The organism is Streptomyces sp. NPDC047022, assembly GCF_040644155.1.
Taxonomy (GTDB): domain Bacteria; phylum Actinomycetota; class Actinomycetes; order Streptomycetales; family Streptomycetaceae; genus Streptomyces.
Genome location: NZ_JBEYVV010000024.1, coordinates 1 through 109,550, shown reverse-complemented (window position 1 = coordinate 109,550; position 109,550 = coordinate 1). Strand labels below are relative to the sequence as shown.

Annotated in this window: 89 protein-coding genes, 2 pseudogenes and 1 riboswitch; of the genes and pseudogenes, 61 read left to right on the top strand and 30 right to left on the bottom strand. The window is 70.8% G+C overall.

Annotated features, from left to right (window positions below):
• From ABZ845_RS23040 to ABZ845_RS23025, 4 genes are all read right to left on the bottom strand, one after another.
• The coding region (locus tag ABZ845_RS23040; protein WP_360982587.1) for a sigma factor at positions 1–215 on the bottom strand (215 nt) is incomplete at its 3' end.
• Positions 216–626: 411 nt separating this feature from the next.
• A complete protein-coding gene (locus ABZ845_RS23035; RefSeq protein ID WP_360982573.1) occupies positions 627–1,019 on the bottom strand; it encodes a nuclear transport factor 2 family protein in 393 nt (130 codons plus the stop codon).
• Positions 1,020–1,259: 240 nt separating this feature from the next.
• On the bottom strand, positions 1,260–2,225 hold the full coding sequence (locus ABZ845_RS23030; protein ID WP_360982571.1) for a GlxA family transcriptional regulator: 966 nt from the start codon (positions 2,223–2,225) through the stop codon (positions 1,260–1,262).
• Positions 2,226–2,391: 166 nt separating this feature from the next.
• On the bottom strand, positions 2,392–5,289 hold the full coding sequence (locus ABZ845_RS23025; RefSeq protein WP_360982569.1) for an AAA family ATPase: 2,898 nt from the start codon (positions 5,287–5,289) through the stop codon (positions 2,392–2,394).
• Positions 5,290–5,457: 168 nt separating this feature from the next.
• Between ABZ845_RS23025 and ABZ845_RS23020 the strand changes: the two genes are divergently transcribed.
• The 5 genes from ABZ845_RS23020 (at position 5,458) to ABZ845_RS23000 (ending at position 15,761) form a co-directional block, all read left to right on the top strand.
• A complete protein-coding gene (locus tag ABZ845_RS23020) occupies positions 5,458–8,325 on the top strand; it encodes a LuxR family transcriptional regulator (RefSeq protein ID WP_360982567.1) in 2,868 nt (955 codons plus the stop codon).
• Positions 8,326–8,653: 328 nt separating this feature from the next.
• The gene (locus ABZ845_RS23015; protein ID WP_360982585.1) at positions 8,654–10,033 is read left to right on the top strand and encodes a diaminobutyrate--2-oxoglutarate transaminase family protein; all 1,380 of its coding nucleotides are present in this window, start codon (positions 8,654–8,656) and stop codon (positions 10,031–10,033) included.
• 304 nt (positions 10,034–10,337) lie between these two features.
• Entirely contained in the window at positions 10,338–12,293 is a 1,956-nt protein-coding gene (locus ABZ845_RS23010) for an IucA/IucC family protein (protein WP_360982565.1), read from the top strand.
• Between the two features lie 507 nt (positions 12,294–12,800).
• A complete protein-coding gene (locus tag ABZ845_RS23005; protein WP_360982583.1) occupies positions 12,801–13,436 on the top strand; it encodes a GNAT family N-acetyltransferase in 636 nt (211 codons plus the stop codon).
• 291 nt (positions 13,437–13,727) lie between these two features.
• Positions 13,728–15,761 carry an ATP-dependent DNA helicase gene (locus tag ABZ845_RS23000; protein ID WP_360982563.1) on the top strand — a complete coding sequence of 678 codons (2,034 nt, stop codon included), beginning with the start codon at positions 13,728–13,730 and terminating at the stop codon, positions 15,759–15,761.
• Between the two features lie 192 nt (positions 15,762–15,953).
• On the opposite strand, the gene lexA is transcribed toward ABZ845_RS23000, so the two are convergent.
• On the bottom strand, positions 15,954–16,733 hold the full coding sequence (lexA, locus tag ABZ845_RS22995) for a transcriptional repressor LexA (protein WP_360982561.1): 780 nt from the start codon (positions 16,731–16,733) through the stop codon (positions 15,954–15,956).
• 523 nt (positions 16,734–17,256) lie between these two features.
• Here lexA and nrdR point away from each other — a divergent pair.
• Entirely contained in the window at positions 17,257–17,811 is a 555-nt protein-coding gene (gene nrdR / locus ABZ845_RS22990; RefSeq protein ID WP_360982559.1) for a transcriptional regulator NrdR, read from the top strand.
• Between the two features lie 151 nt (positions 17,812–17,962).
• Positions 17,963–20,860, top strand: coding sequence for a vitamin B12-dependent ribonucleotide reductase (locus tag ABZ845_RS22985; protein ID WP_360982557.1), 2,898 nt, complete (start codon positions 17,963–17,965; stop codon positions 20,858–20,860).
• Positions 20,861–21,136: 276 nt separating this feature from the next.
• On the opposite strand, the gene ABZ845_RS22980 is transcribed toward ABZ845_RS22985, so the two are convergent.
• Entirely contained in the window at positions 21,137–21,694 is a 558-nt protein-coding gene (locus tag ABZ845_RS22980) for a TerD family protein (protein ID WP_360982581.1), read from the bottom strand.
• A gap of 128 nt (positions 21,695–21,822) precedes the next feature.
• Between ABZ845_RS22980 and ABZ845_RS22975 the strand changes: the two genes are divergently transcribed.
• From ABZ845_RS22975 to ABZ845_RS22955, 5 genes are all read left to right on the top strand, one after another.
• A complete protein-coding gene (locus ABZ845_RS22975) occupies positions 21,823–22,428 on the top strand; it encodes a YdbC family protein (RefSeq protein WP_360982555.1) in 606 nt (201 codons plus the stop codon).
• A gap of 183 nt (positions 22,429–22,611) precedes the next feature.
• Entirely contained in the window at positions 22,612–23,268 is a 657-nt protein-coding gene (locus ABZ845_RS22970; RefSeq protein WP_360982553.1) for a histidine phosphatase family protein, read from the top strand.
• A gap of 45 nt (positions 23,269–23,313) precedes the next feature.
• A complete protein-coding gene (locus tag ABZ845_RS22965) occupies positions 23,314–24,219 on the top strand; it encodes an ADP-ribosylglycohydrolase family protein (RefSeq protein ID WP_360982579.1) in 906 nt (301 codons plus the stop codon).
• Positions 24,220–24,775: 556 nt separating this feature from the next.
• Complete coding sequence (locus ABZ845_RS22960) at positions 24,776–25,477, top strand: ribonuclease HII (RefSeq protein WP_360982551.1); 702 nt, start codon at positions 24,776–24,778, stop codon at positions 25,475–25,477.
• A 69-nt stretch (positions 25,478–25,546) separates the two neighbouring features.
• Positions 25,547–26,158 (top strand): hypothetical protein, encoded by a 612-nt coding sequence (locus ABZ845_RS22955; RefSeq protein WP_360982549.1) that lies wholly within the window; start codon positions 25,547–25,549, stop codon positions 26,156–26,158.
• A gap of 474 nt (positions 26,159–26,632) precedes the next feature.
• Here the strand turns inward: ABZ845_RS22955 and ABZ845_RS22950 are convergent, their stop codons facing one another.
• A complete protein-coding gene (locus ABZ845_RS22950; protein WP_360982547.1) occupies positions 26,633–27,268 on the bottom strand; it encodes a hypothetical protein in 636 nt (211 codons plus the stop codon).
• Positions 27,269–27,735: 467 nt separating this feature from the next.
• On the opposite strand from ABZ845_RS22950, the gene ABZ845_RS22945 reads away from it, so the two are divergent.
• The 8 genes and pseudogenes from ABZ845_RS22945 (at position 27,736) to ABZ845_RS22910 (ending at position 39,042) form a co-directional block, all read left to right on the top strand.
• Positions 27,736–29,895 carry a RecQ family ATP-dependent DNA helicase gene (locus tag ABZ845_RS22945; RefSeq protein WP_360982545.1) on the top strand — a complete coding sequence of 720 codons (2,160 nt, stop codon included), beginning with the start codon at positions 27,736–27,738 and terminating at the stop codon, positions 29,893–29,895.
• A 172-nt stretch (positions 29,896–30,067) separates the two neighbouring features.
• A complete protein-coding gene (locus ABZ845_RS22940) occupies positions 30,068–31,717 on the top strand; it encodes a DUF4192 family protein (RefSeq protein WP_360982543.1) in 1,650 nt (549 codons plus the stop codon).
• A gap of 124 nt (positions 31,718–31,841) precedes the next feature.
• Positions 31,842–32,114, top strand: a pseudogene (locus ABZ845_RS22935) (glycogen debranching protein); the annotation flags it as partial.
• A gap of 88 nt (positions 32,115–32,202) precedes the next feature.
• Positions 32,203–32,961 (top strand): NUDIX domain-containing protein, encoded by a 759-nt coding sequence (locus ABZ845_RS22930; protein WP_360982541.1) that lies wholly within the window; start codon positions 32,203–32,205, stop codon positions 32,959–32,961.
• A gap of 124 nt (positions 32,962–33,085) precedes the next feature.
• Positions 33,086–34,897: an ABC transporter ATP-binding protein gene (locus tag ABZ845_RS22925; RefSeq protein ID WP_360982539.1), complete on the top strand. Its 1,812-nt coding sequence runs from the start codon at positions 33,086–33,088 to the stop codon at positions 34,895–34,897.
• Between the two features lie 162 nt (positions 34,898–35,059).
• Positions 35,060–35,947, top strand: coding sequence for a FadR/GntR family transcriptional regulator (locus ABZ845_RS22920; protein WP_360982537.1), 888 nt, complete (start codon positions 35,060–35,062; stop codon positions 35,945–35,947).
• A 616-nt stretch (positions 35,948–36,563) separates the two neighbouring features.
• Positions 36,564–38,102 (top strand): RNA polymerase sigma factor, encoded by a 1,539-nt coding sequence (locus tag ABZ845_RS22915; RefSeq protein ID WP_360982535.1) that lies wholly within the window; start codon positions 36,564–36,566, stop codon positions 38,100–38,102.
• Between the two features lie 121 nt (positions 38,103–38,223).
• Positions 38,224–39,042, top strand: coding sequence for a serine protease (locus tag ABZ845_RS22910; protein ID WP_360982533.1), 819 nt, complete (start codon positions 38,224–38,226; stop codon positions 39,040–39,042).
• 230 nt (positions 39,043–39,272) lie between these two features.
• Here the strand turns inward: ABZ845_RS22910 and ABZ845_RS22905 are convergent, their stop codons facing one another.
• Complete coding sequence (locus ABZ845_RS22905) at positions 39,273–39,503, bottom strand: hypothetical protein (protein ID WP_360982531.1); 231 nt, start codon at positions 39,501–39,503, stop codon at positions 39,273–39,275.
• Positions 39,504–39,946: 443 nt separating this feature from the next.
• On the opposite strand from ABZ845_RS22905, the gene ABZ845_RS22900 reads away from it, so the two are divergent.
• The 6 genes from ABZ845_RS22900 to ABZ845_RS22875 all read left to right on the top strand — a co-directional run bounded on the left by ABZ845_RS22900 (position 39,947) and on the right by ABZ845_RS22875 (position 46,890).
• On the top strand, positions 39,947–42,073 hold the full coding sequence (locus ABZ845_RS22900; protein WP_360982529.1) for a DNA topoisomerase IV subunit B: 2,127 nt from the start codon (positions 39,947–39,949) through the stop codon (positions 42,071–42,073).
• 248 nt (positions 42,074–42,321) lie between these two features.
• Positions 42,322–42,840 carry a DUF1453 domain-containing protein gene (locus tag ABZ845_RS22895; RefSeq protein ID WP_360982527.1) on the top strand — a complete coding sequence of 173 codons (519 nt, stop codon included), beginning with the start codon at positions 42,322–42,324 and terminating at the stop codon, positions 42,838–42,840.
• Positions 42,837–43,988 carry a sensor histidine kinase gene (locus tag ABZ845_RS22890; RefSeq protein WP_360982525.1) on the top strand — a complete coding sequence of 384 codons (1,152 nt, stop codon included), beginning with the start codon at positions 42,837–42,839 and terminating at the stop codon, positions 43,986–43,988. Before ABZ845_RS22895 ends, ABZ845_RS22890 begins: the two co-directional genes overlap by 4 nt.
• Complete coding sequence (locus ABZ845_RS22885; RefSeq protein ID WP_360982522.1) at positions 43,985–44,668, top strand: response regulator transcription factor; 684 nt, start codon at positions 43,985–43,987, stop codon at positions 44,666–44,668. Before ABZ845_RS22890 ends, ABZ845_RS22885 begins: the two co-directional genes overlap by 4 nt.
• Before the next feature lie 69 nt (positions 44,669–44,737).
• Positions 44,738–45,301 carry a DUF485 domain-containing protein gene (locus tag ABZ845_RS22880; RefSeq protein WP_360982520.1) on the top strand — a complete coding sequence of 188 codons (564 nt, stop codon included), beginning with the start codon at positions 44,738–44,740 and terminating at the stop codon, positions 45,299–45,301.
• Positions 45,298–46,890 carry a cation acetate symporter gene (locus ABZ845_RS22875; RefSeq protein ID WP_360982518.1) on the top strand — a complete coding sequence of 531 codons (1,593 nt, stop codon included), beginning with the start codon at positions 45,298–45,300 and terminating at the stop codon, positions 46,888–46,890. Before ABZ845_RS22880 ends, ABZ845_RS22875 begins: the two co-directional genes overlap by 4 nt.
• A 213-nt stretch (positions 46,891–47,103) precedes the next feature.
• Here the strand turns inward: ABZ845_RS22875 and ABZ845_RS22870 are convergent, their stop codons facing one another.
• Positions 47,104–48,057, bottom strand: coding sequence for a sucrase ferredoxin (locus ABZ845_RS22870; protein WP_360982516.1), 954 nt, complete (start codon positions 48,055–48,057; stop codon positions 47,104–47,106).
• 175 nt (positions 48,058–48,232) lie between these two features.
• Positions 48,233–49,489, bottom strand: a complete 1,257-nt coding sequence (locus ABZ845_RS22865; protein WP_360982514.1) for a citrate synthase — start codon at positions 49,487–49,489, stop codon at positions 48,233–48,235.
• Positions 49,490–49,585: 96 nt separating this feature from the next.
• Here ABZ845_RS22865 and ABZ845_RS22860 point away from each other — a divergent pair, with 96 nt between their 5' ends.
• Both ABZ845_RS22860 and ABZ845_RS22855 read left to right on the top strand, forming a co-directional pair.
• Positions 49,586–50,752 carry a citrate synthase/methylcitrate synthase gene (locus ABZ845_RS22860; RefSeq protein ID WP_360982512.1) on the top strand — a complete coding sequence of 389 codons (1,167 nt, stop codon included), beginning with the start codon at positions 49,586–49,588 and terminating at the stop codon, positions 50,750–50,752.
• Positions 50,753–50,951: 199 nt separating this feature from the next.
• Positions 50,952–52,073, top strand: coding sequence for a GTP-binding protein (locus ABZ845_RS22855; RefSeq protein WP_360982510.1), 1,122 nt, complete (start codon positions 50,952–50,954; stop codon positions 52,071–52,073).
• A gap of 12 nt (positions 52,074–52,085) precedes the next feature.
• On the opposite strand, the gene ABZ845_RS22850 is transcribed toward ABZ845_RS22855, so the two are convergent.
• Positions 52,086–54,542: a DNA topoisomerase IV subunit A gene (locus ABZ845_RS22850; RefSeq protein WP_360982508.1), complete on the bottom strand. Its 2,457-nt coding sequence runs from the start codon at positions 54,540–54,542 to the stop codon at positions 52,086–52,088.
• Between the two features lie 333 nt (positions 54,543–54,875).
• Between ABZ845_RS22850 and ABZ845_RS22845 the strand changes: the two genes are divergently transcribed.
• The 4 genes from ABZ845_RS22845 to ABZ845_RS22830 all read left to right on the top strand — a co-directional run bounded on the left by ABZ845_RS22845 (position 54,876) and on the right by ABZ845_RS22830 (position 59,677).
• Positions 54,876–56,255, top strand: a complete 1,380-nt coding sequence (locus tag ABZ845_RS22845) for a pitrilysin family protein (protein ID WP_360982506.1) — start codon at positions 54,876–54,878, stop codon at positions 56,253–56,255.
• Positions 56,252–57,640 carry a pitrilysin family protein gene (locus ABZ845_RS22840; RefSeq protein WP_360982504.1) on the top strand — a complete coding sequence of 463 codons (1,389 nt, stop codon included), beginning with the start codon at positions 56,252–56,254 and terminating at the stop codon, positions 57,638–57,640. Before ABZ845_RS22845 ends, ABZ845_RS22840 begins: the two co-directional genes overlap by 4 nt.
• Positions 57,641–57,869: 229 nt before the next feature.
• Positions 57,870–58,042: riboswitch (cyclic di-AMP (ydaO/yuaA leader) on the top strand.
• 12 nt (positions 58,043–58,054) lie between these two features.
• Positions 58,055–58,795 (top strand): M23 family metallopeptidase, encoded by a 741-nt coding sequence (locus ABZ845_RS22835; protein WP_360982502.1) that lies wholly within the window; start codon positions 58,055–58,057, stop codon positions 58,793–58,795.
• A gap of 201 nt (positions 58,796–58,996) precedes the next feature.
• Positions 58,997–59,677 (top strand): GntR family transcriptional regulator, encoded by a 681-nt coding sequence (locus tag ABZ845_RS22830; RefSeq protein WP_360982500.1) that lies wholly within the window; start codon positions 58,997–58,999, stop codon positions 59,675–59,677.
• Positions 59,678–59,951: 274 nt separating this feature from the next.
• Here ABZ845_RS22830 and ABZ845_RS22825 read toward each other — a convergent pair whose 3' ends face one another.
• Positions 59,952–60,233, bottom strand: coding sequence for an HPr family phosphocarrier protein (locus ABZ845_RS22825; RefSeq protein ID WP_003981826.1), 282 nt, complete (start codon positions 60,231–60,233; stop codon positions 59,952–59,954).
• Between the two features lie 183 nt (positions 60,234–60,416).
• Here ABZ845_RS22825 and ABZ845_RS22820 point away from each other — a divergent pair, with 183 nt between their 5' ends.
• From ABZ845_RS22820 to ABZ845_RS22805, 4 genes are all read left to right on the top strand, one after another.
• Complete coding sequence (locus ABZ845_RS22820; protein ID WP_360982577.1) at positions 60,417–63,224, top strand: GNAT family N-acetyltransferase; 2,808 nt, start codon at positions 60,417–60,419, stop codon at positions 63,222–63,224.
• A 51-nt stretch (positions 63,225–63,275) separates the two neighbouring features.
• The gene (locus tag ABZ845_RS22815) at positions 63,276–63,863 is read left to right on the top strand and encodes a DUF5998 family protein (protein WP_360982497.1); all 588 of its coding nucleotides are present in this window, start codon (positions 63,276–63,278) and stop codon (positions 63,861–63,863) included.
• Positions 63,863–65,053 carry a nucleotide pyrophosphatase/phosphodiesterase family protein gene (locus tag ABZ845_RS22810; RefSeq protein ID WP_360982496.1) on the top strand — a complete coding sequence of 397 codons (1,191 nt, stop codon included), beginning with the start codon at positions 63,863–63,865 and terminating at the stop codon, positions 65,051–65,053. Before ABZ845_RS22815 ends, ABZ845_RS22810 begins: the two co-directional genes overlap by 1 nt.
• A gap of 74 nt (positions 65,054–65,127) precedes the next feature.
• Positions 65,128–65,778, top strand: coding sequence for a thymidine kinase (locus tag ABZ845_RS22805; protein WP_360982494.1), 651 nt, complete (start codon positions 65,128–65,130; stop codon positions 65,776–65,778).
• 120 nt (positions 65,779–65,898) lie between these two features.
• Here ABZ845_RS22805 and ABZ845_RS22800 read toward each other — a convergent pair whose 3' ends face one another.
• Entirely contained in the window at positions 65,899–66,702 is an 804-nt protein-coding gene (locus ABZ845_RS22800; protein WP_360982492.1) for a VOC family protein, read from the bottom strand.
• A gap of 328 nt (positions 66,703–67,030) precedes the next feature.
• On the opposite strand from ABZ845_RS22800, the gene ABZ845_RS22795 reads away from it, so the two are divergent.
• Positions 67,031–67,882: a sulfurtransferase gene (locus tag ABZ845_RS22795; RefSeq protein WP_360982490.1), complete on the top strand. Its 852-nt coding sequence runs from the start codon at positions 67,031–67,033 to the stop codon at positions 67,880–67,882.
• 54 nt (positions 67,883–67,936) lie between these two features.
• Here the strand turns inward: ABZ845_RS22795 and sepH are convergent, their stop codons facing one another.
• The 3 genes from sepH to ABZ845_RS22780 all read right to left on the bottom strand — a co-directional run bounded on the left by sepH (position 67,937) and on the right by ABZ845_RS22780 (position 71,986).
• The gene (sepH, locus tag ABZ845_RS22790) at positions 67,937–68,974 is read right to left on the bottom strand and encodes a septation protein SepH (RefSeq protein ID WP_360982488.1); all 1,038 of its coding nucleotides are present in this window, start codon (positions 68,972–68,974) and stop codon (positions 67,937–67,939) included.
• 494 nt (positions 68,975–69,468) lie between these two features.
• The gene (locus ABZ845_RS22785) at positions 69,469–70,788 is read right to left on the bottom strand and encodes a D-arabinono-1,4-lactone oxidase (RefSeq protein WP_360982486.1); all 1,320 of its coding nucleotides are present in this window, start codon (positions 70,786–70,788) and stop codon (positions 69,469–69,471) included.
• Positions 70,748–71,986: an MFS transporter gene (locus ABZ845_RS22780; RefSeq protein WP_360982484.1), complete on the bottom strand. Its 1,239-nt coding sequence runs from the start codon at positions 71,984–71,986 to the stop codon at positions 70,748–70,750. The genes ABZ845_RS22785 and ABZ845_RS22780 overlap by 41 nt, the downstream gene beginning before the upstream one ends.
• Positions 71,987–72,247: 261 nt before the next feature.
• On the opposite strand from ABZ845_RS22780, the gene ABZ845_RS22775 reads away from it, so the two are divergent.
• Positions 72,248–73,396 (top strand): ferrochelatase, encoded by a 1,149-nt coding sequence (locus ABZ845_RS22775; protein WP_360982482.1) that lies wholly within the window; start codon positions 72,248–72,250, stop codon positions 73,394–73,396.
• Between the two features lie 8 nt (positions 73,397–73,404).
• The gene (locus tag ABZ845_RS22770; protein WP_360982480.1) at positions 73,405–74,223 is read left to right on the top strand and encodes an inositol monophosphatase family protein; all 819 of its coding nucleotides are present in this window, start codon (positions 73,405–73,407) and stop codon (positions 74,221–74,223) included.
• A 116-nt stretch (positions 74,224–74,339) separates the two neighbouring features.
• On the opposite strand, the gene ABZ845_RS22765 is transcribed toward ABZ845_RS22770, so the two are convergent.
• The gene (locus tag ABZ845_RS22765; RefSeq protein WP_360982478.1) at positions 74,340–74,513 is read right to left on the bottom strand and encodes a hypothetical protein; all 174 of its coding nucleotides are present in this window, start codon (positions 74,511–74,513) and stop codon (positions 74,340–74,342) included.
• Between the two features lie 436 nt (positions 74,514–74,949).
• Between ABZ845_RS22765 and ABZ845_RS22760 the strand changes: the two genes are divergently transcribed.
• The 4 genes from ABZ845_RS22760 to ABZ845_RS22745 all read left to right on the top strand — a co-directional run bounded on the left by ABZ845_RS22760 (position 74,950) and on the right by ABZ845_RS22745 (position 78,445).
• On the top strand, positions 74,950–75,603 hold the full coding sequence (locus tag ABZ845_RS22760) for a response regulator transcription factor (RefSeq protein WP_234513723.1): 654 nt from the start codon (positions 74,950–74,952) through the stop codon (positions 75,601–75,603).
• A gap of 5 nt (positions 75,604–75,608) precedes the next feature.
• On the top strand, positions 75,609–76,841 hold the full coding sequence (locus ABZ845_RS22755; RefSeq protein ID WP_360982476.1) for a HAMP domain-containing sensor histidine kinase: 1,233 nt from the start codon (positions 75,609–75,611) through the stop codon (positions 76,839–76,841).
• 394 nt (positions 76,842–77,235) lie between these two features.
• Complete coding sequence (locus ABZ845_RS22750; RefSeq protein ID WP_003993510.1) at positions 77,236–77,532, top strand: DUF4193 domain-containing protein; 297 nt, start codon at positions 77,236–77,238, stop codon at positions 77,530–77,532.
• 13 nt (positions 77,533–77,545) lie between these two features.
• Entirely contained in the window at positions 77,546–78,445 is a 900-nt protein-coding gene (locus ABZ845_RS22745) for a hypothetical protein (RefSeq protein WP_360982474.1), read from the top strand.
• 78 nt (positions 78,446–78,523) lie between these two features.
• Here the strand turns inward: ABZ845_RS22745 and ABZ845_RS22740 are convergent, their stop codons facing one another.
• A complete protein-coding gene (locus ABZ845_RS22740) occupies positions 78,524–79,000 on the bottom strand; it encodes a DUF3093 domain-containing protein (protein ID WP_360982472.1) in 477 nt (158 codons plus the stop codon).
• A gap of 58 nt (positions 79,001–79,058) precedes the next feature.
• On the opposite strand from ABZ845_RS22740, the gene ABZ845_RS22735 reads away from it, so the two are divergent.
• From ABZ845_RS22735 to ABZ845_RS22705, 7 genes are all read left to right on the top strand, one after another.
• Positions 79,059–79,643 (top strand): PaaI family thioesterase, encoded by a 585-nt coding sequence (locus ABZ845_RS22735; protein WP_360982470.1) that lies wholly within the window; start codon positions 79,059–79,061, stop codon positions 79,641–79,643.
• The gene (gene dut, locus ABZ845_RS22730) at positions 79,640–80,155 is read left to right on the top strand and encodes a dUTP diphosphatase (protein ID WP_360982468.1); all 516 of its coding nucleotides are present in this window, start codon (positions 79,640–79,642) and stop codon (positions 80,153–80,155) included. The genes ABZ845_RS22735 and dut overlap by 4 nt, the downstream gene beginning before the upstream one ends.
• A gap of 1 nt (position 80,156) precedes the next feature.
• Complete coding sequence (locus ABZ845_RS22725) at positions 80,157–80,921, top strand: DUF3710 domain-containing protein (protein ID WP_360982466.1); 765 nt, start codon at positions 80,157–80,159, stop codon at positions 80,919–80,921.
• Between the two features lie 332 nt (positions 80,922–81,253).
• Positions 81,254–83,800, top strand: coding sequence for a sensor histidine kinase KdpD (locus tag ABZ845_RS22720; protein ID WP_360982464.1), 2,547 nt, complete (start codon positions 81,254–81,256; stop codon positions 83,798–83,800).
• Positions 83,797–84,480: a response regulator gene (locus tag ABZ845_RS22715; RefSeq protein WP_360982462.1), complete on the top strand. Its 684-nt coding sequence runs from the start codon at positions 83,797–83,799 to the stop codon at positions 84,478–84,480. The genes ABZ845_RS22720 and ABZ845_RS22715 overlap by 4 nt, the downstream gene beginning before the upstream one ends.
• 51 nt (positions 84,481–84,531) lie before the next feature.
• The gene (locus ABZ845_RS22710) at positions 84,532–84,930 is read left to right on the top strand and encodes an OB-fold nucleic acid binding domain-containing protein (protein WP_360982460.1); all 399 of its coding nucleotides are present in this window, start codon (positions 84,532–84,534) and stop codon (positions 84,928–84,930) included.
• A 3-nt stretch (positions 84,931–84,933) separates the two neighbouring features.
• Complete coding sequence (locus ABZ845_RS22705) at positions 84,934–85,680, top strand: DUF3159 domain-containing protein (RefSeq protein ID WP_360982458.1); 747 nt, start codon at positions 84,934–84,936, stop codon at positions 85,678–85,680.
• 256 nt (positions 85,681–85,936) lie between these two features.
• Here ABZ845_RS22705 and ABZ845_RS22700 read toward each other — a convergent pair whose 3' ends face one another.
• Together ABZ845_RS22700 and ABZ845_RS22695 are read right to left on the bottom strand one after the other, a co-directional pair.
• A complete protein-coding gene (locus ABZ845_RS22700) occupies positions 85,937–86,608 on the bottom strand; it encodes a TrkA family potassium uptake protein (RefSeq protein WP_360982456.1) in 672 nt (223 codons plus the stop codon).
• Positions 86,608–87,279 (bottom strand): TrkA family potassium uptake protein, encoded by a 672-nt coding sequence (locus tag ABZ845_RS22695; protein WP_360982454.1) that lies wholly within the window; start codon positions 87,277–87,279, stop codon positions 86,608–86,610. Before ABZ845_RS22695 ends, ABZ845_RS22700 begins: the two co-directional genes overlap by 1 nt.
• 288 nt (positions 87,280–87,567) lie before the next feature.
• Between ABZ845_RS22695 and ABZ845_RS22690 the strand changes: the two genes are divergently transcribed.
• The 3 genes and pseudogenes from ABZ845_RS22690 to ABZ845_RS22680 form a co-directional block, all read left to right on the top strand.
• A complete protein-coding gene (locus ABZ845_RS22690) occupies positions 87,568–89,616 on the top strand; it encodes an APC family permease (protein WP_360982451.1) in 2,049 nt (682 codons plus the stop codon).
• Between the two features lie 134 nt (positions 89,617–89,750).
• Positions 89,751–91,079, top strand: a complete 1,329-nt coding sequence (locus tag ABZ845_RS22685; RefSeq protein ID WP_360982449.1) for a class I SAM-dependent RNA methyltransferase — start codon at positions 89,751–89,753, stop codon at positions 91,077–91,079.
• Positions 91,080–91,522: 443 nt separating this feature from the next.
• Positions 91,523–92,702, top strand: a pseudogene (locus tag ABZ845_RS22680) (UvrD-helicase domain-containing protein); the annotation flags it as partial.
• Here the strand turns inward: ABZ845_RS22680 and ABZ845_RS22675 are convergent.
• Both ABZ845_RS22675 and ABZ845_RS22670 read right to left on the bottom strand, forming a co-directional pair.
• On the bottom strand, positions 92,699–92,935 hold the full coding sequence (locus ABZ845_RS22675) for a DUF397 domain-containing protein (RefSeq protein WP_360982447.1): 237 nt from the start codon (positions 92,933–92,935) through the stop codon (positions 92,699–92,701). The pseudogene ABZ845_RS22680 and the gene ABZ845_RS22675 sit on opposite strands and share 4 nt — an antisense overlap.
• Entirely contained in the window at positions 92,932–93,780 is an 849-nt protein-coding gene (locus ABZ845_RS22670) for a helix-turn-helix transcriptional regulator (protein ID WP_360982445.1), read from the bottom strand. Before ABZ845_RS22670 ends, ABZ845_RS22675 begins: the two co-directional genes overlap by 4 nt.
• A gap of 147 nt (positions 93,781–93,927) precedes the next feature.
• On the opposite strand from ABZ845_RS22670, the gene ABZ845_RS22665 reads away from it, so the two are divergent.
• The 5 genes from ABZ845_RS22665 to ABZ845_RS22645 are packed head-to-tail and all read left to right on the top strand — an operon-like array spanning position 93,928 to position 102,646.
• A complete protein-coding gene (locus ABZ845_RS22665) occupies positions 93,928–94,371 on the top strand; it encodes an ATP-binding protein (protein WP_360982443.1) in 444 nt (147 codons plus the stop codon).
• Positions 94,372–94,429: 58 nt separating this feature from the next.
• Positions 94,430–95,974, top strand: a complete 1,545-nt coding sequence (locus ABZ845_RS22660; RefSeq protein ID WP_360982441.1) for a TIGR02677 family protein — start codon at positions 94,430–94,432, stop codon at positions 95,972–95,974.
• Entirely contained in the window at positions 95,971–97,194 is a 1,224-nt protein-coding gene (locus tag ABZ845_RS22655; RefSeq protein ID WP_360982439.1) for a TIGR02678 family protein, read from the top strand. Before ABZ845_RS22660 ends, ABZ845_RS22655 begins: the two co-directional genes overlap by 4 nt.
• 8 nt (positions 97,195–97,202) lie before the next feature.
• Entirely contained in the window at positions 97,203–101,396 is a 4,194-nt protein-coding gene (locus ABZ845_RS22650; RefSeq protein ID WP_360982437.1) for a TIGR02680 family protein, read from the top strand.
• Positions 101,387–102,646 (top strand): TIGR02679 family protein, encoded by a 1,260-nt coding sequence (locus ABZ845_RS22645; RefSeq protein ID WP_360982435.1) that lies wholly within the window; start codon positions 101,387–101,389, stop codon positions 102,644–102,646. The genes ABZ845_RS22650 and ABZ845_RS22645 overlap by 10 nt, the downstream gene beginning before the upstream one ends.
• Positions 102,647–102,996: 350 nt before the next feature.
• On the opposite strand, the gene ABZ845_RS22640 is transcribed toward ABZ845_RS22645, so the two are convergent.
• From ABZ845_RS22640 to ABZ845_RS22625, 4 genes are read right to left on the bottom strand one after another with little or no spacing between them, the layout of a single operon-like run.
• Positions 102,997–103,464: an SRPBCC family protein gene (locus ABZ845_RS22640; protein ID WP_360982433.1), complete on the bottom strand. Its 468-nt coding sequence runs from the start codon at positions 103,462–103,464 to the stop codon at positions 102,997–102,999.
• Positions 103,465–103,518: 54 nt separating this feature from the next.
• On the bottom strand, positions 103,519–103,848 hold the full coding sequence (locus ABZ845_RS22635; protein ID WP_360982431.1) for a TfoX/Sxy family protein: 330 nt from the start codon (positions 103,846–103,848) through the stop codon (positions 103,519–103,521).
• Positions 103,849–103,856: 8 nt separating this feature from the next.
• The gene (locus tag ABZ845_RS22630) at positions 103,857–104,279 is read right to left on the bottom strand and encodes an SRPBCC domain-containing protein (protein WP_360982429.1); all 423 of its coding nucleotides are present in this window, start codon (positions 104,277–104,279) and stop codon (positions 103,857–103,859) included.
• A 38-nt stretch (positions 104,280–104,317) separates the two neighbouring features.
• Positions 104,318–104,746: an SRPBCC domain-containing protein gene (locus ABZ845_RS22625; protein WP_360982427.1), complete on the bottom strand. Its 429-nt coding sequence runs from the start codon at positions 104,744–104,746 to the stop codon at positions 104,318–104,320.
• A gap of 113 nt (positions 104,747–104,859) precedes the next feature.
• On the opposite strand from ABZ845_RS22625, the gene ABZ845_RS22620 reads away from it, so the two are divergent.
• Both ABZ845_RS22620 and ABZ845_RS22615 read left to right on the top strand, forming a co-directional pair.
• Complete coding sequence (locus tag ABZ845_RS22620; protein ID WP_360982425.1) at positions 104,860–105,183, top strand: metalloregulator ArsR/SmtB family transcription factor; 324 nt, start codon at positions 104,860–104,862, stop codon at positions 105,181–105,183.
• Complete coding sequence (locus ABZ845_RS22615; protein ID WP_360982423.1) at positions 105,180–105,617, top strand: SRPBCC domain-containing protein; 438 nt, start codon at positions 105,180–105,182, stop codon at positions 105,615–105,617. Before ABZ845_RS22620 ends, ABZ845_RS22615 begins: the two co-directional genes overlap by 4 nt.
• Positions 105,618–105,660: 43 nt before the next feature.
• Here the strand turns inward: ABZ845_RS22615 and ABZ845_RS22610 are convergent, their stop codons facing one another.
• From ABZ845_RS22610 to ABZ845_RS22600, 3 genes are read right to left on the bottom strand one after another with little or no spacing between them, the layout of a single operon-like run.
• Positions 105,661–107,247 carry a sulfatase-like hydrolase/transferase gene (locus ABZ845_RS22610; protein ID WP_360982421.1) on the bottom strand — a complete coding sequence of 529 codons (1,587 nt, stop codon included), beginning with the start codon at positions 107,245–107,247 and terminating at the stop codon, positions 105,661–105,663.
• Positions 107,248–107,249: 2 nt separating this feature from the next.
• Positions 107,250–107,621 (bottom strand): DUF1330 domain-containing protein, encoded by a 372-nt coding sequence (locus tag ABZ845_RS22605; protein WP_360982419.1) that lies wholly within the window; start codon positions 107,619–107,621, stop codon positions 107,250–107,252.
• Positions 107,621–108,529: a haloalkane dehalogenase gene (locus ABZ845_RS22600; RefSeq protein WP_360982417.1), complete on the bottom strand. Its 909-nt coding sequence runs from the start codon at positions 108,527–108,529 to the stop codon at positions 107,621–107,623. Before ABZ845_RS22600 ends, ABZ845_RS22605 begins: the two co-directional genes overlap by 1 nt.
• An 85-nt stretch (positions 108,530–108,614) precedes the next feature.
• Here ABZ845_RS22600 and ABZ845_RS22595 point away from each other — a divergent pair, with 85 nt between their 5' ends.
• Positions 108,615–109,253 (top strand): TetR/AcrR family transcriptional regulator, encoded by a 639-nt coding sequence (locus tag ABZ845_RS22595; protein ID WP_360982415.1) that lies wholly within the window; start codon positions 108,615–108,617, stop codon positions 109,251–109,253.
• Positions 109,254–109,371: 118 nt separating this feature from the next.
• Here the strand turns inward: ABZ845_RS22595 and ABZ845_RS22590 are convergent, their stop codons facing one another.
• On the bottom strand, positions 109,372–109,536 hold the full coding sequence (locus ABZ845_RS22590; protein ID WP_360982575.1) for a carotenoid oxygenase family protein: 165 nt from the start codon (positions 109,534–109,536) through the stop codon (positions 109,372–109,374).
• Positions 109,537–109,550: the final 14 nt, after the last annotated feature.

Sequence of the window (109,550 nt, the reverse complement as noted above, 5' to 3'; positions counted from 1 at the left end):
CAGCGGCTCATCGCCAGACGGTGCGCCACCGTACGGATCCACGCCTCGGGATCCCGCTCACCGTTCAGGACGGACGAACGCCGGTCCCAAGCGCGTATGAACGCCTCCTGGACCACGTCCTGAGCCTCCGCGTGACTGCCCGTCAGTGCGTACAACTGGCCGACCAGACGCGGATAGGCGGCCGTGTAGAAGAGGTCGAACTCGTCTTCGGTCACCAGGTGGTGCTCTCTTCTTACGGCGCGGGGCGCGTGGTGCACCACCGCTGCGGTGGGGGTCATGCGGTCGTGGTGGCGCCCGCGGCGCTGTGGTCGAGCCACTTGGAAGCCCTCAGCGGTGCTGGTGGCGAGGCCGACACAGCCGTTGCCGCCCGGACGCCGCTACCCGCGTTCGCCGAGCAGCCGACGGCCGAGAGCGAAGCGGTACAGGCCGCCGCAGCGGCCCCGAGACGGTCGGCGGTCCGGTCGGCCGAACGGTCCGAGTACATGAGATTCCCCCTGCGAGGTGCGGTTATCGCCTCCTCTACGCACGGGCTCGGCGCCGGGTTGCATCGCATCGGAACTTTTTCCGGGAACATCGACTCGGTTCCCGCCCGCACCTGATCGATGGTCAGCGCGGCAGGGGGGTGGTCAGCGGGCGCTGCCGATGTTCCGGTCGGCGTCGGAGCCCTCGAGCATCAGGGTGGTCTCCTGGATGCGCTGGAAGCGGCCGTCGGGTGCGAGGTCGGCGAACACGTAGACCTCCATGCTCACGGTCGAGCCGTCCTTCTTGGTGATGTGGCAGATGTGCCGGTCGGCGTACTTGCTGCCGTCGTACAGCTCCTCGTGCACCTCGACCTTGCCGCCGACGACGAGCGTGCGCAGGTGGGCGATGTGGTCGAGGAACTCGGCGCGGTCGGCCCACTCGCCGTCCGTGCGCTGGCGGTAGTCGGGGGTGAAGTGCCGGTCGGCGGCCTCGTCCAGGGTGAGGTCGCGGTTGAAGAGCAGGTCGCTCAGGGCGGCCTCGATACCGGTGTGAGTCATGGGAGCTTCCTTTTCGGGTATGTGCAGGTCAGACGCAATGCGAGTGCTGTGCGCGCTTACTTTCTGCCGAGCTCACTGTGTGCGTCACGCACACAGTGAATGGGTGTGCGAATCAGCCGCGACACCCGGCAGCCCGCACGGGCGGGTACGGCCCAGCCTCCAGAGACGCAGGCCGACGGGCAGCACAAGCGAATAACGGGGCGCGCCGCCCGGCCGCCGCGGTGGGTTCCAGGTGTTACTTCATCGAGTGGTGGAGAAGTGTCGGCGGTACTGGCTCGGTGTGACGCCCAGGGTGTGCTTGAAGCGGCGGTGCAGGGTCTCCGCGGAGCCGAAGCCGGAGAGCCGGGCGATCGCGTCGACGGTTATGTCCGTCGTCTCGAGCAGTGCCCGGGCCGCCTCGATGCGGACGGTCTCCACGTAGCCGGCCGGGGTGCGGCCGGTCTCGGCGCGGAAGACGCGGGTGAAGTTGCGCTCGCTCATGCCTGCCCGTTCGGCGAGCGCCCGGACGGTCAGGTCGTCGGCGAGGTGGTCGGTGACCCATGCCTGAAGGTCGCGCAGTGGCTTACGCGTGGGCCGCTGCGCGGCGAGCTGGGTACTGAACTGGGTTTGGCCTCCTGGGCGTTGGACGAACATCACCAGTATCCGGGCAATGGCCCGAGAGACCTCGGGCCCGTGGTCCTCCTCGACCATGGCGAGTGCCAGGTCCATCCCCGCCGTGACTCCGGCGGAGGTCCACACGGCCCCGTCGTGCACGAAGATGGGGTCCGGGGTGACCGTGACGTTCGGGTGCTCGCGGGCCAGTCGCTCGCAGCACGCCCAGTGCGTCACCGCGCGCCGTCCGTCGAGCAGCCCGGCCCGCGCGAGCAGGAACGCGCCTGTGCACACGGCGGCGACCCGCCGGGCCCGCCCGGCCGCCGCCTCGAGCCAACGGACAAGCTCTTCGTCGTCCGCTCCCTGGGGATTGCCCGGTGCGCCGACGACCACCAGCGTGTCCATCGGTCCCTCGCACTGCTGGATGCCACTGGCCATCACGTCGATCCCGTGACTGGCCCGCACCGCTCCGGCGCGGCTCGCGACGATCTCAACGGCATAGCCCTCACCCGCGGGCACCCACTGCGCTGCCTGCCCGAAAACCTCGTGCGGCCCCGTCAGGTCCAGCACCTGGAATTGCGGATAGATGAGAAAAACGACGCGCCGCTGTGTCACCTGAGCATCGTGGCCCAGCGGCCATCCGGCGGCAAGGACATGAATATGACGAAGTCCGCCATGCCGAAGTCCGCCATGCGAGTGGCGCTTGCCTCCAAGGCCGGAGCCGACCGGCTCCCGCGGGGTCCCTCGGTGGACGCGGCGCGCTCGTCCCGTGCGGGGCCGCTCACCGCTCGTGGGCGGTGAGCGGCCTGCCGGTGAGCACGGCCGAGACGACCTCGGTACGGGACCGCAGGCCGGTGCGTGCGAAGAGGCGCGACAGGCGGTTGGCGACGGCGTCCTCGCTCAGCCGCAGCACGGTGGCGATCTGACGGTTGGTGAGTCCCTCGGTGATCAGGGTGGCCAGCAACCGCTCGTTCTCGGCGGTGGCCTGCCGGCGGCCGGGCACGGTCAGCCCGGCCTCGCGCATCGCGGTCCGGGCATGGAAGCGCCGCAGCACCGAGCCCGTGTCGCCGAACAGTTCGTACGCCTCGTGGAGCAGCTTGGGGGGACCCGAGTGCCCGGCGGCGGACGCCAGTGTGACCGCCGTCTCGAACGGCTGGCCGCGGGAGCGCGCCAGCTCCACCGCCTCGTGCAGCATCGCGCGCCCCTGCGTGTCATCGCGCCCCAGGACCCTGGCCGACGCCAGCAGATACAGCAGCCGGGTCCGCTCGCTGCCCGTGCGCTGGGCGAGATCCGCGAGGCGACGCAGGTAGGCCGTCGCCTCGCCCGCCCGGCCCGTGTCCGCCAGGACCTCGGCGAGGGCGGCCGACAACTCGTCGGTTCCGTGGGCGTAGCCCCTCGCGTCGGCCGCCCGCAGCCCGCGACGCAGAGCCTTTTCGGCCGCCGGTGAATCGCCCATGGTCCGGAGCACCCCGGAGTCGGCGAGGTCCAGGAAGATTTCCAGGGGGCCGTTTCCGCTCCCGCGCGCGTCGGCGATCAGGCGGGCTGCACCCGCCGTCTTGCCCCTGGCCACCAGGATGGCCGCCGTGCGGGCGGTGAACAGATGGTGGTGGGGCGCCGCCGTGAACGCCTCGTCCTTCGCGACCATGCGGCGCGCCAGTGCCAGCGCCTCGTCCCAGCGGCCCTGGAGATGGAGGACGAGGAAGCGGCTGCCGGGGGGCAGCGTCTCCGGTGTCATCCCGCGGGTCCGCAGCAGGGCCAGAGCGCCGTACAGGTCGGTGGCACCCAGCAGTTGCAGGGAATGCGCGGCCGTCATCCCGTACAGCGCGCCGGGCGGAAGCTCCCGCGACGGCGGCGTGCTGATGTCGCGGGTGAGCAGGTCCGTCCTGCCCTGCACCATGTCCCCGACGGCAAGCACCAGCTCGGGTATCACCCGCGTGTGCGGATCCGTGCGCCAGGTCGCCTCGGTCAGCCGGAGCAGGTCCAGCGCCTCCTGCCACCGCTCCACCATGCACAGCGCCAGCGCCCGCGCCGGTCCGACGGCCTGCGGGGGCAGCGGCATGTCGTCCCACCACTTGGCCGAGCCCATCCGGGTCAGCCGCGACCAGTCCTTCGCGGCGGCGGCCGCGACGACCGGGAGGCTCGCCATCTCCTGCAGCTCCGGGCCGGAGAGAACGTCGGAGGGATCGCGCAGGATCGTCTCCGCCGTCCGTCCGGCGGTCGCGTGGTCGCCCGCCACCCAGGCGGCATTGGTGTACTGCAGCAGGGCCTGCTCGCGTGCGGCGGGTTCCTCGACCAGAAGCAGCGCCGCGCGAAGCCAGCGCAGCATGCCGCGGTTCCCGGGGTCGGGGTAGATCCTGTCCGCGGCGGCCGTCAGTTCCGCCACCGAGCGGTCGCGGTCGAGCAGCACACCGGCGTCGGCGATCCTGTCGGGCAGATAGGTCTCGGCGTCCGCCTCGGCGACGAGCATGGACGGCGGCTCTTCGGGGATCTTTGCGCCCGAGTCGTCCCGCACCGCCCACAGCTCCCGCACCCCCGCGGCGGAAAGCCGGGCGCGTTCCAGCGGCCCGAGCCGTTCCCGCACGGCGTGCTCCACCAGGGGCGAGCGGAACATCCAGCCGCGGACGGTGCCCTCCGCCTCCCCTGGAAGCTCGTCCACCAGCCCCGCGGCGACAAGGCGTTGGACGCCGTCGCCGAGCTCCCGGCCGGACAGCCCGGTGGAGTCCACCGCCGGCCGCACCGCCGCCCGGCCGAGCGGCCACAGGACGCTCAACGCCGCCGCCACTGTCCAACACGGTTCGCCGAGCGCGTACAGCGCCCTCATGAACCGGTCGTCGTCGGGCAGCACCGGCACCGGCGCGTCCACGGCGAGGAAGGCGTGCCCGTCGGCGATCCGTACCGCGTTCTGCGCCGCCCACTCGGTGAGCAGTGCGTCGGCCGCCGCGGGGATGCCCCGGGTCAGTTCGAACGCCTGCTCCACCAGAGCGGGATCGGGCACCGCCTGCCACCGCCGCGCCACCAGCTCGGCAACCTGCTGTGCCGCCAGCCGGGGCAGGGAGATCGTCCACGCGGAGCCGCACTGTGACCACCGCTCCGCGTCACCGCCTGGGCGACCGGCCCCGGTCATCGCGACCACCACTCGCACGTCCGGTGCCGACCCCTGGGCGGTGGCCAGATCCGACAGCACGTCGAGGGACACCGTGTCGGCGTATTGCGCGTCGTCCACCACCACGGCCACGCCCGTGTCGTACGCCAGCACGGACAGCAGCGTCTCGGCGAGCGCCGCCTGATCGCCCCGCTCCACGGCCGACAGGGCCTCGGACTCCGGGTCCGGCGTCCCGGCCGCACCTTGCGGCGCCGCGGCCGACCGGTGCTTGCGCGCAGCCGCGATCACGCGCAATGCCAGCAGAAGCGGACGCTCCTGGTCGCCCTCCGCGCAGCCCAGCGACAGAACCGTACGGCCTCGCGTCCGCAGCTCTTCGGCGGCGGCACGGGCGAACGCGCTGCGCCCCGCCCCGCGTTCGCCGTGCACGAGAACCAGGCCCGGACCGTCCGGGGCGTCCAGGCGACGGCTCAGCTCCGCCAGTTCCCGCTCGCGTCCGACCAGCCGCGACACGGGGTCCGGTTGCGCCGTCGTCCCGCCGCCGACCGCGTCGCCGAGCGCGGGCCGGTCACTGTCCACGACATCTCCCCCAGGGAGCGCCAAGGGTGGTCCACCTCGGCGCCTGCCTCCCGGACCGTTACGACGGTCCCGTTCGAAGCATGCATTATGGCCATATCCCGGCACGATGTCACGATCGCCGGGCGAAGCCGCTCGACGGGGGCCGAGGGTGAGTAGTGAGGAACCCGTATGGAACGCCGTGCACCTGTCGTGGGCAGGGACCGCCAGATCGGCCTGGTCGCCGACGTGCTGCGTGCGACCGGTACGGAGCGGACCCTGCTCGTCACCGGCGCCGCCGGAGCGGGCAAGACCGCCGTGCTCGACGAGGCAGTGGAGACGGTCGCCCGAGAGGGCGTCAAGGTCCTGCGGCCGTCCTGGGAGACGGCCACCGGGGCGGGTGGCGCCGCCGCACTCGCCGACGCGGTCTACGGAGTGCTCGCCGAGGTCCAGGACGGACGGCTGCCGGTGCGCCTCACCGCCGTACGACGAGCGCAGATACGCCACGGCGCCGATGACGGCCATGGCGGCGAGCTGACCCTGCTGTCCACACTCGGCGAGAACCTCGGCGACGCGGCACGCCGCGTCCCGTTCGCGCTCCTCATCGACGACACCGACGGCCTCCCTCCGCCGACCGCGTCCGCGCTCCAGCGGATGCTCCGCGTGTTCCGGCCGGCGTTCCTGCCCGTGGTCATGGCCGGGCGCCCGGTACCCGCGGTCCCGGCGGGCGCACCGGACCTGGCGGTGCCCGCGGACCAGGTGCTCGACCTGCCGCCACTGCGGCCGGGTGCCGCCGGTGAACTCCTCGCGGCACGCCTGGGACGCCCCTCCGAACCCGCGCTCCTGGAAGCGGTGCTGCGCTGTCTCGGACCGCTGGCGGGAAACCCCGCGGCCGTGCTGTCGGTACTCACCGCGCTCGAAGAGGACGGCGCTCTCCTCGAACTCGACGGACGTATCGGCCTGAGAGCCGGGGAGGACTCGCTGCGCCTGACCGCGGAGGCCGAGACGGTCCGTCTGGTCACGGCCGGGGGACCGGACACCGCGGCCCTGCTGGCCCGGCTGGTTCACCGAGCGGAACTGTGCCTGGAGGACCTCTACTCCCTGACCCCGTCAGGCGCGACGGCCGACGCGGACCTGTGCCGGACGGTGGACGCGCTGGTGCGGGACGGGGTGCTGGCGGCCGACCGGGACGGCCGACTGACCTTCGCGGTGCCCGCGCTCGCGGCGGCCCTGCGGACGGCACCGACCCGCGGCGACGCGCCCTCGGTGCACGCCGCCGTGGTGCGCGCGGTGACGGGGCGGCTGGGTCCCGCCGCCGCGGGAGCCTCCCATCCGCGGCTGGCCGACCATGTGTCGGCCGCGGGCACGCTGCTGCCCGACGCCGATGCGGTACCGCTGCTGCTGGCCGCGGCCGGCAAGGACGCCAGATCCCACCATCCGCGGGCGCAGCGGGCCTACCGGTCGGCGCTGCGCCGCCTGTACCCGACGCATCCCGGTACGCCGGACATGCTGCGCGACGCGGCCGCACTCGGACTGGCGTCCGGCGACCACGTCGGCGTCCTCGCGCTCGGCGAGCCGATCCACGCCGTGCTGCGCGAGCCGGCCGGTGTGGACGGCGATGCGGACGGCGGCGGCCTGGAGTTCGCCACCGCGGCCTGGGCACTGTCCTCGCTGCACGAGCACCGGCCGCCGTACGACGGCGCCGCGCCCGGCATCCACGCCTCACCGGAGCGGATGCCGCGGGCGGCCATGCTGGCCGCGCTCGGCGGCCGGTACGGGATCGGCCCGGTGCAGCCCTGGTTCCCCGGCCCGGGCCGCCTCTCCGGCTACACCCCGCTCCGCCGCGTCGGCAGCCAGCTGCCGACGCCCGCGGAGCTGAGGGTGCTGGCCGCCGCTGTCGGCAGCCGGACGGACATGGTGGGGGTCACGCCCGGCCTGCCACGGAAGGCGGTCGACGCGGAGGCGCTCGGGCGGCTGCGTGAAGCGGCGGCGTACGGCGACCTGACGGGTGCCCTGGAAGCCGTGCTGGGCGAGCGCTACAGCCACACGGGCGACAGCACCGCCATGCGCTACCACGACATGGTCCGCCGCTACCTGGCCGGCGACTGGGACCACGCCCTGGCGGTCGCACGGGGGATCGAGACGCGGGGCGGGGCCGACGGCGCGCCCGGCGTCGGCCAGCTGGCCCGGGCACTGGCCGCCGAGATCCACAGCATGCGCGGCGACCAGGTACGGGCCCGTGAGTGGCTGAACCTGATTCCCGGCACTGTCACCCACCCGCTGGTGACCCGCGCGCGGCTGGGCGTGCGGCACTGGGCCGACCGAGCGGACGTGGTGCTGCTGGAGGAGGCGCTGGAGGAGGCGTGGCGGGACGTACGGCGGGCGCGCGAGAGCGGCCTGCTCATGGGCCTGGAAAGGGTGCTGCTGCGTATCCTGCGGTTCTCCGGCAGGACCACGCCTGGCGAGACCAAGCCGGACGAGGCCGTGCGGGCCCTCGAAGAGCTGGAGTCGCTGCACGAGGAGGCAGCGACCGCCCTGACTCTGGAGGCGGTGCTGGTCGCCCGTGGGGTGCTGCAGCGCGACGCGGCACGTGTGCTGGACGCCTACCGCTCGACCGAGCGCCGGGGAGACAGACCCATGATGCTGTACTGCAGCCAGTTCCTCGCCGATGTCGGGGACGACCCCCGGCCCTGGCTGGCCCAGGCGGCACGGCTCTCGCACCAGATGTCGATCGGCCCGGTGGGGCGCGGCCTGCTCGGCCACCTCGCACAACGCGACAACATCCCGCTGCCGAGGACCCGTTCGGTGAGGGTGGGGCTGAGCGAGGCGGATGCGCAGCTGATCGGCATGGTCAGCGACGGTGCGACCAACCGGCAGATCGCGGCCCGCCTGGCATGCAGTGAGAAGACGGTGGAACAACGGCTGGCGCGACTGTTCCAGCGCACCGGGCGTCGTTCGAGGGTCGAACTGGCGGCGGCCTGGCTGGACGGAAGCCTGACCGCACTCCAGCCGGGGGCGGACGCGCTGCCGGGTTCGCCGTCTGCCCCGGCGGGCGGCTGAGCGGGCGGCGCGCGGCCGGGCATCCCGCATCGCGGGGGCGTTCCGCATCGGGGCCGGGCACGCGGGCGGCCGCGATGCCATGACATCACGTCAAGGGCCTGCCTCGCGGATCACCGTCAAGGACCTTCCTTTCACCCGCTTCCCCAGGGCGTTCACGTCGTTGGTATGTACGGGGTGAACTGCCGTCCGTGCACGACGCTCGCCCCATCCCCTCTGGACAGCGGGAGGAACTGACGTCGTGACCGTGACGGAGACTGCGGTGGTGCCGGTGGAGGGCGAGCCGGACGAGGGCGTGACAGCGGGCGGGGAGCGCGCGGCGGGGGAGGCGGTGTGCGGGGGAGAGGCCGTGCGCGCGACGCATGAGGGCATTCTGCGGCGGCAGTCGGCGCGTGAATCGGCGGCGCGCACGTATGCGCGTGCCCTCCCCATCGTGCCCGTGCGGGCACGCGGGCTCACCATCGAGGGCGCGGACGGCCGCCGCTATCTCGACTGCCTCTCCGGTGCGGGGGCACTGGCCCTCGGCCACAACCATCCGGTGGTCCTGGAGGCGATCCGCAAGGTCCTCGACTCGGGTGCGCCGCTGCACATCCTGGACCTGGCCACACCCGTGAAGGACGCGTTCACCACCGAGCTGTTCCGCACCCTGCCCCCCGGCTTCGCCGACCGTGCCCGGGTGCAGTTCTGCGGCCCCGCGGGGACGGATGCCGTCGAGGCCGCGCTGAAACTGGTGCGTGTGGCCACCGGCCGGGACGGCATCCTCGCCTTCACCGGCGCCTACCACGGCATGACCGCCGGGGCGCTGGAGGTGTCCGGAGGCGCGACCGACACGCGGGTGACCCGGCTTCCGTATCCGCAGGACTACCGCTGCCCGTTCGGTGTCGGCGGCGAACGCGGTGCCCGGCTCGCCGCCACCTGGACCGAGTCGCTCCTCGACGACGCCAGGCCGGGGGTGCCGCTGCCCGCCGGGATGATTCTGGAACCGGTCCAGGGAGAAGGCGGCGTGCACCCCGCGCCGGACACGTGGCTGCGACGCATGCGGCAGATCACCGAGGACCGGTCCATCCCGCTGATCGTGGACGAGGTACAGACGGGTGTGGGCCGCACCGGGCGCTTCTGGGCGATCGAACACAGCGGTGTCGAACCCGATGTGATGGTCCTTTCCAAGGCGATCGGCGGCAGCCTGCCGCTCGCCGTGGTCGTCTACCGCGAGAACCTCGACGTCTGGCCGCCCGGGGCCCACGCGGGCACGTTCCGCGGCAACCAGCTCGCGATGGCCGCGGGCGCGGCCACCCTCGCCCACGTCCGTGAGAACGGGCTCGCCGAGCGCGCCGCCACCCTCGGTGCCCGCATGCTGGACCGGCTACGCTCCCTGGCCGCCGCATTCCCCTGCATCGGGGATGTGCGCGGCCGGGGGCTGATGATGGGCATCGAACTGGTGGACCCCGAGGCAGCGTCCGAGGCCGCGCCCCCGCACGCACCGGCTGCCGACCACGAGCGCGCCGGGCCCCGCCCCGTCGCGCCCGCGCTAGCCGCCGCGGTCCGGCGGGAGTGCCTGAAGCGCGGCCTGATCGTGGAACTGGGCGGGCGGCATGCGAGCGTCGTCCGGCTGCTGCCGCCGCTGACGATCAGTGACGAGCAGACCAGCGCGGTCCTGGACCGGCTGGAGGATGCCGTGGCCGCGGTGGCCCGGGGCCCCGTCCATCCCTGAGCCACACGCCTGGAACCGCGCAGCGAGAACCAGAACCGTGCACCTTGAGCCGGGCACCGAGCACCGAGCACCGAGCGGTGGGCAGTGGGCACCAAGCACCGAGAACGGCGGACCGGAGCCTGCGTGTTCCGCTCCGCCCTTCTCGGCCCGGCGTGCCCAGCCCGACCACCGCGCCTCCGTCCGTCGGCCCCCGACATCAGGAAGGCCCCCGGCTCCCGAACCCGCCCCCCACCTCCGCATCACACGGCCATCCGCACCGCACGGCCCGTCGCCGCACGAGCCGGAGACCCCCAGAGGACCGACCTTGAACGCCACCCCCACCGCCGACGGCGGCTCCCGGACTTCCGAGCGGGAGACCGGCTCCCCGCAGGCCACCGCGCTCGCACCCGGATACCGTGCCGTCCCCCGGCAGGAGACGGCGTCGCCGGAGTTCGGGGGAGTGCGCGGCGCCGCCGTCGACCTGCTGGAACACCCCGACCCCTCCACGGCGGCACAGGCCGCGACCGTGGAGAACCTGCTGCGCTGCTGGGTTCGCGAGCACGACCTCGCGGCTCCGGCCGACGGCACGCTGCGCATCCCGCTCCCCGCCAGTGGCACGGCTCTCCTCACCCCGGTCCACTACTGGTCGCCGACCGGCTGGCACCGCTTCGGCCCGCCGCGCTTGGCCGGCGCACCGGAATCGGCCCCGCCCGTGGACGCGGTGACGATGGCGGCGCTGCTGGCCCGGGAGCCGACCGAGAGCGCCCTCACCTTCCCGTCCACGCGTGGGTGGGCCCCGCGGTCCGGACCCGGTTCCGCCCCCGGCCATCTCGCCGATCTGGTGGCTCGTGTCGCCGACTCCGCCCGCCGGACCGCGGACTTCATCGCGGAGCGCCGGGAGCGTCCCGCGGACGAGGACGACCTCTTCCTCTCCGCCGAACAGGCCCTGGTGCTCGGACACCCGCTGCACCCGACGGCCAAGAGCCGCGAGGGACTCTCCGACGCCGAGGCACGGCTCTACTCACCCGAACTGCGCGGCTCCTTCCCGCTGCACTGGCTGGCGGTGGCGCCGGCCGTGCTCGCGGCCGACTCGGCGTGGACGGAACGCGGACGGCCCGTGCCCGCCTACCAGTTGACCCGGCGGCTCGCGGGCAGTCGCCTCCCGCTGCCCGACGGGTTCACCGCCCTGCCGCTGCATCCCTGGCAGGCACGTGAGATCCGGCACCGCCCCGAGGCCGCGGCGCTGCTGGACACGGGGCTGCTGCGCGACCTCGGCCCGCACGGCGATCCCTGGCGCCCCACCTCGTCCGTGCGCACGGTGCATCGCTCCGGCGCGCCCGCGATGCTGAAGCTGTCACTGGGTGTGCGCATCACCAACTCCCGCCGGGAGAACCTCCGCAAGGAACTGCACCGCGGCGTCGAGGTGCACCGCCTGCTGCGCGGCGGCCTCAGCAAGCAGTGGCGCTCCGCACACCCCGGGTTCGACATCGTTCGCGACCCGGCCTGGCTCGCCGTCGACAACGGGAACGGCACCTCCTTGACCGGCCTCGACGTGGTGATCCGCCACAACCCGTTCGGCCCGACGGACGACGCCTCCTGCGTCGCGGGGCTCGTCTCGCCCCGGCCACGCGCCCTGCCGGGCGGACAGGGGCGGACCGTCCTGAGCTCCCGGCTCGTGGAGATCGTCACCCGCCTCGCCGCGCGCACCGGCCGCTCACGCGGAGCCGTCGCCACCGAATGGTTCCTGCGCTACCTCGAACAGGTGGTCCGCCCGGTGCTCTGGCTGGACGGCGAAGCCGGAGTCGCCCTGGAGGCACACCAGCAGAACACCGTGGTCCTGCTGGACCCGATGGGCTGGCCCATGGGCGGTCGCTACCGCGACAACCAGGGCTACTACTTCCGTGAGTCCCGCCGCGCCGAACTCGACGCACGGCTGCCCGGCATCGGGGAGCACAGCGACACGTTCGTCTCCGACGACGTGACCGACGAACGCTTCGCCTACTACCTGGGCATCAACAACGTGCTCGGCCTCGTCGGTGCCTTCGGATCCCAGCGCCTGGCCGACGAACGGCTGCTGCTCGCAGCGTTCCGCCGCTTTCTCACCGGCGCCGCCACCGGGCACGGCGGCCCGCGCTCGTCCCTGCCCGCCCGGCTGCTCGAATCCCCCGTCCTGCGCTGCAAGGCCAACCTGCTGACCCGGCTGCACGGTCTGGACGAGCTCGTCGGCCCCGTGGACACCCAGTCCGTCTACATCACGATCACCAACCCCCTTCATTCCTGAGGAACATGACCCACCCCGTCTCCTGAGAGGAACGTCACCGTGCCTCCCACCGATGCCGGCGCCGGCGCCGGCACCGTCTCCGCCCCCGCCACGGAGTCCCCCACCGACACGGACCGCGGACTCGATGCCTCCACCTGTCAGGGCACCGAGGCCCGTTCCGGGCCGCACCCCCGGTCGGACTGCGAGGACACCCTCGACCTGCGCCTTCCCGATGAACTGCTGGACCTGAGGGCGGAGCAGGAGGCGAGCCTCGGTGGACGGGTGGCTCTCACCGCATCGGGTGGCCCGCCCGCACCGCCGGGCGATCCCGCGCGCGCCATCCAGCTCGGAAAGGCCGAAACCCCCAGATCGCCAGTACCGATCGGCTTGAGCGACCCGCCCGCGGCGACCGCGGCGACCGCGGTGACCGCAGTGACCGCAGTGACCGCTGTGACCGTAGCGACCGCCGCACCCGCACCGGCCACCGCGCACGTGGCTTCCACCGCGCACTCGGCCCCCGCCGTGGCCCTGACAGCCACCACGCCCACCGGACTGGCCGGCAGGCCGCAGGACGACGACCTCCTCGACCACGTCGCCGACTGGGGCACGACTCCCACACCCGCCGGCGTCTTCCATCTCCTTCCCGTCGTCCTGGGCCGCGATCTCCCACTGATCGTCCGCTGGATGAACGACCCCGCCGTGGCGGTCTTCTGGGACCTCGCCGGAGACAAGTCGGTGACCGAGTCACACCTGCGTGCCCAGCTCCGCGGAGACGGACGCAGCGTCCCCTGCCTCGGGGTACTCGACGGCACCCCCATGAGCTACTGGGAGATCTACCGCGCGGATCTCGATCCCCTTTCCCGCCACTACCCCGCCCGTCCTCACGACACCGGGATCCACCTCCTCATCGGTGGTGTCGCCGACCGCGGTCGCGGCCTCGGCTCCACGCTGCTGCGTGCCGTCGCCGATCTCGTCCTCGATCGCAGACCCTCCTGCGCGCGCGTCGTCGCCGAACCCGACCTTCGCAACACCCCTTCCATCGCCGCCTTCCTGAGCGCCGGCTTCCGTTTCTCCGCCGAGGTCGAGCTGCCCGGCAAGCGAGCCGCCTTGATGGTCCGGGAGCGTGCCCTGCGCTCTCTGTCCCAGTCCAATCACTCTCGGTAACGGGCGGTGTTGTGTGACGGTTCCCGTCCCGCACACATTTCCCGTCTCGATTCCCGGCCTGGCCGACCTTCCCTTCCGAATCGAACCGAACTGATCCGAACTGATCGAATCCAATCCGAATCAATCCGACCCAACCGAGCCGAGCCAAGCCCAGGAGCCCGCGTGCCCGATCTGCCCGCCGTCCCGGACAGGCCGCCCGGCTCCGCGCGCCGTCCAAGCCCCTCCAAGCCCCTGGTGCGCGGCGGGCGTGCGCGCCCATTTGTCAGTGCCGGGCCGTAGGGTGGTCGCGCTATGACGAAGCCCTCACTCCCCGAACTTCTGCACGCAGCCGTCACAGCCGTGGGCGGCACCGAGCGCCCCGGTCAGGTGACCATGGCCCAAGCCGTCGCGGAGGCGATCGAAGACGGTTCCCATCTGCTGGCGCAGGCCGGCACCGGCACCGGAAAGTCTCTGGGCTATCTGGTGCCGGCGCTCGCCCACGGGGAGCCCGTCGTCGTGGCGACCGCGACCCTGGCCCTGCAGCGCCAGCTCGTCGAGCGCGATCTTCCGCGCACGGTGGAGGCACTGCACCCGCAGCTGCGCCGCCGCCCGCAGTTCGCGATGCTCAAGGGCCGGTCGAACTACCTGTGTCTGCACCGTCTGCATGAGGGCGTGCCGCAGGACGAGGAGGACGGCCTCTTCGACCAGTTCGAGGCCGCCGCGCCCACAAGCAAGCTCGGTCAGGACCTGCTGCGGCTGCGTGACTGGTCCCAGGAGACCGAGAGCGGCGACCGCGACGATCTCACCCCCGGCGTCTCGGACCGCGCATGGGCCCAGGTGTCCGTCTCGTCCCGGGAGTGCCTCGGCGCCTCGAAGTGCGCCTACGGCGCCGAGTGCTTCGCCGAGATGGCCCGCGAGCGCGCCAAGCTCGCCGAGGTGATCGTCACGAACCACGCACTGCTGGCCATCGACGCCATCGAGGGCGCTCCGGTCCTGCCGCAGCACGAGGTGCTGATCGTGGACGAGGCCCATGAACTGGTGTCCCGGGTGACGGGCGTCGCCACCGGCGAGCTCACCCCGGGCCAGGTCAACCGCGCGGTGCGCCGCGCCGCCAAGCTGGTCGACGAGAAGTCCGCCGACCAGCTCCAGACGGCCGCGGAGGGCTTCGAGAGGCTGATGGAGCTGGCCCTGCCCGGGCGGCTGGAGGAGATTCCGGAGGACCTCGGGTACGCGCTCATGGCGCTGCGCGACGCGGCGCGCACGGTGATCTCCGCCCTCGGGAACACCCGCGACAAGTCGGTGCAGGACGAGGACGCCGTCCGCAAGCAGGCGCTGGCCTCCGTGGAGTCGGTGCACGACGTGGCCGAGCGGATCACCAACGGTTCGGAGTGGGACGTCGTCTGGTACGAGCGCCACGACCGCTTCGGGGCGTCCCTGCGCGTTGCCCCGATGTCCGTGTCCGGCCTCCTGAGGGAAAAGCTCTTCGCGGACCGTTCCGTGATCCTGACGTCCGCCACGCTGAAGCTGGGCGGCGACTTCAACGGGGTCGGCGCGTCGCTCGGCCTCGCCCCCGAGGGCACTGAGGGAGACGACCTCCCGCAGTGGAAGGGTGTCGACGTCGGCTCCCCGTTCGACTACCCGAAGCAGGGCATCCTGTATGTCGCGAAGCATCTGTCACGGCCGGCCCGTGACGGCGACCGCGCGGACATGCTGGACGAGCTCACGGAGCTGATCCAGGCGGCCGGCGGCCGCACGCTCGGCCTCTTCTCCTCGATGCGCGCCGCTCAGCTCGCGGCGGAGGAACTGCGCACCCGCATCCCCGAGTTCCCGATCCTGCTCCAGGGTGAGGAGACCCTCGGTGAGCTGATCAAGAACTTCGCGGCCGATCCGAAGACCTGCCTCTTCGGCACGCTGTCGCTGTGGCAGGGCGTCGATGTTCCGGGCCCCAGCTGCCAGCTGGTGGTCATGGACAAGATCCCGTTCCCGCGCCCCGACGATCCGCTGATGAGCGCACGTCAGAAGGCGGTGGAGGACGCCGGAGGCAATGGCTTCATGGCGGTGGCCGCCACGCATGCGGCGCTGCTGATGGCACAGGGCGCCGGCCGCCTCGTACGGGCGTCGGGAGACCGGGGCGTGGTCGCCGTTCTGGATCAGCGGCTGGCCACGGCTCGCTACGGCGGATACCTGAAGACCTCACTGCCCGACTTCTGGTACACGACGGACCGTGATCAGGTCCGCAAGTCGCTGGCGGCGATCGACGCCGCGGCGAGTGCGCAGGAAGCGAGCGCACCGGAGGCGATCGGGAACGAAACGAGTGCGCAGCATGCGGGCGCGCAGGAAGCGTAGCCCGGAGAATCAGGGTTTCGGCAGGTCATTGCGCTGTCCCGGGGGCCGACCCCCGGGACAGCGCAATGACGGTTATGAAGGGCGACCGGATGGTGCCCGCCTGCTCGCACAGCATGGGCCCCGGAACCGGCGCAGAGGTTCCGGGGCCCGGATCAAGGGCGAGCGTCGCAGAGCCCGCCCGCCGCGACGGGGTCACACCCGCCGCAACACCGCCACGACCTTGCCGAGGATCGTCGCCTCGTCACCGGGGATGGGCTGGTACGCGGAGTTGTGCGGCAGCAGCCAGACGTGGCCGTCCTCGCGCTTGAAGCGCTTCACGGTGGCCTCGCCATCGAGCATGGCTGCCACGATGTCGCCGTTCTCGGCGACGGGCTGGCGGCGGACCGTGACCCAGTCGCCGTCGCAGATCGCGGCCTCGATCATGGAGTCGCCGACGACCTTCAGGACGAAGAGCTCACCGTCACCGACGAGCTGCCGGGGGAGCGGGAAGACGTCTTCCACGGACTCCTCGGCGAGAATGGGGCCACCGGCGGCGATGCGGCCCACCAGCGGGACGTACGACGCGGCGGGCTTGCCCGTGGTGTCCGTCGGCTGCACGGAGGCCGACTGGTCCGAGCCGCGCACCTCGTACGCACGAGGCCGGTGCGGGTCGCGGCGCAGGAAGCCCTTACGCTCGAGCGCCATGAGCTGATGGGCTACCGAGGACGTGCTGGAGAGGCCCACGGCCTGTCCGATCTCCCGCATCGACGGCGGGTAGCCGCGCCGCTGCACGGAGTCCCGGATGACCTCGATCACCCGGCGCTGCCGGTCGGTCAGGCCCGAACTGTCCGCGCGGATGCCTGGAGGCCGACCGGGCAGGGACCTCTTTGGTCCCTCGTGGTCCGTGGCTTCGTTCATGGCATGCACCGGCTCGAGTCGGCCCTGGGAGCGGTCCTGGGCAGTGATGGTGGCACTGTCTGCGGTGGTGGTCACGTCGGCCCCTCTCGATGGTCTCCCGTGCAGCACAACGGTAGTTGCTTTCGAAAGGTTGCGCCAAACACACGTTCGAGTGAAAAACGGCGAATTACCTGACGCGATCTGGTGTCCGGGTGTATGGCCGTCTCTACCTGCGAAGAAGGCGGGGGCACTTGCTGCTGTACCCTTCACCGCCGGGGGATGGGGGCCCTGCGGGTCACCGCGGTCGCCGCCCAGTCTGCCACCCATCGCTCCGCAAGCCGGGTTTCAGCCTTTTCTTTCATGTGGTGTCCACCGTATCCACGCATGGCTTGTCCGGGTACGGGCGTGTGGCACATGCCAATCCGCTCGTCGCGGGCGTGTCGTAGCCGTATGTGCGAGCCGATCGCTATATGTAGTGGTCGGGCTTCGGCGGCATCCCACAAGTTGTGGTCCCCCTGGTCTCCGTGGCTCACGCGATCGCCTATGCTTGGGGCTGCTTCGAGGGGCCCCTGGGGTCTCGCGAGGTCAATGAGTCGTGCTGAAAAGGAGGGTTGGAGCCATGCACTGCCCCTTCTGCAGGCACCCCGACAGCCGCGTCGTCGACAGTCGTACGACCGACGACGGCACGTCCATCCGCAGGCGCCGCCAGTGCCCCGACTGCTCCCGTCGTTTCACGACCGTGGAGACGTGCTCGCTCATGGTGGTCAAGCGGTCCGGAGTCACGGAGCCGTTCAGCCGCACCAAGGTCATCAATGGCGTCCGCAAGGCGTGCCAGGGGCGGCCTGTCACCGAGGACGCACTCGCCCAGCTCGGCCAGCGGGTCGAAGAGGCGCTGCGTGCCGCCGGGGGCGCCGAGCTGACCACCCACGACGTGGGTCTGGCCATACTGGGCCCCTTGCAGGAGCTCGACCTCGTCGCCTATCTGCGGTTCGCGTCCGTCTACCGTGCGTTCGATTCGCTGGACGACTTCGAGGCGGCCATCGCCGAACTCAGGAAGCAGCAGCGCGAGCGCCCCGACGTGGACGACGGGCCGGACGTGGAGTGCCAGGGAAGCGACCGCGGGTCCGGAGGGGCGGCCGACGCCTCCGTTCCCGCCACCACCACCGCCGACTGACGGAAGGGCCGGCCGGGACCGGCCCCGTCGGCGGCGTACACAGACCCGTCGCGCGCGCCCTCGAACGACGCGCGTGGCAAGCAGACAGAACACCGTGCCACGGGAAGAAACGGGCACTTCAGGGCGTTTTTGCCCGATACAGGGAGGCGGCATGACAGAGACGGCGAGCGGTCCGGCACGAGGTTCCCGGGCCAAGGGCGCGAAGGCCACCAAGGCACTGCGTGTCGAGCGCATCCACACGACCCCCGGCGTGCACCCGTACGACGAGGTCGAGTGGGCGCGCCGTGACGTCGTCATGACCAACTGGCGCGACGGCTCGGTCAACTTCGAGCAGCGTGGCGTCGAGTTCCCCGAGTTCTGGTCGGTGAACGCGGTCAACATCGTCACCAGCAAGTATTTCCGCGGTGCCGTGGGCACCCCGCAGCGCGAGACCAGCCTGAAGCAGCTGATCGACCGCATCGTGAAGACGTACCGGAAGGCCGGCGAGGACTACAAGTACTTCGCTTCCCCGGCCGACGCGGAGATCTTCGAGCACGAACTGGCGTACGCCCTCCTGCACCAGATCTTCAGCTTCAACAGCCCCGTCTGGTTCAACGTCGGCACGCCGCAGCCCCAGCAGGTCTCCGCCTGCTTCATCCTGTCCGTCGACGACTCCATGGAGTCGATCCTCGACTGGTACAAGGAAGAGGGCATGATCTTCAAGGGCGGCTCCGGCGCCGGCCTGAACCTCTCCCGCATCCGCTCCTCCAAGGAGCTGCTCTCCTCGGGCGGCAACGCCTCCGGCCCTGTCTCCTTCATGCGCGGCGCCGACGCCTCCGCGGGAACGATCAAGTCGGGCGGTGCCACCCGCCGCGCCGCCAAGATGGTCATCCTGGACGTCGACCACCCGGACGTCGAGGACTTCATCGAGACCAAGGTCAAGGAGGAGGAGAAGATCCGCGCGCTGCGCGACGCGGGCTTCGACATGGACCTCGGTGGCGATGACATCACCTCCGTCCAGTACCAGAACGCCAACAACTCGGTCCGCGTCAACGACACCTTCATGAAGGCCGTCGAAGGCGGAACGAACTTCGGCCTGCGCGCTCGTATGACCGGTGAGGTCATCGAGGAGGTCGACGCCAAGGAACTCTTCCGCAAGATGGCCGAGGCGGCCTGGGCCTGCGCCGACCCGGGCATCCAGTACGACGACACGATCAACCACTGGCACACGTGCCCGGAGTCCGGCCGCATCAACGGCTCGAACCCGTGCAGCGAGTACATGCACCTGGACAACACGTCCTGCAACCTCGCCTCGCTGAACCTGATGAAGTTCCTGAAGGACGACGGCAAGGGCCACCAGTCCTTCGACGTCGAGCGCTTCGCCAAGGTCGTCGAGCTGGTCATCACCGCGATGGACATCTCGATCTGCTTCGCCGACTTCCCGACCCAGAAGATCGGCGAGAACACCCGCGCCTTCCGCCAGCTCGGCATCGGCTACGCCAACCTCGGCGCCCTCCTCATGGCGACCGGCCACGCGTACGACTCCGACGGCGGCCGTGCCCTCGCCGGCGCCATCACCTCCCTGATGACCGGCACGGCGTACAAGCGCTCGGCCGAGCTGGCCGCGGTCGTCGGCCCGTACGACGGCTACGCCCGCAACGAGCAGCCGCACCTGCGCGTCATGAAGCAGCACGCCGACGCCAACGCCACGGCCGTGCGCATGGACGACCTGGACACGCCGGTGTGGGCCGCCGCCACGGAGGCCTGGCAGGACGTGCTCCGCATCGGCGAGAAGAACGGCTTCCGCAACTCCCAGGCGTCCGTCCTCGCGCCGACCGGCACCATCGGTCTCGCGATGTCCTGCGACACCACCGGTGTCGAGCCGGACCTGGCGCTGGTCAAGTTCAAGAAGCTGGTCGGCGGCGGCTCGATGCAGATCGTCAACGGCACCGTGCCGCAGGCGCTGCGCCGACTCGGCTACCAGGAGGAGCAGATCGAGGCGATCGTCGCCCACATCGCCGAGCACGGCAATGTGATCGACGCGCCGGGCCTCAAGCACGAGCACTACGAGGTCTTCGACTGCGCCATGGGCGAGCGCGCCATCTCCCCGATGGGCCACGTCCGGATGATGGCCGCGATCCAGCCGTGGATCTCCGGAGCCATCTCCAAGACGGTCAACATGCCGGAGACGGCGACCGTCGAGGAGGTCGAGGAGATCTACTTCGAGGCCTGGAAGCTCGGCATCAAGGCACTCGCCATCTACCGCGACAACTGCAAGGTCGGCCAGCCGCTCTCCGCCAAGAAGAAGGAGAAGGCCGAGGAGAAGGCCGAGGAGAAGGCCGAGGCGCCCGCCGCCGAGCCCAAGGTCGAGAAGATCGTGGAGTACCGCCCGGTCCGCAAGCGTCTCCCCAAGGGCCGCCCCGGGATCACCACGTCCTTCACGGTCGGTGGCGCCGAGGGCTACATGACCGCCAACTCCTACCCGGACGACGGTCTCGGCGAGGTCTTCCTCAAGATGTCCAAGCAGGGCTCGACCCTCGCGGGCATGATGGACGCCTTCTCCATCGCCGTCTCGGTGGGCCTGCAGTACGGCGTGCCGCTGGAGACGTACGTCTCCAAGTTCACGAACATGCGCTTCGAGCCGGCCGGAATGACGGACGACCCGGACGTGCGGATGGCCCAGTCGATCGTCGACTACATCTTCCGCCGTCTGGCGCTGGACTTCCTGCCCTTCGAGACGCGTTCCGCCCTCGGCATCCACTCCGCCGAGGAGCGTCAGCGCCACCTGGAGACGGGCTCGTACGAGCCCTCCGACGAGGACGTCGACGTCGAGGGCCTGGCCCAGTCGGCCCCGCGCACCCAGGAGCTGAAGGCGGTCGCCACGCCGAAGGCCGAGGCCGCGTCGGCCCAGCCGGCCCCCAAGCAGGCGCACACCAGCGCCGAGCTGGTGGAGATGCAGCTGGGCATCCAGGCGGACGCCCCGCTGTGCTTCTCCTGCGGCACGAAGATGCAGCGGGCGGGGTCCTGCTACATCTGCGAGGGCTGCGGCTCGACGAGCGGCTGCAGCTGATCGTGAGCCCTCAGCGGGCGTGAATTAGCTGCTCAGGTGGGGTGTCGGCGTTTTGTCGGCACCCCACCGAGCGTTGTGCCGACGCACTCGACGCACCCCTGTCAGGGCAACGCGCGGCCGCTCGGCACGTCCGGCTGTCGGGACGGGACTGTGCAGGGTCGGGGCGAGCGCTGGGCGTGAAACGGCCGCAGGGGGCGGTGGAGCATGTGCACGGGCTCCACCGCCCCCTGAACGCCCCCTGCGCTTCCTCCGGACGCCCGGGTGACCGTCGCGAGGTCAGGAGTCGCGGGGTTCGCCCATCACCCGGATGAAGCCCTCAGGGTCCGTGTCGTAACCGTGGACACCCGGGACGAACCTCCACTCTCCGGAGCCGTCGCGTACGAACTCGGCCACCGTGGCCGCCGTCGCGCCGAGGACGGTGCCGAAGTCGTCCCCGGCGAGGACGGTGTATCCCTCGCGCAGGCGGAACGCCGGATTCAGTACGCCGACGAACGTCCTGCGGCCGGTGTGCTGCTGAATGACGACACCGGCCACCACGCGCGCGTACCGCTCGTTCAGCCGGTCGAGCTCGATCGTCATGACCTCGTCCCAGCCGAAGCCCTTGCCATCGAGGCTGTCGCGGTTGAGGTTGATCGTGCCGTCGGGGGAGCGGCTGTCGAAGTGGACGACGTAGGCCGGATCGCCGTACGGGTCCGAGGCCGGGTACGTCGCGGCGACGATGTCGAGGTCGGTGGGCGGCTGCCCGGGCGGACTCGGATCCCACTTCACCGCGAGTTCGACCTTGTGGATGCCCTTGTTGAGACCGCTCATCCCATGTCTCCTCCCCGTTCTCAAGTCGCTCGGCACGAACTGCCCTGCAGAGCGAGCCAGTTGTCCATTGTGCCTCGTGCGCCGGGGCGCTCGTGCGGGTGTACTCGGCCGGAGCGTGACCGCCGCCACCCATGGGGCCGTACGATGGCGCGGTGCTGGTCAAGTGGATTCGCTGCACCGTGGTGGACCGCCGCGGCTTCGAGCGGGGGCAGCGAAAGTGGGCGGGGCTGCTGGGTGAACCGGGCTTCCGCGGGCAGGGCGGGGGCTGGAGCCGGGGCAGGCCCGGCGTGGTGCACATCTTCGCGTTCTGGGAGAGCCGCGCTTTCTACGATTCGTTCATGGCGCGATCGCATGATCGGTTGGCCGCCGCGCAGTCGGGCACGTTCAAAGACCTACAGGTCAGGCTGTTCGACTACCGCTTCGATGTGAAGACCGGATTCGAGCCACGCTTCACGGACGCCGACCTCATACGGGTCGCGCACTGCAGGGTGCACGAGGAGCGGGCCGAGCATTTCGCGCTGATGCAGGAGAAGGTCTGGAATCCGGCCATGGCGGGCTCGCCGGGCATGATCCGCGGACTCTTCGGCGAGGCGCCCGGGCATGAGTTCCTGGTGCTTTCGATGTGGCAGTCGGCCGCGGAGCACGGCAAGTACCGGGAGGAGCGAGTGGAGCGTCTGGCGCTGCGGGCCCAGACGGAGGCGGACGTCGCGGCGCTCACGGGTGACATCGTCGACCTGGAGTCGGCCTGGACCGTGTGAGCGAGGGCGGGCGCGCGGGAGCGCGCGGGGGAACGGGGCGCGGGCTCCCTGCGTACGTTTGATCACCGGATGGAGTGCGGCTCGGGGCGTGGACGGACCGGTCTCCGCGACCCGAATGTGACGTGCGCCGTATGGAGGCCCCTCGATTGCCCGTTCGGCCGTCACTCGATCTAGGGTTTTGGCATGGCACGACCACGGCGCATCGTCCTTGTCCGGCACGGCGAGTCGGTGGGCAATGCCGATGACACTGTGTACGAACGCGAGCCCGACCATTCGCTGCCGCTCACCGAGAAGGGGTGGCGGCAGGCGGAGGAGACGGGCAAGCGGCTCCGGGAGGTCTTCGGCAGGGAGCGCGTCAGTGTCTACGTGTCCCCCTACCGCCGCACGCACGAGACCCTCCGCGCTTTCCACCTGGACCCCGGCCTCGTGCGGATACGCGAGGAGCCCCGGCTGCGTGAGCAGGACTGGGGAAATTGGCAGGACCGTGACGATGTCCGGCTCCAGAAGGCCTACCGGGACGCCTACGGCCACTTTTTCTACCGCTTCGCCCAGGGCGAGTCCGGCGCCGACGTCTACGACCGCGTGGGCGGCTTCCTCGAGAGTCTGTACCGGAGCTTCGAGGCGCCCGATCACCCGCCCAACGTGCTCCTGGTGACCCACGGCCTGGCCATGCGCCTGTTCTGCATGCGTTGGTTCCACTGGACGGTCGCCGAATTCGAATCACTCTCGAACCCGGACAACGGCGAGACGCGCATGCTCGTCCTTGGAGACGACGGCCGATACCGGCTTGATCACCCGTTTGAACGCTGGCGTGACCCGCAGCCGTACTGGATCACGTGATAATCCTTACCGAATCAATGGATAAGCGGATAAAGTGGCATGTCGATGATCGCTGACTCCTCATTCCATGGACGCCTGGAACGCGCCCTGGCCAGCCTGCGCGGACTGGCAGTGGGGGACGCACTGGGTTCACAGTTCTTCGTCCCCGCGAACTATCCCCTGCTCAGGCGCCGTGAGCTGCCACCCGGCACCTGGCAGTGGACGGACGACACGGAGATGGCCTGCTCCGTCGTGTCCGTCCTGGCCCGGCACCGCCGCATCGACCAGGACGACCTGGCCCGCTCGTTCGCCCAGCACCACGACTTCGACCGCGGCTACGGGCCCGCCGTGAACCGCCTGCTCAGACTGGTCAGGGAGGGTGGTGACTGGCGCGAGCTGTCGTCGGCCCTGTTCGACGGACGCGGGTCGTGGGGCAATGGCGCGGCGATGCGGATCGCGCCCCTCGGCGCCTGGTACGCCGACGACCCCGAGCAGGCGACCCACCAGGCGGAGATCTCCGCCTATCCCACCCACCAGCACCGTGAAGCCGTGGTCGGCGCGATGGCCGTCGCCGCGGCAGCCGCCCTGGCCGCCGATCCGGCGGGGCCGCCGGCCCCCGCGGCCCTGCTGGACGGCGTCGTCGCGCTCGTGCCGAAGAGCGCCGTGGGAGCGGGTCTGCGGCGGGCGCGGGACATGCTGGACTACGCCGACGCCACGACCGTGGCGGCAGTGCTGGGCTGCGGACGGCGCACGACGGCGCACGACACGGTGCCTTTCGCGCTGTGGTCGGCCGCGCGGGCGCTCGGCGACTACGAGCAGGCCTTCTGGACGACCGCCCAGGTAGGTGGCGACGTGGACACGACCTGCGCCATCGTGGGCGGAGTGCTCGCGTCCGGCGGGGCGGGGACACCGCCCGCGGAGTGGCTGCGTCGCACGGAGCGTTTTCCGCTGTGGGCGCCGCAGCCGGCGTAGGCGATCGCAGGGTCCGGCGCCCTCCCGGACCTGGCGCGTTCACGGTCACGTCGAACGGCGGTGAATCCCCCTCAGCGAACCTGTGTGGTCCCTGAGTTGGCCGCCGTGAAGGCGGCGAGTCCGCTCGCCGCCTTCACGGAGCAGCTCGGCACGGTCGGCCGGAACGGGCATGAGCGTCCGGGTCATGCTTCGCTCGGCGATTCGCGAACGTGATCTCACGAAGGCCTGGCGCTGCCGTGCCGTGATCTCCGAGCAACTTGTGCGGGCGACTGTCATGCCCTTTGCGGGGGCATGGACAGTGGAGTCGAGCGGGATACGGCGCGCTCTGATCTCGCGACGAATACGTCCGCGGTCGCTGCTCCGGAGGCGAAGTCGCAGCGTTCCGTAGTGCGCGACAGCGAATGGAAGAGCCCAGGTTCCGCTGGGATCGCTCGGCTGATGGTTCCACCGCCCGGGTCTCACCGGAGCCGATCCGGTCTTCGGGGAGTGGAGCCCGTGGGCGCGGTGGGGGCAGGGGTGTCGCGAGGTGATCGAGGCGGCGTAGGCTGAGGGCGCCATGCCGTACGAACCGCCTACTCACACCGTCGAGCGCTCCCTTCGCGCAACGACCGGAGCGAAGGTCATCGCCGGTGTAGACGAGGTGGGGCGCGGCGCGTGGGCCGGTCCGGTCACCGTCTGCGCGGCGGTCACAGGCCTGCGCCGACCGCCGGAGGGCCTCACCGATTCCAAGCTGCTGACCGTCAAACGGCGTGTCCGGCTCGCGGAGCTGCTGGAGACCTGGGTGACCGCCTACGCGCTCGGGCACGCCTCTCCCGAGGAGATCGACGATCTCGGAATGACCGCCGCGCTCCGGCTCGCGGCGGTCCGCGCCCTGGAGGCGTTGCCCGTCCGCCCTGACGCGGTCATCCTCGACGGGAAGCACGACTACCTCGGGGCGCCCTGGAACGTCCGTACGGTGATCAAGGGCGACCGGTCGTGTGTGGTGGTCGCGGCGGCCTCGGTGATCGCCAAGGTCCATCGTGACAAAATGATGGCCGAACTGGGCGTCGACCATGCAGACTTCGCTTTTGCGGCCAACGCCGGGTATCCCTCTCCCGTGCACCGGGCCGTGCTGGAGGAGCGGGGCCCCACCCCGTACCACCGCTTGTCGTGGGCGTATCTTGATGCGCTGCCCCAGTGGCGGCACCTCAAGAAGGTCCGCAGCTGGGCGGACGGAAGCGTTCCGGAGATCGAGGGCCAGTTGGGCTTCGACTTCTGACCTGTTCCGATCGCACCCATGTGCCACCCGCCGAGGCGTGTCGCACCGGCGTTTGATAAAAATCAGCTCATGCCTCTCATTCCCGAGGAGCCTCAGATTCACGAGAGTGCCCAGGGTCCCCGCGTCACCGCCGCCGGCGGCCGTACCGCGCCGACCCCTCGTCCCGTACCAGGCCCCCGCCCAGCGGCCCCGGCTCGTCCAGGCCGTCCGGGGCCCGCACGGCCGATGCCGGCCCAACGCGCCTCGCGCGAGCCGGCCGCGGCCAAGCCCGGGCCGCCCGTTGTCGCCGCCACCCCGCAGATCCAGCTGAACCCGGCTTCCGTCGAGGGCGCGCTGGATGCCGCGGAGGAGGCTGTCGACCTGCTGCTGGAGGCCGGGCGTGCCCCGGGCGATGTGCTGGTGATCACCACTGGCGATCCGCATCCGTGGGCAGCGCACGAACTGTCCTTCGGTGAGGTCGAGTACTGGGCGCAGCACGACGCCGGTGACGACGTCTTCTACGCCGACTCCGCCGACGTGTCACGCGCCGCCGTACGCCCGGTGGTCGTGGTCGCAGTCAACGGGGGCGCCGATGACGCCGTCGCTGCCGTACTGCCGCAGGCACTCGGCCGGGCCGGTGCCCTGCTGATCGTGTGCGGTGACCCCAGCCAGATCAACTCGGTGCTGGGCGCGGGCGTCTGAGCGGCCGGACCGGTGCGGTCCGGTCGCTTGTCCGTCTGTGCCCAGCCGTGACCGTTTGCCGCCGAGAGCGGCACCGGGCCGCGGTTCGGCTTCCGGTTTCCGAACTTTCCTTTCGGGCTTCTGGTGTTCGTGCTTCCGGTGTTCGTGCTTCCGGTGTTCGTGCTTTGAGTGTTCGAGGCGTCGGCGGTTCGGGCCGTCGGCGGTTTGGGCCTTCGAGGGGTCGGGCCCCGGTCGACGGGTGTCCGACCGTGGACGGTCGGATTCGGACCGGCGGTCGGTGCGGGTGCCGCGTCGGCGGCACCTGTACGGCGGCTCTTCGGCGTGCGGTACGCGCGGGCACCATGCCGCGATGTCGCGTTCCCCCGTTTGCGGCCGTGCAGTCCCGTGCCGTGCCCGTGCGCGCGTCGTCGCTGGTCGCGCCTGCCTTCGACGCACCCCGTCCGTGTCCTGACGCGTGCGCCCTGACCGCGTTGCTCAGCGGGCGGCGGCCCGGCGCAGGACCTCTGACGCGACACCCCCGGTGCGGGGCGGCGGAGGCGGGGCTCCCAGCAGATCGAACGCCTCCGCCGGTGAATCCGTGTTGGGGCGGCGACCGCCGCGGCCCTCGCCCAGGACCTGCCAGCCGTCACGTGTCAGTGTGATGTACGCACCGCAGCGCAGCCCGTGCAAGGTGCACGCGTCACGCAGTCCCCACATCCATGCACCGTCCTCCTCCGTCCACCGCGCGTCGCCCTCACGGCAGTAGAGCAACACGGCGGTTCGTACGGGGGTACGGCGCCGCAGATCGTGCGGGATGACGCGACGCAACTGGTCGAGCAGCGCATTGCGGAACATCCAGCCGTCCGCCGGGGCGGGGCGCCGGGTGAACGAAGCGCTGGCCCGCAGTCGTTCGTCCGGATCCAGGACGGCCACCACCGCCATGGAAGGTCGTGGCCGGTGCCGAGCGTGCAGCCCGCTCACCACCTCCCGGGGATTGCGCAGCAGCGGAATACCCGCGGCTGCCCATTCGGCCGGCTCGAGCATCCGGGCAAGAGGATTGGCGGAAGCGGCGGACGATTCGGCGGAGGCAGATATGGATGCCGCCGGGGACGGAGCGAATCCGAAGGTCACGATCCTCCCTTCGGCTACGCGCCCACTCTGCGGGCGGGGTCGGACTAGGGGGAAACGCACACCGCAGCGGAGCCCTGACGGACCGCGGGCGAGCCGTGCGGGGGGCGGAGTTCAATTCTTGCCCTCGAACTGGAATGCGGCAACGAGCAATTGAGGCCCCCGACCGGTTTCAGGTGATCTGTGGCTTATATCCCATCCTCCATCCCCTTCCCCGCGTGCTCTCCATGGGCTCCCCGGGAGGGAAGCAGTCGCACCGGCATGGTCAGGACCAGCGGCAACGCCACTCAGCGCGGCTCTGTCCACGCCGGGGGAATGTCCGCGTCCAGCCGCCACCCCATGAGGGCCCTCGCGCTCCCGGCGCCACTGGACGCCACGCTCGGCCGGTTCTCGTCTGTGGACTGTTTGTGAGCACGCTATCACTCGGGGTGAAGTGGCCGATTGTCAGTGTCGTCGGGTTGCATGGGGGCATGGACGATCTGGAGCTCCGCACCGAAGCCGATGCCATCCTCGCCGAGCTTGTCGGCCGGCCGGGGAGTCCGGCCCGGTTGCGGGAGGACCAGTGGCAGGCGGTGGCGGCCTTGGTGGAGGAGCGCCGGCGCGCCCTGGTGGTACAGCGCACCGGCTGGGGCAAGTCGGCGGTGTATTTCGTCGCCACCGCCCTGCTGCGCCGGAGAGGCTGCGGGCCGACGGTGATCGTCTCGCCCCTGCTGGCGCTGATGCGCAACCAGGTCGAGTCGGCGGCGCGCGCCGGCATCACGGCACGCACCATCAACTCGGCCAACCCGGAGGAGTGGGACGCGATTCACGAGGAGGTGGAGCGTGGAGAGACGGACGTTCTCCTTGTGAGTCCGGAGCGCCTCAACTCCGTGGACTTCCGTGAGCAGACGCTGCCCAAGCTAGCGGCCACGACCGGCCTGCTCGTGGTCGACGAGGCGCACTGCATCTCCGACTGGGGCCATGACTTCCGCCCCGACTACCGGCGGCTGCGGGCGATGCTCGCGGAACTCGCCCCAGGCGTGCCGGTGCTGGCCACGACCGCGACCGCCAACGCGCGGGTCACCGCCGATGTGGCCGAGCAGTTGGGTACCGGCGCGGGCGAGGCCCTGGTGCTGCGCGGCCCGCTCGAGCGGGAGAGCCTGCGGCTGGGTGTGGTTCAGTTGCCGGACGCCGCGCACCGCCTCGCCTGGCTCGCCGAGCACCTGGACGAACTGCCGGGCTCAGGGATCATCTATGCCCTGACGGTCGCCGCGGCCGAGGAAGCCACCGCCTACCTGCGGCAACGTGGTTTCCGTGTGGCTTCGTACACGGGGCGCACGGAGAACGCGGACCGGCTGCAGGCGGAGGCCGACCTGCTGGAGAACCGGGTCAAGGCCTTGGTCGCGACCTCGGCGCTCGGTATGGGCTTCGACAAGCCGGACCTGGGCTTCGTGGTGCACCTGGGCTCACCTTCCTCGCCGATCGCCTACTACCAGCAGGTGGGACGTGCGGGCCGTGGTGTGGCCCACGCCGAGGTGCTGCTGCTGCCGGGCAAGGAGGACGAGGCGATCTGGCGCTACTTCGCAGATACCGCCTTCCCGCCCGAGGCGCAGGTGCGCCAGACCCTCTCGGCCCTCGCCGACGCGGGACGCCCGCTGTCCGTGCCGGCCCTGGAAGCCCTGGTCGACCTGCGGCGCACCCGCCTGGAGACCATGCTCAAGGTGCTCGACGTGGACGGGGCGGTCAAGCGGGTCAAGGGCGGCTGGATCTCCACCGGCGAAGAATGGGTCTACGACGCGGAGCGCTACGCGTGGGTGGCGCGGCAGCGGGCGGCTGAACAGCAGGCCATGCGGGATTATGTGAGCACGGATCAGTGCCGCATGGAGTTCCTGCGCCGTCAACTCGACGACGAGGGGGCGGCACCCTGCGGCCGTTGTGACAACTGCGCGGGCTCCTGGATCGATTCCTCCGTCTCGGCGGAGACCCTGACGGAGGCCGCGAAGGAACTGGACCGCCCCGGAGTGGAGATCGAGCCGCGCCGGATGTGGCCGACGGGGATGCCCGCACTGGGCATCGAGCTCAAGGGGCGCATCCCGGCGGCGGAGCAGTGCGCCACCGGGCGGGCCTTGGGCCGGCTCTCGGACATCGGCTGGGGCAACCGGCTGCGCCCGCTGCTGACCGAGCACGCGCCCGATGGGCCGGTTCCCGACGAAGTCCTGCGGGCGGCGGTGGACGTCCTCGCCGACTGGGCGCGCTCTCCGGGGGGCTGGGCACCGGATGTCCCGGATGCCATCGCGAGGCCGGTGGGGGTCGTCTGTATGCCGTCCGCGGCCCGCCCGCAACTGGTGAGTTCTCTGGCCCGGGGTATCGCTGCCGTCGGCCGCATCCCCCACCTGGGAACCCTGGCGTACACCGCGCCGGGCGGAGCGAACGCGCCGCGCCGCAGCAATTCCGCCCAGCGCCTCAGGGCGTTGTCCGGGGCCTTCACCGTCCCCGAGGAGCTGGCCGATGCCCTGGGGCGTGCTCCGGGTCCTGTGCTGCTCGTGGACGACTACACCGACTCCGGCTGGACCCTCGCGGTCGCCGCCCGCCTGCTCCGTCAGGCAGGCAGCGGACAGGTGCTGCCATTGGTCCTCGCCGCGGGAGGCTGAGCCGGGCTGGAAGGAGCGCCGTGGGCTGACGAGGAGTCTCGTTGGCTGAGCGGAACTGACCGGAACTGACCGGAAGGAGTCTCGTGGGCTGAGGTGCAACTTCAGGCGTGCTCATGACTGTAGTTATCCACAGGCTCAAACGGACTCCTGCGTTTCGCGAGATGGTCTCGGCATGACGAACCACGACGAAACGGCCGGTTCCTCCGGCATCGGCGACATGGACGGACCCGCGTACCGGGGCGGCGAGCCCCGCACCGATCCGGGACATGAGACATCAGCGGGTACCTGCGGTGAGGCCCAGGTCACGCTGCGCACTCCCGCCGAGCTGGCCGACGCTCTGCCGTATCTGCTCGGGTACCGCCCCGAGGACAGCATCGTGCTGGTCGCGCTGAGGGATCGCGAGAAGCTGGGGAGGTTCGGCGCGCGCGCACGCATCGGCATCCCCGTTCAGCAGGGCGACTGGCCGGCCGTGGCCCAGCAGTTGGCGCACGGCCTGGTGACCGGCAGCGAGCGCAGAGGAACGAAACCGGAGAGGATGGTCGCCTATCTGGTCCAGGAACCGGCGGCCGGCGAGAGCGGACGTGATGTGATGGAACACCTCCGGCCGCTGGCCCAGTCGCTGCGCACGGCCTGCGGCAACCTCGATGTCACCGTGGTCGAGGCTCTGTGCATCTCGGACGGCCGCTTCTGGTCCTACTGCTGCCCGGACTCGGGCTGCTGCCCGGCAGAGGGACGGCCGATGGGCCTGCCCGGCACCTCGGTACTGGCCGCTGCCGCGACCTACGCGGGTCTTCAAGTACGCGGGACCCTGAGGGAGTTCAGGGCAAGGCTCAGCCCCTTGGAGACACCGGCCGCGCTCGAACAGGAGGCCGCGTTGGACGCGGCGAGCCTGACGCTGGTGCCGCGGATCCTGAGCGGTGTCACCCGCGGGGAGGTCGCCGAGGAAACGCTCGGGCTGGCCGAGCGGACCATGGCGCGATTCGCCGACGCCCCGTCCGTGTCCGGCGCGTGGTCGGCCGACCTCCGCGACGACGGGCTCCTCGGGCACGACGAGGCGGCGGCAATGATCCTCGGCCTGCAGGACCGTGCGACACGTGACCGCGCCGCGGAGTGGATGGAGGGTGCGGAGGCTGCCCTGGCGCTGCGGCTGTGGCGTGCCCTGGCCCGCCGTTGCGTCGGGTCCTACAGCGAGCACGCCGCGGCGCCGTTGACGCTCGCCGGGTGGGTCGCCTGGTCGACCGGCGACGAGGTCGAGGCCCGCGAAGCCCTCGCCATGGCCCTGGGTGCCGACCAGGACTATCTCTTCGCGCGTCTTCTGCACCAGGCATGCAACGACGGGTTGGACCCGGAGACCGTCCGCCGCTGTCTGCGGTCGGAACGAGTGGGACGAAGGGGTGAGGAGAGGGCAGGCACGGGCACCCCGGAACCGGAGGCCACCGATGCGCCGCGACGCTGCTCCGCACAGGTCGCACCCCCGGCTGAGACCGCGCCTTCGGCAGAGACCGATTCGTCTGTCCCGGCCGAACCTTCTGTCCCGGCCGAACCGTCCGTACGGACTGATGCGTGCGCACAGGCCGTATCCCCGGCGAAGCCGCTCCGTTCCACAGCCGCCTCCCGCAGCCGCCGCAAGGCGCGTCCGCTGCGGAACGGCAGCCGGAGTGCCCGGCGCTCCCCGGAGACGGACATCGTCCGCCCCCGGCGCCACCCAGGCAGCACTTCGGCCGGCGGCGACGGACCTGGCCGCACGGGAACGGGCGCTGACGGACGGAGGTCAAGGACCCACCGCGGTTCGGGCCGATGTACGGATGAGACGGACACATGAGCGCCCCGTGCTCCACGGCCTGCAGACGCTCGGTCGGCTTCCCGGCGCCAGGCACGCCCCCGCGCGAGCGCCTTCAGTTCACCTGCGTGGCGGAATCGATGTCCGGGGCGCCCCGCCGCACCGCTCGGGACCGGCCGCGAACGGGTACGAGAGGGGGGCGAGCGCGCTGCTGGACGGGATGCTGTCGGCGGCGGAGGCGCCCGGGTACCGGTTGCCCGAGATCTCCGGGGGCGAGCAGCGCCCTGAAGGGAGCGCACCGCTGCCGGACCCGGCGGCCCGCCGTCCCGCGCCGACGGCGGCGGCAGCCGGTGTGCTGCTGCCGACCGCACTCGTAGGTGCGCGTCCCGACGTGCCCGCCGGGACGGTGACCCAGTGTCCGGTCCGCACGGCACCGCTCGCCGGGATCGTCCTGAGGGGGCGGATCAGCTGCCGAAGCGGCAGCCGAAGGGAGTGTTTATCGTCAGGCAGACGACTATGATCGCGGCATGCCCTACGACCCGTCAGCCTTCCCGCCCTTCGCCGTCACCGTGGACCTGGTCGTGCTGACCGTGCGCCGCCATGCCCTCTGCGCGCTGGCGGTGCGCAGGGGCGAGCCGCCGTTCCAAGGCCGGTGGGCGCTCCCGGGCGGATTCGTGCGGGCGGACGAGGACCTGGCACAGGCCGCGGCACGGGAGCTGGCCGAGGAGACGGGGCTGTGTGCCCACGATCCCTCCGTACCCGCGCAGGACAACGGTGCCCATCTGGAACAGCTGGCGACGTACGGTGACCCGAAGCGTGACCCACGAATGAGGGTGGTGAGCGTCGCCCATCTGGCGCTCGCCCCCGATCTGCCCGCGCCGCGGGCCGGCGGCGACGCCAACAGCGCGCGCTGGGCGCCGGTGGAGGATCTGCTGCAGCAGGGCGGCTACGGCAGGGATGGGGAGCAGGCGGCGCCGCTCGCCTTCGACCATGCGCTGATCCTGGCCGATGGGGTCGAGCGTGCCCGTTCCAAGATCGAGTACTCGTCGCTCGCCACCGCCTTCTGCCCGTCAGAGTTCACCGTCGGTGAGCTGCGACGGGTCTATGAGGCGGTATGGGGCGTGGCTCTCGACCCGCGGAACTTCCACCGCAAGGTGACCGGCACGCCCGGCTTCCTCGTCCCCGTGGGCGGCACGACGACCCGCCAGGGAGGACGTCCCGCACAGCTGTTCCGTGCCGGTGGAGCGACCCTGCTCAACCCGCCGATGCTGCGTCCCGAGGTCTGACGGCCGCGCGGGACCCGGTGGTACGGCGGGCCGCCGCGGGCAGGGGTCCGAACAGCAGGAGCGGCGCCGCCAGGGCGCCGGGAGATGACCGAAAAAGCGGACATATCGCGCTATCTTGCTGCAAGTGATCCAGGCGATCGGACTGACCGGCAACCCCCGCAAGGAGCTTCCGCCCGCCGTCGACGACGTGTCCTTCGAGGCGCAGTCGGGCCAGGTCACCGTGCTCCTCGGAGCCCCCGGTGCGGGCAAGACGACGGCGCTCAGGCTCATGCTCGAACTTCAACCGGGTCGCGGCATCACCTACTTCCGGGGCCGACCGCTGCACCGTATCGCCCACCCCTCCCACGAAGTGGGCGTGGTCCTCGGTGATGTCCCCGGCCATCCCGCGCGCACGGTCCGGGGACAACTGCGCATGCTGTGCTGCGCGGCGGGCGTGTCCGTGCGTCGCGCCGACGAAGTCCTCGATGCGGTCGGACTCGTCGGCCTGCGCGATGAGCGCCTGGGCACCCTCGCGCGCGGTATGGACCGTCGTCTCGGTCTCGCCTGCGCGCTGCTCGCCGATCCTCACACCCTCGTGCTCGATGACCCGGCGGGCGGGCTTTCCGCCCGAGAAGGGCGCTGGCTGCACGGCATGCTGCGCGCGCACGCTTCTCAGGGCGGCACCGTCCTGTTCGCCACATGCGACCCCAAGGAGGCTGCCCGCACCGCCGATCACGTCGTGACGCTCAACCGGGGCCGGCTCGTCGCCGATCAGGAAGCCGCCGAGTTCGCCCGCACCCGTCTCCGGCCGCGTGTTGCAGTGCGCAGCCCGCACGCCGCCCGGCTCGGCACCCTGCTCGCCAAGGAGGCCAGAACGGCACAGCGCTCCGTGGAAGTCGTCCATGAGGCAGGCAACCGGCTGTCGGTGTACGGCAGTACATGCGCCGAGATCGGCGAAGCAGCGTTCCGGCACGGCATCCTGATCCATCAACTCGCGGATGAGACCGCGGACATGGGGCCGGGCGCGAGCGACGACGGCGCCGACTCCCCTCCCCCGCCCGCGTCCCGGGCCCCGTCTCCCTCCCCTTCCGCCTCTCTTCCTCCCTCTCAGTCCGCGCCGCGGGCCGCTGAGGCGTCGCGGCCGGGCGACCTGCCCGCGCTGCCCCCGTCCGTGGCCGTCAGGGTCGCACCGGGCCCCCTGCGTCCGCTCCGCTACGAACTGCGCCGGGCCACCGGAGTCGGCACGGGCTATGTCATCGCGGCCGCCGTGCTCGTCGCCTCCGTCCTCGTATCCGTGCTGGCCGCCGGTATCGGGCACACCCCGCAGCGTCTTCTGCCGGCGGCCTGGCCGGGGGACCTCCCGCTGCCGCCCGCGGCGCTCGGTGCGGGACTGCTCGGCGCCCTCGCGTTCGGCGACGAGTTCCGCTATCCCGCCCTGGCGGCGCAGCGCGGGACCGTCCCCCGCCGTCTGGGTCTGCTCATCGCCAAGCTCCTCGTCACCGGGGCCGCGGCGCTGGCCCTGGCCGTCCTCACGGTCGGCCTGGACTTCTGGGCCCTCCACCTCTTCTACGGGCGGGACGTCGCCGGAGTTCCCGCCGACTGGGCCTTGCTCGGTGTGAGTTGGTGCGGGTTCGTCGTGGGGTGCGCATGGGCCGGAGTGCTGGCGGCGGGTGTCTTCCGGTCCGTGACCGCAGGGCTGGCCGCGGTGCTCGCGGTGCCCGTCGTCCTCGTGCCCCTGGTGGGGAAAGTGGTCGAGGGGCCGTCGGTGCGGGCCGTCACGGGCGTCGTGGCACGAGTCCACGCCCTCCTGCCGCTGCCGTGGCCCTTCGGCGGTTCCCGGTACCTGTCCGCAGCGGCGCACATGATCGCCCAACCCGTGGGCGGCTCACTGGCCTTGTCCCTGGCCGCCTTGCTCTGCGCGTATCTGTTCCTGACCCTGCGCGGCAGGGCTCGGTGACAACGCTCCGTGCCCATCCGTTCTCCCTGTGCGCACAACTCCCCGAAAGACGCCCATTTCTTTCCGATAAGGCGTCAATTGCGACGGGGTGAGCGATCACCCTTTCGTGTGCTTTTCACCAAAGACCTCAAGGCAGTTGGAGAGGGCGCCGACATAGGACACGTGAGTACCCTTGCGCACACCATGATGACCGCCGCCCGCTCCGCAGACTCCGGCCTGGCCGGACCGGGCGAACTCGACCGCTACCCCTATGCCGACGCGCCTGCCGTCGACCGCGTCGGCACTCCCCCCTGGGAGGCCGCGGACCCGGAACTGGGCCGCGTCGGCCGGCGCGCCGCCGGCAGCCGCGGACGCGGACTGCACGGCCAACTCGTCCAGCAGTTGGGCCAGATGATCGTTTCCGGCGACCTGGGCGCCGACCGTCCGCTGGTCCCCGAGGAGATCGGCCAGCGCTTCGAGGTCTCCCGCACCGTCGTCCGTGAGTCGCTGCGTGTCCTGGAGGCCAAGGGCCTGGTCAGCGCCCGTCCGAACGTCGGTACGCGGGTGCGCCCCGTCAGCGACTGGAATCTCCTCGACCCGGACATCATCGAGTGGCGGGCCTTCGGGCCGCAGCGCGACGACCAGCGTCGGGAGCTCAGCGAGCTGCGGTGGACCATCGAGCCGCTCGCCGCCCGCCTCGCCGCCGGCCACGGTCGCGAGGACGTGCAGCAGCGGCTCGGCGACATGGTCGAGATCATGGGGCACGCCATGGGCCAGGGCGACTCCCTGACCTTCTCGCGCGCCGACGCCGAGTTCCACTCGCTGCTCATCCAGGTCGCGGGCAACCGCATGCTGGAGCACCTCTCAGGAATCGTCTCCGCCGCCCTTCAGGTCTCCGGTGGTCCGGTCACCGGTTGCGACCGCCCGAACGACGCCGCACTGACCCAGCACGCCCGCATCGTCGACGCGCTCGCGTCGGGTGACGGCGCGGCCGCCGAAGGGGCCATGCGCCAACTGCTGACCGTCCACCCCGAGGTGGAGCGTGTCGTGCCGGCGCCGCGCGAGCACTGATCGCACGTCACGCACGATGTGACCAGCACGGTGCGCTGGTCGTCCGGCACCCGGTGGCTGCCTGTGGCTGTCGAGCGCGATCATCCGCCGTCGGACTCCGTCGGATCCTTCCGGGACCCGGCGGAGTCCGACGGAGCCCGCCAAGGCCTGCCGTGATCCGCAGGAGCCCGCCGGGGTGCCGGCCCCAGCGGGCCGGACTGTCGTGAGTGCCCGACCCGGTGCCACTGCCGTGGATGATCAGGTGTCAGTCGTACGTATCGTCGTCGGCCACGGATTCCCGGGTGTGGCAGAGCCCGGGCCGTCGGGCGACGGAGCCCGGGTCGTCGCCGGTCGAGTGCCGGAGATGGCTTCTGTCGACCTTGTCTGCCCGTATCTGTACATTTTTGTTGGGTTACGGGGTGTGACCCGGGCCACGCAGATTGGGCGTAACGCTCCACGGAACTGCGCGATGACCTAAGAGGTGACAGTCGAGGAGGGAATACAGACGCCGTCACTGGCGCTGTGCATCTCCCCGGTTCCCGCCCGCACACCGCCGGCCATCCCCAAGCCGGTGGTCGGCTCCTGTCCGTCCCGGACGGAGCCGGAAGCCGTTTTCCAACGTTCCGAGAGGTTGTTCGTGTCGGCCAGCACATCCCGTACGCTCCCGCCGGAGATCGCCGAGTCCGTCTCTGTCATGGCTCTCATTGAGCGGGGAAAGGCTGAGGGGCAGATCGCCGGCGACGATGTGCGTCGGGCCTTCGAAGCTGACCAGATTCCGGCCACTCAGTGGAAGAACGTACTGCGCAGCCTCAACCAGATCCTCGAGGAAGAGGGTGTGACGCTGATGGTCAGTGCCGCAGAGCCCAAGCGCACCCGAAAGAGCGTCGCAGCGAAAAGCCCGGCCAAGCGCACCGCCACCAAGACGGTCGCGACGAAGACGGTGACCACCAAGAAGGCCACTGCCCCCGCCGCGCCGACCGCCCCGGTCGCCGACGACCCGGCTGAGGACGCGCCCGCGACGAAGGCCGCGGCCAAGAAGACGACGGCCGCCAAGAAGACGACGGCCGCGAAGAAGACGGTCGCGAAGAAGACCGTGGCCAAGAAGACGACCGCGAAGAAGGACGACGCCGAGATCGTCGAGGACGAGGTCCTGGAGGAGACGCCCGGCAAGGGCGGCGACGAGCCGGAAGGCGCCGAGAGCGCGGGCTTCGTGCTCTCCGACGAGGACGAGGACGACGCGCCCGCGCAGCAGGTCGCCGCGGCCGGCGCCACCGCCGACCCGGTCAAGGACTACCTGAAGCAGATCGGAAAGGTTCCCCTGCTCAACGCCGAGCAGGAAGTCGAACTGGCCAAGCGCATCGAGGCCGGCCTCTTCGCCGAGGACAAGCTGGCCAACGCCGACAAGCTCGCCCCCAAGCTCAAGCGTGAGCTGGAGATCATCGCCGAGGACGGCCGCCGCGCCAAGAACCACCTCCTGGAGGCCAACCTCCGTCTGGTGGTCTCCCTGGCCAAGCGCTACACCGGCCGCGGCATGCTCTTCCTGGACCTCATCCAGGAGGGCAACCTCGGTCTGATCCGCGCGGTCGAGAAGTTCGACTACACCAAGGGCTACAAGTTCTCCACGTATGCAACCTGGTGGATCCGTCAGGCGATCACCCGTGCCATGGCCGACCAGGCCCGCACCATCCGTATCCCGGTGCACATGGTCGAGGTCATCAACAAGCTCGCGCGTGTGCAGCGTCAGATGCTCCAGGACCTGGGCCGCGAGCCCACCCCGGAGGAGCTGGCCAAGGAGCTCGACATGACCCCGGAGAAGGTCATCGAGGTCCAGAAGTACGGCCGCGAGCCCATCTCCCTGCACACCCCGCTGGGCGAGGACGGCGACAGCGAGTTCGGCGACCTCATCGAGGACTCCGAGGCGGTCGTCCCCGCGGACGCGGTCAGCTTCACCCTCCTCCAGGAGCAGCTGCACTCCGTCCTCGACACCCTGTCCGAGCGTGAGGCGGGCGTCGTCTCCATGCGTTTCGGTCTCACCGACGGTCAGCCGAAGACCCTCGACGAGATCGGCAAGGTGTACGGCGTCACCCGCGAGCGGATCCGCCAGATCGAGTCCAAGACGATGTCGAAGCTGCGCCACCCGTCGCGCTCCCAGGTGCTGCGCGACTACCTCGACTAGTCCTTGGCGCTACGCCGTTGAGGGGCCGGTTCCTGCGGGAACCGGCCCCTTTGCGTGTGCGCGTCGGCCCGCACTGAATCACTGTGGGTGTTCCACGATCACCTGACAGTGAGGAGAGCACATGCGTCGCCACCTCGCCCGAGCGCTTGCCGTCGGAGCAGCAGCAGCCCTGATACCGCTGACGTCCCCCGCGCCCGCGATGGCGGACAACGTCGTCATCGGAGGCTTCCCGGTCGACATCTCACAGAGCCCGTGGACCGTCGCCCTCTCCAGCCGTGACCGGTTCGGAGGTACACGCGCGGGTCAGTTCTGCGGGGGAGTGGCGATCGACCGCTCCAGGGTCCTGACCGCGGCTCACTGTATGAGCACGGCCGTCCTGGGAGCCCCGCCGGGACAGATGCGGGATCTGAGAGTCATCGCGGGGCGCACGGACCTGTTGTCCAGCCAAGGCGGTGAGATCCCGGTGACCTCCACCTGGGTCAATCCGCGGTACAACAGCTATACGAACGCCGGCGACTTCGCGGTGCTCACGCTGGCTTCTCCGCTCCCGGCCGGTTCCGTCATCCACATGGCGGCGAGCGGGGACCCGGTCTATGCGCCGGGCACGGCGGCGACGGTGTACGGGTGGGGTGACACCACCGGGGACGCCGATTACGCACGCAGTCTGCGAGGTTCCGACCTGCAGGTCCTACCGGATGCGTCCTGCGAGCAGGCGTACCCGGGCGGCCTGGACGGGAAGTACCTGGCCTCTTCCATGCTGTGCGCGGGAATGCCGCAGGGCGGCCACGACGCCTGCCAGGGGGACAGCGGGGGACCGCTCGTCGCCAAGGGCCGGCTGATCGGCCTGGTGTCCTGGGGGAGCGGTTGTGGCCAGCGCGGGAGCCCCGGCGTGTACACGCGGGTCTCTGATGTCGTCAGCACGCTCAACGGCGGCAACTGAGAACCACGTCCCTCGATACCGGTACCTCGGTATCGAGGGACTGGCAGGCGCCCCCTGTGGGGCGCCTGCCAGTCCCGGAGGGGGCCGGTACGCACCGTGAGCGCACGGTCCGAGGACGGAAGCCGTGCGAAAGCGGGCGATACGAGTGCGGGCGGTCACCCCCTGTGATCGGGGTGACCGCCCGTGCACCGGCCTCAGCGCCGGTGACTGCTCGTCGTCGACGCGAAGTATCAGCGTTCCTCGTCGGGCGCGCTCACCGGAGCGGACGTGAGCCGCTCCGTCTCGTCCTGTATCTCAGCGGCGATCTTCTTGAGTTCCGGTTCGAACTTGCGGCCATGGTGGGCACAGAAGAGCAGCTCTCCGCCACTGAGGAGGACGACGCGCAGATAGGCCTGGGCGCCGCAACGGTCGCAGCGGTCAGCGGCCGTCAGCGGGCTCGCGGGGGTCAGAACAGTAGTCACGTCGCCTCTTCTCTAGCTCGACGAGCTGTCGTACCAGGGTCAACATCCAACCAGGCCGAAAACGTTCCCGCTCGCGGCTTGTCCTCGAAAATTTCTTTCCGGGCCGGCTGTCTGCTGCCGGTTGGCGGCGAATGTGCCGTATTACGTCTTTGTGTCGTACGGGTTCGCGCAGTCTGTCGGTTGTCCAGTCCTCCCCGGCCGGGTTGCCGGTTGTGCATGAGGACGTGCCCCGAGGCTAAATGGTTCATGCCTCCAAGGGAACGTGATATGTACTTCACCCCAAACGAGTCATCGAACGTCCGTACGACTCTGGACTAGTCTGAGTTCACGTTGAGGGTGGCGTGACAACGGCTCTACCAGGCATCGGTACCCTCGGACGGGCAACCCAAGCCGGCCCGTTACCCCAATGGGCCTCAGGTGAAATTCAGCGAGGAGCGAACCGCGTGACCGCCGCCGAAACGTCCGTGCCGTCCACAGCGCTGCTGACCGGAGCAGACAGGGACGGCTCCAACTACACCGCGCGGCACCTCCTCGTCCTCGAAGGGCTCGAGGCGGTCCGCAAGCGCCCCGGTATGTACATCGGCTCGACCGACAGCCGGGGTCTGATGCACTGCCTCTGGGAGATCATCGACAACTCCGTCGATGAGGCCCTGGGCGGTTACTGCGATCACATCGATGTGATCCTCCACGACGACGGTTCGGTGGAGGTCCGCGACAACGGCCGGGGCATCCCGGTCGACGTGGAGCCCAAGACCCGCCTCTCCGGCGTCGAGGTCGTGATGACCAAGCTGCACGCGGGCGGAAAGTTCGGAGGCGGCTCCTATGCGGCGTCCGGCGGTCTGCACGGAGTGGGCGCGTCCGTGGTGAACGCCCTGTCCGCGCGGCTGGACGTCGAGGTCGACCGTGCGGGGCACACGCACGCGATCAGCTTCCGCCGGGGCGTGCCGGGTGCCTTCACGGGCGAGGGCCCGGACGCGAAGTTCGAGGCGAAGAGCGGCCTTCGCAAGGCCAAGAAGATCGCCAGGACCCGAACCGGCACACGTGTTCGCTACTGGGCCGACCGACAGATCTTCCTCAAGGACGCCAAGCTCTCCCTGGAGACGCTGCACCAGCGCGCCCGCCAGACCGCCTTCCTGGTGCCTGGCCTCACCATCGTCGTCCGTGACGAGTACGGACTCGGGGAGGGCGGCAGCAAGGGGGAGGAGTCTTTCCGCTTCGACGGCGGCATCAGCGAGTTCTGTGAGTACCTCGCCGGCGACAAGCCGGTCTGCGACGTCCTTCGTCTCTCCGGGCAGGGGACCTTCAAGGAGACGGTCCCCGTTCTGGACGACCACGGGCAGATGACACCCACCGAGGTCACCCGGGAGCTGGGCGTCGATGTGGCGCTCCGCTGGGGGACCGGGTACGACACGACCCTCAGGTCGTTCGTCAACATCATCGCCACACCCAAGGGCGGTACCCACGTCGCCGGCTTCGAGCAGGCCGTGACCAAGACGATGAACGAGGTGCTGCGCGCCAAGAAGCTGCTGCGCGTCGCCGAGGACGACATCGTCAAGGACGACGCCCTTGAGGGACTGACCGCGGTCGTCACCGTGCGCCTGGCCGAGCCCCAGTTCGAAGGCCAGACCAAGGAGGTGCTCGGTACCTCCGCCGCCCGCCGCATCGTCACCAGCGTGGTCTCCAAGGAGCTCAAGGAGTTCCTGACCTCGACCAGGCGTGACGCCGCCCAGCAGGCCCGCGTGGTCCTCGAGAAGGCCGTCGCCGCGGCCCGGACACGGATCGCCGCGCGTCAGCACAAGGACGCGCAGCGCCGCAAGACGGCTCTGGAGTCCTCCTCGCTGCCCGCCAAGCTCGCCGACTGCCGCAGCGACGACGTCGAGCGCAGCGAGCTGTTCATCGTCGAGGGCGATTCGGCGCTCGGCACCGCGAAGCTCGCCAGGAACTCCGAGTTCCAGGCCCTGCTGCCGATCCGCGGCAAGATCCTGAACGTCCAGAAGTCGTCAGTGACCGACATGCTCAAGAACGCCGAGTGCGGAGCGATCATCCAGGTCATAGGCGCCGGTTCGGGCCGGACCTTCGACATCGACGCGGCCCGGTACGGCAAGATCATCATGATGACCGACGCCGACGTGGACGGGTCCCACATCCGCACCCTGCTGCTGACGCTGTTCCACCGCTACATGCGGCCCATGGTCGAGTCGGGGCGGGTCTTCGCCGCCGTGCCACCGCTGCACCGCATCGAGATCGTCCAGCCGAAGAAGGGCCAGGACAAGTACGTCTACACGTACTCGGATCGCGAGCTGCGGGACAAGCTCCTGGAGTTCCAGAGCAAGGGCATCCGGTACAAGGACTCCATCCAGCGTTACAAGGGCCTCGGTGAGATGGACGCCGACCAGCTGGCCGAGACGACCATGGACCCGCGGCACCGCACCCTGCGCCGCATCAACCTCTCCGACCTGGAGTCGGCCGAGCAGGTGTTCGATCTGCTGATGGGTAACGACGTGGCACCGCGCAAGGAGTTCATCTCCAGCTCGGCGGCGACGCTGGACCGGTCGCGGATCGACGCGTAGCCGTCGCGCTCGGCGTCGGCGTCGGTGGCGGTGTCGGCACCGGCTCCGGGGCACGGGCCGGGCACGGATAAGGCTCCCGCCGGGCGTTCGCGGCTGGGTCTCCACCCCTGGGTGGAGACCCTCCGCTGTCCCTTGTCCACCCAGGGTCCACCCCCGCTCCGATCTCCCGGCCTGCGGATTTCCGTAGCGTCGAAGGCGTCGGCGGCACTCGCCGTCGGCGCCTTCCCTATCCGCTCACGGAGGCTGTGATGCCCGGGCCTGTCAACGCGTTGGTGATCGTGGCCGTGGTCGCTTTGGTGCTCGCGCGGCAGTTCCGCACACGCCGTGTAGACACGGACAAGCGCTGGTGGATCGTGCCCGTCGTCATGATCGTCGTGGCGCTGCGCAAGCCCGGCGTACTCGACGCCCAGCACCACACCGCATCGGCCCTGCTGCTCGGTGCGGAACTGCTGATAGGCGTGGCCATGGGAGCGGGCTGGGCCTGGACCACCCGTATATGGGCGGAGCCGGACGGTGCCGTGTGGAGCAAGAGCACCAAGGCGAACGTGGCTGTGTGGGGCATCGGCATCGCCCTGCGCGTCGGACTCCTCGCGCTGGGAGCGGGGCTCGGCGTTCACCAGGACAGCTCCGCCCTGCTGCTCGCCCTCGCGGTCACCCTGCTGGTCCGCTCCGGGGTCCTCGTCCAGCGCGCGAGGGCGCTGCCCTCCACGGTCCGCCCGGCGTACGGTGACGGCATGCCCCGGCTCGCACGGAAGGAGCGTGTGTGACGGAGAACGCGTGGACGCGCTGGCCTTCGCGTGAGGCGCTCGGCCGTGAAGGAATCTCAGGGCCCCGGCGGCTGCTGGCCTGGGCCACCAGGATCCTTGTGCTCGGCATGGTGCTGTGGGGGGTCTTCAAGGGCTCCCACGTCCACGGCTGGGGTGCCGTCGGCGCCGCGGCCGGTGTCATCGCCTCCGGGCTCACGGCCTGGGCCTTCTTCCGCACAACCCTCGCGCACCGGCTGTGGCCGTCCTTGGCGCTCGTCACCTGCTTCCTCGGGATCGCGGCCGTCGCACAGACGACCGGGTTCAGGGTTCCGGCCATCGTGATCTGGTGCGGCTGCGCCGTCACCGCCCTGGAGCGGATGCCGCTCGCGGTCGCTCTCCCGGTGGCCTCGGTGAGCCTCGCCTCGTACGCGGCGGTCACCAAGGACGAATGGCTGACCACCGTGGCCACCATCGGCGGGATGGCGCTCGGCGGGTATGTCCTGCGGCTCGACTCCGAGGCGCGCGGCAATGCCCAGCGACTCCTCGCCCAGGAACGGGCAGCACGGGCCGCCGAGGCCGAGTCGGCGGCTCTGGGGGAGCGGGCCAGGATCGCACGGGAGATCCACGATGTACTGGCGCACAGCCTCTCGGCGCAGCTTGTCCATCTGGAGGCGGCGCGGCTGCTGATCGAAGCGGGAGCCGACCGGGACAAGATCCTCGAACGGGTGGTGGCGGCCCGGGGAATGGCCCGGGAGGGTCTGGCCGAGACCCGGCAGGCGCTCTCGGCGCTGCGCGGCGAGATGTCACCACTGGAGGAATTCCTGAGCGAGCTCGTCGCCACGGCGGACGGTGCGGACGTCACCGTCTCGGGTGAACGCAGGCCGCTTCCGGCAGAGGCGTCACAAGCCGTCCGCCGGGTCGCGCAGGAGGCGCTGACGAACGTCCGTAAGCACGCACCGGGGGCCAAGGTGCACATCCGATTGGAGTACGCCGAGCATCAGGTGCTGCTGGACGTGAGGGATTCGGGCGGTTCTCCGGGCGACCTGGCGGGTTCGGGAGCCGGGTACGGTCTGCTGGGCATGCGTGAGCGTGCCGAGTTGCTGGGCGGCTCGCTGGAGGCGGGGCCGGGCAAGGAAGGGTTCGTCGTGACGTTGAAGGTGCCCGTATGACGGAGGAGGAGAGCGGCAAGCCGGCCCGGGTCGTCGTGGCGGACGACCAGACGGTGGTGCGTGAGGGCATCGTGATGCTGCTGGGGCTGCTTCCGGGTCTCGAGGTCGTCGGTGCGGCCGGGGACGGGGAGGAGGCCCTGAGGCTCGTCGCGGAACTGGACCCGGACGTGGTGCTGATGGACCTGCGCATGCCGCGGTGCGACGGCGTCGAGGCGACACGGCGCATCCGTGCCGAGCATCCCCGGACCCAGGTGGTCGTGCTCACCACCTTCGCGGACGACGAGTCGCTGTTCCCGGCGCTCAGAGCGGGGGCACGCGGTTATCTCACCAAGGACGCGGGGGGCGACGAGATCGTGGGGGCTGTGCGGAACGTGCTGTCCGGTGACGCGGGACTCTCACCGAGCATCCAGCGTCGTCTGCTGGAGCGGCTGTCGGAGCCCGAGCGGGAGACGCCCCTGGTCGTTCCGGCGCCGGACAGGCTCACGGTACGGGAGACGGAGGTGCTGGTACTGATCGCGGAGGGACTGACCAACCAGGAGATCGCCCGAAGGCTGCATGTCTCCACGGCCACCGTGAAGACCCACATCAACAACCTCTTCGCCAAGACAGGCATCAAGGAGCGTGCGGGAGCGGTCCGTTACGCGTATGCGAAAGGCCTGGTTACGCCCCCCTCGCAGTGAGTCACCTGATGGGGTGAAGAGCCCGGGGAAGAAGAGTCGGGGATCTTCCCGGTCTGTCCATGCTGGGGTATGAAGTCAAGCAATGGTCGTTTCCGCGGAGGCGGGAGCGGTCCCGAGACTCCGGTCGCCAAGCACCAAGGCCGTGACACGGCCCCCGCCGCGGAGGGGGCGGCCGGACAGGCGAGATACGACGACCCCTGGTACGACGCGCTGGCCTCCGGCTGGGGTGAACTGGACGGAACGGGCGCACCCACCTCTGCCGTTCCGCCCGCGCGTACGGACCAGGACCGTTCGCCCCGCGTGGCCGAGGTCTATCTGGAAGTGCAGCGCAGCGCGGCGTTCCAGGAGGTGCGCAGCCGGTACCGGCGGTTCGTGGTCCCAGGCCTCGCCGTGTTCCTCGCCTGGTACGTGGGTTACGTGGTGACCGCTCAGACCGCGCCGGGCCTGATGGCACATCCGGTCGCCGGAGCGGTGAACGTGGCGATGCTGGCGGGTCTCGGACAGTTCCTGACGACGTTTCTGCTCACCTGGGCGTACGCGAGGCACGCCCGGGTGCGCAGGGACCGGGCCGCGCTCGATCTGCGCTGGGACACCCAGGAGCTGACCCGGGGATTCAGGGGCGGCGAGCTGTGAGCGGACATCACCAGGCGCTGGCACTCGTGCTGTTCAGCGTATTCGTCGCGATCACGCTGGCGATCACCACTTGGGTGAGCCGCAACCGGCATGGCTCGGCGGAGGAGTTCTATGCGGGCGGGCGACTGTTCTCGCCGATGGAGAATGGTTTTGCCATCGCCGGCGACTATATGTCGGCGGCCTCGTTCCTGGGCGTCACCGGACTGATCGCGCTCTTCGGCTACGACGGGCTGCTGTATGTGGTCGGCTTTCTCGTCGCCTGGCTAGTGGTGCTCTTCTTCGTCGCCGAACTGGTCCGCAACGTCGGGCGGTTCACGCTCGCGGACGTCGTCGCGGCGCGCATGAGCGAGAGGCCGGTGCGCATCGCGGCGGGTACGTCCTCGGTGACCGTGTCCGTGCTGTACCTGGTGGCGCAGATGGTCGGGGCCGGCAGCCTGGTGGCGTTGCTGTTCGGGGGCACGAGCGCCGGGGCGCGTGCCTGGACCGTGATCGTTGTCGGGGCGCTGATGGTGGTCTATGTGTCGATGGGCGGCATGCGGGCCACGACCTGGATCCAGATCGTCAAGGCCGTCCTGCTGCTCGGCGGTACCGTGGCGCTGACCGTCATGGTCCTCTTGCGCTTCCACGGAGATGTCGACGCCTTGCTGCGCACGGCGGCGCAGCGCAGCGGGCACGGGGAGGCGTTCCTCGCCCCGGGGCTGAGGTACGGCGGGAGCTGGACGTCGAGGACCGACTTCATCAGCCTGGGCCTGGCGCTGGTTCTGGGCACGGCCGGCCTGCCGCACATCCTCTCCCGCTTCTACACGGTGCCGACGGCACGGGCCGCCCGCCGCTCGGTCGTCTGGTCGGTCGGGCTGATCGGCGGCTTCTACCTGATGACGATCGTGCTGGGCTTCGGCGCGGCCGCCGTTCTCGGCCCTGACGCCGTACGGGAGTCGAACGCGGCCGGGAACACGGCGGTCCCGCTGCTCGCGTTGAACCTCGGCGGCGGAGCCCGGTCGACCGGCGGAACGGTCCTGTTCGCCATGGTCGCCGCCATCGCCTTCGCCACCATCCTCGCGGTCGTCGCCGGCATCACCCTCGCCTCATCCGCGGCGGTGGCACACGACCTCTACGCATCGCTGCGGCGCCGCCGCGCCAGGGCACGCAGCGAGGTGGGCGTGGCGAGGGCCGCGGCCGTGGGCATCGGTGCGGTCGCGATCGGGCTCGGCCTGCTGGCCCGCGACCTCAACGTGGCATTCCTGGTGGGGCTGGCCTTCGCCGTCTCCGCGTCCGCGAACCTGCCGGTCCTCATGTACTCGCTCTTCTGGCGCGGCTTCACCACGCGCGGCGCCGTGTGGTCCGTCTATGGCGGCCTCGTCCCCGCGCTCGTGCTCGTGCTGCTGTCCCCGGTCGTCTCCGGCAGCCCGGAATCCCTGTTCCCCGCAGTCGACTTCCAGTACTTCCCGCTGCAGAACCCGGGCATCATCTCCATCCCGCTCGGATTCCTGGCGGGCTGGCTCGGCACGGTCACCTCGACGGAACCCGCCGATGAGGCCAAGCATGCGGAGACCGAGGTGCGCTCCCTGACGGGCGCGGGAGCGGTGTGACGCGGCGGATACCGTAGCGGCGCCCCGTGTGCGCGGCGCCTCTACGGCGTCACCCAGGCCCGCGGCCGCCACGGCCGGGAGGAGGGGCGCGTGGGGACGACGGTACGGGCACCGGTGCGGAGCACCCGCAGGGGGGCGCACAGATCTTCCGCGGGCGTCTGCCGGTGCCTGGAGCCCGGCGCCGCGAGTCCGCCGCAGCGCGGGCTTCGTGCCTCAGCAGTAAGCGCGGTCCCGCACGGCCGGGGTGGACAGCAACTCCCGTACCGAGACGACATCCATACGGGCCGGGGAACCCAGCGCCGAGCCACAGCTCTCCGGGCGCGGCGGCAGACAGGCCCCCTGCGCCACGAGGACACGCCACAGCCGCCCGTCGGCGTGAGCGACGGTGACTTCCCAGCGGGGCGCCGCTCCGGCAGTGCGGACGACCGTCAGCGCGTTCGCCGCGTACTCGTGGGCCGCCCTGCGCACCGCGAGCTCCGCGGCCTGCGCGGGCCGCTCCCAGGCAGAGCTGCCACGGCACCCGTCCACCACGATCCGTCCCTCGCCCACTCCTTCGAGGACCTCCTTGACGTGCGGGGCCTGGGCCCGCCCGTAGGCGTATCCGAACGGCAGGACGAGAAGCGTGGGCGAGAAGCGGTGGCCGCCGAGGTGGGTGACCTCCCAGACACCGCCGACCCCGGAGGCGGCCAACTCGATGGCGAGGGGGCGGCCGAGCTGGGCGCAGCAGCGGTCCCGTCGGCCGTTGGTGCACACGAGAGCCAGCGGATGTTCCGTGTGGGGCCGTCCCCGGAGCGCCGAGTCGAAGCTGTGCGGGTCGCCCGTGCCGAGGGCGGTGAAGTCCAGCTCCAGCAACCGCTCCGGGGCGGCGGTCGTGGCGGTGTGCAGCCATGCGTTCCCGGGCACGGTGTGGGCCGCGTACACCTGCCGTACGGCGGGGGTGCCGAAGTCCGCGTGCCGGCCGGGGCGGCGGATGAGGGCGACCCGCACGCCGGTGCCCTCCGACGCCGCCTCCAGGGCGCGGCCGAGCTCCGGATCCAGGTGGCTCGAGGTGAGCGCCTTGGCGCCCCAGGGGCCGGGCTGTTCCAGCAGCAGCCATGTCCTCGCGGTCGCCGCGGTCCCCACCAGGGGCTCGTCGAGCTCCCGGGACGCGGCCGTGCACCTACTCACAGAGGTGAGCCTAACCTGACTTCCCCTGCACTGACTTCCGGCCAGGTGAACGGGGCGCAGTCGGGGGCGTACCAGGCGTGCGTGGGGAGCACCTGAGGCACGCTCCCGGAGCGGCTTGCCGGAGGGCGCACAACAGCTCACCGGGCGCATGGTCGCGGAGACGGGCGCGCCGGAGTCAGCGGGGGAGCGGCTGGGGCGGGCGCGCCCCCGTGTAGCGGCCGCTGGGGCGCATGCGGAGCGGCCGTTCCTCGTACTCCTCGAGGGTGTGGGCGATCCAGCCCGCCGTGCGCGCGACCGCGAACACGGTCTCGCCGGCTGTGGCGTCCATGCCGCAGGAGACCGTGAGGGCGGCCAGCGCGAGGTCGACGTTGGCGTGCAGGGGCGAGTGGCGGGCCGTCGTGGACACGATGTCCCGGGCCGCCGCCACGGCCGGTGCCGCGGCCGGTACGTCCTCCAGGAGCGCGAACAGGGTTCGCGCGCGCGGGTCCTCACCGGGATACAACCGGTGCCCGAGTCCGGGGATGCGGCGTCCCGCGCGCAGTTCGTCGGCGACGACGGGGGCGGCCGTACCCCGGTCCAGGACGTCGAGCAGCATCCGGTGCGCGAGGCCGCTGGCCGCACCGTGCAGAGGGCCTTCCAGCACCCCCAGACCGGCCGAGACGGCGGCGTAGGCGTGCGCGCGGGCGGACGCGGCGACACGGACGGCGAGCGTCGAGGCCGCCAGATCGTGGTCGACGAGCAGCCCGAGTGCCGTGTCCAGAATACGAAGTGACGCCTCGTCCGCATCGTGTCCGCTGAGCCGGCCCCACAGGCGCCGGGCGAGCGGGCCTTCGTCGCGGTGATCGTGCCGCAGCGGCGGCAGGGCGGTCACGAGGGTGGGGATGAGAGTGCGGGCTGTGCCGAGGACCGCGTCGGGTGACAGGTCGAAGCGGAGCGGGTCCGCGGTGGCCGCCGCGATGGCCGCCACCCGCAGCCGGTCGGTGGGTCCGCTGTGCTCGGGCAGCGCGTTCACCGCGCGGCGGGCGACGGTGACGGAGGCGTCCGGAGCGGTGAAGGTGATCCCCGGCCGCAGCTGCCCGGTCCACAGCCACTCGGCGATCTCCTCGTAGGAGTGGCGCACGGCCAGCTCGGTGGCGTCCACACCGCGGAAGTAGTACCGGTCCTTGTCGATCAGGGTGATGGCCGTACGGACCGAGAGCTCATCGGCGGTGGGCGAACTTCCGCCGGTGTCACGTCTGTTGCGGCGCCCGAGTGCCGCCACCTCCTTGGCGTCGAAGGTGCTGCCGCGACCGCCCGGCTCGCGTCTGCTGCTGAGCTGACCCCGGCTCACATAGGCATAGACCGTCTCGGGCTTCACGCCCAGCAGCTCGGCCGCTTCCTTGGTGGTGAGCCGACCCTCGTCGTGACCCCTGGCCGCGTCTTGATCCCTCATGTCCGCCACCGTACCCATGGATGACATATTGATTCAATCAATATTGACAGGCATTTAGTCAATCATGGACAGTCTCATCAAGTTCAAGGAGGAAACATGCCGATCAACAGGGCCGGATCCACCTCCGTCGACGTGCCGCGGGGACTCGCGGGCGTCGTCGTGACCCACACCGAACTGGGTGACGTCAGGGGGCTGGAGGGCTTCTACCACTACCGCCAGTACTCCGCCGTCGAACTCGCGCAGACACGCGGATTCGAGGACGTCTGGCATCTGATGATCAACGGCGGACTGCCGGACGCGGCGCAGCGCTCCGCGTTCACCGCACGGACCGCCCGGCTGCGGTGGCTGCCCGACGAGGTGCGGGCCGTGCTCCCCGCGATCGCCAGGGCGAGCGGCCGCTCCGGCCCCCTGTCGGGTCTGCGCACGGCGCTCTCGCTGCTCGGCGCCCGCGAGGGATTCCTGCCGGTCTACGACATCGACGCGGACCGGCGTCGCGACGACACGATCGCCGCGACCGCGGCCGTCCCCACCCTGGTGACGGCGCTCCACCGGCTGGCCCGTGGCCTGGAACCGGTCGAGCCGCGGGAGGACCTCTCCTACGCCGCCAACTACCTGTACATGTTGACGGGCGCGGAACCGGACGACGCGCGTGCGCGGGCGGTCGAGCAGTACTTGATCTCAACCATTGATCACGGATTCAACGCGTCAACGTTCTCGGCAAGGGTGATCACGTCGACCGGAGCGGACGTGGCCTCGGCGCTGGCGGGGGCCATCGGGGCACTGTCCGGCCCGCTCCACGGCGGAGCGCCGAGCCGCGCCCTCGACACCCTCGACGCGATCGGCACCCCGGACCGCATCGACACATGGATCCGCGAACGAGTCCTCGCCGGTGAGCGCATCATGGGCTTCGGCCACCCCGTCTACCGCACCGAGGACCCGAGGTCGCGCATGCTGCGTGGCGTCGCGCAGCGGTTCGGCGGCCCGCTGGTCGACTTCGCGATCGAGGTCGAGCGGCGCGTGGAGGCCATCCTGGCCGAGCTGAAGCCCGGCCGTGAGCTTCACACGAACGTGGAGTTCTATGCGGGCGTGGTCATGGAGCTCTGCGGCATCCCGCGCGAGATGTTCACCCCGACCTTCGCGGCGGGCCGGGTGGTCGGATGGAGCGCCAACATCCTCGAGCAGGCGCAGGATCCGAAGATCATCCGGCCGGCGGCCCGGTATGTGGGCCCGACGCCTCCGGTCGCTGTGCCCCTGATGGCCTGAGCACCGGACCGGCCGCTCCTCGCGCGCACCGGCCGTCGGGGACGGGCGGCCCCCGGTCGGCGTTGTCCAAGGCGCATTCTCGCCGGCAGGGCATTCACTTGCGCTTCAGCGGTGCCGACGACCGTCCGCTCCGCGGGGTCGCCCCGCCCGTATCCTGGGGCGGCACACACATCTCGTACGGCATGGGAAGGGGCGGACGGTGACCCGGACGCCGAGTCAGCAGCAGATCCCGGTCGTCGTACTCGCGGGCTTCCTCGGCTCGGGCAAGACCACCTTGCTCAACCACCTCCTCCACCACAGCGGGGGCAGCCGTATCGGCGCCATTGTCAACGACTTCGGGGACATCGAGATCGACGCCATGGCCGTCGCCGGGGCGCTCGGGGACTCCACGGTCTCCCTCGGCAACGGATGCCTGTGCTGCGCGGTCGACGTCAGCGAACTCGACCTCTACCTCGACCGCCTCGCCCAGCCCTCCACCGGCATCGACGTCATCGTGATCGAGGCCAGTGGGCTCGCCGAGCCTCAGGAACTCGTCCGCATGGTGCTGGCCAGCGAGCAGTCGCGCGTCGTCTACGGCGGACTCGTCGTGGTCGTCGACGCGGTGGAGTTCGACGCAACGCGCGAGAAGCACCCCGAGACCGACCGACACCTCGCCCTCGCCGATCTCGTCGTCGTCAACAAGACGGACCGTGCCGACGACAGCGAACGGGTCCTGCGGCTCGTCCGCTCGCTCACCGACCGAGCAGCCGTGAACCCTGCCGTCTACGGGCGCATCGACCCCGAGCTCCTCTTCGACTGCCGACCGGCCGAGGAGCGGATCGGGCAGCTGACCTTCGACGATCTCCACCGGCAGGACGGCGGGCAGCATCGCGCGCAGGAGGCCGGCCGGGAAGGTGAGCACGGCGGTCCGGGACTTCACCACGCCCATCTGCACACGGGATACGAGAGTCTCTCCTACGAGTCCGCCGTACCGGCCGAACCGCGACGGCTGCTGGAGTTCCTCGACCGCAGGCCGGAGGGGCTCTACCGGATCAAGGGATACGTGGACTTCGGCGCCGCCGATCCGCGCAACCGCTACGCCGTGCACTCCGTGGGGCGGTTCCTGCGGTTCTACCCGCAGCCCTGGAAGACCGGTGACGAGCGGCTCACCCAGCTCGTCCTGATCGGATCCGGCCTCGACACCGCCGCCCTGCGCAAGGAATTGGAGGCGACGGTGCGCGACGCCGACGCCCCGCCCGCCGGCGACCACAGCATGTGGGGCGTCCTGCGCTACGTCCAGGAGGCCGGGGCTCCCGCGAGCCCCGGCGACCTCGAAGGCTGATCGCGGGCCGGACTACAACGCCCCCGCGACCACCGCGACCGTCTTCGGCAGCGACACGCCCGAACCGTCGCGCCGCGGGTCGAGCTCGGGAAGCTCGGCCGGCGTGCCGTTCTTCTGCGCTGCCCGGGCCGGCGTAGCCCCCGCCCAGGCGAAGGACAGGCAGTCCTCGCCCTTCAGGAACCGCTGGCAGCGCACACCGCCCGTGGCGCGGCCCTTGCGCGGATACTGGTCGAACGGCGTCATCTTGGCCGTCGTCTGCACCGAGTCGTCCAGCGTGCCGCGTGAGCCCGCGACGGTGAAGACCACCGCGTCCACGGCCGGGTCCACCGCCGTGAAGGAGATCACCTTCGCGCCGTCCGTGAGCTTGATGCCCGCCATTCCGCCCGCGGGGCGGCCCTGCGGGCGCACCTGGGACGCCTGGTAGCGCAGCAGCTGGGCGTCGTCCGTGATGAAGACCAGGTCCTCCTCGCCCGTGCGCAGTTCGACCGCACCGACGATCCGGTCGCCCTCCTTGAGGGTGATGACCTCCAACTCGTCCTTGTTCGCCGGGTAGTCGGGAACCACCCGCTTGACGACACCCTGCTCCGTGCCGAGAGCGAGACCTTGGGAGGACTCGTCCAGCGTCGTCAGGCACACCACCGTCTCGTCCGCGTCCAGGGAGACGAACTCCGAGACCGGCGCACCCCCCGACAGGGTCGGCCGTGCCGCCGTGTCCGGCAACTGCGGGAGGTCGATCACGTTCAGCCGCAGCAGCCTTCCGGCGGACGTCACCGCACCCACCTCGCCGCGCGCCGTCGCCGCCACCGCGGACACGATCACATCGTGCTTCGTGCGCTTTCCGTCGGTGTCCTCAGCGAACGGGTCGCCGTTCGCCGTACGCGCCAGCAGGCCCGTCGACGACAACAGCACCCGGCACGGGGCGTCCTCGACCTGGAGCGAGACCACCGGTGCCGGGGCGCCGGAGGACTCCAACAGCACCGTGCGCCGCTCCGTGCCGAACTTCTTGGCCACCGCGGCCAGTTCGGCGGAGACCAGCTTGCGCAGCTCGGCGTCCGACTCCAGGATCCGGGTCAGCTCCTCGATCTCGGCGTTGAGCCGCTCCTTCTCGGACTCCAGCTCGATGCGGTCGTACTTGGTCAGACGTCGCAGGGGAGTGTCGAGGATGTACTGCGTCTGGATGTCGCTCAGCGAGAAGCGCCGCATCAGGCGCTCCTTGGCCTGCGCGGAGTTCTCACTGGAGCGGATCAGACGGATGACCTCGTCGATGTCCACCAGCGCGGTGAGCAGGCCCTCCACGAGGTGCAGCCGGTCGCGCCGCTTGCCGCGGCGGAACTCCGAGCGGCGCCGCACCACGTTGAAGCGGTGGTCGAGGTAGACCTCCAGCAGTTCCTTGAGGCCGAGGGTGAGCGGCTGGCCGTCGACGAGCGCGACGTTGTTGATACCGAAGGACTCCTCCATCGGCGTCAGCTTGTAGAGCTGCTCGAGCACCGCCTCCGGCACGAAACCGTTCTTGATCTCGATCACCAGACGCAGACCGTGCGCGCGGTCGGTCAGATCCTTGACATCGGCGATGCCCTGGAGCTTCTTCGAACCGACCAGGTCCTTGATCTTGGAGATCACCTTCTCCGGGCCGACCGTGAACGGCAGCTCGGTGACGACCAGTCCCTTGCGGCGCGCCGTCACGTCATCCACCGAGACCGTGGCACGGATCTTGAAGGTGCCGCGGCCCGTCTCGTACGCGTCCCGGATGCCCGCGAGGCCGACGATCCGGCCGCCGGTGGGCAGGTCCGGGCCCGGAACGTGCTTCATCAGCGCGTCCAGGTCCGCATTCGGATGGCGGATCAGATGGCGGGCGGCCGCGATGACCTCACCGAGATTGTGCGGCGGCATGTTCGTGGCCATGCCTACGGCGATGCCCGACGAGCCGTTCACCAGGAGGTTCGGGAACGCGGCGGGCAGCGCCACCGGCTCCCGCTCCTGGCCGTCGTAGTTGGGCGCGAAGTCGACCGTGTCCTCGTCGATCGACTCGGTCATCAGGCTCGTCGCCTCGGCCATACGGCACTCGGTGTACCGCATGGCGGCCGGCGGGTCGTCGTTGCCGAGCGAACCGAAGTTGCCGTGGCCGTCGACGAGGGGAACGCGCATCGAGAACGGCTGGGCCAGGCGCACCAGGGCGTCGTAGATCGACGCGTCACCGTGCGGGTGCAGCTTGCCCATGACCTCGCCGACGACACGGGCGCACTTCACATAGCCGCGGTCGGGGCGCAGCCCCATCTCGTTCATCTGGTAGACGATCCGGCGGTGCACCGGCTTGAGGCCGTCACGCGCGTCCGGCAGGGCCCGGGAGTAGATGACCGAGTACGCGTACTCGAGGAAGGAGCCCTGCATCTCGTCGACGACGTCGATGTCGAGGATCTTCTCCTCGTACGAGTCGTCGGGCGGTGGGGTCTTCGTGCTGCGGCGGGCCATTGCTGCCGGCTCCTTCACAGTCTGTGCTGGGCATGAACGATCTGACGCGGACCATTGTGGACCGCGTCGCTGACAACGCGGACCAGCCCCCGTCCTTCTGCGCCTCCGGACCGGCCGGAAGATGCCTTCGTGCCGCCTTCGCGGGTGTCCGTCCGGGGCTGCGTGCCTGCGGCCGGACCGCGCGTTTCGTCCCCCGCCTCCCGTAATCCCGGTCTCGCTCTCGGCGTACGCCGCCCGGGAACTTGTCCATGGGCAGGCCCGGTTGCATACAGTGACAGGACCGGCCGGAAACCGGCGGTTTCCGCTACATCTTCCGCGAGGGAAGGGACGTACATGCCCAAGGGTCACACGGCCACAGCCGAGGCAGGCTCCGGGGGCCTGACAGCGACCGAGCACCGCCTGGCCAACGGCCTGCGCGTGGTGCTCTCCGAGGACCACCTGACCCCGGTCGCGGCGGTGTGCCTCTGGTACGACGTCGGTTCCCGCCACGAGGTCCAGGGCCGCACCGGCCTCGCCCACCTCTTCGAGCACCTGATGTTCCAGGGGTCGGCGCAGGTGAAGGGCAACGGGCACTTCGAGCTGGTGCAGGGCGCCGGCGGTTCGCTGAACGGCACCACCAGCTTCGAGCGCACGAACTACTTCGAGACCATGCCGACCCACCAGCTGGAGCTCGCCCTCTGGCTGGAGGCCGACCGGATGGGCTCCCTGCTCGCCGCTCTCGACGACGAGTCCATGGAGAACCAGCGGGACGTCGTGAAGAACGAGCGCCGCCAGCGCTACGACAACGTCCCGTACGGAACGGCCTTCGAGAAGCTGACCGCCCTCGCCTACCCGGAGGGCCACCCGTACCACCACACGCCGATCGGTTCGATGGCGGACCTGGACGCGGCCACCCTGGAGGACGCGCGGGCGTTCTTCCGCACCTACTACGCTCCCAACAACGCCGTCCTGTCCGTGGTCGGCGACATCGACCCCGAGCAGACCCTCGCCTGGGTGGAGAAGTACTTCGGCTCCATCGCGTCCTACGACGGCAAGCCCCAGCCGCGTGACGGCTCGCTGCCCGACGTCATCGGCGGACAGCTGCGCGAGGTCGTGCGGGAGGAGGTCCCGGCGCGCGCCCTGATGGCCGCCTACCGGCTGCCGCAGGACGGCACGCGCGCGTGCGACGCGGCCGACGTGGCCCTGACCATCATCGGCGGCGGCGAGTCCTCCCGCCTTTACAACCGGCTGGTACGACGTGACCGCACCGCGGTCGCCGCCGGGTTCGGCCTGCTGAGGCTCGCCGCGGCGCCCTCCCTGGGCTGGCTGGACGTGAAGACCTCCGGCGACGTCGAGGTGCCGGTCATCGAGGCGGCGATCGACGAGGAGCTCGCCCGGTTCGCCGAAGAAGGGCCCACGCCCGAGGAGATGGAGCGCGCCCAGGCCCAGCTGGAGCGCGAATGGCTGGACCGTCTCGGCACGGTCGCGGGCCGCGCCGACGAACTGTGCCGTTTCGCCGTGCTGTTCGGTGATCCGCAGCTCGCCCTGACCGCCGTGGACCGCGTCCTGGAGGTCACCGCCGACGAGGTCCGGGAGATCGCCAAGGCCAGGCTGCGCCCGGACAACCGCGCGGTGCTCGTGTACGAACCGGTCGCACCCGGAGCCGAGACCGCCGAAGCAGCAGAGACCACCGCCGCCGAAGGCACCAGCGAAGACGAGGAGTCGGCGAAGTGACCGAGCTCGCGACCATGGACTTCCACCCGCAGCCCCAGCCCGGCGAGGCCCGGCCCTGGGCCTTCCCGGCGCCCGAGCGCGGCGCGCTCGGCAACGGCCTGACCGTGCTGCGCTGCCACCGCCCCGGCCAGCGGGTCGTCGCCGTCGAGGTGATGCTCGACGCGCCCCTGGACGCCGAGCCCGACGGACTCGACGGCGTCGCCACGATCATGGCGCGCGCGTTCTCCGAGGGCACCGACAAGCACTCCGCCGAGGAGTTCGCCGCGGAGCTCGAGCGCTGCGGCGCCACCCTCGACGCGCACGCCGATCACCCCGGCGTGCGCCTGTCCCTCGAAGTGCCGGTCTCCCGCCTGCCGAAGGCACTCGGGCTGCTCGCCGACGCCCTGAGGTCGCCGGCGTTCGAGGACAGCGAGGTGGACCGCCTGGTGCGCAACCGCCTCGACGAGATCCCCCATGAGACCGCCAACCCGGCCCGGCGTGCCGCGAAGGAGCTCTCCAAGGAGCTGTTTCCGGCGTCCTCGCGCATGTCGCGCCCGCGCCAGGGCACCGAGGAGACGGTCTCGCGCATCGACTCCGCCGCCGTCCGCGCCTTCTACGAGCGCCATGTCCGCCCGGCGACCGCCACCGCGGTCGTGGTCGGGGACCTCACCGGGATCGACCTCGACGAGCTGCTCGCGGACACCCTCGGCGCCTGGACGGGAGCCCCCGCCGGCCCGCGTCCCGTGCCGCCGGTGACGGCGGACGACACCGGCCGAGTGATCATCGTGGACCGCCCCGGAGCCGTCCAGACGCAGCTGCTGATCGGCCGGATCGGAGCCGACCGGCATGACCGCGTGTGGCCCCCCCAGGTGCTCGGTACCTACTGTCTGGGCGGGACCCTCACCTCGCGTCTGGACCGGGTCCTGCGCGAGGAGAAGGGCTACACCTACGGGGTGCGGGCGTTCGGTCAGGTGCTGCGCTCCGCGCCCGACGGCACGGGCGCCGCGATGCTGGCCATCAGCGGCTCCGTCGACACGCCGAACACCGGTCCGGCGCTCGACGACCTCTGGAAGGTACTGCGCACGCTGGCGGCCGAGGGCCTGACGGACGCCGAGCGCGATGTCGCCGTGCAGAATCTGGTCGGCGTGGCACCGCTGAAGTTCGAGACGGCCGCCGCCGTCGCGAGCACGCTCGCCGACCAGGTCGAGCAGCACCTTCCGGACGACTTCCAGGCGACGCTGTATCAGGCACTCGCGGCCACCGGCACGGTGGAGGCGACGGCAGCCGTCGTGAACGCGTTCCCCGTGGACCGTCTGGTGACCGTCCTCGTCGGCGATGCCGCGCATATCGAGGAGCCCGTGAGGCAACTGGGCATCGGCGAAGTGAGCGTCGTACCCGCGGAGTAGCAGGACACCACGCACGCTCGGCGGCGCCCCGCGGGGCGCGTGGCCGGGGCCCTGGCGGTCTTTTCACCACCAGGGCCCCGGCCCCGTGTGTTTGTCCGTATTGCCGCGAGGTTGCCTGTCTGCCCTGTGGGATGCGCTACAAACACCGCTGCCGGTTTGGTGTTGGAAAGACGGTCCTTCTAGCGTCGTCCGGGCTGTCCGTCAGGCAGTGCGCCGCACCCGCGGCACCGGACAGCCATCGCCGAGTCCCCGTACGGCGCGAGCCAGGGGAGCCGGGGACCCACCCTGCGCCTTCGCGACCGGAGGCGCCCATGTCCCTGGGGTGAATCGGGCGCAAGCCCGTAGGAGACCTTCCTGCTCCGAACCCGTCAGCTAACCCGGTAGGCGAGAGGGAAGGAAAGGACCAGCCACTTCATGGCGTTCACCTGCGCCACCGGGAAGCACCGTCGTCCCAGCAGCATGAGGCGTACGACCGCGAACGCCGTGGGCGTCGCGGCACTCACCACCACCGGCGTCATCGGCACGCTGTCCGCGCCGGCGCTCGCCGCCGGCGCTCCCGTGGAGCAGACCGGTCTGATGCGGGCCGTCGCTCTCGGGGACTCGGTCGCCGACAAGATCGACGCCCAGGCCGCCGCCCAGAAGCAGGCAGCCGAGCGGAAGCAGGCCGAGGAGGCCGCGCGCAAGCTGGCCGCCAAGGAGCGGGAGGCCAAGGAGCGCGCCGCCCGCGAGGCCGAGCGCCGCCGCCTGAACACCTTCGTGGCGCCGATCTACGGCTCCTATGTCTCCACGGGCTACCGCACCGGTGGATCCCTGTGGTCCTCCGGCGCCCACACCGGCATCGACTTCCACGCCGCCACCGGAACCCCCGTGCACGCCGTGGGCGCCGGCACGGTCGTCGAGACGGGCTGGGGCGGCGCGTACGGCAACCAGATCGTCATCAGGATGAACGACGGCTCCTACACCCAGTACGGCCATCTCTCGTCCATCGGCGTCTCGGTGGGGCAGCGGGTCACCCCGGGCAGCCGGATAGCGCTTTCGGGAGCCACGGGAAACACCACCGGGCCGCACCTGCACTTCGAGGCCCGTACGTCCCCCGAGTACGGCTCGGACATCGACCCCGTCGCCTACCTGCGGTCGCACGGCGTGAACGTCTGACGAACGTTCGTACGTGCACCGTGTGCCGTACCGCGGCGGCCCCGGCTCAGTGCCGGGGCCGTTGTCGTTTCGAACCGCTGTTTGTCCAAAAAATATCCATGGATTCCGGCCCGCCGTCGGAAATTCCGCTCCGCTGCAATAGAGTCGGTTGAACACACGCCGATCGGCGACGTTTCGCGGGAATTAAGGCGGAGGTCGGACATGCGTATTCCGGCGCACGCGGTATGCACGGCGATCCGTGACGACATCGTCTCGGGTGTCCACGCACGCGGCAGCCGGCTCACCGAGGAGCTTCTCGCGCGCCGGTACGGCGTCTCCCGCGTCCCCGTGCGCGAGGCGCTGCGCACACTGGAGGCCGAGGGCTTCGTGGTCACCCGCAGGCACGCCGGCGCGTGCGTGGCGGAACCCACCGATCAGGAGGGCGGCGACCTCCTGGAGATGCGGTTACTCCTGGAGCCGCTCGGTGCCGCGCGGGCCGCGCAGCGCCGCACGGAGGCCCATCTCAAGGTCCTGCGCGGCCTGGTCAGACTGGGTCAGGAGCGGGCCAGGAGGGGCGGCGGCGAGGATCTGCGCTCGCTGGGTGCCTGGTTCCACGAGACGCTCGCCCAGGCCAGCGCGAGCCCCGCGCTGACCTCCGCGCTCGCCCAGCTGCGGCATAAGATCGCCTGGATGTACGTCGTGGAGGCGCCGCTCAGCCCCCTGGAGTCCTGGGCGGAGCACGGCGCCATCGTGGACGCCGTCGCACGCGGCGACGGCGAGCGCGCCCGGGCGATCATGGCTCTCCACGCCGAACGGACGACCGCGGCGCACCGGCTGCGCTTCCCCGGCCGGGCGGGCGGCGCCGACCGCGTGAGGACTTCGAAACACCCCGTAAACATGTAGGGACTCCGGCATTAACGCGGGCGCCGTATACAAAGAGAGGTATTCGCGGCGGCATTCGGTGAGCGGCTCTTCCGGATGTCTTTATTTCCGTGTGCCCGGGAAAACGGGTGGCGTGATTTTCGCGTGCCGCGCGCTTTTGTGCCTTCCTCCGTGCGCCGCCGAATTGCGTGCCGCGCATACGGCGAAGCCGCGCCTTCCCGTGGGCCGACGCGGCTGAGCCGTGGGGGGACGCCCGAGGGCTCCCCAGGGCGCCCGAAGACGCCCGAAAGGCAGATCAGACGGTCTCGGGAAGCTCCTCGAGCCCCTCCGCGACCAGCTTGGCGAGACGGTCCAGAGCGGCGTCCGCACCCTCCGCGTCCGAGGCGAGGACGATCTCCTCGCCACCCTGCGCGCCCAGACCGAGGACCGCGAGCATGGACGCGGCGTTCACGGGGTTGCCGTCGGCCTTGGCGATGGTCACGGGAACTCCGGAGGCCGTGGCCGCCCGGACGAAGATGGAGGCGGGGCGGGCGTGGAGGCCCTCGGCCCAGCCGACGTTGACGCGGCGCTCAGCCATGTGATGCTGCCCTTCAGGTGTTCAGGGTTGTCTAGACCAGTGTTCCATATGTGCAGCGCGCCCAGGAAGGGGTGGCGGTGATGCACCGGGCGGACCCCGGTCCGACCTTCTCAGCCTGCCTCGCGCCACCGCCGGACGCGAGCGAGCCGGAGCCTTAACCTGGGGCGCATGAACCTGGGGCGCATGCAGACCGCGTCGGACCGGCACGAATACCCCGCACACTGGGAAGCCGACGTGGTGCTGCGAGACGGCGGCACCGCGCGCATCCGGCCCATCACCGTCGATGACGCCGAGCGCCTCGTCAGCTTCTACGAGCAGGTCTCGGACGAATCGAAGTACTACCGCTTCTTCGCGCCGTACCCCCGTCTGTCCGCCAAGGACGTCCGCCGCTTCACCCACCACGACTTCGTGGACAGGGTGGGTCTCGCGGCCACCGTGGGCGGCGAGTTCATCGCCACCGTGCGCTACGACCGCATCGGCGACGACGGGATGCCCGCCTCCGCGCCCGCCGACGAGGCCGAGGTCGCCTTCCTGGTGCAGGACGCGCACCAGGGGCGCGGAGTCGCCTCCGCCCTCCTCGAACACATCGCGGCGGTGGCCAGGGAGCGCGGAATCCGCCGGTTCGCCGCGGAGGTACTGCCCGCCAACAGCAAGATGATCAAGGTGTTCACGGACGCCGGGTACCAGCAGAAGCGCAGCTTCGAGGACGGCGTCGTACGCCTGGAATTCGATCTGGAGCCCACGGACCAGTCGCTGGCCGTGCAGCGCGCCCGCGAGCAGCGCGCCGAGGCGCGGTCCGTGCAGCGTCTGCTCGCCCCTGGCTCGGTGGCCGTCATAGGCGCGGGCCGTACGCCAGGGGGAGTGGGCCGGGGCATCCTGGACAATCTGCGGGAGGCCGGATACACAGGCCGCCTGTACGCGGTCAACAGCGGGTTCCCGGAGGGACAGACGGAACTCGACGGGGTGCCCGCCCACCGCTCCGTCCGCGAGATCGCCGAGCCGGTCGACCTCGCCGTGGTGGCCGTGCCCGCCGAGCGGGTGCCGGAGGCCGTCGCCGAGTGCGGCGAGCACGGTGTCCAGGGGCTGGTGGTCATCGCCGCGGGCTACGCCGAGAGCGGCCCAGACGGGCGCGAGCGCCAGCGGGAGCTGGTCCGTCAGGCGCGGTCGTACGGGATGCGGATCATCGGGCCGAACGCCTTCGGGATCATCAACACCTCGCCGCGGGTCCGCCTCAACGCCTCTCTCGCCCCCGAGATGCCGCGCCCCGGCCGCATCGGGCTGTTCGCGCAGTCCGGCGCCATCGGCATCGCCCTGCTGTCCCGCCTGCACCGGCGCGGGGGAGGCGTCACCGGGGTCACCGGGGTGTCGACCTTCGTCTCCTCCGGGAACCGGGCGGACGTCTCGGGCAACGATGTGCTCCAGTACTGGTACGACGACCCGGACACCGATGTCGTCCTGATGTACCTCGAGACCATCGGCAACCCGCGCAAGTTCGCCCGGATCGCCCGGCGCACGGCGGTGGCCAAGCCGCTGGTCGTCGTGCAGGGCGCGCGGCACGGGGGTGCCCCGCAGGGGCACGCCGTACGCGCGACGAGGCTGCCGCACGCCACCGTGTCCGCGCTGCTGCGGCAGGCAGGCGTGATCCGGGTGGACACGATCACCGAACTGGTGGACGCGGGCCTGCTGCTGGCCCGGCAGCCGCTGCCCGCCGGGCCCCGGGTGGCGATCCTCGGGAACTCGGAGTCGCTGGGCCTGCTGACCTACGACGCCTGCCTGGCCGAGGGGCTGCGCCCGCAGTCGCCGCTCGACCTGACGACGGCGGCATCGGCCGAGGACTTCCACCGGGCACTGACCGCGGCGCTCGCCGACGGCTCGTGCGACGCCGTCGTCGTCACGGCGATCCCGGCGCTCGGCGAGACCTCGCCCGACGACGCCACGCTGGCCGAGGCGCTGAGGTCGGCCGCGGCCTCCGCGCCCGCCAAACCGGTGCTCGTGGTGCACGTGGAACTGGGCGGGCTGGCCGAAGCCCTGTCCGCGGCGGCCAGCACATCGCCCCAGGCGCAGCGCGGTGATCAACCCCCGCGTCCGGCGCACCAGCCGCCCGCCCCGGCCGAGGTCCCCGACGAGGCCCGCCTCATCCCCGCCTACCCCGCCGCCGAACGTGCCGTCCGCGCCCTGGCGCAAGCCGTCAAGTACGCCCAGTGGAAGCGGGAGGCCGCGGAGCCCGGAAAGGTGCCCGAGTACGACGACATCGACGAGAAGGGCGCCGCCGTGCTGATCGACGGGCTGCTCGCGCGTGGACAGGGGCTGACACTCGGCAGCGACGAGACCTGCGATCTGCTCATGCGGTACGGCATCCGTGTGCACAGGTCGCTGCCCGCGGCCACGCCCGAAGCGGCCGTCGAGGCGGCCCGCGCGATCGGCTACCCGGTGGCCCTCAAGGCCACCGCCCCCCACCTGCGGCATCGAGCCGATCTGGGCGGGGTGCGGCTCGATCTGGCCGACGAGGAGCAACTGCGGCGGGCCTACTCCGAGTTGACCGGGCTGTTCGGCCCGCCGCAGGAGCTGAGGCCGACGGTCCAGGCCATGGCGCCGCGAGGCGTCGACACGGTCGTACGAGCCGTCATCGACCCGGCGGCCGGCGCCGTGCTGTCGTTCGGGCTCGCGGGCGCAGCCTCGCAGCTCCTCGACGACACCGTGCACCGCTTGATTCCGGTCACCGACCGCGAAGCCACCTCCTTGGTCAGGTCGATCCGGACGGCGCCGCTCCTGTTCGGCTGGCGCGGCTCCGCGCCGGTGGACACCCCCGCGCTCGAAGAGCTCATGCTCCGGTTGTCACGCTTGGTCCACGACCATCCCGAGGTCGTCGCCGTCACCCTGGAGCCCGTGGTCGTAGCCCCGCAAGGCCTGAGCGTCCTCGGGGCCACCGTGCGCCTCGCACCGCCCCCGGCACGCGACGACCTGGGCCCGAGAACGCTTCCGGTGTACTGAGCGGCCACAAGCGGTGCCTCGCAGTCAGTGCGCCCCCGTAGGATGGACGTCATGGCCAAGACCAGTACGACGACCCAGGGGCTGCGCGCGGCGATCGAGCGCAGCGGCTACTACCCGGCTCTCGTGGCCGAGGCCGTGGAAGCCGCGGTGGGCGGCGAGCCCATCCGGTCGTACCTGGTCCACCAGGAGACCACGTTCGACGCCAACGAAGTACGCCGCCACGTGACCGTGCTGGTCCTCACCGGCACCCGCTTCATCGTCAGCCACACCGATGAGCAGGCCGCGGACGACACCTCGCCGACGCCGTACGCGACGACCTCCACCGAATCGGTCAAGATCGGGCGGATCTCGTCGGTCGTCGTCAGCCGCGTCGTCGCCAACCCGGAGTCCTACGCGCCGGGCACGCTGCCCCGCGAGGTCGTCCTCACCATCGGCTGGGGCGCCGTCTCCCGTATCGACCTGGAGCCCGCCGCCTGCGGCGACCCCAATTGCGAGGCGGACCACGGCTACACCGGCAGCTCGACCGCCGACGACCTCAGCCTCCGGGTCAGCGAGGCAGGGGACGGCCCGGAGACGGTGCGCCAGGCTCTCGTCTTCGCGCAGTCCCTGTCCGAGGCGACCGCGGACATCGCACGCTGATGACGCTGACCACCTGGGGCGACCACCCGGAGCCGCTCGCCGTAGACTCCGCGCCGCTGCCCGAGTACGGCACGGGCTCCCTCGCCGATCTCCTGCCCACGCTCGCCGCGGGCATGGGAGTTCCCGGCGGGACCGTGGCCATATCCGAGCTGGCGCCCGCCGACCGTGCCTGCGTCTTCCTGGTCGACGGCCTCGGCTGGGAGCAGCTGAAGGCGCACCCCGACGAGGCTCCCTTCCTGACCTCGCTCCTGGCGTCCTCGCGCGGCGGCACCGGCCGCCCGATCACCGCGGGCTACCCCTCGACCACCGCGACATCGCTCGCCTCCGTCGGCACGGGACTGCCGCCCGGCGCGCACGGTCTGCCCGGCTACACCGCGCGCAACCCGGAGACGGGCGAGCTGATGAACCAGCTCCGTTGGCAGCCCTGGACCGATCCGCACGCATGGCAGCCGTATCCGACGGTCTTCCAGCTCGCCGACGCGGCAGGGGTCCACACGGCGCAGGTGTCCTCCCCGGCCTTCGAGCACACACCGCTGACCAAGGTCGCGCTCAGCGGCGGAACGTTCCTCGGGCGGCTGACCGGCGAGGACCGCATGGACCTGGCGGCCGAGCGGCTCGCCGCCGGGGACCGGTCCCTCGTCTACACGTACTACTCCGAACTCGACGGCTCCGGCCATCGCTTCGGCGTGGACTCGGACGCCTGGCGCGGCCAGCTGATGTGCGTGGACCGGCTCGTCCAGCGGCTGGCCGAGCAGCTTCCGCCGCGCACCGCCCTGTATGTCACCGCCGACCACGGAATGATCGACATCCCGTTCGACGAGCAGCACCGTATCGACTTCGACGAGGACTGGGAGCTGCGCGCCGGGGTCGCTCTGCTCGGCGGCGAGGGACGCGCCCGGCACGTGTACGCGGTGCCCGGTGCCGCCGGCGATGTCCTCGCCTGCTGGCGTGAGGTGCTCGGCGAGCAGTTCTGGGTGGCTTCGCGCGACGAGGCGATCGAGGCGGGCTGGTTCGGCCCGCACATCGACGAGCGGGTGTACGGGCGCATCGGCGATGTACTGGCCGCGGCCCGCGACGACGTGCTCATCATCGCGTCCGAGCGGGAGCCGAGGGAGTCGGCGATGGTCGGCAACCACGGCTCGCTGACCCCCGTGGAACAGCTGGTCCCGCTGCTGGAAATCCGCACCTGAGCACTGCGTTGAACTCCCGAAGTCCCCGAAGTCCCCGAAGTCCCCGAAGTCCCTGAAAGGTTCCCGACCATCCCATGCCCGAGCTGGCGTTTTTCTCTGGAACGATGGACTGCGGGAAGTCGACCCTGGCGCTTCAGATCGCGCACAACCGTTCCGCTCGCGGTCTGCAGAGCGTGATCTTCACGAGGGACGACCGTGCGGGGACGGGCAAGCTTTCGTCGCGCCTGGGGCTGGTGACCGAGGCGGTGGAGGCCGCGCCCGAGCTGGATCTGTATGCGTTCGTGGTGGAGTGCCTGTCGCGGGGCGGCAAGGTCGACTACGTCATCGTGGACGAAGCCCAGTTCCTGCTGACGGAGCAGATCGACCAGCTGGCCCGGATCGTCGACGATCTGGATCTCGACGTGTTCGCGTTCGGCATCACCACGGACTTCCGCACCAGGCTGTTCCCGGGTTCGCAGCGGCTGATAGAGCTGGCGGACCGGGTCGAGACGCTCCAGGTCGAGGCGATGTGCTGGTGCGGGGCACGGGCCACCCACAACGCGCGCACGGTCGACGGCGAGATGGTCGTCGAGGGCGAGCAGGTCGTGGTGGGCGACGTCGGCGGGGCCGCGGAGATCATCGGGTACGAGGTGCTGTGCCGGCGCCATCACCGCAAGCGGATGACGAGCGCGACGGCCCGAGCGGCGGCCCTGTCGCCCGACGTACTGCCGGTCACGTCGGGTTGACCTGAGCGGCTTCGCGCGCGGGTGGTCCGCCGACAGCACGACGGCAGCCGGCTGCGCATCATCGGCCGGCCGGAGTTCCGGCCTCCGGCGCGCTGAGGCCGTCAACGAGGAGGCGGCGCGTCAGCCGAGCGGGCTGACCACCGAGAACGTCGCGCCCTCCGGGTCCGCCACCGTGATCATGCGGCCCAGGGCCGTGGTGCACAGGGCCCGGACGATGTGGCCGCCCAGCTCGGCGGCCCGCTCGGCCGTCTTGTCGGCGTCCGAGACCTGGAAGTACGTCATCCAGTGCGCGCCCCGGTCCCGGGGCAGCGTGTGCCCGACGCCGTGGATGCCGGCCACCGGGCGGCCATCGACATGGAGGGTCACATAGTCGAAGTCGGGTGAGACGACGGGCTCCTCCTCGTAGCCGAAGACGGTCTGGTAGAACTTCGCGACACCCGCCGTGTCGTAGGTGAGCAGCTCGTTCCATACGGGGGTGCCGCTGACGCCCGTCAGACCCGTGCCGAGGTGATCGGCTGCCTGCCAGATGCCGAACACCGCCCCGGCCGGGTCGCAGGCGATGGCCAGCCGCCCGGCCTCGGCCGCGTCCAGGGGCCCTACGCCGACGGTGCCGCCGCAGCTGCGAACCTGCTCGGCGGTCGCGTCGACGTCGTGCGAGCCGAGGTACGGAGTCCAGGCGATCGGCAGATGGCGGTCCAGCGGCAGCCGGCCGATTCCGGCCACCTCGTAGCCGTCCAGAAGGGCCCGCACATACGGCCCCAGGGGCTGCGGTCCCGGCCGGAAGTCCCAGCCGAACAGCGCTCGGTAGAAGTCCTGGGTCGGGGCCATCGCGTGCACCATCAGACTCACCCAGCACGGTGTGCCGGGCGCATGCCTCTTGTGCGTCGTGCCGCTCGGGCCCGCCGACCCCCGTGCCTCGGTCATGGTCACTCTCCTCGGCCCTCGGCCCCTCAAGGCGGCCGTTTCTCTTCCGCCCGTGCGTCCATGCGCCGCGCCCGCGTATGCGCACGCATCGAGCCGACGCCCGCGTCACCGGTCGCGCCGTGCGCTCCGGCCGCGTCGTCCCACGGCCCTCATGATCGGAGAATGCCCGCTGCCAGGTGGATCATCCGTTTCGAGGAGATTGCCGTGTGCTGTCCATCGGCTGCACAGCATGTGCCCGGCCCCGTACATCGGGTGAGCGAACCCGTCCGGCGGAGCAGGGTAGCCGGACCCGGGCGACTCGGCCACCCTGTGCGCGAGGATGGGGGCCATGAAGGCCATCATCTCCGCATCCGAACTCGCGAGCGACTTGGCGGGACCGCAGCCCCCGACGCTCCTGGACGTGCGCTGGCAGCTGACCACCGCCACCGCGGGCGGCGCCCCTCCTTTCGACGGCCGGGCCGCCCACGCCGCCGGGCACATTCCGGGCGCCGTCTTTGTGGACCTGGACGCCGACCTCGCGGATCCGCCCGGTCCCGGCGGACGGCATCCGCTGCCCGGCACGGAGCGTTTCGGCGCGGCCATGCGCGCCGCCGGTGTCCGTACGGACCGGCCCGTCGTCGTGTACGACGGCGGTCAGGGCTGGGCCGCCGCCCGCGCGTGGTGGATGCTGCGCTGGACGGGTCACCCGGATGTGCGGGTCCTCGACGGCGGGTTCGCCGCCTGGGAGGGGGCGTCCGCCTCCGGGCCCGAGGAGCCGGCACCCGGCGACTTCCGGCCGGCGCCGGGTGCGCTGCCGCTGCTGGACGCGGACGGCGCCGCGGCGCTCGCCCGGAGCGGGCTGCTCCTGGACGCGCGCGCCGGTGAGCGCTACCGGGGTGAGGTCGAGCCGATCGATCCGGTGGGCGGGCACATCCCGGGTGCGGTCTCGGCGCCGACGTCGCAGAACACGACCGCGAACGGCCTCTTCCTGACCGCCTCGGAACTCGCCGACCGCTTCAAGTCGCTGGGCGCCACGGAAGGCACCGAGGTCGGCGTCTACTGCGGTTCGGGCGTCTCCGCGGCGCACCAGGTGCTGGCGCTCGCGATCGCCGGGATTCCGGCCGCGCTGTACGCGGGGTCGTGGTCGCAGTGGTCGGCGGACAAGGACCGCCCCGTGGCGGTGGGCCCCGACCCGCAGTGAACACAGGGGCGGGGTCCGGCGCGACCGCGCGGACCCCGCCCGTTGCGAGTCCGGTTACTCCTGCTTCTTGCGCCGCGTCCCGAAGACGATCTCGTCCCAGCTCGGGACCGCCGCCCTGCGGCCGGGCCTGACCCCGTCCGCCTCGGCCTGGCGGTCCGTCGCGCCGATCAGCCGGTCGCGATGGCTGGCGACCGTGCGCGGCATCAGGACGTCCGCGTACGCGGAACCGGCCGAGGCCGCCGGCGCGGGCGGCTCCTCCACCTCGGGCTCCTGCGTGGGCTCGTCCTGCGGTTCCGCCGGCCGCTCGGGCACCACCAGGTCGCCGCGGAAGCTCGGCACCGCCTCCAGGAGGCTGGTGAGCGAGTCCCGCTCGGCGGTGGTCTCCTCGGCGGGCTCGGACGACTGCGCCGGGAGGACCGGGCGCTCCATCTGGCGCTCGAGGGCGCGGTCCATCCGGCCCTCGCGCGGCAGCCGGGCGATCCGCGGCACGAAGGGGTAGCTCGGCTCGGGGGCCGCGAGGTCGTCGGACTCGCCGATCAGCGAGCGTGCCTCGGCGTCGACCGCCTGGACGAGCCGCCGCGGCGGGTCGTACGTCCAGCTCGCGGAGTGCGGTTCACCCGCGACGAGGTAGACCAGCAGCACTTCCCAGGTGCCGTCGTCGCGGCGCCAGGAGTCCCACTGGACGGTGTCCTTCTCGGCGCCGCGCATCATCAGCCGCTCCTGCACGGCCTCGCCCAGCTGGGGGCCGGCGTTCTCACCGGGGCGGCGTACGGGTGTCTTGCGGGCCCGCTCGGCCATGAAGGCGCGCTCGGCCAGCACGGGTCCCTCGAAACGGCGGACGCGGTCGACGGGAATCCCGGCGAGCTGCGCCACCTCTTCGGCGGACGCTCCGGCACGTATACGCGCCTGGATGTCCCGTGGGCGGAGATGGCTCTCCACCTCGATCTCGATCTGGCCGAGGCGGGGGCGGTCGCCGCGCACGGCGGCGCGGAGCCGTTCGTCGATGGGAAGCGTGTACTCCGTGCTGTCCGCAGCTTTGAGCACCAGCCGTGTGCCGTCATTGGAGACGGCCACGACACGCAGTTCGGGCATGGGGACCTCCCGGGTGGTGCCTGCCGACGTCACGTGCGTCGCTGCTTCCGCTAGTCGTCGAGTGTGGCCTGCCCGGGTGCAGCCTGCCACAACCTTGCCGAGGTGCCCGGCGTGTCGGGCACGGGCCCTGGGCCGCCGTTATGGCACGGTTACCTATTCGCAACGCTAAGTGACGAACTCCGTCACCCTGTGCAACAAGCCCCCTCCCGGCGGTCCAGCAAGGCCCGGACACCCTGGCGGGAGACCGGGTCCAGGGCTCGCAACAGTACTCCATTCGGGCCACCTGCGTGGATCGGCACGCCGTCCAACTTCTGGCAAGAGGTGCGACTTGGCCGTCCGATGCGCCGTTTTCGCGGCCATCAAAGGCCACAGATCTCACTTAATCGGTAGAAAGAGAACTAATTCCTTCGGACATGCGTCCTTGATCTCATGCGGTCGGACGACGGACATGGGTACGGATACGCGGGTGCGGGGAGGGGGCGGAGCGGTGGCCGTCAGGTGCCCAGCACCCGGCGCAGATAGTCGTTCCCGAAGCGCCGGTCGGGGTCGAGGCGGTCCCGAAGGGCCGTGAACTCGCCGAAGCGCGGGTAGATCCCGGCGAAGTACTCCGCGTCCTGTGTGTGGACCTTGCCCCAGTGCGGACGTCCCCCATGCGCCGTCAAGATGCGCTCGGCGGCGGTGAAATACGCCTGGTAGGGCGTACCCCGGAACATGTGTACAGCGATGTACGCGCTCTCACGGCCGGACGCCGTGGAGAGGGTGATGTCGTCCGCCGGGGCGGTGCGCACCTCGACGGGGAAGCTCACCCTGAGGGGTGACCGGTCGACCATGGCCCTCAGTTCGCGCAGCGTCTCCACCAGGGCCTCGCGCGGGACGGCGTACTCCATCTCCACGAACCGCACCCGGCGCGGCGAGGTGAAGACCCGGTAGGGGATGTCCGTGTACGTGCGGGCCGACAGCGCGCGGCTGGAGAGCCGGGCGATGGACGGGATGGTGGCGGGCAGGGCGCGGCCGACCCAGTTGACCGCCTGGAAGACGCCGTTGGAGAGGAACTCGTCCTCGAACCAGCCGCTCAGCCGCCCGACCGGTCGCTCGGGGCCCGCGCTGCGGTTGTTGCGCTTGGTGTTGGTGTTGCCGGTGTGCGGGAACCAGTAGAACTCGAAGTGCTCGTTCTCGGCCCACAGTTCGTCGAACTCGGTGAGGACCCTGTCGAGGGGCATCGGTTCCTCACGGGCCGTCAGCAGGAAGAGCGGCTCCACCGCGAAGGTGATCGCGGTGATGATCCCCAGGGCGCCGATGCCGACGCGGGCGGCGGCGAAGACGTCCGGGTTCTCCTTCGCGGAACAGGTCAGCACCGAACCGTCCGCCGTCATGAGCTCGAGCGCGGTGATCTGGGCGGCGAGCGAGGCCGATTCGCGGCCGGTGCCGTGTGTGCCGGTGCTGGTGGCGCCCGAGACGGTCTGCTCCATGATGTCGCCCATGTTGGTGAGCGACAGGCCCTCGCGCGCCAGGGCGGCATTGAGTCTCTTGAGCGGTGTGCCCGCCTCGACCGTCACGGTGCCGGCCGCGCGGTCGATCCCGCGTATGCCCGTCAACAGCTGAGGCCGGATCAATACGCCGTCGGTCGCGGCGGTGGCCGTGAAGGAGTGGCCCGTGCCGACGGCCTTCACCGTCAGGCCGTCCTCGGCCGCCCTGCGCACGGCGGCCGAAAGCTCGTCCACCGAGGCGGGGGTGACCTCCCGTACCGGGTGGGCGGTGACGTTCCCCGCCCAGTTACGCCACGTGCCGTTCTTCCCGCTCGCTATGGTGCTCATGGGACCCTCCCCGCCACGGAACCGGCCTGCCCAGCCGGCGATACCCGAGAAGACCGACCGCGACCGCGACGGCCCCGGACACCGCCGGAACCCCGTACCCGGCCCTCGCGCCGGCGGCGTCGATCACCCAGCCGGCAACGGAGGAGCCGATCGCGATCCCGACCGCGAGCCCGGTGGACACCCAGGTCATTCCCTCGGTCAGGTGCGCGCGTGGTACGTGCAGCTCGATGAGGGCCATCGTCGTGATCATCGTGGGTGCGACGGAAAGGCCCGCAACGAACAGCGCCACGGCCAGAAACGGCAAGTCTCCGACCAGTAGGAGGGGGATCATACTCACGGCCATCGCGCAGACGCCCAGCAGCCACCTGCGTTCGGGCGCCCCCGTGAAGCGCAGCAGCCCGAAGACGACGCCCGCGGTGCACGAGCCACCCGCGTAGAGCGCCAGGACGACGCTCGCGGCGGCCTTGTGGCCCTGTTCGTCGGCGAAGGCGACGGTGACCACGTCGACCGCGCCGAAGATCATGCCGGTGGCCGCGAACGTGGCGACCAGGACCTGGAGTCCGGGTGAGCGCAGGGCGGTGCCGCCGCCGTGCGCATCGCGGGGGTGCGGCTCGGGCTCGGTGGCGCGCTGGGCGGTCAGCCAGAAGACGCCGACGGCGAGGAAGCACGCGGCGAGAAGCGGACCGGCCTCGGGAAACCAGGCCGTGGACAGACCGATGGAGATGATCGGCCCGAAGATGAAGCAGACCTCGTCCATCACCGACTCGAAGGAGTAGGCGGTGTGCAGGTGCGGGGTGCCGCCGTACAGGGCCGCCCAGCGGGCCCTGATCATCGCGCCGAGGCTCGGCACCGCGCCGATGCCCGCGGCGCACACGAACAGCAGCCAGTCCGGCAGGGCGAACCGCGCGGCGAGCAGCAGCCCCGCGGCTGCGGTCAGGGCGACCAGCGTCGTCGGACGCAGGACACGCCGCTGCCCGTGCAGGTCCACCATGCGGGAGATCTGCGGTCCGATGACGGCGGCGGACAGGGCGATGGTGGCGCAGAGCGCGCCCGCGAGCCCGTAGCGCCCGGTGAGCTGGGAGATCATCGTCACCACGCCCACACCCGTCATCGACAGCGGGAGCCGGCCTATGAAGCCGGCGGCGGAGAAGCCCTTGGAGCCGGGTGCGGCGAAGAGGGCGCGGTAGGGGCTGGGCACGAGGTCTCCGAAGCGTCCGGTATTGCGTCCGGCAGGGCGTCACATCGTCCGGTAAGGCGTCACATCCCTGCATACGCCTTACGAGTTAGGCAACCCTAACGTATGCATGAGGTCTCGTTCGTATCGATGTTCGGACAATCCGGGGGGAGGACCTTCGGTGACCGGGAGGTCTCCCCGGATGTCCGGCGAACAGACGGGTGGCGGGCGGGAGACGGCCGGGTGGCGGGAGCGATGCCGGCGGCGGGTGGCAGGATCGTAGACATGCCCGACCATGCAATCGGCGCGCTCGATGCGCTCGACGCCAAGCCGTACGACGCCCTTCTGCTCCTCTCGTTCGGTGGCCCCGAGGGCCCGGACGATGTGGTCCCGTTCCTGGAGAACGTGACGCGGGGCCGGGGCATCCCCAAGGAGCGTCTGAAGGAGGTGGGTCAGCACTACTTCCTGTTCGGCGGTGTCAGCCCCATCAACGCCCAGAACCGTGCCCTCCTGGACGCCCTGCGCAAGGACTTCGCCGACCATGGCCTCGACCTGCCCGTGTACTGGGGCAACCGCAACTGGGCGCCCTATGTGACGGACACCCTGCGCGAGATGGTCACCGAAGGCCACCGCCGCATCCTGGTGCTCGCCACCAGTGCGTACGCCTCCTACTCGGGCTGCCGCCAGTACCGCGAGGACCTCGCGGGAGCGCTGGCGGCGCTGGAGGCCGAGGGGCTGGAACTGCCGCGGATCGACAAGCTGCGGCACTACTTCAACCACCCCGGTTTCGTGGGGCCGATGACGGAGGGCGTGCTCGACTCCCTGGCCGACCTCCCCCAGGACGTCCGGGCCGGCGCGCACATCGCCTTCACCACACACTCCATCCCCGACTCGGCGGCGGACACCTCCGGCCCGGCCGAGGACCACGGCGAGGGCGGTGCGTATGTCAGGCAGCACCTGGACGTGGCGAAGCTGATCGCCGACGCCGTGCGCGAGCGGACCGGTGTCGACCACCCCTGGCGCCTCGTCTACCAGTCGCGCTCGGGCGCCCCGCACATCCCCTGGCTGGAGCCGGACATCTGCGACCACCTGGAGGAGCTGCACGGCGCAGGGGTGCCGGCGGTCGTGATGGCGCCGATCGGGTTCGTCTCGGACCACATGGAAGTGCTGTACGACCTCGACACCGAGGCCCGGGCGAAGGCGCAGGAGCTGGGCCTGCCGGTGCGCCGCTCGGCCACCGTGGGCGCCGACCCGCGGTTCGCCGCGGCCGTCCGTGATCTGGTGCTGGAGCGCGCCGCGACCGAACGCGGGCAGCGGGTCACCCCCTGCGCGCTCGGCGCCCTCGGCCCGAGCCACAACCTGTGTCCCGTGGGCTGCTGCCCGGCCCGCGCCCCCAAGCCCGCCGCGGCGGGCGCCGACAGCCCGTACGCGTGAGGAGCACCGTGACCGAGCAGGACGAGCCCTCGGGCCGGCTGAAGCAGGAACTCCTGGACCTCGCGCTGGAGGCCGCCACCCTCGCGGGCGACTTCCTGCGCGACGGACGCCCCGACGACCTCGGGGTCGCCGCCACCAAGACCAGTGCCATCGACGTCGTCACCGAGATGGACATCGCCGCCGAGAAGCTGATCACCGGCCTGCTCTCCGACCGCCGGCCGGAGGACGGCCTGCTCGGAGAGGAAGGCGCCAGCGTCGAGGGCACCAGCGGCGTCGAATGGGTGATCGACCCGATCGACGGCACCGTGAACTATCTGTACGGCCTCCCCAGCTGGGCGATCTCCATCGCGGCCCGAGTGAACGGGGAGACGCTCGTCGGGGTGGTCCATGTCCCCATGCGCGGCGAGACCTTCCGGGCCGTCCTGGGGGAGGGCGCGTTCATCGGCGACCGCCCCACCCGGGTACGGCCCGCGGCGAAGCTCGGGCTGGCCCTGGTGGGCACCGGCTTCGGCTATCTCGCCGAGCGCAAGGTCCAGCAGGCCGAGGTGGTCCGCCGGCTGATCCCCGAGGTGCGGGACATCCGCCGGGGCGGATCCGCCGCGATCGACCTGTGCGATGTGGCGGCCGGCCGCCTGGACGCCTACTACGAGCGGGGCCTGAACCCCTGGGACTACGCGGCAGGGGACCTGATCGCCCGCGAGGCGGGCGCGGTGACCGGTGGCCGCCCGGGAGAGCCGCTCTCCCCGGCCCTGACGGTCGCGGCCCCGCCGGGCCTCTTCGAGCGGCTCCAGGCCAGGCTGAACGAACTGGGCGCCTGGCACGACTGACCGCGCCCCCCTCGCGACGCTCCGTCGCGGGGCCGCTCACCAGGCCCCTGGACGTCACAGGACATACGAAGCGGGCCCCGGTCTGGATCTGCCGGGGCCCGCCTCGTGCGAGTTGATCAGACGCGCATCGCGCCGACTTCCACACCATGCTCGGCGGCAAGGCGGTGCAGGTCGTCGAGCTCCGACTGCTCGACTTCCGCGAGGAAGTCGTCGCCGGTCTCACGGGCCCGCGTCAGGTCGGACTCGGCTGCCCGTATGCGCTGCAGAAGTCCTGCGGTGAATGCGTCCATGCTGCGCCCCCTCGTCCTGGGTCGTGGGTCGATGGCACGGGGGTGTGCCCTTGGGAAGGGGCGATCACGCCTTCACTGGGTGCCCAGCGCTGCCCTGGCTGGGCGGCGACGGTGCCGGACACCCACGCCCGCTCTGCGGAAGCGGTGAGCAACCGACCACACGGTGGTGTGTCACATGCAGAGCGTGATCGCGGGGTGTAAAGCCGTCCTCCCCCCGCTCTCCTCTTCGGAAACCTCAACCGCGGAAGAAAATTCCGCATTCCCGGACTCCCCGCCCCGCCTTCCCGCCGCGCGCGCCCCCGTCCTCCGGCATGTGCCCACCCGCCTTACAGCCGGTTTACGGCCGAAAAGGGCAGGATGGAGTCCACCCATGACAGACCTGCCCGTCGGCTGCCCGAAGTTGGGCTGCCCGGGTGGACACAGGAAGGACAGCGACGTGCGCGTACTCGTCGTCGAGGACGAGCAGCTGCTCGCCGATGCGGTGGCCACCGGACTGCGCCGGGAGGCCATGGCCGTCGACGTCGTGTACGACGGCGCGGCAGCCCTGGAGCGCATCGGCGTCAACGACTACGACGTGGTCGTCCTGGACCGTGACCTCCCCCTCGTGCACGGGGACGACGTCTGCCGCAAGCTGGTGGAGCTCGGCATGCCCACCCGCGTGCTGATGCTCACCGCGTCGGGCGACGTCAGCGACCGGGTGGAGGGCCTGGAGATCGGGGCCGACGACTACCTCCCCAAGCCGTTCGCGTTCAGCGAGCTGATCGCACGCGTGCGTGCCCTCGGGCGGCGCACCAGCGTGCCGCTGCCGCCCGTTCTGGAGCGCGCCGGGATCAAGCTCGACCCCAACCGCCGTGAGGTCTTCCGCGAGGGCAGGGAGGTGCAGCTCGCTCCCAAGGAGTTCGCCGTTCTCGAGGTGCTCATGCGCAGCGAGGGTGCCGTCGTCTCGGCCGAGCAGCTCCTGGAGAAGGCATGGGACGAGAACACCGATCCCTTCACCAATGTCGTACGCGTGACCGTCATGACGCTGCGCCGCAAGCTCGGTGAGCCGCCGGTGATCGTCACCGTGCCCGGCTCCGGATACCGGATCTGATACCTGTGGCCACGACACCCGCGCCGCCCGCCGCACCGCCCAAGCCCACCTGGGAGCCCCGCAAACAGGAGCCCCCGTTCCCCTGGCTGCGCCCGACCATCCGCATAAGGCTCACCCTGCTGTACGGCGGCATGTTCCTGATCGCAGGCATCCTGCTGCTGTCGATCATCTATCTGTTCGCGGCGCAGGCCCTCAATGTGGGCAGTCAGCTGCCGTTCAAGATCCTCGGTGGCACGGTCAGCAGCAAGACCTGCGATTTTTCGAACCTCCAGACGGTGAACGAGCTCAACGACGCCATGAACTCGTGCGTCAACGAGCAGCGCCAGCACGCCCTGGACAGCCTGCTCAGCCGTTCCCTGCTGGCCCTGCTCGGCCTCGCGGTGATCGCCTTCGCCTTCGGATACGCGATGGCCGGCCGTGTTCTGTCGCCGCTCGGCAGGATCACCCGCACGGCACGCGCGGTGGCGGGCTCGGACCTGTCCCGCCGTATCGAGCTGGACGGCCCGGACGACGAGCTGAAGGAACTGGCCGACACCTTCGACGACATGCTGGAGCGGCTGGAGCGGGCCTTCACGGCCCAGCAGCGCTTCGTCGGCAACGCCTCGCACGAGCTGCGCACTCCGCTGGCGATCAACCGCACCCTTCTGGAGGTGCACCTGTCCGACCCCGGGGCTCCCGTGGAGCTCCAGCAACTGGGCAAGACCCTCCTGGCCACCAATGAGCGCAGTGAGCAGCTCGTGGAGGGGCTGCTGCTCCTCGCCCGCAGCGACAACCAGATCGTGGAGCGCAAGCCCGTCGACCTGGCCGAGGTGGCCTCGCAGGCCGTCGACCAGGTTTACGCCGAGGCGGAGAGCAAGGGCGTCGAGATCCGCGGTGAGCGCGCGCCCGCGGTGGTGCAGGGCAATGGGGTCCTGCTGGAGCGGATCGCTCTGAACCTCGTCCAGAACGCGGTGCGCTACAACGTCCCGAAGGGCGGCTGGGTGGAGGTCACCACCCAGGTACAGCACGGACAGGCGGTCCTGGTGGTCACCAACACCGGCCCGGTGGTACCCGCCTACGAGGTGGACAACCTCTTCGAGCCCTTCACCCGGCTTCGTACGGAGCGCACGGGCAGCGACAAGGGGGTGGGTCTCGGACTGTCCATCGTGCGGTCCGTGGCGCGCGCCCACGGCGGTCACATCGGCGCGCAGCCCCGCGAGGGGGGTGGGCTCGTGATGCGTGTGAGCCTGCCGATCTGAGATCATGCAGCCTGTCCCGGCCCGTTGTTCGCTTTGCGCGGAATTTTCGGACTCGGGCCAAGGTCGGGCCGTGTGTGATCGATCACAGGGGGGCCTTTCCGGCCGTCTACTCTCGGTGACCCCATGACCGCCCAACATGCCGGAAAATCCGGGTTTTCCCGGACCCCGTTCACGGGAAGTACACGTGGAGATGGCTTTGAAGTGCGGCATGCCGACCGTGTACGGTCCCGTTCGCCATCCAACCCGATCACTCTTGAGGAGTCCGGTTGGGTGTCGATTGAGTAACAGACCTTGATGTGAGGCAAAATCTCCGCCTCGAGGCGGGCACAAGTCCGGCCTCTCACGCGTTACGTGCGCTGGAGACACCCGCAGACACCCAGAGGGGGAGAGCGAAATGGCAACGGATTACGACACCCCACGCAAGACCGACGACGACGTCGACTCCGACAGCCTTGAAGAGCTGAAGGCCCGGAGGAACGACAAGTCCGCGTCAGCGGTCGACGTAGATGAGTTCGAGGCCGCAGAGGGCCTGGAACTGCCGGGCGCCGACCTCTCGAACGAGGAGTTGGCCGTCCGAGTGCTGCCGAAGCAGCAGGACGAGTTCACGTGCATGAGCTGTTTCCTGGTGCACCACCGCAGCCAGCTGGCCCGCGAGAAGAACGGTCAGCCGATCTGCCGCGACTGCGACTGAGGCGGGGTCGGCCGTGACTGGCTCGACCCCTCCCCGGAAGCGCCGCTTCCCGCACGAGGGGGCGGACCCGGAGCCTCAGGAAGGCTCCTCAGGCGTGCGTGACGACGAGCGAGGCTCTTCCGAGGAGGGAGCAGCCTCGCTCGAACCGGCTCCCGCGCCGGGGGCCCCGATGGGGCCCGAGGCGCCGGTCGGTTGCCCGGCGCCCCTCGCACGACGCCGTGCGGCCGCAGTCCGGGACGGGATCCGGGAAGGCGTCCGCAAGGGCGGCAGCCGGGCGAGGGCGGGCGTGGCCTACGTCGCCGACCGGATCATCGACATGGCCCCGCGGATCCCCGTACGGGACCTCGCGACCCTGCGCGGACAGTTCCCGGACCTCGGCCCTGAGGAACTCGCGGACAAGCTCGTCGCGGGCGCGGCACGGGCGACGGCCACGGTCGGGGCCGGAGTCGGGGCCGCGGCGATGCTGCCGGTTCCCCCGGCCATGCCCACCGAGCTGGCCACGGAGATCACCGGGATCGCCGCGATCGAACTGAAGCTGATCGCCGAGCTGCACGAGGTCTACGGGCTGCGCCCGCCCGGAACGCTCACCCAGCGCACCACCGTCTACCTGAAGTCCTGGTCCGGAGAGCGCGGCATCGAGGTGACCAAGCCGTCGAGCGTCGACGCGGCCCTCGGTGGGCGGATGAAGCGCGAACTGCGGCAGCAGGTCATGAAGCGCATGGTGCGCAACCTGCCGAACCTGATGCCCTTCCTGGTTGGTGCCGCGGTGGGCGCGGTCTTGAACCGGCGCGACACCAGACACCTCGCGGACCGGGTCCGGGAGGACCTGCGCAAGGCCCAGGTGCCGTGGGAGGCGCTGCCCGAACTGCCGCGGCTGGAACGGCCCGAGCACCCCCTGGAGATCGAGGACTGAGCGGTCCAGCGCCCACTGGTCGCGCCGGGCTCAGCCGCCGTCCCCGAGCGGCCGAAGCCGACGGGAACCGCCCCCCCGCTACCCCTGCGCCCGGGACCCCTGCGTCCGGGCGGCCTTGATCGCCGCCGCCAGCCTCTCCGGCTCCCTGGTCGACAAGTACAGGTACGGCGTGGGGTCCTCGGGGTCCGTGACCTGGACCTTCAGCGCCCCCGGGATGTACGCGCGCAGCAGCATGAACGACCGCACGTCCGCCTTGTAGGTGCGCCAGGCGCGCGCCTGCTCGGCGTCCAGGACCTCTGTGTCGCCGAGCGCGGCCACGGGGATCTTCGCCTCGCCCGCGATCAGCGAGTCCCCCACCACGCGGATGCGCGGGGAACCGTAGGAGCTCACCACGACCGCAGAGGCCGCGGTGCCGCCGACCAGCCCTCCGAGCAGCGGCAGCGTGCCGAAGGGGAGCAGCACCAGAGCCATGGCGATGCCCACCAGGAGGCACATCAGCCACCAGGAGCGGGGCGCGGTGAGACGTTCTTCGTACGGCGACGCGGTCAGCTGCATGGAGTCCAGCTTGGCACGGTGTCCGCGACGCGTTCACGCGCGGGTAAGGTCTGCGCCTGTGAGTGGTTCTTCCGCGGCTTTGACGCCCCCCGCCGACGCGCTGGCGCCCGTACGGCATCCCGACGCCCCCGCACCCGGTGAGTTGCTCGGCGAGCACTACGCGCAGTGTTTCGGCTGCGGGGGAGCGCAGCCCCACGGACTGCACCTGCAGGCGCGGGCCGGTGAGGGCGTCTCCATCACCGCCGAGTTCACCGTCCAGCCCGCCCACCAGGGTGCCCCCGGGCTCGCCCACGGCGGGGTTCTCGCGACCGCCCTCGACGAGACCCTGGGCTCGCTGAACTGGCTGCTGCGCACCATCGCGGTCACGGGACGGCTGGAGACGGACTTCGTGCGGCCGGTGCCCGTGGGCACCGTGCTGTTCCTGGAGGCCGAGGTGACGGCCGTGGCCGGACGCAAGATCTACTCGCGGGCGACCGGGCGGATCGGCGGCCCCGACGGGCCCGTCGCGGTGCGTGCCGACGCACTCTTCATCGAGGTGAAGGTGGACCACTTCATAGACAACGGCCGGCCGCAGGAGATCCAGGCCGCCATGAAGGATCCGGACCAGCGCCGGCGCGCCCGCGCCTTCGAGGTGAATCCGTGAGCAGTACGCCCGTGAACGTACTCATCCGCCGCGTCGACCCCGATGTACCGCTTCCGGAGTATGCGCACCCGGGCGACGCGGGAGCCGATCTGCGTACCACCGAGAGCTGCGAGCTGAAGCCCGGTGAGCGGGCCGTGCTGCCCACGGGAGTGTCTGTCGCGCTGCCTGAGGGGTACGCGGCCTTCGTACATCCGCGTTCCGGTCTCGCCGCCCGCTGCGGTGTCGCCCTTGTGAATGCCCCGGGGACGGTTGATGCCGGGTACCGTGGAGAGATCAAGGTGATCGTGGTGAATCTCGACCCGCGCGACAGCGTGCGGTTCGAGCGCTTCGACCGGATTGCCCAACTGGTCGTCCAGCAGGTCGAGAGGGTCCGCTTCCAGGAGGTCGCGGAACTTCCCGGCTCGGCGCGGGCCGCGGGGGGCTTCGGGTCCACCGGCGGTCATGCCGCCGTGGGCGGCACAACGGGTGGGAATCGATACGCTTCGGTCGTATCCGACCGGGAAGGACAGTGACGTGTTCGGACGTCGCAACAAGAGGGATGCCGCCGAGGACGCGGCCGGCGAGGCCGAGCAGGTCGTCGACGGTGTCGACACCGAGACGGACGTGGAAGAGGCCGAGCGCGAGCGCGTGAGGCTGGAACCGGAACCGCGGCCCGAGGGCCCCTGGGACGGTTCCGAGGTCCGTGAGCCCGCCGAGGGCCGGGTGGACCTGGGCGGTCTGTTCGTGCCCGCGGTCGAGGGCATGGAGCTGCGGGTCGAGGTCGCGGGCGACGCGATCGTGGCAGCGACCGTCGTACTGCGGGACAGCGCCGTCCAGCTGCAGGCCTTCGCCGCTCCCAAGCGCGAGGGCATCTGGGGCGAGGTCCGTGAGGAGATCGCCAGCGGTATCACCCAGCAGGGCGGCATCGTCGACGAGGTCGAGGGGCCCCTGGGCTGGGAGCTGCGCGCGCAGGTTCCGGTGCAGCTGCCGGACGGCACGAGTGGTTTCCAGGTCGTGCGGTTCATCGGCGTGGACGGTCCCCGCTGGTTCCTGCGGGGTGTGATCTCCGGCCAGGGTGCCGTGCAGCCGCAGGCGGCGGGCCTGCTCGAGCAGATCTTCCGGGACACCGTCGTGGTCCGTGGCGAAGGCCCGATGGCGCCGCGCGATCCGATCGTCCTGAGGCTGCCCAACGACGCGCAGATGGTGGCCGAGGGCATGCCGCAGGAGGAAGGCGGCTCCCGCTTCTCCGGAGGCATGGGTCAGCTCCAGCGCGGCCCCGAGATCACCGAGGTCCGCTGACGGCTTCGCCGATGCCGTGGGGTTTGCCGGTGCGGCCGGGAAGCGCCACGGGTCGCTGGAAGACGGCCAGGGCAGGCGACCGGCCGTGACCGAACGGCGGACAGAGCGCAATCGGCAACAGACCGCACCCCGCCGTGGGGTGCGGTTTTGTCGTACGTGGGGCTCGGGCGGGGTCGCCCGGGCGACCGTGCGCACAGACCGGGAACCGGGTATCAGGGTTGCGTCAAAGACGCTCTGACCGCCGCTACGTGTCCTATTTGTCGTAATTATTGGCCGTAAGGTCGACGCAGCGTGCGCGGCGTACGCGGCGGTGACGGGAAGACAATAGGACCATGGGACGCGGGAAGCTTCGGATCTACCTCGGTGCCGCACCGGGAGTGGGCAAGACCTACGCCATGCTGTCCGAGGCGCACCGCCGTACCGAGCGGGGCACGGACTGCGTGGTGGCCTTCGTGGAGCATCACGACCGCCCGCGCACCGAGGTGATGCTGCACGGTCTGGAGCACATCCCCCGCAAGGAGCTCACGCACCGTGGCTCGGTGTTCACCGAGATGGACGTGGACGCGGTCCTGCGTCGCGCCCCCGCCGTCGCCCTGGTGGACGAACTCGCGCACACCAATGTCCCCGGCTCGCGCAACTCCAAGCGCTGGCAGGACGTGGAGGAGCTGCTGGCGGCGGGGATCGATGTCGTCTCGACCGTCAATATCCAGCATCTGGAGTCCCTGGGTGACGTCGTCGAGTCCATAACGGGTATCCGGCAGCGCGAGACCGTGCCCGACGAGGTGGTGCGGCGGGCGGACCAGATCGAGCTGGTCGACATGTCGCCGCAGGCGCTGCGCCGGCGGATGGCGCACGGCAACATCTACAAGCCGGACAAGGTCGACGCGGCCTTGTCCAACTACTTCCGGCCCGGAAACCTGACCGCGCTGCGGGAGCTGGCCCTGCTGTGGGTGGCGGACCGGGTGGACGAGTACCTGAACGCGTACCGCAGTGAGCACCAGGTGTCGAAGATCTGGGGTTCGCGCGAGCGGATCGTGGTGGGACTCACCGGCGGTCCCGAGGGCCGCACCCTGATCCGGCGGGCCGCGCGGCTGGCGGAGAAGGGCGCGGGCGGCGAAGTGCTCGCCGTGTACATCTCCCGCAGCGACGGGCTGACCTCCGCCTCGCCGAAGGAGCTGGCCCTCCAGCGGACCCTCGTCGAGGACCTGGGCGGCACCTTCCACCACGTCGTGGGCGAGGACATCCCCGCCGCGCTGCTCGACTTCGCACGAGGCGCCAACGCCACCCAGATCGTCCTCGGCTCCTCCCGCCGCAAGACCTGGCAGTACGTCTTCGGCCCTGGCGTGGGCGCCACGGTGGCCCGTGAGTCCGGCCCCGACATCGACGTGCACATCGTCACCCACGAGGAGGTCGCCAAGGGGCGCGGCCTCCCGGTCGCCCGCGGCGCGCGACTCGGCCGTACCAGGATCGTGGCGGGCTGGCTGGTCGGCATCGTCGGCCCCGTCGTGCTCGCGCTGGTGCTGAACTCCGTCCACCTCGGCCTCGCCAACGACATGCTGCTGTTCCTGGCGCTGACCGTCGCGGCGGCCCTGCTCGGCGGGCTCTTCCCGGCACTCGCCTCCGCTGCCTTCGGCTCGCTGCTGCTGAACTACTACTACACACCGCCCCTGCACCGGCTGACGATCGCCGACCCCAGGAACATCGTCGCCATCGTGATCTTCGTCGCGGTGGCGGTGTCCGTGGCGTCGGTGGTGGACCTCGCGGCCCGGCGCACCCATCAGGCGGCGCGGCTGCGCGCCGAGTCGGAGATCCTGTCCTTCCTCGCGGGCAGCGTGCTGCGCGGCGAGACAAGCCTGGAGGCACTGCTCGAACGCGTACGCGAGACGTTCGCCATGGACACGGCGGCGATGCTGGAGCGGGCGAGCGACGTGGACCCGTGGACCTGCGCGGGCAGCGTGGGCCCCGGCGCCCCGGTCGAGCGGCCCGAGGACGCCGACGTGGACGTACCGGTCGGAGACCACATGGCGCTGGCGCTGTCCGGGCGCGTGCTGCCCGCCGCCGACCGCCGGGTCCTGGCCGCCTTCGCCGCCCAGGCCGCGGTGGCCCTGGACCGCCAGCGTCTGCAGCAGGAGGCCGAGCAGGCCCGCGCGCTGGCCGAGGGCAACCGCATCCGCACCGCGCTGCTCGCCGCCGTCAGCCACGACCTGCGCACCCCGCTGGCCGGGATCAAGGCATCGGTGACCTCCCTGCGCTCCGACGACGTCGAGTGGTCCGAAGAGGACACCGCGGAGCTGCTGGCGGCCATCGAGGACGGCGCAGACCGCCTGGACCACCTGGTGGGCAATCTGCTCGACATGTCGCGCCTGCAGACCGGCACCGTCACCCCGATCATCCGGGAGATCGACCTGGACGAGGTGGTGCCGATGGCCCTCGGGGGCGTGCCCGAGGACGGCGTGGAGCTGGACATCCCCGAGACCCTGCCGATGGTCGACGTGGACGCGGGACTCCTGGAGCGTACGGTCGCCAATCTCGTCGAGAACGCCGTCAAGTACAGCCCCCGGGGAGCATCCGTACTCGTCTCCGCGAGCGCCCTCGCCGACCGCGTGGAGGTCCGCATCGTCGACCGGGGCCCGGGAGTGCCCGACGAAGCCAAGGAACGGATCTTCGAGCCCTTCCAGCGCTACGGCGACGCCCCGCGCGGCGCGGGCGTGGGCCTCGGCCTCGCGGTCGCGCGAGGCTTCGCGGAAGCCATGGGCGGCACCCTCAACGCCGAGGACACCCCCGGCGGCGGGCTCACGATGGTCCTCACTCTCCGGGCCGTGGAGCGATTCCCCGGACCCGACGTCCGACTCGCCGAACCAGAAAGGCAAACCACATGACCCGGGTGCTCGTGGTCGACGACGAGCCGCAGATCGTGCGCGCCCTCGTGATCAACCTGAAGGCGCGCAAGTACGAGGTCGACGCGGCCCCCGACGGCGCCACCGCTCTCCAGCTCGCCGCCGCCCGCCACCCCGACGTCGTGGTGCTCGACCTCGGGCTGCCCGACATGGACGGCGTCGAGGTGATCAGGGGCCTGCGCGGCTGGACACGGGTGCCCATCCTCGTGCTGTCCGCCCGCCACACCTCCGACGAGAAGGTCGAGGCCCTGGACGCGGGCGCCGACGACTACGTCACCAAGCCGTTCGGCATGGATGAGCTGCTCGCCCGCCTGCGCGCCGCCGTCCGGCGGGCCGAGCCGAACGGGGCCGACGAGGACGACGTGATCGTGGAGACCGAGGGCTTCACCGTCGACCTCGCCGCCAAGAAGGTCAACCGGGCCGGCAGGGACGTACGCCTCACGCCCACCGAATGGCATCTGCTGGAGGTGCTCGTCCGCAACACAGGCCGCCTCGTCAGCCAGAAGCAGCTGCTGCAGGAGGTGTGGGGGCCGTCGTACGGGACGGAGTCGAACTACCTGCGGGTGTACATGGCCCAGCTGCGGCGGAAGCTGGAGGCGGATCCGGCGCACCCCAAGCACTTCATCACCGAGCCGGGGATGGGGTACCGCTTCGAGAAGTGAGCCGCGGTGCCGCGGGTACGGGGTGTTGGCGCACCCCGGTACGCTTTCGGTATGAGCGCTGTCCCTCGTTCCGAAAAGCCGGTCGGCCGCCTCCGCCGCATGCTCGACCGGCTCTCCTCGTCGCAGGAGGACCTGGAGTCCGAGGAGCTGCGGGAGGACGCCGAGGAAACGGGCTGTACGCGCATCGGCGACTGCCACGACCGGCAGATCGTCACGGTTACTGGTACCTTGCGCACGGTCACGCTGCGTCCGCGGGCCGGTGTCCCCGCGCTGGAGGCCGAGCTGTTCGACGGTACGGCGGCCCTGGACGTGGTGTGGCTCGGCAGGCGCTCCATCGTCGGAATAGAGCCGGGACGCAAGCTGATCGCTTCGGGCCGGATCTCGATGAGCCGGGGCCGCAGAGTCCTGTTCAACCCGAAGTACGACCTCAGACCACTCGGACGGGAGTAGCCGGTGACGTCACTCGAGAAGCCGACCGAAGACGCCCAGCACGATTCACGGGCGGTGACCGAGGCCGCGCTCTTCGAGGCGTTCGGCGGGGTCCGCGGCATGGTCGAGACCGTGGTGCCGGGCCTGTTCTTCGTCACCATCTTCACGATCAACAAGAACCTGCACTGGTCGGCGATCGCCGCGCTCGTGGTGTCCCTGCTGCTGGTCGTGGTGCGCCTCGTGATGAGGGACACCGTCAAGCACGCCTTCAGCGGTGTGTTCGGTGTGGCGTTCGGCGTGGTCTTCGCGATGATGACCGGCAACGCGAAGGACTTCTATCTGCCGGGCATGCTCTACACGCTGGGCCTGGCCTTGGCGTACATCATCACCACGCTCGCCGGAGTCCCGCTGATCGGGCTGATGCTCGGCCCGGTCTTCAAGGAGAACCTCTCCTGGCGCACCCGCAACCCGGGCCGCAAGAAGGCGTACTCGAAGGCGAGTTGGGCCTGGGGCCTGATCCTGCTGGCCAAGTGCGCGATCCTGTTCCCGCTGTACTGGTGGGCCAACACCTCCCAGCTCGGCTGGATCCTGATCGCGCTGAAGATCCCGCCGTTCCTGCTGGCCGTATGGCTGACCTGGGTGTTCCTGGCGAAGGCCCCCGCCCCGATCGATGTCTTCGCCGAGATGGAGGCGGAGGAGCAGGCCGAGAAGGAACGCAAGGCGGCCGACGAGAAACCCGAGACGGCGGGCCGACACCGCCGGGAGTCCTAGCCAACTGGTCCCGCGCCCCTCCAGGAACGCGGGACCACACCGTTCAGGGGCGCGGGGAACTGCGCGATCCCCACACGGTCCCGCAGCCGACGGCGTACGGGAGGCCCCCGTTCAGGGGCGCGGGGAACTGCGCAATCCCCACGACGCACCCGCAGCCGACGGCGTACGGGAGGCCCCCGTTCAGGGGCGCGGGGAACTGCGCAAACCCCACGACGCACCCGCAGGCCACACCGCCCCGCCCGCGCAGCGCACCCGCTCAGCCCTGCTCGCGCCGCACCGAAAGCAGCTCCTCCAACTGCTCCTCCCGCGCCTGCGCGGCCACGAACAGCAGCTCGTCCCCCGCCTCCAGCGAGTCCTCCAGGGACGGCGTGAGCACCCGCGTACCGCGGATGATCGTCACCAGGGACGTGTCCTGCGGCCACTGCACATCGCCGACCTGCGTACCGGCCAGGGCCGACTCCGGGGGCAGCGTCAGTTCCACCAGGTTCGCGTCGCCGTGGCTGAAGCGGAGCAGCCGGACCAGGTCTCCGACGCTGACGGCCTCCTCGACGAGCGCCGACATCAGGCGCGGGGTGGAGACGGCCACGTCCACGCCCCAGGCCTCGTTGAACAGCCACTCGTTCTTCGGGTTGTTGACGCGCGCGACAACGCGCGGAACGCCGTACTCCGTCTTGGCGAGCAGGGATACGACCAGGTTGACCTTGTCGTCGCCCGTCGCGGCGATCACCACGTTGCAGCGCTGCAGCGCCGCCTCGTCCAGGGATGTGATCTCGCAGGCGTCGGCGAGCAGCCACTCCGCCTGGGGGACGCGCTCGACCGAGATCGCGGTCGGCGCCTTGTCGATCAGCAGGACCTCGTGCCCGTTCTCCAGGAGCTCGCCCGCGATCGAGCGGCCCACCGCGCCGGCACCGGCAATGGCGACCCTCATCAGTGACCGCCCTCCTCTTCAGGTCCTTCGGCGAACGACGCCTCGACCTTGTCGACGTCGTCCGAGCGCATCATCACGTGCACGAGGTCGCCCTCCTGCAGCACCGTCTGCGAGGTGGGCAGGATCGCCTCTCCCAGCCTGGTGAGGAACGCGACCCTGACGCCCGTCTCCTCCTGCATCTTGCTGATCTTGTGCCCGACCCACTTCGGCGAGGCGTGCACCTCGGCGAGCTGAACGCCTCCGGTGGGGTCGCGCCACAGCGGCTCGGCGCCCGACGGCAGCAGCCGGCGCAGCATCTGGTCCGCCGTCCAGCGGACCGTGGCGACGGTCGGGATCCCGAGCCGCTGGTAGACCTCGGCGCGACGGGGGTCGTAGATACGGGCCGCGACGTTCTCGATGCCGAACATCTCACGCGCCACGCGGGCGGCGATGATGTTCGAGTTGTCGCCGCTGGAGACGGCGGCGAAGGCGCCGGCCTCCTCGATGCCCGCCTCGCGCAGGGTGTCCTGGTCGAAGCCGACCCCGGTGACACGACGGCCGCCGAAACCCGAGCCCAGTCGTCGGAAGGCGGTGGGGTCCTGGTCGATCACGGCGACCGTGTGCCCCTGTTGCTCCAGGGTCTGGGCAAGAGCGGAGCCCACTCTTCCGCAGCCCATGATGACGATGTGCACGACCGTCCTTCCGATGTCATCCGATGTCAATGTTGCGGCTCAGTTGAAGTGCCGGGAACAGGGTCTCAGACCGCCGCCCAAGCTACACAGGCACGGTCCGAGTCGTGCACCCTTGTGCACGCGCGCCGGACCGTGTTGTGAGGTCAGCACCAGCTGACATAGCCCCCACCGCCTCCGCTGTGTCGTCCCGCATTTCACCCCGTTATGTAACTCCCAGGTTTCACTCGTGAGGCAGATCTCCATCGGTGGGTGGGCGACCCCCAGTTCGAACCCTTACGATCCTCTCTTGTGTCCAAACTGACCGACGTGCCCAAACGGATCCTCATCGGGCGCGCCTTGCGCAGTGATCGGCTCGGGGAAACGCTCCTGCCGAAGCGCATCGCACTCCCCGTCTTCGCCTCCGACCCGCTCTCCTCCGTGGCCTACGCGCCCGGCGAGGTGCTGCTGGTCCTGTCCATCGCAGGCGTGTCGGCCTACCACTTCAGCCCTTGGATCGCGGTCGCGGTCGTCGTGCTGATGTTCACGGTGGTCGCCTCCTACCGGCAGAACGTCCATGCCTACCCGAGCGGCGGCGGCGACTACGAGGTGGCCACCACCAACCTCGGCCCCAAGGCCGGCCTCACCGTCGCCAGCGCCCTTCTCGTGGACTATGTCCTCACGGTCGCCGTGTCCATCTCCTCCGGCATCGAGAACCTCGGCTCCGCGGTTCCCTTCGTCGTCCAGCACAAGGTGCTGTGCGCCGTCGCCGTGGTCGTGCTCCTCACGCTGATGAACCTGCGTGGCGTCAAGGAGTCGGGCACGCTGTTCGCCATTCCGACGTATGTCTTCGTGGCCGGCGTCTTCATCATGATCGCGTGGGGTGCGTTCCGGGGGCTTGTCCTCGGTGACACCATGCGCGCGCCCACGGCCGCGTACACGATCAAGGCGGAGCACCAGGGACTGGCGGGCTTCGCGCTGGTGTTCCTGCTGCTGCGCGCCTTCTCCTCCGGATGTGCCGCGCTCACCGGCGTCGAGGCGATCTCCAACGGCGTCCCGGCCTTCCGCAAGCCCAAGTCGAAGAACGCGGCGACCACCCTCGCGATGATGGGCCTGCTCGCCGTCACCATGTTCTGCGGCATCATCGCCCTGGCCATGACGACCAAGGTCCGCATGGCCGAGAATCCGGCCACGGACCTCCTCCACAACGGCATCGGGCTGGGCTCCGGCTATGTCCAGAACCCGGTGATCTCCCAGGTCGCCGAGGCCGTCTTCGGCAAGGGCAGCTTCCTGTTCATCGTGCTGGCGGCGGCCACCGCGCTGGTGCTGTTCCTCGCCGCGAACACCGCCTACAACGGCTTCCCGCTGCTCGGCTCGATCCTGGCCCAGGACCGCTATCTGCCGCGCCAGCTCCACACCCGCGGCGACCGCCTCGCCTTCTCCAACGGCATCGTGCTGCTCGCGGGCACGGCGACCCTGCTGATCTTCATCTACGGCGCCGACTCGACCCGCCTGATCCAGCTGTACATCGTCGGCGTGTTCGTGTCCTTCACGCTCAGCCAGACCGGCATGGTCAAGCACTGGAACCGGCACCTGGCCACCGAGACGGACCAGGCCAAGCGCCGCCACATGGTGCGTTCCCGCGCCATCAACGCGTTCGGCGCCTTCTTCACCGGCCTGGTCCTGGTCGTCGTCCTGGTCACCAAGTTCACGCACGGCGCCTGGGTCGCCCTGCTGGGCATGTGCATCTTCTACGCGACGATGACCGCGATCCGCCGGCACTACGACGGCGTGGCCGAGGAGCTCGCCGCTCCCGAGGGCCCGAGCGACGACAGCGCCCGCCCCTCCCGGGTCCACTCGGTGGTGCTCATCTCCAAGATCCACCGACCCACCCTGCGCGCCCTCGCGTACGCCAAGCTGCTGCGCACGGACACCCTCGAGGCCCTCAGCGTCAACGTCGACGCTGCGGAGACCAAGGCGCTCAAGGACGAGTGGGAGCGGCGCGGCATCGACGTCCCGCTGAAGATCCTCGACTCGCCCTACCGCGAGATCACCCGCCCGGTGATCGAGTACGTGAAGGGCCTGCGCCGGGAGTCCCCGCGCGACGCCGTCTCCGTGATCATCCCCGAGTACGTGGTGGGCCGCTGGTACGAGCACCTGCTGCACAACCAGAGCGCGCTGCGGCTCAAGGGCCGGCTGCTGTTCACACCGGGCGTCATGGTGACCTCGGTGCCCTACCAGCTGGAGTCCTCGGAGGCCGCGAAGCTGCGGGCCCGCAGGCGCCAGGACTGGAGCGCGCCCGGCGCGGTGCGACGGGGCCCGGCGGAGCGGGCCAAGGAGTCGTCGGCCTCGCAGGGCTGAGGCCGTCCTCGCTCGTGGTGAACGGCCGGACAACACCCACGTAGACTGGTGGGCTGTTGTCCGGCCGCGCCTTTGCCGCGTCCGTTCCGTCGTTCCCTTCCCTCGTCCCCTCTCGTACCTGGAGTCGACCCACCATGCAGGCAGAACCGAAGAAGTCCCTGGTGGGGGAGGAGTACGAGGTCGAGATCGGCCCCGTGGCCCACGGCGGCCACTGCATCGCCCGCACGGACGAGGGCCAGGTCCTCTTCGTGAGGCACGCCCTGCCCGGTGAGCGGGTCGTGGCGCGGGTGACGGAAGGGGAGCAGGGCGCGCGCTTCCTGCGCGCGGACGCCGTGCGGATCCTCGACGCCTCGAAGGACCGTATCGACGCGCCATGCCCGTACGCGGGCCCCGGCCGCTGCGGCGGCTGCGACTGGCAGCACGCCAAGCCGGGCGCCCAGCGCCGACTCAAGGGCGAGGTGATCGCCGAGCAGCTCAGCCGGCTCGCGGGCCTCACCCCCGAGGAGGCGGGCTGGGACGGCACGGTGGTTCCGGCCGAGGGCGACAAGCTTCCGGCGGGTGAGGTCCCGAAGTGGCGTACGCGGGTGCAGTACGCGGTGGACCCCTCCGGCAGGGCGGGCCTGCGACGGCACCGCTCGCACGAGGTGGAGCCGGTCGAGCACTGCATGATCGCCGCCGAGGGCGTCAGCGAGCTGGGCGTCGAGAAGCGGAGCTGGACGGGCATGGACTCGGTCGAGGCGATCGCCGCTACCGGCTCGCAGGACCGCCAGGTGATCCTCACCCCGAAGCCCGGCGCACGGCTGCCCCTGGTGGAGCTGGACCGGCCGGTATCGGTGCTCAGGGTCGACGAGCGGGTCGGCGGGGTGCACCGCGTCCACGGCCGTCCCTTCGTCCGTGAGCGGGCCGACGGCCGTACCTACCGCGTGGGCGGCGGCGGTTTCTGGCAGGTCCACCCGAAGGCGGCGGACACCCTGGTGACGGCGGTGATGCAGGGACTGCTGCCGCGCAAGGGGGAGACGGCGCTCGACCTGTACTGCGGCGTCGGCCTGTTCGCCGGCGCACTCGCCGACCGGATCGGAGAGCAGGGCGCGGTGCTCGGCATCGAGTCCGGAAAGCGCGCGGTGGAGGACGCCCGCCACAACCTGGCCGACTTCGACCGCGTCCGCATCGAACAGGGCAAGGTCGAGTCGGTCCTGCCGCGCACCGGCATCACCGAGGTCGACCTCATCGTCCTGGACCCACCGCGCACGGGCGCGGGCCGCGGCATGGTGGCCCACCTGTCGTCCCTGGGCGCCCGCCGCATCGCCTACGTGGCCTGCGACCCGGCCGCGCTGGCCCGCGACCTGGCCTACTTCCGCGACGGCGGATACCGGGTGCGGACACTGCGGGCGTTCGACCTGTTCCCGATGACGCATCATGTGGAGTGCGTTGCCATCCTTGAACCGGTAGCTAAGGGTTCCTGACCTGCTGGTTTATAGTTCCGGTGAACCTGCTCGACGTGCTTTCGAGGCTGGGACGGGTACACCGTGTCGAGTGCGTTGCGCTTCTTCATCTACTCAGGGCAGCGGGGTTCGTGGGGTCCGCTGCACGAATGGGTGACATGTGAACTGGTCTGCCCTGTGGAGTGGGTGGGAAGGGTGTCGCTGTGTCCACTCCTTATCCAGCAGAGTTCCGCGAGGATGCCGTGCGGGTGGCCAGGAATGGCGGGCCCGGGTGTGACGGTCGAGCAAGTGGCCGCCGACTTCGGGGTCCACGCGATGGCGCTGTGGGAGCGGATGCGCCGGGCGGACATCGACGATGGAGCCAAGACCGGAACGAACAGTCAGGAGAGTGCGGGACTACGCAGGCGCACTTTCCTGGAAGGCGATCTACCCGGTCGTGAAAGAGCCGGCCGCCGGAGGGGTGCTTGCTCCTCGAACTCGACGAGAAGCGCTGGGACCCCGAGTTCCTCTACGAGGAGTGGGAGCAGGTGATCCTCGGCCAGTCGCTCGGCACCCGCAAGGCGTACTTCGACGCCCGCCGGGCCGGACGGGGCCGTTCCGTCAGCCGCCCCGACCGTGCCCAGATCTGGAAGATCCTGGAACAGTTCACCACCCGTCTCGACAAGGAGAACCGCGAGACCTGGGGGCAGGCCGCCGAACGCGCCGCCCGCTTCGAGATGCAACGCGCCGACAAGATCAGGAAGCGCCAGGAGTACAAGGACGAAATCGGCGGCCTGGATCTCAAGCACCGCGACGACAGCTCCGGCATGTACTACCTGGGCCACCGCTACAAGCACGTCGTCGTCGACGAGGCACAGGACCTCCGCCCCGCCCACTGGAAGATGCTCCGTGCCGTGGTCGCTTCCGGCGACGACGACATGTTCATCGCCTGGCGACACCCACCAGCGCATCTACGACCAGCAGGTCACCCTGGGGACTGTGGGCGTCCACATCCGGGGCCGCGCGGCCCGCCTCACCCTCAGCTACCGCACCACCCGCGAGATCCTGAACCGTGCCATGCAGGTGGTGAACCCCAAGAACGGCGGGATCACCTTCGACGACCTCGACGACGGCACTGACAACCTCGACGGCTACCGCTCGGTCCTGCGCGGCCCGGCCCCCGAACTCGTCCCCTGCGACTCATGGGACGACGAACTCGCCAAGCTCGGCACCACGCTGCGGGCCTGGCGGGAAGAGCTTGCCACCGGCGGCGCCGACGGCGCACCCCGCGACCCGCGCGGCACCATCGCGGTCTGCGTCGCCGACCGCGAGGCCGTCAACCAGGTCATGTACCACCTGGCGACCCAGGCCGGCCTCACCGTCGCCGAACTCACCAAGGACGGCGCGAAGGGAGACGGCGACATCCACGTCGGCACGATGCACCGCTTCAAGTGCCTCGAATACCAGCGGCTCGCCATTGTCGGCGCCCGCGACGGCGTCATCCCCCGTGCCTCGGTCGTCCAGCGCTACCGCGACACGGACCCGCAGCGACTCGCCCGCGAGGAACTCAAGGCCCGCTCCCTGCTGTTCGTCGCGGCGACCCGGGCCCGCGACGCCCTGCGCATCAGCTGGTACGGCAGGCCGAGCCCGTACCTGCCGGTCTAACGGCGTCCCAGGAACCCCGCCCACGCCTCACGCGACACCCGCAGGACGGGTCCGGCCTCGGCCTTGGAGTCACGGATGTGCACGACTCCGGGGTCGGCGGCGACCTCTACGCAGTCGCCGCCCTCGGCTCCGCTGTAGCTGCTCTTGAACCACGCGACCTCTACGCACTGGCCGCCCTCGGTGTTGCTGTAGCTGCTCTTGAACCAGGTGAGTTCGGACTCGGCGGTGTTCATAGCTCTCCCAGCAACTTCTCGATGAACTGCGAGGACTCTCGAGGACTGAGAGCCTGTGATCGGATGATCCCATAGCGTGCGGCGGCGAGAACCGTCTGTTCGGGGTCGGCTTCGAGTGTGCTGAATGTGTGTGTCTCGGAGTAGACGAACTTCTTGCCGTCCTTCCGAGTGACGACGGTGAACGGCCCGTTCACGCCCGCGTTGTCCTCGCAGTCGAGCGGCATGACCTGGATCTCGACGTTCCGCTTCTGCCCGATCAGAAGGAGGTGCTCCAACTGGCCGCGTAGTACGCCCATGCCGCCGTAGCGGTGCCGCAACACCGCCTCGTTCACTACGAACCCCAGTAGTGGCATGGGCCGCCGGTCGAAGATGTCCTGCCGGGCCAGCCGCGCGGTTACCCGCTGATCGATCGTCTCCTCGTCCAAGGACGGACGCCGCATGGCAAGCAGGGCACGCATGTACTCCTCGGTCTGGAGCAGGCCGTTGACGATGAGCGCGTCGTACATCAGCAGCTCAAGGGCCTCCTTCTCCAGCTTCGCCATCCCTTGAAAGAACACCGGGTACTGCGCCCTCTCCACCTGCTCCTTCCACACCGTGAGCAGCCCCTCCGCCCTCAGCGCCTCGTCCACCTTGTCGATGGTCCTGGGGGACGGGATCCGCCGTCCCTGCTCGAACGACGCGACCGTGGACGCCGAGTAGCCGATCCGCCGTCCCAACTCCTCGCGTTCCAGGCCCGCCCGCAGCCGCAGTGTCTTCATGGTCTGGCCGAACGCGGCGACCACGCCCCGGCCCGAGGCGTCCGCCGCCTGGCCCGCGGTGCCCTCTTCTTCCGTAACCTCGGTCACCTCTGCCGCCTCCCTGCCCCAACGCCCGTCTCCGGGACGGCGTCACGCCGCGCCGCTCGTACTCGTACCGACACCGCGCGTACAACCGGCCCGCGTCAGTGCGTCACCGCTGGTCACGCTACGCGACCGAGGACAACCGTTGTCGGCATGACGAACAAACCCGGCAGCGCCTTCGAGATGCGCTTCACCTCCACCCCGCGCGGCGCCCGGCTCGCCCGCAGGCTCGCCGCCCACCGGCTGGACACCTGGGGGATCCCGTACGGCGGCGGCCCGCACGAGTCGATCGCACTGGTCGTCGGCGAGCTGACCGCCAACGCGGTGCGGCACGGGCAGGTCTCCGGCCGGGACTTCCACCTGCGCCTGTACGTGACCGGACCGGCCGCCGCGGTGGTCCGGATCGAGGTCACCGACACCCGCGCCGAACGCACACCGCCCCGCCCGGAGGCGCTGCGTGCGGCGGACCCCGAGGACACCGCGGGCCGGGGGCTGGTCATCGTCGCGGGGCTGGCGTCCCGCTGGGGCTGGCACGCGCGGTCCGACGGGCCGGGCAAGACGGTGTGGGCGGAGTGCGCGGCCACACCCCTGGTGTGAGACGAAAACCAGACATCACGCACCGGCGAGGGCGGAGGTCGGGAACAATGGACCCACGATGACCTCGCCCGACTACAGCCCGTTCGCGCACCTCACCGCGCCCAACTCCGCCCTCTACCGTCGGGTGATGCGAGCGTTCCTCGCCGCCAAGGAGCGGTTCGCGGTGCATCTGCGGCCGGAGGACGTGTTCGCGGCGCTGGACGCGGACGCACGGCCCGGTGACGTCGAGTCGGTGGTGAAGGCGCTGGACAGTCTCGTCGGTTGGGGGAACCTGCGGGCAGATCCCGACCATGCGCGGGTGACAGCCGTCGAGGACTTCTACCGCAGGCGGTTCATCTACCAGCTCACCCGGGCCGGTGAGGCGGCCGAGGCGGCGCTCGGGACGTACGACGCGACGCTCGGCCGGCGCGGGGAACTCCAGGCGGTCGCGCTGCACGACATCGTCACGCAGCTGCGAGCGCTGCTGGTGATCGCCCAGGAGGACGAGCCGGACCCGGCCAAGGCACATATCGCGCTGTCCGTCCTCACGGCTCGCTTCACCGACCTCGCGGACAACGCGCGTGCCTTCATGGGGTCGTTGCAGCGCACCATCGACCTGCACGACATCGAGGTCGAGGCGTTCCTCGCCTACAAGGACAGGCTGATCCAGTACCTGGAGCGGTTCATCCAGGATCTGATCACGCTCGGCGGGCGGATCGCCCTGCTCATCGGCGAACTGGAGGAACAGGGCAGGGTGGAGCCGCTGCTGGCCCTCGCCGCCGGGCGGGAGGCCGCCGACGCCGCTCCCGAGGAGGCCGAGCGGGCGGAAGCGGCGGCGTACGAGAGGTGGGCGGCGCGCTGGTCCGGGCTCGCCCAGTGGTTCGTGTCGGAGGAGGACCGGGAGTCGCAGGCCCGGCTGCTGCGCGGGCGTGCCCTCGGCGCGATTCCGCAACTTCTCGCCGTCGTACGGCAGCTGAACGAGCGGCGGGCCGGACGCTCGGACCGCTCCGCCGACTTCCGCACGCTGGCCCGCTGGTTCGCCCAGGCGCCCGACGACGAGACGCGGCACCGGCTGTGGCGGGTGGCCTTCGGACTGCACTCGTCCCGGCACCTCACCGTCGACGCCGACACCCTCGCCGAACGCGCCGCCGCCCCGGAGCCTGCCGCCACGCCTTGGGCCAAGGCGCGTCCCCTGCGGATCAGCCCCCAGCTGCGCCGTACCGGAAGCTATGAACGCCGGGGCAAGCCGCGCCGGGTCGCCGACCGGGGCGAGGCGAAACGGCGGCTCGCCGAACTCGCCGCCCGGCAGACGGCTCAGGCCGGACAGGCCCGCGACCGGCTCGCGACGGGCGGGCCGGTACGGCTGTCCCGGCTAGGAGAACTCGACCCCGTCGCCTTCCAGTTGTTCCTGCGCCTGCTCGGCGACGCCCTCGCCACCTGGCGGCCCGGCATGACCACCACGACGGCGACCAGTTCGGACGGTTCGATGGAGATACGGCTGACCGCGCTCGACGACGGCACGACGGCCGAAGTGAACACCCCCGACGGGGTGTTCAGCGGCCCCGACCACCTGATCGACATCGTCGACCTCACCGCGACCGGGGAGACGGGGGAGGACCGATGACCAGCCCTTCCGGCCCCTCCGGTCCCCTGGCGGAGGTCCTCGAAGGCCAGCGCGAGGCCGAACTCCAGCGTGCCGCACGCGCGTTGCTGAAGGAGCCGCTGCTGACCGCCGACGGGCCGTACGCCGACGAGTTCCGGCTGGTGCGCCGGCACGCCACCGCGCTGCGCGACTGGTTCGAACGCAACGTCGGCTGGACGCTGCGCACCGACGCCGACGCGGCCCGGCTCCGCAAGACACCCGGCACCCTCACCGACGCCACCCACCCCGCCCGCGAGGCGGCCCGCACCGCCCTGCCCTTCACCCGCCGCCGCTACGTCCTGCTCTGCCTGACCCTCGCCGCCCTGGAGCGCGGGGAGGCCCAGGTCGCCCTCGGCCGCCTCGCCGAACAGGTCGTCCTGGCCGCCGCCGACCCCGAACTCCTCGCCGCCGGAATCGAGTTCACCCTGGAGCGGCGCGACGAACGCCTCGACCTGGCCGCCGTCGTACGCCTGCTGCTCCGGCTCGGGGTGCTGCGGCGGGTCGCCGGTGACGAGGAGGCCTATGTCAGCGGCTCCGGTGACGTGCTGTACGACGTACGCCGACGCGTCCTCGCGGGGATGCCCGCCGCCCTGCGCGGCCCCTCCCTGATCGAGGCGGAGGACTTCGTGGGACGCCTGACGGAGATGACGGCGCGGACCGCCCTCGACAGCGACGAACTGCGCTTCCGCACCATCCGCTGGACACTGACCCGCCGCCTCCTCGACGACCCCGTGCTCTACTACGACGACCTCACCGACGACCAACTCGCCTATCTCACCCGGCAACGCGGCTTCATCACCGCCCGGATCACCGAACTGACCGGCCTGATCGCAGAGGTGCGGGCCGAAGGCATCGCCATGGTCGACCCGCTGGACGACCTGACCGACGTACGCATGCCGGAACAGGGCACCCACGGCCACATCACCCTGCTCCTCGCCCAGCACCTGGCCCAGGCCGACCGGCCCGTCACGGTCGCCGAGCTGGCCGCGCACGTGCGCGAACTCGCCGCGCAGCACGGCAATTTCTGGTCGAAGACCGCCCGCGAGCCGGGAGCCGAACCGGCGCTCGTGGCCCAGGCCCTGACCAAGCTCCAGGCCCTCGGGCTCGCCGAGGACACCCCGCGAGGCGTCGTGCCCCGCCCCGCCCTCGCGCGGTACGCGGTCGGCGACGCCGTCATCACCACCACCGGCGACGAAGGGTGACCCGCGCCGTGACCGCCCCGCCCGCGCAGACCGTACGGACCGAGCCCCCGGCGTTCGTGCTGCCCGCCCCCGCGCCCGGCCGGTGGCGGCCCCTGCGGATCGGGCTCGTCGACCTGTTCCACTACGACGTGGAGGAGTTCTGGTTCCGCGACGGCCGACTGCTGCTGCGTGGCAACAACGGCACCGGCAAGTCGAAGGTGCTCGCCCTCACCCTGCCGTTCCTGCTGGACGGAGACCTCTCCGCGCGCCGTGTCGAGCCCGACGGCGACCCCGGCAAGCGCATGGAATGGAACCTGCTTCTGGGCGGCGAACACCCTCACCCGGAACGTCTCGGCTACACCTGGATCGAGTTCGGGCGGCTCGACGACACCACCGGCGAGGCCCACTTCCGCACCCTGCTGTGCGGCCTGAAGGCCGTCGCCGGACGCGGTATCGCCCGCCACTGGTTCGCCGTCACCACCCAGCGGATCGCCGCCGGACTCGACCTGCTCGACGCCACCGGCACCGCCCTGTCCCGGGACCGGCTCGCCGAGGCCATCGGCGGCCACGGCATGGTCTACGACACCGCCAAGGCGTACCGCCGCGCGGTCGACGAGGCCTTGTTCGGACTGGGGGAGCGGCGCTACAGCGCGCTCGTCGACCTGCTCATTCAGCTGCGCCAGCCCCAGCTGTCCAAGCGGCCCAACGAGGCAGCTCTGTCGCGGGCGTTGACGGAGGCGCTACCGCCGATGGACCAGGCGGTCGTCGCCGACGCGGCGGAGGCGTTCCGGTCGCTGGACGAGGAGAAGGAGGAACTGCGGGCGGCACGCGAGGCCCAGCAGGCGTCGTCGGCGTTCCTCGACCACTACCGGCGCTACGCCCGCATCGCCGCCCGGCGCCGGGCCCGCCTGCCCCGCGCCGAACACGCCCGCTACGAACACCTCCAGCGGGAACTCGTCAGGGCACAGGCCGACCACGACCAGGCCGTCACTGACCGTACCGAGGCGCGGGACCGCGCGACGGCGCTCGCCGAGCGGGCGGCACGGCTCAGCGCGCAGGACGCGGCACTGCGCTCCGGGCCCGAGATGCGCGACGCCCGCGCCCTCGACCAGGCGGCGGCCGACGCCTCCCGGACGGCCGGGGACACCGTCCGCTTCGAGGCCGACCGGCAGCAGGCCGCCGAAGCCCACACCCGGGCCCTCGGCCGGCTCGCCACCGCCACGAACCGGCTGACCGCCGCCCGGGAAGCCCTGGACGACATCGAGGGCAGGGTCGCCGACAGCGCGGCGGCGGCCCGCATCGACGTACCCAGGACCTCGGGAGCCCCCACCCCGGCCCTGCGCCGGGCCGCCGACGAGGCCATGGCGAGCAGACGGCGGGCCGTGGACCATGTGGAGACCCTGGTGACGGCGGCCGAACGCGCGGAGGAGGCCCGTAGGACCGCCGGGCTGCGCGCCGACGAGGCCGACGAGGAGGCCGGGCGCGGCGCCGCGCAGCTGGCCGAGGCGGAGGAGTTGGTCGCGGAGGCCGGACACGCCCTGGTCGCGGCCGTCCGGGAGAAACTGTCGGGGTTCGCGGAACTCCGCGTCGACGGGCTGCCGGGGTTGCTCGACGCCGTGCAGGGCTGGACGAGCACTCTGGACGGACCCCATCCGGCCCGACTCGCCGCCACCACCGCCCACCGCGTCCTCGGCGCCCGACTGGCCGACCGGGGCGCCGCCTTGGCCCAGTCGGAGAAGGCCACCGCCGAACGCCTGCGCCAGGGCGCCGAGGAACTGGCCGCTCTGGAAACCGGCGGACAGCGCGGACCGGCCGCCCCGCACACCCGCACCGCCGACGTCCGCACCCGCGCCCTCGGTGCTCCGTTGTGGCGTCTCATCGACTTCCGCCCGCACGTGAGGAAGGAGCAACAGGCAGGCTTGGAAGCTGCGTTGGAGGCCTCCGGGCTCCTCGATGCCTGGGTGCGGCCGGACGGCACGGCGGTGTCGGCGCACGGCCACGATGTCCTTCTCGACCCCCTCGACCTGCCCACCGGCAACGGACTCGACCGCGCGCTCTGCCCGGCCGTCGACCACACCGACGCCGGGGCCGCCGCCGTCGGCGAGCAGACCGTCCAGCGCCTGCTGGCCGCCATCGCGCTGGTGGACACGGACCAGGACGGTGACAGCCGTACCTGGGTCTGTGCCGACGGTCGGTTCCGGGTCGGCGCGCTCACCGGCGGCTGGGCCAAGGACAGCGCCCAGTACGTGGGGGAGAAGGCCCGGGAACAGGACCGCAGGAACCGGATCGCCGAACTGCGCATCGCGCAGGCGGCCATGGAGGTCGAACGGGAGCAACTCGTCGAGGAGCGACGAGTGGTGTCCGAACGGCGCACTGTCCTGGACGCCGAACTCGCCGCCGTACCCGTCGAGGACGACCTGCGCCGCGCCCACGCCCGGCTCGGCGCGGCGGCCGAAGCCGTCCAACGGGCCCGTACCCGGCAGCGGGAGCGGGCCGCCGAACTGTCCCGCGCGGCGACCGAAGCCGACCGCACGGCCAACGAACTCGGCGACACGGCAACCGACCTGAACCTCCCCGCCGGACGGGATGGTCTGGCGGCCGTGCGGCACGCGCTCGCCGACCACGCCGTGCACCTCGCCGCGCTCTGGCCCGCCTCGCGCGAGCGCGCGGACGCCGAGCAGGCGGTCGACGCGGAACGCACCGAGACCGACCGTGCCGAGCGGCTCGCCGCAGAGCTCGCCGAACGCGCCACGGAGGCGGCCCGCCTCGCCGCGGCCGCCGACGAACATCTGCGCACCCTCCGCTCGACCGTCGGAGCGGCCGTCGCCGAACTCCAGCGGCTGCTGGAGGAGACCGGGGAAGCCGCACGCGCCTGCGAGCGCGAACAGCAGCGCGCCCAGGAGGACATCCAAGCCGCCGACCGGCGGGCCGGCCATGCCGAGGGGCGCATCGAGCGGCTCGCCGATGACGTCACCGACGCCACCGCCGCGCGCGAACGGGCCGTCGCCGCGCTCCAGCGGTTCACGGCGACCGGACTGCTCGCCGTGGCCCTCCCCGACCTGCCCGTACCGGACGAGGACGGCGGACCCTGGGCGGCCACCCCCGCCGTGACCCTCGCCCGCGCCATCGAGTCCCGCCTCGCCACGACCGAGGACTCCGACGCGGCCTGGGAACGCATCCAGCGATATCTCAGCGAGGAACTCGGTCGGCTCCAGGACGCGTTGTCCCGGCACGGCCACACCGCCACGGCCCGCCCCGGCGAGGACGGCATGCGCGTCGACATCGTCTACCAGGGCCGCGAACGCGCCGTACCCGAGCTCGCCGAAGCCCTCGCCACCGAGGTCGCCGAACTGACCCGCATCCTGTCCGCGCACGAACGCGAGATCCTGCAGACCCACCTGATCACCGAGGTCGCCGGCACTCTTCAGGAACTGATCGGTTCGGCCGAACGCCAAGTACGTGCCATGAACAGGGAGCTGGAGGAGCGTCCGACGTCCACGGGCATGAAGCTGCGCCTGGTCTGGCGCGCCTCCCGCCGCGCCCCGCAGGGGCTGGCACAGGCCAGGGACCGGCTGCGCCAGTCCGCCGACGCCTGGTCACCCGAGGACCGGGCCGCCGTCGGCGCCTTCCTTCAGGAGCAGATCGCCCGCCGGCAGGCCGACGACCGTACCGGCAGCTGGCAGGAGGACCTCACCGCCGCCCTCGACTACCGAGCCTGGCACGAGTTCGGCGTCGAACGCCACCAGCACGGCAGATGGGTGCCCGCCACCGGCCCCGCCTCCGGCGGTGAACGTGTCCTCGCCGCGTCCGTCCCCCTGTTCGCCGCCGCCTCCTCCCACTACGCGAGCGCGGGTGGCGCCCACGCCCCGCGCCTCGTCACCCTCGACGAGGCCTTCGCCGGAGTCGACGACGACTCCCGCGCCAAGTGCCTGGGCCTGCTCCGTGCCTTCGACCTCGACGTCGTCATGACCAGCGAACGCGAGTGGGCCTGCTACCCACAGGTCCCCGGCATCGCCATCGCCCAGCTGTCCCGGGTCGACGACATCGACGCCGTGCTGGTGACCCGGTGGGAGTGGGACGGTGGCGAACGGCGACGCGGCCCCGAGCCCGGCACCACCGCGGGCCCGGCACCGGTTCCTTCTCCATTCCCCGGCCCCGCCCCTGAAACCGGCGCGCTCGACGCTTTCCGCGCCACGGTGGAACCGGGCACCCCGTGGACGTGAACCCGTCGGCGGCCGAGGCGAAGGTCGACGCTGAACGGCTCGGACGGCTGCTCGGGGACCCGGGACTGGCCTGGTTCCTGGAGCGCGTCAGACAGCGGATGGCGGCTGGACGGCCGCTCACCGGGACGGTCACCCTGGCACGCCCCGACGACCTCCAACGCCGAGCCGCCGAGCGGTTGCTGGGACGCCCTCCGAGCGCCGGACGGTCCCTGACCGTACGCCTCGACACGGTGGACGAGGTCCTGCGCCGCTCCGGCGTCAGTCCCGACGGCCTGGAGACCGCCGTGGTCGCCCTCACCGGGCCTGTCGTACCGCGCGCGGAGATACGGGACAGACTCGCCGGGGCGTGGGAGGAGGCACTGGCCCCGCTCGCCGCCGTCAACGCCGAACTGGCCGACTGGGCCGGTCAGATCCGCGAGGACGGTCTCGTACGGCGACTCGCCCGCACCCCCGAGGCCGCCGGCCCCCTCGTCACCGCCGCCGTACGGGCACTGCGCGCACTGCCGGCCGACCCCCCGATGTCACGGGCGGCGTTCGCGGCACTGCGGCTGACCGGTGCCCATGCCCTGGACGAAGGAACCCCGCTCGCCACGCTCGTGCTCTCGGGGATCCGTGCGCTCACCGGCTTCCCCGACGGAGCCGGCGCCGAGTGGCGACGCGAGGCCTGGGCTTCGGCCGGACTGCTCAAGGACGACCTGTCATCCACCGTCCTCACCCTCAACCTGCGCGGCACACCCGCCCTCGACTGGATGGCCGACGAGGGCGAACCCACGGTCCTGACGCTGCGTTCCCTCACCCGCCGGACTGCGAACGGGATCACGACGGCGACCGGAGACGTCCACGTGTGCGAGAACCCGGCCGTCCTGTCCGCCGCCGCCGACGCCCTCGGCCCGGCATGCCCGCCCATGGTGTGCCTGCAGGGACAACCCTCGGCGGCGGCGCTCACCCTGCTGCGCGGCCTGTCCGCACGCGGAGCGGTTCTGCTCCACCACGCGGACTTCGACTGGGGAGGGGTGCGCATCGCCACTGCCCTTGGGCGAGTGGCCCCATGGCGCCCCTGGCGGTACGAAGCCGCCGACTACCAGGCGGCCGTGGCCGGGATATGCGAGCCGCAGTACCTGACGGGAACGGCCTCCGCGACGCCGTGGGATCCGCGCTTGGCCACCGCGCTGACCGAGCACGGAGTACGTGTCGAAGAGGAGTCGATTCTCGATGCTCTGCTCTCGGATCTGCGGACCGCGGCTCACTGACAGACGTGAGACGGTGCCGAGGCTCCTCGACCGGCGGTTGACGAGCCCCGGGCCTCGACAAGTCTGCGCAGCACCAGCCATAGCTGGAGAAGCAGCTCCACATCCCTTCCGCCCGAATGAGACTGGTTTGTTGGTCATGACGCTCGTTTGACGCTCTGGGCGCCAGCGTGCGGAACGATGGGCCGCTAATCAGGATCTGACCTGGGCTTTTCCTTAACGCCTTCAAGCTGACTCCTTTCCGATGACCCACCATGTGGAGTGCGTCGCGATCCTCGAACCTGCCGCGAAGGCATCCTGACCTGCTGTTTCGCGGCGTGTCATGCGGGCGATGACCGGACGCCGGAACGACGCTAGGGGGCGTCCGCGGACCGTGGCGGCTCCGAGAGTCTGCGCTCAAGGTCGCGCAGGTCCTTGCCGATGGACGAGCGGACCTTTCCCGCCATGATGGGCGCGGCCAGGCGGTAGTAGCCGCCGGCGTCGCCGCGGACCCGGATGCGGGCGAGTGTGCCGCGGGGGTGCGGGGCGAAGGCGTAGGTGATGTGCATGGGCATCGGGCCGGCCACCGACACCATGTCCAGCAGCCTGGCGGGTTCGTACGCGTCGACGCGCAGCACGTAGTCGATGCGCTTGCTGAGGAAGTACGCGGTACGGGTCACCTCGGCACCCACGCCGAACTCGCCTGAGTCCCCTTTCCGGGTCAGCGCGGCCTCCCGGATGCCCTGGGTCCAGTAGGGGTCGTTGCGCCAGTCCATGGCGTAGGCCGCGACCTGTTCGGGCGGGAGCGGGATCACCCGCTCCGCCGTCTCGTCGATCGTCATCGTTCTCCTGCGTCCTGTCGTGTCGTCGGCACCCGTACAGCCCCCGGGTGCCGTCTACTTGGGTGGTAGACCGAGTGCGTACCCGAGTCCCTCCTCGATCCAGGCGAGGAGCGCGGCCTCCTCCGCGAGCGCGGACGCGGCGACGGTGACCCAGCCGCGCATCGGGCGGCCGCTGAAGTCGAAGGCGCGCGCGCCCGGCCGGGCCAGTGCGGCCTCGGTACTGGCGGGGCCGACGCGGACGATCAGCTCGTCCCCTACGACCCCGACGGCCATGTTGCCGTGGCACAGGAACGAAAGGCCGCCGAACATGCGCTTCTCGGTGATGTGGTCCTGCGCTCCTAGGCGCCCGCGGATGCGCTGGGCGAGTCCTTCGTCGTATGCCATGGCGGTCCTCAGAGGGTGAACAGGGGTTGCGGGGTGGCGGTTTCGGCGTACTGCTTGAGACGGGTCATGAGCTGTCCCCAGGTGTAGGCGGCCGGGGGCAGGCCCGGGTCGCCGTCCTGCCAGCCCGTGTGGCGGAAGAGGACCCTGGTGCCGGATGTGCCGGGGATGTCGGTCAGCTGCCAGGTGATGACGGTGCCCGACCAGTGCGGCGGGAAGGCGCCGACGGACGTCCAGCGGACCTCGTCCTCGTCGGCCCTGTCCCGGCGCAGCCGGAACGGTTCGGGGATCTGGGGGAAATCGAAGAAGAGGGTGTCGTCCTTACGGTTCACGCCGGTGGTCCACCAGCCGGTGAGGCCGTCATGGGTGTTCAGGGCTTCGTGAACCGCGGCGCGCTCGGCGTCGACGTCGACCTGGAATGCGATCTCGGACATGGGTCGTGCTCCTGGTGATGCGGGCTGGGCGGGGGATTTCAGACGGTGAAGTACGGGACCGGGCTGCCGGTCTCGATGTACTCCTTCAGGCGCAGGAACATGCCCGCCCAGCCCATCGTGACCTCGCGGAACATGTCGTCGATCTCGGCGAAGCCGGTGTGGTCGAACCGCACCACCGTGCCCCCTTCGGGGTGCGCCTCCAGGGCGTAGACGATCTCGGTGCCGATCCACTGCGGCGGGCCGGCGACCACGGTCTGTACGAGGCGCTTGCCCGGCTCCGCCGCCTCGATGCGGAAGTCCCAGGTCATCGGCGCACCGGGGAAGGAGAGCCGGTGCAGGGCGCCGACGCCCTCGCCGATCTCGGCCCCGGTGGTGAACCAGCCGGCCACGCCCTCGGCGGTGGAGATCGCCCGGTAAACGGTGTCGGTGGCGGTGTCGATACGGATCTGAAGCGCGATGTCGGCCATGGGTGTCCCTTCGTGTGCGGTCCCGGGCCGGGTCGGCCTGGGACGTGCTTTAGTCGAGACTAAAATGAAGTCCCCGGCGTTGGCAAACTGAAGTAGCGACTAAAATGACGCGCATGGATGCGGTACGGGCGGTCGCCGAGCCGAGACGGCGAGAGATCCTGCGCCTGATCTGGGACGCGGAGCTGTCCGCCGGAGAGATCGCCGAGCGCTTCGACGTCACCTTCGGCGCGGTCTCGCAGCACCTCAAGGTGCTGAGGGAGTCGGGCCTGGTTACGCTGCGCCAGGAGGGCAAGCGGCGCTACTACCACGCGGACCGCGAAGCCATGGGGCCCCTGGCCGACTACCTGCAGTCGATGTGGGCCACCAGGCTCGACACCCTCGCCGAGTTGGCGGAGGCGGCCGAGCGGAACGAGAGGTCCGGAGGGACGGCTCAGTGAGCACAGGCGTAGTCACGGTGGAACGGCGCATCGCCGCCCGGCCCGAGACCGTGTTCTCCTTCTTCACCGACCGGGAGAAGTGGCTGTCCTGGATGGGCAAGGACGGCGAGTTCTCCTTCGAGGCGGGCGGGGCCTACCGCACGAACATCACAGGTGAGAACGTTGCCGAGGGCCGTTTCGTCGTGGTCGACCCGCCCCGTCGACTGGTCTTCACCTGGGGCTGGGCCGAGGGCGGCATGCCCGTACCGCCCGGCTCCACCACCGTGGAGATCACCTTGGAACCGGTCGCCGACGGCACCCTGCTGCGCCTCGTCCACAGCGGACTGCCCACACCCGAGGCATGTGCCGCGCACGAGGAGGGCTGGACGCACTACAGCGAGCGCCTTGCGGCACGAGCGGAAGGTGTCGACCCCGGCCCCGACGAGTGGATGTGACCGCGCTTCAGCAGCGCGGTGAGCAGCCGGCTCGGCTCGGGCTTCAGGCAGGTGCCTCCACGTCGAGCGTTCGCGTCTCGTGGGGGAGGTGGTCGCCCAGATCGGCGATCAGGTCGTCGCGGAGGGCGGCCACGGACGGGTCCTCCCAGCGGTTGTGCCATTGGTGGGGGTCGTCGCGCACCTGATAGAGCTCCCCTTCGGCGCCGTCGTACTCAATCCAGGTGGGCGTCAGAACGGATTCGCCCCAGACCTTCTCCAGCCCATTGGGCCGGCCTGCCGTGGACTTCCCGTAAGCGGTACAGAGCCAGCCGTCGCGATAGATGGTGCGCATGTGCATGCCGTAGCCGGGGAACTGGCTGTCCCATTCGCACAGGACACGCTCGTGGCGGCCTTGCCCATCAGCCACAGGCAGGGCGTTGCCCTGCATCCAGGTTGCCGGGGCCAGGCCGGCGATCGCGCAGAACGTCGGAGCGAGGTCGAGCTGCCCGACCGGGTCGCTGATCACCGCCGGGGCGATGGGGCCGGCGGAGGGGGCAGGGCGCCAGACCAGGGGTAGTCGCATGAGGGCGTCGACGTGGAAGGGGCCCTTGTAGAGGAAGCCGTAGTCGCCTTGCATCTCCCCGTGGTCGGTGGTGAAGATCACGTCGGTGTCGTCCAGCAGTCCGCCTGCGGCCAGGCAGGCCAGGATGCGGCCGCATGCCTCGTCGATCAGCTCGTTCATGACGTGGGCCCGCGCGTTGATCTCCCGGATCTGGTTGTGCGTCAATCTCTTCGGAACGAAGGCCATGGGGCCGCCTTCGGCGTTGGCCCAGCTGCCGTCGTAGTAGGCGAGCCAGTGGGCGGGCCTGTTCGCGAGGATCTTCCGGATCTCCTCGTCGCTGCCCGGGTGAGCGGCCGGGAGGTCCAGGTCGCGCCAGTTGATGCGGGACATCTCCGTCTGCGGCGGATCCCATGGATGGTGCGGATCGGGGAAACTCACCCAGCAGAAGAAGGGATCGGCCGGACTGTGGGCTCGTAGCCATTCGATGGCCCGGTCGGCGACCCAGTCGGTGTGGTAGAGGTCGCGGGGGATGACGTTGTGCTTGGTCTCTGGAGCGCCGGTGTCGCCCCCGGGTTGCGCGCCGAGCAGGTCGGCGTAGGAGTGGAGGTACTCGGCGTGGGCCTTTGCCAGCCACTCGCCATAGTGGCCGATCCGGAAGTCGTTGAAAGCCGCGGCGTGTGCGGCCTGGATCGCGTAGTCGAAGCCCCGCCATGAGCCCGTGGCGCCGGTCGCGGCGCGTCGGGTTTCCGTGTAGCGGTACCCGGGGTCGAAGGCCGGTTCGAAGTGGGCCTTGCCGATCAGGGCTGTACGGTAGCCGGCCCGATCGCGTAACAGGGCCGCGACGGACGGCGCGTCTTCCGGCAGGGGGATTCCGTTGGCAACGACTCCATGGGTGCGCACGTACTGGCCCGTGAGCATCGTGGAACGGGCCGGCATACACACGGTGTTCTGGTTATAGGCGCGTTCGTACCGGTAGCCGGCCGCCGCCAGTCCGTCCAGGACGGGAGTACGAGCCACGGTATTGCCGTTGCAGCCGAGCGCGTCGTAACGCTGCTGGTCCGTGGTGATGAAGAGGATGTTCCGAGTCACGGTCAGTCCCTCCCCGTGCAGCACAGCAGGACGGTCGCGGCCAGACCCCGGTCGCGGTGCTCGGACGCCTCCTGGTACCGGTGGGCCGTCACCATCTCGATGAAGGCTTCCTTCGACGGGTAGGCAACCAACGCCACCGCCTCCCAACCGTCGAGCGCCGGGTCGCCGATGAGAACGTGCCGGACGAGCCCGACCCACCTCACCTCCGCTCCCACCTCGGCGAGTTGTTCGCGGACCAGTTCTTCGTAGCGTCCGTACTCCTCGGGCTGCTCGGTGAACTTGAGCAGGTTGAGCATGACGATCTCCCCACTCGTGTCGCTCCGGAGCAGTCCGGTCACCTGCTCGGGGGTGGGGACGAGACCGGACGTGCGCATCACGGAACCTCCTCGATGAAGGACGCGATGACGTCGACGACGCGGTCGGCGGCGTCTTCCTGCAGGAAGTGGCCGGCGTTGCTGACGGTGGTACGGCGGGCCAGGGGGAAGACCGCCAGGAAGCGCTCCTCACCGCCGCGGGTGATCGGGTCGCCGTCGCTGAAGGCGGTCAGGACCGGGCGCCTGAAGTCCGCGAAGGAACGCCAGGCACGGCGCTGGTCGGCGGCGGCGGGATCGTCGGGGTCCGTGGGGACCAAGGAGGGCAGCGCCCGCGCACCCGCCTGGTAGCCCTCCTCGGGAAAAGGAGCGTTGTACGCGGCCCGCACTGCCGGGTCGACGGGGTTCAGGGTCCCGAACCCGACGACAGCACCGGCATCGAAGACCGGAACGGACTTGGCGAACTCCTGCCAGGCCAGAAAGGGGTCCGGGGGCTTGGTGTCACCGGTGGGCAGGCCGGTGTTGGCGAGGACCAGCCGCGCGAAGCGCTCTGGGGACTCGGCCACGAGCCGCAGACCGATCATCCCGCCCCAGTCCTGGCCGAACAGCGTGACGTCCGACAGGTTCAGTCCTTTGAACAAGGCATGGGACATCCACGCCACGTGACGCTCGAACGTGTGATCCGACTGCGAGGCGGGTTTGTCCGAGCGCCCGAAGCCGACCAGGTCCGGGGCGAGGACCCGATGGCCGCGATCGACCAAGCCCGCGATGATGTGCCGGTACAGATACGACCAGGTGGGCTCGCCATGGAGCAGGAGCACCGGTGCCGCCCGGGGAGGGCCCTCGTCCACGTAGTGGACCCTCAGCCGGCCCGAACTGCCGTCCAGCGGTGGGACGTCGAGGTAGCGCGGCCGGTACGGCCAGTCGGGCAGACTGGCGAAGCAGTGATCGGGCGTGCGGAGAACGCGCATGCCTACCTCCTGGCCGTGGCCACAGATTTAATTGCAGACTCTAGGAAACTAGTTTGTGAGTCAACCCCCATACGAGGACCGCCCCATGCCGAACTTCGACAGCAACGGCGCCGACCGCACGGACGGCCGTGTGGAGCGAGGACGCCAGACACGAGCGCGCATCATCGACGCCGTGCTGGAACTCGCGGAAGAAGGCGAGGCGGCGCCGACTGTCGCGAAGATCGCGGCCCGGGTCGGCATTTCCGCCCGGCTTGTGCACCATCACTTCGGCAGCATCGAAGACATCATCGACAAGGCCATCGACCACCGCCTCCAGGAACTCATACGCCGCCAGCCCCGGCTGCCCACACACGGGCCCGTCCAGCACCGCATCGCGGCACTCGTCGCGGCACGGGCGGACGCACTGGAATGGATCACACCTCTGCGCCTGACGACCGTGAGGCTGGAACAGCAATCGGCCAAGCTGAGGCGCTGCCGCGACACCGCGCTCGCCATCGCCGGGACACAGCTGGAGACCGTCTTCGAAACGGAACTCTCCGCACAGCCCGAGGAGCGGCGTCGGCTGCTCCTCGCCGCCCTGGGCACCGCCACGTCCTGGGAGGCATGGCATCATCTCCGTTTCGCCAACACCCCGGAGCAGGCCCAGCAGATCATGGCCCTGACCGTTGAGTCGCTGCTCGCGATGGGCGGACGGGAACGACCCGTGGGAGAGGAACACGTCTGAAGGGCGTCTCCTTCGTCTGCATGATGTCCGCCGATGCGAACGGTCCGTTTCGCGCAGCGTGCGGTGGGCGGCGCGGTCCGTGGAACCGCGCCGCCCACGTGTACCGGCGGGGTGGTGGTCAGGCCGCCGTGCCGTCCAGGTCGGTGTCGGGGATCCATGAGCCGTGGATCCCGGCGGTCACCCGGCGGGGCAGGTGGACGGTGGCGACCCGGTCGAGGCCGGAGGCGTCGAGGACCAGGAGCTGGGAGGCGTCCTGCTTGAGGTCGGAGACGACGGTGAGCAGGTAGCCGTCGTCCT

What these genes read in the sequence shown, in the direction of transcription:
- ABZ845_RS22895 (WP_360982527.1), top strand. Translation starts at nt 42,322, where the DNA reads ATGCCCGGGCCTGTCAACGCGTTGGTGATCGTGGCCGTGGTCGCTTTG.
- ABZ845_RS22985 (WP_360982557.1), top strand. Translation starts at nt 17,963, where the DNA reads ATGACAGAGACGGCGAGCGGTCCGGCACGAGGTTCCCGGGCCAAGGGC.
- ABZ845_RS22715 (WP_360982462.1), top strand. Translation starts at nt 83,797, where the DNA reads ATGACCCGGGTGCTCGTGGTCGACGACGAGCCGCAGATCGTGCGCGCC.
- ABZ845_RS22800 (WP_360982492.1), bottom strand. Translation starts at nt 66,702, where the DNA reads ATGACCGAGGCACGGGGGTCGGCGGGCCCGAGCGGCACGACGCACAAG.
- ABZ845_RS22595 (WP_360982415.1), top strand. Translation starts at nt 108,615, where the DNA reads ATGCCGAACTTCGACAGCAACGGCGCCGACCGCACGGACGGCCGTGTG.
- ABZ845_RS22825 (WP_003981826.1), bottom strand. Translation starts at nt 60,233, where the DNA reads ATGGCTGAGCGCCGCGTCAACGTCGGCTGGGCCGAGGGCCTCCACGCC.
- ABZ845_RS22850 (WP_360982508.1), bottom strand. Translation starts at nt 54,542, where the DNA reads ATGGCCCGCCGCAGCACGAAGACCCCACCGCCCGACGACTCGTACGAG.
- ABZ845_RS22785 (WP_360982486.1), bottom strand. Translation starts at nt 70,788, where the DNA reads ATGAGCACCATAGCGAGCGGGAAGAACGGCACGTGGCGTAACTGGGCG.
- ABZ845_RS22945 (WP_360982545.1), top strand. Translation starts at nt 27,736, where the DNA reads ATGGACGATCTGGAGCTCCGCACCGAAGCCGATGCCATCCTCGCCGAG.
- ABZ845_RS22720 (WP_360982464.1), top strand. Translation starts at nt 81,254, where the DNA reads ATGGGACGCGGGAAGCTTCGGATCTACCTCGGTGCCGCACCGGGAGTG.
- ABZ845_RS22640 (WP_360982433.1), bottom strand. Translation starts at nt 103,464, where the DNA reads ATGACGATCGACGAGACGGCGGAGCGGGTGATCCCGCTCCCGCCCGAA.
- ABZ845_RS22835 (WP_360982502.1), top strand. Translation starts at nt 58,055, where the DNA reads ATGGCGTTCACCTGCGCCACCGGGAAGCACCGTCGTCCCAGCAGCATG.
- ABZ845_RS23035 (WP_360982573.1), bottom strand. Translation starts at nt 1,019, where the DNA reads ATGACTCACACCGGTATCGAGGCCGCCCTGAGCGACCTGCTCTTCAAC.
- ABZ845_RS22930 (WP_360982541.1), top strand. Translation starts at nt 32,203, where the DNA reads ATGCCCTACGACCCGTCAGCCTTCCCGCCCTTCGCCGTCACCGTGGAC.
- ABZ845_RS22970 (WP_360982553.1), top strand. Translation starts at nt 22,612, where the DNA reads ATGGCACGACCACGGCGCATCGTCCTTGTCCGGCACGGCGAGTCGGTG.
- ABZ845_RS22620 (WP_360982425.1), top strand. Translation starts at nt 104,860, where the DNA reads ATGGATGCGGTACGGGCGGTCGCCGAGCCGAGACGGCGAGAGATCCTG.
- ABZ845_RS22810 (WP_360982496.1), top strand. Translation starts at nt 63,863, where the DNA reads ATGACGCTGACCACCTGGGGCGACCACCCGGAGCCGCTCGCCGTAGAC.
- ABZ845_RS22710 (WP_360982460.1), top strand. Translation starts at nt 84,532, where the DNA reads ATGAGCGCTGTCCCTCGTTCCGAAAAGCCGGTCGGCCGCCTCCGCCGC.
- ABZ845_RS22940 (WP_360982543.1), top strand. Translation starts at nt 30,068, where the DNA reads ATGACGAACCACGACGAAACGGCCGGTTCCTCCGGCATCGGCGACATG.
- ABZ845_RS22885 (WP_360982522.1), top strand. Translation starts at nt 43,985, where the DNA reads ATGACGGAGGAGGAGAGCGGCAAGCCGGCCCGGGTCGTCGTGGCGGAC.
- ABZ845_RS22880 (WP_360982520.1), top strand. Translation starts at nt 44,738, where the DNA reads ATGAAGTCAAGCAATGGTCGTTTCCGCGGAGGCGGGAGCGGTCCCGAG.
- ABZ845_RS22740 (WP_360982472.1), bottom strand. Translation starts at nt 79,000, where the DNA reads ATGCAGCTGACCGCGTCGCCGTACGAAGAACGTCTCACCGCGCCCCGC.
- ABZ845_RS22820 (WP_360982577.1), top strand. Translation starts at nt 60,417, where the DNA reads ATGCAGACCGCGTCGGACCGGCACGAATACCCCGCACACTGGGAAGCC.
- ABZ845_RS22815 (WP_360982497.1), top strand. Translation starts at nt 63,276, where the DNA reads ATGGCCAAGACCAGTACGACGACCCAGGGGCTGCGCGCGGCGATCGAG.
- ABZ845_RS22830 (WP_360982500.1), top strand. Translation starts at nt 58,997, where the DNA reads ATGCGTATTCCGGCGCACGCGGTATGCACGGCGATCCGTGACGACATC.
- ABZ845_RS22635 (WP_360982431.1), bottom strand. Translation starts at nt 103,848, where the DNA reads ATGGCATACGACGAAGGACTCGCCCAGCGCATCCGCGGGCGCCTAGGA.
- ABZ845_RS22960 (WP_360982551.1), top strand. Translation starts at nt 24,776, where the DNA reads ATGCCGTACGAACCGCCTACTCACACCGTCGAGCGCTCCCTTCGCGCA.
- ABZ845_RS22625 (WP_360982427.1), bottom strand. Translation starts at nt 104,746, where the DNA reads ATGGCCGACATCGCGCTTCAGATCCGTATCGACACCGCCACCGACACC.
- ABZ845_RS22750 (WP_003993510.1), top strand. Translation starts at nt 77,236, where the DNA reads ATGGCAACGGATTACGACACCCCACGCAAGACCGACGACGACGTCGAC.
- ABZ845_RS22655 (WP_360982439.1), top strand. Translation starts at nt 95,971, where the DNA reads ATGACCAGCCCTTCCGGCCCCTCCGGTCCCCTGGCGGAGGTCCTCGAA.
- ABZ845_RS22675 (WP_360982447.1), bottom strand. Translation starts at nt 92,935, where the DNA reads ATGAACACCGCCGAGTCCGAACTCACCTGGTTCAAGAGCAGCTACAGC.
- ABZ845_RS23000 (WP_360982563.1), top strand. Translation starts at nt 13,728, where the DNA reads ATGACGAAGCCCTCACTCCCCGAACTTCTGCACGCAGCCGTCACAGCC.
- ABZ845_RS22600 (WP_360982417.1), bottom strand. Translation starts at nt 108,529, where the DNA reads ATGCGCGTTCTCCGCACGCCCGATCACTGCTTCGCCAGTCTGCCCGAC.
- ABZ845_RS22685 (WP_360982449.1), top strand. Translation starts at nt 89,751, where the DNA reads ATGCAGGCAGAACCGAAGAAGTCCCTGGTGGGGGAGGAGTACGAGGTC.
- ABZ845_RS22910 (WP_360982533.1), top strand. Translation starts at nt 38,224, where the DNA reads ATGCGTCGCCACCTCGCCCGAGCGCTTGCCGTCGGAGCAGCAGCAGCC.
- sepH (WP_360982488.1), bottom strand. Translation starts at nt 68,974, where the DNA reads ATGCCCGAACTGCGTGTCGTGGCCGTCTCCAATGACGGCACACGGCTG.
- ABZ845_RS23020 (WP_360982567.1), top strand. Translation starts at nt 5,458, where the DNA reads ATGGAACGCCGTGCACCTGTCGTGGGCAGGGACCGCCAGATCGGCCTG.
- ABZ845_RS22630 (WP_360982429.1), bottom strand. Translation starts at nt 104,279, where the DNA reads ATGTCCGAGATCGCATTCCAGGTCGACGTCGACGCCGAGCGCGCCGCG.
- ABZ845_RS22775 (WP_360982482.1), top strand. Translation starts at nt 72,248, where the DNA reads ATGCCCGACCATGCAATCGGCGCGCTCGATGCGCTCGACGCCAAGCCG.
- ABZ845_RS22860 (WP_360982512.1), top strand. Translation starts at nt 49,586, where the DNA reads ATGCCGATCAACAGGGCCGGATCCACCTCCGTCGACGTGCCGCGGGGA.
- ABZ845_RS22660 (WP_360982441.1), top strand. Translation starts at nt 94,430, where the DNA reads ATGACCTCGCCCGACTACAGCCCGTTCGCGCACCTCACCGCGCCCAAC.
- ABZ845_RS22865 (WP_360982514.1), bottom strand. Translation starts at nt 49,489, where the DNA reads ATGAGGGATCAAGACGCGGCCAGGGGTCACGACGAGGGTCGGCTCACC.
- ABZ845_RS22965 (WP_360982579.1), top strand. Translation starts at nt 23,314, where the DNA reads ATGATCGCTGACTCCTCATTCCATGGACGCCTGGAACGCGCCCTGGCC.
- ABZ845_RS22765 (WP_360982478.1), bottom strand. Translation starts at nt 74,513, where the DNA reads ATGGACGCATTCACCGCAGGACTTCTGCAGCGCATACGGGCAGCCGAG.
- ABZ845_RS22665 (WP_360982443.1), top strand. Translation starts at nt 93,928, where the DNA reads ATGACGAACAAACCCGGCAGCGCCTTCGAGATGCGCTTCACCTCCACC.
- ABZ845_RS22605 (WP_360982419.1), bottom strand. Translation starts at nt 107,621, where the DNA reads ATGCGCACGTCCGGTCTCGTCCCCACCCCCGAGCAGGTGACCGGACTG.
- ABZ845_RS22805 (WP_360982494.1), top strand. Translation starts at nt 65,128, where the DNA reads ATGCCCGAGCTGGCGTTTTTCTCTGGAACGATGGACTGCGGGAAGTCG.
- ABZ845_RS22955 (WP_360982549.1), top strand. Translation starts at nt 25,547, where the DNA reads ATGCCTCTCATTCCCGAGGAGCCTCAGATTCACGAGAGTGCCCAGGGT.
- ABZ845_RS22700 (WP_360982456.1), bottom strand. Translation starts at nt 86,608, where the DNA reads ATGAGGGTCGCCATTGCCGGTGCCGGCGCGGTGGGCCGCTCGATCGCG.
- nrdR (WP_360982559.1), top strand. Translation starts at nt 17,257, where the DNA reads ATGCACTGCCCCTTCTGCAGGCACCCCGACAGCCGCGTCGTCGACAGT.
- ABZ845_RS22845 (WP_360982506.1), top strand. Translation starts at nt 54,876, where the DNA reads ATGCCCAAGGGTCACACGGCCACAGCCGAGGCAGGCTCCGGGGGCCTG.
- ABZ845_RS22795 (WP_360982490.1), top strand. Translation starts at nt 67,031, where the DNA reads ATGAAGGCCATCATCTCCGCATCCGAACTCGCGAGCGACTTGGCGGGA.